The 115,343-nt window shown below is 48.5% G+C and carries 86 protein-coding genes, 6 tRNA genes and 2 pseudogenes (1 of these 94 running past the window's edge); 49 read left to right on the top strand and 45 right to left on the bottom strand.

The features are described 5' to 3' along the window. Positions 1–4,157, bottom strand: the 5' portion of a protein-coding gene (locus BMX22_RS11405) for a hypothetical protein (RefSeq protein WP_143055522.1). 2,767 nt of this gene lie to the left of the window's left edge; the window shows 4,157 of its 6,924 coding nt (coding positions 1–4,157); it begins with the start codon at positions 4,155–4,157; its stop codon lies beyond the left edge, outside the window. Positions 4,158–4,601: 444 nt separating this feature from the next. Here BMX22_RS11405 and BMX22_RS11400 point away from each other — a divergent pair, with 444 nt between their 5' ends. Together BMX22_RS11400 and BMX22_RS11395 are read left to right on the top strand one after the other, a co-directional pair. Then, positions 4,602–5,876: an ATP-binding protein gene (locus BMX22_RS11400; protein WP_074742564.1), complete on the top strand. Its 1,275-nt coding sequence runs from the start codon at positions 4,602–4,604 to the stop codon at positions 5,874–5,876. Positions 5,877–6,200: 324 nt separating this feature from the next. Beyond that, positions 6,201–7,745: an RNA-binding domain-containing protein gene (locus BMX22_RS11395; RefSeq protein ID WP_074742563.1), complete on the top strand. Its 1,545-nt coding sequence runs from the start codon at positions 6,201–6,203 to the stop codon at positions 7,743–7,745. 576 nt (positions 7,746–8,321) lie between these two features. Here BMX22_RS11395 and BMX22_RS11390 read toward each other — a convergent pair. From BMX22_RS11390 to BMX22_RS11380, 3 genes are all read right to left on the bottom strand, one after another. Beyond that, entirely contained in the window at positions 8,322–9,290 is a 969-nt protein-coding gene (locus BMX22_RS11390) for a tyrosine-type recombinase/integrase (RefSeq protein ID WP_074742562.1), read from the bottom strand. Continuing rightward, positions 9,235–9,939 (bottom strand): hypothetical protein, encoded by a 705-nt coding sequence (locus tag BMX22_RS16895; RefSeq protein ID WP_074742561.1) that lies wholly within the window; start codon positions 9,937–9,939, stop codon positions 9,235–9,237. Before BMX22_RS16895 ends, BMX22_RS11390 begins: the two co-directional genes overlap by 56 nt. Before the next feature lie 254 nt (positions 9,940–10,193). Continuing rightward, positions 10,194–15,848, bottom strand: a complete 5,655-nt coding sequence (locus BMX22_RS11380; protein WP_074742560.1) for a leucine-rich repeat protein — start codon at positions 15,846–15,848, stop codon at positions 10,194–10,196. Between the two features lie 313 nt (positions 15,849–16,161). Between BMX22_RS11380 and BMX22_RS11375 the strand changes: the two genes are divergently transcribed. The 10 genes from BMX22_RS11375 to BMX22_RS11330 all read left to right on the top strand — a co-directional run bounded on the left by BMX22_RS11375 (position 16,162) and on the right by BMX22_RS11330 (position 37,167). Then, positions 16,162–19,779: a hypothetical protein gene (locus BMX22_RS11375; protein WP_074742559.1), complete on the top strand. Its 3,618-nt coding sequence runs from the start codon at positions 16,162–16,164 to the stop codon at positions 19,777–19,779. Then, complete coding sequence (locus tag BMX22_RS11370) at positions 19,776–25,040, top strand: DEAD/DEAH box helicase (protein ID WP_177173023.1); 5,265 nt, start codon at positions 19,776–19,778, stop codon at positions 25,038–25,040. Before BMX22_RS11375 ends, BMX22_RS11370 begins: the two co-directional genes overlap by 4 nt. Position 25,041: 1 nt before the next feature. Further along, positions 25,042–26,919 carry a nuclease-related domain-containing DEAD/DEAH box helicase gene (locus BMX22_RS11365; protein WP_074742557.1) on the top strand — a complete coding sequence of 626 codons (1,878 nt, stop codon included), beginning with the start codon at positions 25,042–25,044 and terminating at the stop codon, positions 26,917–26,919. Between the two features lie 188 nt (positions 26,920–27,107). After that, positions 27,108–27,566, top strand: a complete 459-nt coding sequence (locus tag BMX22_RS11360; protein ID WP_074742556.1) for a hypothetical protein — start codon at positions 27,108–27,110, stop codon at positions 27,564–27,566. A gap of 14 nt (positions 27,567–27,580) precedes the next feature. Beyond that, complete coding sequence (locus BMX22_RS11355; protein ID WP_074742555.1) at positions 27,581–28,672, top strand: SPASM domain-containing protein; 1,092 nt, start codon at positions 27,581–27,583, stop codon at positions 28,670–28,672. Between the two features lie 29 nt (positions 28,673–28,701). Beyond that, positions 28,702–29,337 (top strand): hypothetical protein, encoded by a 636-nt coding sequence (locus BMX22_RS11350; protein ID WP_074742554.1) that lies wholly within the window; start codon positions 28,702–28,704, stop codon positions 29,335–29,337. Positions 29,338–29,352: 15 nt separating this feature from the next. Next, positions 29,353–31,506 carry a hypothetical protein gene (locus tag BMX22_RS11345; RefSeq protein ID WP_074742553.1) on the top strand — a complete coding sequence of 718 codons (2,154 nt, stop codon included), beginning with the start codon at positions 29,353–29,355 and terminating at the stop codon, positions 31,504–31,506. 665 nt (positions 31,507–32,171) lie between these two features. Further along, on the top strand, positions 32,172–34,658 hold the full coding sequence (locus BMX22_RS11340) for a leucine-rich repeat protein (protein WP_177173022.1): 2,487 nt from the start codon (positions 32,172–32,174) through the stop codon (positions 34,656–34,658). 12 nt (positions 34,659–34,670) lie between these two features. After that, positions 34,671–35,522, top strand: a complete 852-nt coding sequence (locus BMX22_RS11335) for a hypothetical protein (protein ID WP_074742551.1) — start codon at positions 34,671–34,673, stop codon at positions 35,520–35,522. A 166-nt stretch (positions 35,523–35,688) separates the two neighbouring features. Continuing rightward, the gene (locus BMX22_RS11330; protein ID WP_074742550.1) at positions 35,689–37,167 is read left to right on the top strand and encodes an RNA-binding domain-containing protein; all 1,479 of its coding nucleotides are present in this window, start codon (positions 35,689–35,691) and stop codon (positions 37,165–37,167) included. Positions 37,168–37,523: 356 nt separating this feature from the next. Here the strand turns inward: BMX22_RS11330 and BMX22_RS11325 are convergent, their stop codons facing one another. Together BMX22_RS11325 and BMX22_RS17060 are read right to left on the bottom strand one after the other, a co-directional pair. Then, positions 37,524–38,270 carry a site-specific integrase gene (locus BMX22_RS11325; protein WP_318259735.1) on the bottom strand — a complete coding sequence of 249 codons (747 nt, stop codon included), beginning with the start codon at positions 38,268–38,270 and terminating at the stop codon, positions 37,524–37,526. Beyond that, positions 38,256–38,486: pseudogene (locus BMX22_RS17060) on the bottom strand (phage integrase central domain-containing protein); the annotation flags it as partial. The pseudogene BMX22_RS17060 and the gene BMX22_RS11325, both read right to left, overlap by 15 nt. Before the next feature lie 448 nt (positions 38,487–38,934). Between BMX22_RS17060 and BMX22_RS11320 the strand changes: the two are divergent. From BMX22_RS11320 to BMX22_RS11280, 10 genes are all read left to right on the top strand, one after another. Continuing rightward, a complete protein-coding gene (locus BMX22_RS11320; protein ID WP_074742549.1) occupies positions 38,935–39,159 on the top strand; it encodes a helix-turn-helix domain-containing protein in 225 nt (74 codons plus the stop codon). A 12-nt stretch (positions 39,160–39,171) separates the two neighbouring features. Continuing rightward, positions 39,172–39,292: transfer RNA gene (locus BMX22_RS16525), tRNA-OTHER, on the top strand. Positions 39,293–39,327: 35 nt separating this feature from the next. Beyond that, positions 39,328–39,404, top strand: a tRNA-Glu gene (locus BMX22_RS11315). A 114-nt stretch (positions 39,405–39,518) separates the two neighbouring features. Beyond that, positions 39,519–39,592: transfer RNA gene (locus BMX22_RS11310), tRNA-His, on the top strand. Between the two features lie 3 nt (positions 39,593–39,595). Next, positions 39,596–39,681: transfer RNA gene (locus tag BMX22_RS11305), tRNA-Tyr, on the top strand. 4 nt (positions 39,682–39,685) lie between these two features. Beyond that, positions 39,686–39,762 (top strand) — tRNA-Glu (locus tag BMX22_RS11300). 2 nt (positions 39,763–39,764) lie between these two features. After that, positions 39,765–39,859 (top strand) — tRNA-Ser (locus tag BMX22_RS11295). Positions 39,860–40,018: 159 nt separating this feature from the next. Next, a complete protein-coding gene (locus BMX22_RS11290) occupies positions 40,019–40,531 on the top strand; it encodes an AAA family ATPase (protein WP_074742548.1) in 513 nt (170 codons plus the stop codon). Next, positions 40,528–41,157, top strand: a complete 630-nt coding sequence (locus tag BMX22_RS11285; protein WP_074742547.1) for a methyltransferase type 11 — start codon at positions 40,528–40,530, stop codon at positions 41,155–41,157. Before BMX22_RS11290 ends, BMX22_RS11285 begins: the two co-directional genes overlap by 4 nt. 5 nt (positions 41,158–41,162) lie before the next feature. Then, positions 41,163–42,293 (top strand): hypothetical protein, encoded by a 1,131-nt coding sequence (locus tag BMX22_RS11280; protein WP_074742546.1) that lies wholly within the window; start codon positions 41,163–41,165, stop codon positions 42,291–42,293. A 206-nt stretch (positions 42,294–42,499) separates the two neighbouring features. Here BMX22_RS11280 and BMX22_RS11275 read toward each other — a convergent pair whose 3' ends face one another. Continuing rightward, the gene (locus BMX22_RS11275; RefSeq protein WP_074742545.1) at positions 42,500–42,949 is read right to left on the bottom strand and encodes a GNAT family N-acetyltransferase; all 450 of its coding nucleotides are present in this window, start codon (positions 42,947–42,949) and stop codon (positions 42,500–42,502) included. Positions 42,950–43,131: 182 nt separating this feature from the next. Here BMX22_RS11275 and BMX22_RS11270 point away from each other — a divergent pair, with 182 nt between their 5' ends. Continuing rightward, a complete protein-coding gene (locus BMX22_RS11270) occupies positions 43,132–43,752 on the top strand; it encodes an MBL fold metallo-hydrolase (protein WP_074742544.1) in 621 nt (206 codons plus the stop codon). A 321-nt stretch (positions 43,753–44,073) separates the two neighbouring features. Further along, on the top strand, positions 44,074–44,196 hold the full coding sequence (locus BMX22_RS16885; protein ID WP_318259734.1) for a hypothetical protein: 123 nt from the start codon (positions 44,074–44,076) through the stop codon (positions 44,194–44,196). 89 nt (positions 44,197–44,285) lie between these two features. On the opposite strand, the gene BMX22_RS11265 is transcribed toward BMX22_RS16885, so the two are convergent. The 6 genes from BMX22_RS11265 to iorA all read right to left on the bottom strand — a co-directional run bounded on the left by BMX22_RS11265 (position 44,286) and on the right by iorA (position 50,221). After that, entirely contained in the window at positions 44,286–44,654 is a 369-nt protein-coding gene (locus BMX22_RS11265) for a hypothetical protein (protein ID WP_143055521.1), read from the bottom strand. Positions 44,655–44,783: 129 nt separating this feature from the next. Then, the gene (locus BMX22_RS11260; protein WP_074742542.1) at positions 44,784–45,347 is read right to left on the bottom strand and encodes a sugar O-acetyltransferase; all 564 of its coding nucleotides are present in this window, start codon (positions 45,345–45,347) and stop codon (positions 44,784–44,786) included. A gap of 60 nt (positions 45,348–45,407) precedes the next feature. Further along, positions 45,408–46,325, bottom strand: coding sequence for a CorA family divalent cation transporter (locus BMX22_RS11255; RefSeq protein ID WP_074742541.1), 918 nt, complete (start codon positions 46,323–46,325; stop codon positions 45,408–45,410). A gap of 226 nt (positions 46,326–46,551) precedes the next feature. Then, complete coding sequence (locus tag BMX22_RS11250) at positions 46,552–47,787, bottom strand: phenylacetate--CoA ligase family protein (protein ID WP_074742540.1); 1,236 nt, start codon at positions 47,785–47,787, stop codon at positions 46,552–46,554. Between the two features lie 21 nt (positions 47,788–47,808). Next, the gene (locus BMX22_RS11245; protein ID WP_074742539.1) at positions 47,809–48,381 is read right to left on the bottom strand and encodes an indolepyruvate oxidoreductase subunit beta; all 573 of its coding nucleotides are present in this window, start codon (positions 48,379–48,381) and stop codon (positions 47,809–47,811) included. Beyond that, on the bottom strand, positions 48,374–50,221 hold the full coding sequence (gene iorA / locus BMX22_RS11240; RefSeq protein ID WP_074742538.1) for an indolepyruvate ferredoxin oxidoreductase subunit alpha: 1,848 nt from the start codon (positions 50,219–50,221) through the stop codon (positions 48,374–48,376). The genes BMX22_RS11245 and iorA overlap by 8 nt, the downstream gene beginning before the upstream one ends. Before the next feature lie 499 nt (positions 50,222–50,720). Here iorA and BMX22_RS11235 point away from each other — a divergent pair, with 499 nt between their 5' ends. Continuing rightward, entirely contained in the window at positions 50,721–52,427 is a 1,707-nt protein-coding gene (locus BMX22_RS11235) for a GGDEF domain-containing phosphodiesterase (protein ID WP_177173021.1), read from the top strand. Between the two features lie 218 nt (positions 52,428–52,645). Here the strand turns inward: BMX22_RS11235 and BMX22_RS11230 are convergent, their stop codons facing one another. Beyond that, positions 52,646–53,380 carry a hypothetical protein gene (locus tag BMX22_RS11230; protein WP_074742537.1) on the bottom strand — a complete coding sequence of 245 codons (735 nt, stop codon included), beginning with the start codon at positions 53,378–53,380 and terminating at the stop codon, positions 52,646–52,648. Further along, a complete protein-coding gene (locus tag BMX22_RS11225) occupies positions 53,377–54,357 on the bottom strand; it encodes a radical SAM/SPASM domain-containing protein (protein ID WP_074742536.1) in 981 nt (326 codons plus the stop codon). The genes BMX22_RS11230 and BMX22_RS11225 overlap by 4 nt, the downstream gene beginning before the upstream one ends. A 227-nt stretch (positions 54,358–54,584) precedes the next feature. On the opposite strand from BMX22_RS11225, the gene BMX22_RS11220 reads away from it, so the two are divergent. From BMX22_RS11220 to BMX22_RS16520, 3 genes are all read left to right on the top strand, one after another. Then, entirely contained in the window at positions 54,585–55,157 is a 573-nt protein-coding gene (locus tag BMX22_RS11220) for a TetR/AcrR family transcriptional regulator (RefSeq protein ID WP_074742535.1), read from the top strand. A gap of 266 nt (positions 55,158–55,423) precedes the next feature. Next, a complete protein-coding gene (locus BMX22_RS11215) occupies positions 55,424–56,386 on the top strand; it encodes a hypothetical protein (protein ID WP_074742534.1) in 963 nt (320 codons plus the stop codon). Between the two features lie 514 nt (positions 56,387–56,900). After that, a complete protein-coding gene (locus BMX22_RS16520) occupies positions 56,901–60,248 on the top strand; it encodes a WG repeat-containing protein (protein WP_081349183.1) in 3,348 nt (1,115 codons plus the stop codon). A 132-nt stretch (positions 60,249–60,380) separates the two neighbouring features. Here the strand turns inward: BMX22_RS16520 and pncB are convergent, their stop codons facing one another. Next, complete coding sequence (gene pncB / locus BMX22_RS11205) at positions 60,381–61,580, bottom strand: nicotinate phosphoribosyltransferase (RefSeq protein ID WP_074742533.1); 1,200 nt, start codon at positions 61,578–61,580, stop codon at positions 60,381–60,383. 673 nt (positions 61,581–62,253) lie between these two features. Between pncB and BMX22_RS11200 the strand changes: the two genes are divergently transcribed. Next, entirely contained in the window at positions 62,254–64,539 is a 2,286-nt protein-coding gene (locus BMX22_RS11200; protein WP_074742532.1) for a bifunctional diguanylate cyclase/phosphodiesterase, read from the top strand. Between the two features lie 104 nt (positions 64,540–64,643). Here BMX22_RS11200 and BMX22_RS11195 read toward each other — a convergent pair whose 3' ends face one another. The 13 genes from BMX22_RS11195 to BMX22_RS16150 form a co-directional block, all read right to left on the bottom strand. Next, complete coding sequence (locus tag BMX22_RS11195) at positions 64,644–65,981, bottom strand: aspartate kinase (RefSeq protein WP_074742531.1); 1,338 nt, start codon at positions 65,979–65,981, stop codon at positions 64,644–64,646. Between the two features lie 409 nt (positions 65,982–66,390). Continuing rightward, positions 66,391–66,804, bottom strand: coding sequence for a bis(5'-nucleosyl)-tetraphosphatase (locus tag BMX22_RS11190; protein WP_074742530.1), 414 nt, complete (start codon positions 66,802–66,804; stop codon positions 66,391–66,393). A gap of 408 nt (positions 66,805–67,212) precedes the next feature. Further along, positions 67,213–68,151, bottom strand: a complete 939-nt coding sequence (locus BMX22_RS11185; RefSeq protein WP_074742529.1) for a LysR family transcriptional regulator — start codon at positions 68,149–68,151, stop codon at positions 67,213–67,215. A gap of 370 nt (positions 68,152–68,521) precedes the next feature. Next, positions 68,522–68,755 (bottom strand): KH domain-containing protein, encoded by a 234-nt coding sequence (locus BMX22_RS11180; RefSeq protein ID WP_031562738.1) that lies wholly within the window; start codon positions 68,753–68,755, stop codon positions 68,522–68,524. Between the two features lie 80 nt (positions 68,756–68,835). Continuing rightward, positions 68,836–69,078, bottom strand: coding sequence for a 30S ribosomal protein S16 (rpsP, locus tag BMX22_RS11175; RefSeq protein WP_031562736.1), 243 nt, complete (start codon positions 69,076–69,078; stop codon positions 68,836–68,838). Between the two features lie 62 nt (positions 69,079–69,140). After that, positions 69,141–69,368, bottom strand: a complete 228-nt coding sequence (locus tag BMX22_RS11170) for a hypothetical protein (RefSeq protein WP_074742528.1) — start codon at positions 69,366–69,368, stop codon at positions 69,141–69,143. 96 nt (positions 69,369–69,464) lie between these two features. Next, positions 69,465–70,847, bottom strand: a complete 1,383-nt coding sequence (gene ffh / locus BMX22_RS11165) for a signal recognition particle protein (RefSeq protein WP_074742527.1) — start codon at positions 70,845–70,847, stop codon at positions 69,465–69,467. 33 nt (positions 70,848–70,880) lie between these two features. Beyond that, positions 70,881–71,216, bottom strand: coding sequence for a YlxM family DNA-binding protein (gene ylxM / locus BMX22_RS11160; RefSeq protein ID WP_074742526.1), 336 nt, complete (start codon positions 71,214–71,216; stop codon positions 70,881–70,883). A gap of 105 nt (positions 71,217–71,321) precedes the next feature. Next, positions 71,322–72,008, bottom strand: a complete 687-nt coding sequence (locus tag BMX22_RS11155) for an ECF transporter S component (RefSeq protein ID WP_081349181.1) — start codon at positions 72,006–72,008, stop codon at positions 71,322–71,324. After that, positions 71,999–73,642 carry an ABC transporter ATP-binding protein gene (locus tag BMX22_RS11150; RefSeq protein ID WP_074742525.1) on the bottom strand — a complete coding sequence of 548 codons (1,644 nt, stop codon included), beginning with the start codon at positions 73,640–73,642 and terminating at the stop codon, positions 71,999–72,001. Before BMX22_RS11150 ends, BMX22_RS11155 begins: the two co-directional genes overlap by 10 nt. Continuing rightward, positions 73,615–74,493, bottom strand: coding sequence for an energy-coupling factor transporter transmembrane component T (locus BMX22_RS11145; RefSeq protein ID WP_074742524.1), 879 nt, complete (start codon positions 74,491–74,493; stop codon positions 73,615–73,617). Before BMX22_RS11145 ends, BMX22_RS11150 begins: the two co-directional genes overlap by 28 nt. After that, complete coding sequence (locus BMX22_RS11140; protein ID WP_074742523.1) at positions 74,490–76,340, bottom strand: DUF4430 domain-containing protein; 1,851 nt, start codon at positions 76,338–76,340, stop codon at positions 74,490–74,492. The genes BMX22_RS11145 and BMX22_RS11140 overlap by 4 nt, the downstream gene beginning before the upstream one ends. Then, positions 76,330–77,253: a hypothetical protein gene (locus tag BMX22_RS16150; protein ID WP_074742522.1), complete on the bottom strand. Its 924-nt coding sequence runs from the start codon at positions 77,251–77,253 to the stop codon at positions 76,330–76,332. The genes BMX22_RS11140 and BMX22_RS16150 overlap by 11 nt, the downstream gene beginning before the upstream one ends. 413 nt (positions 77,254–77,666) lie before the next feature. Here BMX22_RS16150 and BMX22_RS11130 point away from each other — a divergent pair, with 413 nt between their 5' ends. Then, positions 77,667–78,854, top strand: a complete 1,188-nt coding sequence (locus tag BMX22_RS11130) for a cation:proton antiporter (RefSeq protein ID WP_074742521.1) — start codon at positions 77,667–77,669, stop codon at positions 78,852–78,854. Positions 78,855–79,369: 515 nt separating this feature from the next. Here BMX22_RS11130 and BMX22_RS16710 read toward each other — a convergent pair. The 4 genes and pseudogenes from BMX22_RS16710 to BMX22_RS11110 form a co-directional block, all read right to left on the bottom strand. After that, positions 79,370–79,660 (bottom strand): annotated as a pseudogene (locus tag BMX22_RS16710) (hypothetical protein); the annotation flags it as partial. A gap of 326 nt (positions 79,661–79,986) precedes the next feature. Next, complete coding sequence (locus BMX22_RS11120) at positions 79,987–80,574, bottom strand: PolC-type DNA polymerase III (protein WP_177173020.1); 588 nt, start codon at positions 80,572–80,574, stop codon at positions 79,987–79,989. Between the two features lie 502 nt (positions 80,575–81,076). Then, complete coding sequence (locus BMX22_RS11115) at positions 81,077–82,234, bottom strand: FprA family A-type flavoprotein (RefSeq protein WP_074742518.1); 1,158 nt, start codon at positions 82,232–82,234, stop codon at positions 81,077–81,079. An 11-nt stretch (positions 82,235–82,245) separates the two neighbouring features. After that, complete coding sequence (locus tag BMX22_RS11110; RefSeq protein ID WP_074742517.1) at positions 82,246–82,671, bottom strand: hypothetical protein; 426 nt, start codon at positions 82,669–82,671, stop codon at positions 82,246–82,248. A 163-nt stretch (positions 82,672–82,834) separates the two neighbouring features. Between BMX22_RS11110 and BMX22_RS11105 the strand changes: the two genes are divergently transcribed. Together BMX22_RS11105 and BMX22_RS11100 are read left to right on the top strand one after the other, a co-directional pair. After that, positions 82,835–82,939, top strand: coding sequence for a DUF3789 domain-containing protein (locus BMX22_RS11105; RefSeq protein ID WP_074742516.1), 105 nt, complete (start codon positions 82,835–82,837; stop codon positions 82,937–82,939). A gap of 102 nt (positions 82,940–83,041) precedes the next feature. Next, positions 83,042–83,191 (top strand): DUF3789 domain-containing protein, encoded by a 150-nt coding sequence (locus tag BMX22_RS11100; RefSeq protein ID WP_081349180.1) that lies wholly within the window; start codon positions 83,042–83,044, stop codon positions 83,189–83,191. Between the two features lie 166 nt (positions 83,192–83,357). Here BMX22_RS11100 and serS read toward each other — a convergent pair whose 3' ends face one another. The 12 genes from serS to rpmH form a co-directional block, all read right to left on the bottom strand. Next, positions 83,358–84,650 carry a serine--tRNA ligase gene (gene serS / locus BMX22_RS11095; RefSeq protein WP_074742515.1) on the bottom strand — a complete coding sequence of 431 codons (1,293 nt, stop codon included), beginning with the start codon at positions 84,648–84,650 and terminating at the stop codon, positions 83,358–83,360. Between the two features lie 11 nt (positions 84,651–84,661). Next, a complete protein-coding gene (locus tag BMX22_RS11090; protein ID WP_074742514.1) occupies positions 84,662–85,516 on the bottom strand; it encodes a ParB/RepB/Spo0J family partition protein in 855 nt (284 codons plus the stop codon). A 59-nt stretch (positions 85,517–85,575) separates the two neighbouring features. Beyond that, entirely contained in the window at positions 85,576–86,406 is an 831-nt protein-coding gene (locus tag BMX22_RS11085) for a ParA family protein (protein ID WP_074742513.1), read from the bottom strand. 237 nt (positions 86,407–86,643) lie between these two features. Next, complete coding sequence (locus tag BMX22_RS11080) at positions 86,644–87,459, bottom strand: ParB/RepB/Spo0J family partition protein (protein WP_074742512.1); 816 nt, start codon at positions 87,457–87,459, stop codon at positions 86,644–86,646. Between the two features lie 117 nt (positions 87,460–87,576). Beyond that, positions 87,577–88,284, bottom strand: coding sequence for a 16S rRNA (guanine(527)-N(7))-methyltransferase RsmG (gene rsmG / locus BMX22_RS11075; RefSeq protein ID WP_074742511.1), 708 nt, complete (start codon positions 88,282–88,284; stop codon positions 87,577–87,579). Positions 88,285–88,288: 4 nt separating this feature from the next. Then, the gene (mnmG, locus tag BMX22_RS11070; RefSeq protein ID WP_074742510.1) at positions 88,289–90,163 is read right to left on the bottom strand and encodes a tRNA uridine-5-carboxymethylaminomethyl(34) synthesis enzyme MnmG; all 1,875 of its coding nucleotides are present in this window, start codon (positions 90,161–90,163) and stop codon (positions 88,289–88,291) included. A gap of 30 nt (positions 90,164–90,193) precedes the next feature. After that, positions 90,194–91,555 (bottom strand): tRNA uridine-5-carboxymethylaminomethyl(34) synthesis GTPase MnmE, encoded by a 1,362-nt coding sequence (gene mnmE, locus BMX22_RS11065; protein ID WP_074742509.1) that lies wholly within the window; start codon positions 91,553–91,555, stop codon positions 90,194–90,196. 92 nt (positions 91,556–91,647) lie between these two features. Then, a complete protein-coding gene (gene jag / locus BMX22_RS11060; protein WP_074742508.1) occupies positions 91,648–92,703 on the bottom strand; it encodes an RNA-binding cell elongation regulator Jag/EloR in 1,056 nt (351 codons plus the stop codon). A gap of 40 nt (positions 92,704–92,743) precedes the next feature. Beyond that, the gene (locus BMX22_RS11055) at positions 92,744–93,907 is read right to left on the bottom strand and encodes a YidC/Oxa1 family membrane protein insertase (RefSeq protein ID WP_074742507.1); all 1,164 of its coding nucleotides are present in this window, start codon (positions 93,905–93,907) and stop codon (positions 92,744–92,746) included. Next, positions 93,904–94,212, bottom strand: a complete 309-nt coding sequence (gene yidD, locus BMX22_RS11050; protein ID WP_074742506.1) for a membrane protein insertion efficiency factor YidD — start codon at positions 94,210–94,212, stop codon at positions 93,904–93,906. The genes BMX22_RS11055 and yidD overlap by 4 nt, the downstream gene beginning before the upstream one ends. Next, a complete protein-coding gene (gene rnpA, locus BMX22_RS11045; protein ID WP_074742505.1) occupies positions 94,209–94,559 on the bottom strand; it encodes a ribonuclease P protein component in 351 nt (116 codons plus the stop codon). The genes yidD and rnpA overlap by 4 nt, the downstream gene beginning before the upstream one ends. A 160-nt stretch (positions 94,560–94,719) precedes the next feature. After that, positions 94,720–94,854 (bottom strand): 50S ribosomal protein L34, encoded by a 135-nt coding sequence (gene rpmH, locus BMX22_RS11040; RefSeq protein WP_028517572.1) that lies wholly within the window; start codon positions 94,852–94,854, stop codon positions 94,720–94,722. Between the two features lie 602 nt (positions 94,855–95,456). Here rpmH and dnaA point away from each other — a divergent pair. The 17 genes from dnaA (at position 95,457) to BMX22_RS10955 (ending at position 115,175) form a co-directional block, all read left to right on the top strand. Further along, positions 95,457–96,830, top strand: a complete 1,374-nt coding sequence (gene dnaA, locus BMX22_RS11035) for a chromosomal replication initiator protein DnaA (RefSeq protein WP_074742504.1) — start codon at positions 95,457–95,459, stop codon at positions 96,828–96,830. Positions 96,831–97,301: 471 nt separating this feature from the next. Then, entirely contained in the window at positions 97,302–98,405 is a 1,104-nt protein-coding gene (gene dnaN, locus BMX22_RS11030) for a DNA polymerase III subunit beta (RefSeq protein ID WP_074742503.1), read from the top strand. An 89-nt stretch (positions 98,406–98,494) separates the two neighbouring features. Next, on the top strand, positions 98,495–98,704 hold the full coding sequence (gene yaaA, locus BMX22_RS11025; RefSeq protein WP_074742502.1) for a S4 domain-containing protein YaaA: 210 nt from the start codon (positions 98,495–98,497) through the stop codon (positions 98,702–98,704). After that, a complete protein-coding gene (recF, locus tag BMX22_RS11020) occupies positions 98,701–99,846 on the top strand; it encodes a DNA replication/repair protein RecF (RefSeq protein WP_074742501.1) in 1,146 nt (381 codons plus the stop codon). Before yaaA ends, recF begins: the two co-directional genes overlap by 4 nt. After that, positions 99,815–100,084, top strand: a complete 270-nt coding sequence (remB, locus tag BMX22_RS11015) for an extracellular matrix regulator RemB (RefSeq protein WP_318259732.1) — start codon at positions 99,815–99,817, stop codon at positions 100,082–100,084. The genes recF and remB overlap by 32 nt, the downstream gene beginning before the upstream one ends. Beyond that, on the top strand, positions 100,081–100,617 hold the full coding sequence (locus tag BMX22_RS11010; RefSeq protein WP_074742500.1) for a hypothetical protein: 537 nt from the start codon (positions 100,081–100,083) through the stop codon (positions 100,615–100,617). The genes remB and BMX22_RS11010 overlap by 4 nt, the downstream gene beginning before the upstream one ends. Positions 100,618–100,624: 7 nt before the next feature. After that, positions 100,625–101,155, top strand: a complete 531-nt coding sequence (locus BMX22_RS11005; RefSeq protein WP_074742499.1) for a transposase — start codon at positions 100,625–100,627, stop codon at positions 101,153–101,155. A gap of 3 nt (positions 101,156–101,158) precedes the next feature. Next, positions 101,159–103,126: a DNA topoisomerase (ATP-hydrolyzing) subunit B gene (gene gyrB, locus BMX22_RS11000; RefSeq protein WP_074742498.1), complete on the top strand. Its 1,968-nt coding sequence runs from the start codon at positions 101,159–101,161 to the stop codon at positions 103,124–103,126. Between the two features lie 77 nt (positions 103,127–103,203). After that, positions 103,204–103,761, top strand: a complete 558-nt coding sequence (locus tag BMX22_RS10995; protein WP_074742497.1) for a YcxB family protein — start codon at positions 103,204–103,206, stop codon at positions 103,759–103,761. A gap of 182 nt (positions 103,762–103,943) precedes the next feature. Continuing rightward, positions 103,944–106,622, top strand: coding sequence for a DNA gyrase subunit A (gene gyrA / locus BMX22_RS10990; RefSeq protein ID WP_081349178.1), 2,679 nt, complete (start codon positions 103,944–103,946; stop codon positions 106,620–106,622). Then, the gene (locus BMX22_RS10985; protein WP_074742495.1) at positions 106,615–107,079 is read left to right on the top strand and encodes a hypothetical protein; all 465 of its coding nucleotides are present in this window, start codon (positions 106,615–106,617) and stop codon (positions 107,077–107,079) included. The genes gyrA and BMX22_RS10985 overlap by 8 nt, the downstream gene beginning before the upstream one ends. After that, a complete protein-coding gene (locus BMX22_RS10980; protein ID WP_081349177.1) occupies positions 107,076–107,888 on the top strand; it encodes a metallophosphoesterase in 813 nt (270 codons plus the stop codon). Before BMX22_RS10985 ends, BMX22_RS10980 begins: the two co-directional genes overlap by 4 nt. 313 nt (positions 107,889–108,201) lie before the next feature. Beyond that, complete coding sequence (locus BMX22_RS10975) at positions 108,202–110,520, top strand: glycosyl hydrolase family 95 catalytic domain-containing protein (protein ID WP_074742494.1); 2,319 nt, start codon at positions 108,202–108,204, stop codon at positions 110,518–110,520. 15 nt (positions 110,521–110,535) lie between these two features. Continuing rightward, positions 110,536–112,356 (top strand): glycosyl hydrolase, encoded by a 1,821-nt coding sequence (locus BMX22_RS10970; protein WP_074742493.1) that lies wholly within the window; start codon positions 110,536–110,538, stop codon positions 112,354–112,356. A gap of 16 nt (positions 112,357–112,372) precedes the next feature. Further along, the gene (locus BMX22_RS10965; protein ID WP_074742492.1) at positions 112,373–113,686 is read left to right on the top strand and encodes a hypothetical protein; all 1,314 of its coding nucleotides are present in this window, start codon (positions 112,373–112,375) and stop codon (positions 113,684–113,686) included. Between the two features lie 185 nt (positions 113,687–113,871). After that, positions 113,872–114,639: a sporulation transcription factor Spo0A gene (gene spo0A / locus BMX22_RS10960; RefSeq protein ID WP_074742491.1), complete on the top strand. Its 768-nt coding sequence runs from the start codon at positions 113,872–113,874 to the stop codon at positions 114,637–114,639. Positions 114,640–114,665: 26 nt separating this feature from the next. Then, positions 114,666–115,175, top strand: a complete 510-nt coding sequence (locus tag BMX22_RS10955) for a flavin reductase (RefSeq protein ID WP_074742490.1) — start codon at positions 114,666–114,668, stop codon at positions 115,173–115,175. Positions 115,176–115,343: the final 168 nt, after the last annotated feature.

The following is a 115,343-nucleotide window of genomic DNA, read 5'->3' as shown; positions in this document are numbered from 1 at the left end:
CTATTTGGACTCCAACTGCTCTGAATGTATGCGCCGTCACCAAAATCAATATAATCTCCAGTCAGCCAAACAGTGTCATTAGCGATATTGCCAGACGAAACGATATCAGCCTTTGCAACAACAAACTCATCGCTCCACCATTCGCCTTCTTCATAATTGGTGTTTTCTGCGACAACGAGTTTCACCTTGTAAGTTCCAGCATCAAGGGGTGTGCCGGTAAGGTTTGGTATGTCCCGTAGAGTTGCATCACGAACCTTTTGATATTCAGTACCATTGTATTTCCAAAGCTCACCAGTAATGTGATCTACTCCGATGACAGCAACCTGTAAACCCGATATTCCGCTTATAACCGGTGAATTTTGTGCTTCACCGTAAGTCCAGCCCTCTACGGAAACTGAAGGATTGAGCGTTGCCTTGCCGACTGTGACTGTTACGTCTTCGGTCACGGTGTTGAAGTTGTTGGTGTCATCTGGGGTAAAGGTCGCACTGAAAGTGTGCTCTCCTGCAATGCCTACGCTTGTAGAATCATCATTCCAAGCCCAGCCAGCGGGAAGCTCAACATTAGCAAGTGTATCCCCATAGGTAGCTGTAAGACCAGTCGGAACAGTATATCCTGCCCCTTCAACAAGGTCTGCCTTTGCGATAGAATATGTTACAGAAATCGTCTGCCCCTCAACAGTCAGGCTTGCTCTGTATGAGCCTGCATTCATGGGAACAGAGTCAATCCTCTGATACTCTTCTCCGACCAGCTGTTCATATATGATACTATCCAAGGATATGTTCAAACCAGTTGCCGTATTGAAAGCGACCAGTCCGTCGAGAGTAACGCCCTTTTCACTTCCGTCGTATGTAAGGCTATTTGGATGAACGATAGTAAGCGAAACGCCGTTTTCAAACTCGCAGTTATCATGCGTACAACTTGCTGTCAGAACAGCGCCGTTCGGAACATAGTTGAAAGCGTGACCTGTTGCCGGCTCAACAGTCTGAGCCTGTGTGATTTCGGTATATGTTTCGCCGTCCTTGGTGTAATACTTGTCTCCGTAGGTATAATACTCTATATTACCTGGCTCTGTGCAGTTCGGAGCAACTGCATCATGCTTTTCAGGCACGAGCTGAGCAATCTCAACATCCTTAGTCTGTGCTGTAAAGGCTTCATTAGTGAATGTCGCCGTCCACCTGCCCGTACCTACCGTATTCACAGTTGCAGGTGTTACTTCCGCATAGATTCCATCAACGGTTTCAGTCTCAACGTGGCTTGTGTTATTGGCGCAGGTACGGGTTGCTGTACACTTCCATACACCATTTTCCTCTGTCCACGAATAAGTGGGAGTGCCATAGCTATGTCCCGTTGCTGGAATAATAACATTCTGGTCTTCCAAAAGAGTACCCTGATCATCAGAATAGTAGTTGCCGTCAGAGCCTAAATAATACTCGATATTTCCTGCAGTAGTGCAGGTCGGAGCTACGGCTTCAACATGAGTATATGTCACAGAAGGCGGAGGATCCAAAGACAATATGAACGGATTCTCAGTTGTTCCCTCACCGTCAATTATCCAGAAGCCTGTGGGCGCAGGAGTGCGCTCGGTTTCTGATGCTATAAACGCACCGTAAACAAATACGTCTCCGATTTGAGTTGGATCTGGAGATGAACTGCTTGACTGGCTATCTTCCGGGGTGATATTAAACTTGTAGAAATTGTCTTTGTATATTACAGAGTCAACAGTAGAAGTATTCTCGGGGAAACGATGCGGACAGCTCTCTGAATCACTCATAATCATATCATCTGTATACACTTTGTCGCCAACTGCGATATACTGCCCAACAACGAGCTTCTTGGCGGTGCGCATATACCGAGTGCGGGTATAATCGTTATTGCTTGCTTCAACATTTTCCCAAGTTGAGTTGTCTGTACTGTTCTGCAATACAAGGTCTTCGCCGATTGTCAAAGTTCCGTGATTGTACTCATCTCCGGAATTAATACCGCTACCAATCGCACTATTACCTCTTGCATAGACGCTGCCGCCCATAATGTTGATATCAGCAGGAGTAGCAAAAGCGCCTCCGATTCCCGGTGAATAATTACCTGTAGCCTGAGCGTTTACGGTTCCACCGTAGATATTTATAGTACCTGCACTATGGCCATAATAATCGCCTCGACCACCTATTGCAGGCATAGAAGCACCATGAGTAGAAGCATTTACAGTTCCGCCAAAGATCTCTACTGTGCCGCCTTCTCCATAGTATCCTCCGCCGATTGCAGAGATGTCAGAGCAATTATCATCATCTGAAGCATTGATAGTTCCGCCATATATCCTGATTGTTCCTGAATTTCCGGAACGGTTGTTGTAATCATTATCATAATCTTCAACGCCACATCCGCCAATTGCAGCGCCACCTATTATGACCATGCCTTCATCTTCATAAACAGTATTAGCGGTAAGGACACCTGTGCCGCCAGCCTGACCGTAGATATTGAGGGTGGTTGGCACGAGGTCGCCTGTCTCATAATCCTCCTCAACTGCAACTGTTATGCCCTTTTCAGCCGTCAGCGTAGCGCCGTCGCAAAGAATGAGGTTGACTGTGCCGTTGACAGTGATACGACTGGAAATAGTTGTATCCTTGGTAACAACATACCATGTTGTTGTGTTGGCTTCGCCCCATGTAACCTCAGATTCTGAGCTTTCAACCACGGTATACTCAGAGCAGGGTTCTGCTGCTTCAACGAGTTTTTCTTCATCTGCGTCCCATGTCAGGTAAGGGATATCTGTGGTGACAGACTCGGGGACTCCCACCTTCATATAACGTGTGCGTGTATCAAGATCAACTGTTGTATCCGTCCAGTTTTCGTTATCGGTAGAAGTGAATACTGATAACCCTTCGGCAATTGTCAGTGTGCCGTTGTTTATTTCCTCACCATCATAACCGTTGCCTCTGCCAATACCATTTCCAGGCTTATTAGGATCCCAAGGCAGTCTCTCGCCGCCAGTGGCTATGACTGTACCGCCGTAAATATGAACCGATCCGCCTTCTCCAAACTGACCGCCGCCTATACCTGCGGCACCTTGACCGCCATTTGCAGTGACTGTACCGCCATAAATGTTTACTGTGTTACCGTCATGATTATAGTTACCTCCGATGCCTGCACCGTCATCACCGCCGTTTGCAGTAACAGTACCGTCATAGATATTCACAGTGCCGCCGATTCCCGCACAATTCTTGCCACCTGTAGCTGTAATTGTACCGCCATGGATATTAACATTTCCACTGCTAAAGTCAGAACTACTACAGCCAATACCAGCGTTCCTGTCGCTTCCTGTAGCAGTCAGCGAGCCGCTGCCGGTTATTGTTCCATTTGTTGTGCTGCCGACGAAAATATTCAGCGTACCTGCGTTTTCATCATATGGTGCGCTTTGAGCTACGGAAATACCGCCATTGATGGTAAGACTTGCGCCGTCCAACAATATCAGATTTACCGTACCTGTGACCTTAACACGAGAGTCTATCACAACTTCACCGCTGGCAACATAGGTTTTGCCGTTTGTCCATTTCTTCGTATCGCTTTCAATCAGGATACCTGCATTTGCATCAAGTGTTCCATTATCCTGCAATACGCCGGATTCATTGTATTGACGATAGTTGACAGCAGATGTAAAGGGATTGTCGCTTTGTGTTTCTTCATATCCAGCGAGGGTGACAGCGGTTTGCTCCCACTGGTTACCCTCAACAGCAACGACGATCCACGCATCAACTTTCTTTCCATTAGCGTAGGGGTAGTATCCTGATCCGTCACCAATTTTACCTTCGTATCCACTTTCACTTGATACTCTGAGCATCATCAAGTTATCAGGGATTACATCTTGTGTTCCCTGCGTATATGTCGCAGGGCTTTCAAATTCTTCTCTGGTACAATAGCCACCCTCCTGAAGGGTGATGGTTTTGTTATCTGCATTATACCTTGCGCCGGGTTCAAGAATGTCGCCTACCTGCAAAGATTGCACATCGCTTGAGTATGTCGCTGCGTTTGCTGTTATCGCACTACGGGCAAACAATCCACCTCCCCTCACGTTCGCAGAGAGACCCGTGCTGCCTGCTACAATCAGAAGCGCCATAATTCCTGATAATACGCGCTTCATTCCATAACTCAAATTGCTTGCCATAGTGTTTTCCTCCTTCTGATAAATACAAAAAAGCGCACCTCAACGAAACCTATCCTTTGAGATACGCTTATTTTACGTTGTTAAATTGTTGAGGGCGCAATTATGCTGTATGTATGTATGTATGTATGTATGTTTCATTGTAGTGCCACCATGCATAACTGTCAAGCCCCTTTCGGAATATAGCCTCAAATATACGGGGATATATTTTCTATATTAGCATTATAGCACAGAATTATAACGAAATCAATACCGTTAATAAATTTTTTACAAAATATTACAAATCGGTGAACTGAATCAAGTTATACGGTATGTATAGCGCGGATTGTTGCAGAAGATTACTGTCGTCTGTCGAAATGTGTCGGATTGAATTTTAAAAATCTCTCGGATTGTACTTGCCAAATCTCTCGGGTTGTGTTATAATAGTAGCAACAGGAGGTGCTGAAAATGGAAAATGAAAAATATATGCCGAGGCTTATCGACAACAGAATTGATGAGTTCCTTTCTGCTTTTGGAGCGCTTTGCATAGAAGGCGCAAAATGGTGCGGAAAGACCTGCAGCTCGGCTTACCACTCCAACAGTGAGATACTGATAGGCGACCCTGCTAACAATTTTCAGAATCGCAAGCTCGCAGAAATGTCCCCCAGTATTGTTCTGGAGGGAGAAACACCAAGACTTATCGACGAATGGCAGGAAGTTCCTCCTCTATGGGACGCAGTAAGATTTGAGGTGGACAAACGAGCCTCAAAGGGACAATTCATACTAACAGGCTCCGCTACACCGAACCACAAAGGAATAATGCACAGCGGCGCAGGCAGGATAGCAAGACTCCGAATGAGACCGATGTCGCTTTATGAATCAAAGGACTCATCGGGTTTGGTCTCGCTGAAAGATATGATAGACGGAAAATTCACTCCTCGTATGACGGGAGAAGTTGACCTGAGAAAGCTCATGCAGCTGATAGTTCGCGGCGGCTGGCCTGGCAATCTTGATACTCCCGAATCACAGGCTCATCTTCTGCCGACGCAGTATATTGACGCAGTTGTTGAAGATGATATTTTCAGACTTGACGGAATCAAACGCGACAGCAGAAAGCTAAGGCTGCTGCTTCGTTCTCTTGCAAGAAATGAAAGTACAACCGTTACGAATAAAACCTTGAAAAAAGATATCAAAGAAATCGACGATGACGATATCAATATTGACACTGTAACTGAGTATCTTGATATCTTCAAAAGACTTTTTATTACTGATAATCTTCCGCCCTTCGCATCAAATATTCGTTCATCAACAAGACTCAAACAAGCTGAAAAGCGACACTTTGCGGATCCGTCACTTGCCTGTGCGCTGCTTGGTGCTAACGCTGAAAGATTGATCGGCGATCTTGAAACAGCGGGTTTCATGTTTGAAGCCCTTTGTGAACGCGATCTCCGTATATACGCCGAGGAGAACGGATTGAACGCATTTCATTATCAGGATTATAAGAATAAAGAGATTGACACAGTTCTTGAAGGTCCCGACGGCGAGTGGTACGCCTTTGAAATAAAACTTGGCGCCAATCAAATTGATGAAGCAGCAAACAATCTTATAGAAATAAGCCACAGCATCGAAGTTGACAACGGACGTACTCCGAAGCTTTTATGTGTTATATGCGGACTATCAAATGCAGCATACCAACGTGAAGACGGCGTTTTTGTCATCCCGATAACTGCACTGCGAAATTAGAAAGAAGCCAGATACAAGTATTAGTGCGCGTGTTCAGACAGGAAGCACTAATTTACTGCATTAGTACAACAAGTCCTGCTCAGTGGTTCGCAAATAATATTATGAAATATTCTGATGTTATTACGCGGATAAATCATTTTTTCAGTTCATCTGAAAAGCAATCCTATTCAATACATCAAAACAACTTAGGATTCTCATATGTATTTTTGTTCTATATCTTTGTATTTTTTCATTTGACCAGGGACTTGAATAATACCAACGTTTATGGTATAATAGCTTGTAAACAAACAATACTAACCATATACCTTATGCGGGAGTTAGTCTATGAAACGTGAAGATATACGGAAAATGGCTCATGACATCATTGAAAGCGGTGCTGTTGAGTCTGATTATATTGAATACAAGAAATCTGCCAGCGGCAGGGATACCATACTCAAGACAGCCTGTGCTTTCTGCAATAACTATATGAACCGCGAGATTGGTCTTATCTTTATCGGCGTTGAGGAAGTCAATGACGAAAAAAACGGTATCAAGGCAATCCCTATGCGCCCTATAACAGGCATAGACAAGGGTAACATTGAACCGACGGAAAACGGCTTAAAATCCCTGCTTTCCAACATAACGCCGCTCCCTAACTATCAACTTGTTCAGGACGATATAGACGGCAGGACATATATCATTATCGCCGTGGAGCCAGGAAACGACGGTCCTTATGAGACTAAGCAGCAGGCTGAAAAGGATAAGAGCATAAATCTGAAGGCAGGCAGATATATCCGTGTCCGCCGCGATACAAGGCTTCCAAATAAGCGTGAGGAATTCGAGCTGCTCAAAAAGTTTGCGGACTTCCATTTCTCGTCCGAGCTCAATGAAACAGCTACGATAGACGATCTCAACTATGAGTATATGAAAGAGTACCTCATTGCGACCAACGCCAAGCCTGATATACGCTCTATGCCAAAGCTCGATATGGCTAAGGCTATGGGACTTATCAGCCAAAGCGATTACAGCGGTTACCGCGCCAAAAATTTCGCTGTGCTGATGTTCGCGGACAAGCCGCAGGACTTCATTCCTTATGCGAGAGTTGAGGTCATTCGCGAGGCTGTCGGAACGGATAAAATGGTATCGCAGGTGTTCGACGGTCCGATATGGATACAAGCCAAGCGAGTTATCGACTATTTCAGCGAGACAATAATGTCCGCGTATACAGTCCGCGAGCCTGACCGTGTCGGACATAGAATGGTCTATAATTATCCGCTTGCAATGTTCTCCGAGCTTGCGACCAACTGCATACTCCACAAGGAATATAGCAGAAAAGAATATATCGGTATTTACATCTACAAGGATCATATCTCCTTTATCAATCATAACAGACCTGTGCCGCCTGTCACTATTGAAGCAATGAACAGCGATACAGAGTTCCGTGACCGCGTATATCTCAATCCTGAACTGAAGGAGATGTTCTTCTCGCTTGATCTGATAGAGTCCTACGGTTCAGGTATACGCAGAGCTAAGAACGCTATGAAGGAGAATGGCTCTCCCGAGCTCGTCTTTGAGCCAAGCAATGATACCGACGACTATACTATGGTAACCGCGTATATCAATGAGGAATTCGCAAGAATTCAAGCTGAGGAAACAGAGAATTCCAACCGACAAGAAAACCGACAAGAAAACCGACAAGAAATTGATATTGAAAAAGAAATAATCTCTTGCTTATTGAACGATCCGAAAATCACACGAGATAAACTTGCCAAGAAGCTTGGAGTTCCTATGCAAAAGATCAAGTATCGCCTTGAAAAGCTCCAGCGCGAGGGAAAAATATATCGTAAGGGTTCAACAAAATCCGGCGAATGGGTCGTAACTGAAAAATAAAAGATGCAGTTTTCAAACAAACTGGCACTCGAAACGTGAGCCTCAATGAAGCGATTAACACCTCAATGTATAAGAAAAAAGCAGGGATAAACGCTTCTTTTTCAGAAATATCCCTGCTATATATTCATTGAACGTTGGTTTACTTTTCGGAGGACAATGCGCCACTTTCGGCACTTGTTTGGCACTTATTTGTACTAAAAATCGACTGAAACCGCTTGAAATTACTATAAATGAAGCTTCAAAAATCCGCAATTTTCAGCCATTTTCGCATTTTACTATAAACTACTAAAATGCTCGGAATTAATTCAATTCCCGTACGGGTCACCATTTAGCGATCCCACAGATGGCTTAAAATAGCCGTTTGTGGGTTTTCTTTTTTCCTAAAAAATGAGTTTGTACGCTATTTGTACGCTACGCATATTTTTTAGCGTACAAGCCTCGCTTTTTTACATTATCTCTAATGCATAATAGTGAATATTATTCATTTAGCTTTTACTAAAAAAATAAGCTCGCTGTCTGTTATTTCATCAGATGTCAGCGAGCTTATTCTTATACTATACCTTCATAGTATTATTCTTATTCCGTATCCTCCTTCTGCGGCAGAAAGGCAAAGGCTTTGTCCATTGCTTCCGATACCTTCGCCTGTGCGTTCTGAAACATATGCGAGTATACGTTCAAAGTAGTTCCTGAATTACAGTGACCTAATGCGCCTGATACTGTTGTTACATCAAGACCTGCTGAAATAAGCGAACTTGCCGCAAAGTGTCTGAAACTATGTATACCGTAGAAAGGCATATCATTCTTCTCGCAGAACTCTTTCAGCCAGCCGTAGGGTGTCTGATTGTTCATGGGTTCGCCATTCCATTTAACAAATAAACGGTCAGTTTCTACCCACTTGTCTCCGAGGCGGAGTGCTTCTTCGTCCTGCTCCAGCTTATAGTCTTTCAGTATCTCCATTATATACGGAGATATTTTCAAAACTCGCTGAGAGCGTTTTGTCTTTGTGGTGTCGGTATATATACCACGCTCTGCGGTATAATTTGAGGTGCGCTTAATAGTAATGATATTGTTCTCAAAATCAATATCCTTCCATTCAAGGCCGAGCATCTCGCTCCTGCGGAAACCGCTGTAAGCTATCAGAAAGAAGAATGCCTTATACTTCAGAGGCTCTCCTTGAATAGCAGTAAGCAGATGCGCCATCTCTTCCTGTGAATAAATCTGTTTCTCCTTGACCTCGCCTTTCGGGATAGTTACCTTCCTGCAAGGATTGTCTGATACCAAGTCCATACGGACCGCATAACTGAATACGTCTGAGATAAAGCTCAGGTTGTGACGGATCGTTTTCGGTGCAAGGGGCTTGCCTGTCTTTTCGTTTGCCCCCTCCTTGGCGAGAGAGTTCACAAAGCTCTGCAACTGCCTTGCTGTGATCTTGTCGATACGCAGATGACCGATAGCAGGGTATACACGGTGCGTGAGCTGGAGCATACGCTCATATGTAGTGCTTCTGAGAGTATTCTTTGCAGGAGCGGATAGGCTTCTTGTCACTTGTCACTGCTTTGGCGAATGCGAAGTCTATCATTGCTTTCAGCGAATCGTACTCGCACAGCAGGTTCAGACCGTTTCGGTCATCTATCTTGTATGTCAGACGTGGAGGTAAGAACTCCAGGAGCTTCGATTCTTTGAGCATGAAGCTATACAGATATTTGAAGTATTTCTTTACCCAGTCAAGCGGTTCGCAGTACCTATACTTCCGCAGAAACATCGTTGCGTATATCGGACTGCGGTAGTTAAGTCTGAGCTTGCCTTTTTTGTTGACTTTGTCAAGTATATCGATGTTATCGAGAGGAAAAAACTGCTTTGCGAACTCGTTGACCTCAACAATTCCGCTCTCTGTGAAGATGTTATCGCGGACTATAACGCGCTCGTTGCGACCAATGTCAGAGCCTGCAATATCAGGCATGATGCCGAGCAGACCGTATTCGTGTACGAAATCCAGTAGCATTTCGTTCTGGCCAAGTTCATTCTCAGTTAGATACTTGCCGAGGTTCAGTGCGTCGGTCATCATTTCATTTTCGCTCTTGATAGGATCATACACCGAGCCATATTCGCAGGGAACGATGTACTCTGTACCGTCAATGCTCTGTATCTCATATCTTGTATTCTTATGCCAATGGCTTACTAATAGCTGTTCCATATGCTTCTCCTGTAATCATATGCATTTGCGATTATATTACTTGATAAATGTATTCTAACACGCTCTTTATTTTTTGTCAAGACCTTGCAAAAGGAACAGGACAGCTTCGGCTGTCCTGTAAACCGCTTATTTTACTACTTCTTTGACACAAGAAAATCTGTCATATTTACCGATGTAATATAGCTGGTTCATGATAACATCAATGAATATGGCTTGTATCAGCATCTGTTATCATGTATAAGCATTCGCCTCCATTATTTTAGCTTCTCAACCCATTTATCAAGTATTCTTCTGACTGCGGCATTGATATGCTTGGTATTGCGCAGCCACCTTGCCGCAGGCGGACTGAGTGTATAATAGACCTTGATGAACGCTCTGCCGAGAATTGATTTCTTAAGTACCTCGTCCCTAAATCGCCTGAGAACCATTACTTCTGGCGCATCATATGAGCCATAAACAGCGGTTGCGATGTAGCAGCCCTCTTTTTTCTTTGGAGCAAAATCTTCCGCCACGGGTGCAGATGTGACTGCTTTTTCAGGCTCGGCTTTTGGAACAGTTTTCTCAAACACTGGAGTGACAGGCTTGGACACCGGTCTGTCCCCAACGACCTTCCTGAACGCTTGCTCTGCAAGCTTCTTCGCGTCGTCACCGCTCTCGGAACGGCGGTCATACGGCGCATTAAGGTATGCGGCTTCCCATATGCTCTCGCAGTCTATTCCCCAGTAGAGCGGGAAATAATTGCTGAGCGACAGTGACATTCTCATCAAGCCCGATGTAGCGAGCTGCACTGCTGCCTTATATGTGGTGCAATCGACCATGAACCTGTTATCGGGGTCAAAATCGGGCATATCCTCGTCAAACAGCGAAATCGTGAGGAACGGCTTTGCACTGTAGAACTTTTTCCACCCGCTGTTTGCCATGGAGAGCTGCATATCCATTTGTTTACGCAGCTCCACGGTATGCTCGGCAATATCACTCCTCAGCTTGGGGAGCTCCTCGGACGTGAACCAGCGGCTTGCAGTGCGCTCTGCAAAATCCGAAACGGATTCGTCGGTCTTGTAGCTGTACATATTCATCGCATTTTTCACACTATACATGAGACGGACGTCATATGGCAGCGAGCGGAAAACCCTTTCCATTGCCTCCGCCTTGGCAGGGTCATTGCGGTCAGCCCTCACCTTATCCCTGAGCGCCGCAAGGTCATCCGCTTCGAGCTCGGGGAAGTCCTCCTCATAGGCGCTGCAAAAAGCGCCATTGCTGAGAACAGCGTCGTCAGCCTCCTCATAAAGGAGGGTCGCATAGAGCTTAGCGGCTGTAATATCGGTCTCACTGACCTCGGAGGAAAGGTTCTTTTGCAGCTCAAGGTTCTCCTGCTTTCTGCGTTCCTTCTCCTCAAGCTGCTGTTTCTGTATATCGAGGAATTTGTTCATCTCATCCGTGCTCTGCGCAATGGTTTCCTTCATCTTGCCTATGGCATTGCTCAGCTCGGTGTTTTCCTCCGCAGTGTCGTCATCATCTTCATCAAAACTTCGCATGAAGTCCTCGTAGAATATGACATTGACAGTATGCCCTTTGTCTGCCTGAGCGAGAACGTCGCTGAACTTCCTCTCGCCCATTCCCGCGGGCTCAACAATCAAATAGTCCGTCTTTCCCGATATCGACTGACGCAGGAAGCCCCCTTCAGCTTCAATGAGGCTCTTTACCCGCGCTTCATCATCACTTTCAAGACCCGTGGCTACAAACGTTTTTCCCTTGATGCTCGGGATATAGCTCACCACCTCGCAGTTCTCCTCGACCCGTTCGCGGTTCTTTGCTATGCGTTCGAGCCTCTCCTGCTCGCGCTGCTCCTCATATCCGCTGTAGTCATCATCGGCGTCGTCATCGCTGTAGTAGCTGCTGTAGTTTCCGTCAAGCGCAGGCATTCCGTTTGCAGCTTTGAAATACTCATATGTCGGACGCTCTGATTCATCGTAATCGTAATTCATGGGAGCAGAGGTCAGCACAAACGGACGGCTTGCCGCCAATGTGAGTGCTATCCATACATACACCGCATCGGACTGGTCGCCGCGCAAAGGCTTGCGGCTATTGCGCCTCTTTTCAAGATAGCTTATCAGGTGCTGAATGCACGGATAGAGCTCCGTAAGCTCATTTCTGAGCGTTATCAGGCTGCCGCGCTTCCATTCTCCCATTTCGCCCTCCCCTTCGGGCAGCTTGGCAATATAGTCTTGTTTGTTGCTGTCAGGCAGATATGCACACGTGCCGTCGCGAAGTCCGCATATCGCAGGGAAGCGCGTCTCGTCATAGTTTATCTTTCGCGAGCCAGCAAGCTGCGCTGCACATACCACCTCATCAGCGGGGATATCCGACAGAGTGCAGCCGTGTACCTCGGCATATTCCGAAAGTATCCACGCAAATGAGCGGAACAGGTGCAGATAGTTTATCTCGCGGATATAGTTGTGCAGAAGCTCCTGCTCGCGGTCGGAGCGCGGGTCGTAGAATTCCTCGTGCATACGGAAAAGCTTAGCCGCCTCCCATGCCTTTTCGGAGAGCGGGAAGCTTCCCGCATCGTCGCCCGATATCGCTTCAAGCGCATATTCAAGCGAATCGTTCAAAACGCCGCCCATACGCATAATTCCTGTAAATGCGACGCTGTTCTCCTTTGCCTGCTCGTAAATCGCAAGGGTATCGCTATTTTTCGGAACAGTAAACGGTATATCGGAATTCATCGCTGCAAATCCCGAAAGATAGCTCGGCGCCTCCTTTTCGTCTGCGCTGCTGATAGTTCCTGCTATGCGGAGGAGCCTCTCAAAGTGCTCACTAAGAGTACCGACAAAATCAAGGCGTACACCTATCTCATACATCGCATTGAGCGTAATGATCTGCACCTTGAATACCGACGTTTCGATTGCGCCGTTTTCGTTTTCGGATGTGCTTTTGAGCTGACAGAACACGTTAAGATCGCTCTCATGGCGGAGCACGAACTCCTTCTCATTGTCACCACTGAGCCTCGGTCCCATGACCATATGCTCTATCTTCATCCTGACGCCGTAGAACAGCAGATCATCAACTCCGCTGACCTTAGTCGGCGTGCGTTCGATTTTCCATGTTTCCGTGGCAGCTTCGTCCTGTATCGTCGCAAGCAGCTCCGCCTCATTGTTGTCCTTTTCAGTCTTGCAGAGATACCCGTCGGGTACAGTAAGGCTCCAGTCCTTTGCAACGGTCAGCTTTGAGGGAGCAGGCTTGCCTCCCTCGAGCTTTTTCATCGGAGCGAGCTTTTTGTTCAGCGCGGTGACTGTTTCAAGAATGCCTCTCAGCAGCTCGGCTGATTCATCCTCCGAGCCCGACTTCTGGTCAAAGAACTGGAAAGCATACGTCGCATTTTTTGTAAATACATTTCCGCGTGTGATATAGTAGTCTTCGCCGCTGTCCGACTCATTCGGAACAGGAGAATCCATAAGAACCGCTATCTGGCTGTTTGAAAATATCGTGTTTCCCATAAACGCGAACTGTTTCGCTTGTTCCTGAGGATCATAGGGCTCACCGCCATTATTATCCTCGGCGTTAACAGGACAAGTCACTGTAAAGTTGACCGTTGAATCAAATGGCGCTCTCAAATCGAGTGTGCCGTCATCAAGTCCGAAGACAAGCCTGCGGTGACCTATCTCTTCGTGGTCTGTACTGTAACGATACCCCGCGGGAACCGTTATCTCCCAGTCGTCGCTGACATTGACGACTGTATCCTCGTCGCAGCGGATTCCGCCGGGGTCCGTGTTTTCGTCCTCGTCATCGTCACTGCTGTCGTCAAAAAATCCGTCAATAATCTCCTGTACCTTCTCCTCGGGGAAAGGCTTAAAAGCAACGGCTGTTCCACCCTTTGTCTGCATCGTCGACAGCGTGTCATAGATCGTCTTCGTGAGCTGCACCGAGCTCTCCGCCTTGTTTGAGCCCGAGCACTGCATAAGGGTACAGTTGCCGTTGATGAACACTCTTACAATGGGGAGGATATTATGCACTGTAAACAGCCCGAAAACGTTCATCTGCATATGCAGGTATGCAAGCTTGATGCTGTCACTGCCGTCCTCGTAGAAGCTGACACAGTCGGGAGGAAACTCCGTCTCCTTGTTACCGCTGAAAAACTTGAAAAGGGTGTTGGACGGGTGGTCGGCGTCGCCGTAAGCAACACACGAAAGTATATATGTATCTCCGCCCGCTCTTTCCTCCCAAACGCTCTCATCGGGAGCTATGATGCTCCATTCGGAAGAGGGAGATACTCTCCCTACAGGCGGTTCAGGCTCACACGCGATAAAGGTGCAGCCGTTCTCCTCTGCGAGCTCCTCAGCTGGTCCGCCGCTTGGGGAGACAACCGTCAGCCCCTCCGACAGGACATCGTCACCTATGTTTATCTGACGGCGTTTCAGCGTGAGCTTTTCAAGGCACGTCATCTCGCTGAGGTCGCCGACAGAGCAGCAGGTATAAGGCAAAGTCAGCTCAGAGACCTCCTTTGCTGAGCAGGAGGTCAGCGCGGTGAACTCGGGAAGTAAATCAAAAAATTCCTTAATGCTGTCATCATCCCAGTACATGGGCGGAGCGTCGAACATAGCCTTGACCGTGCCGCAGTCATAATCTGCGACTGCGTTCTCGTAATCCTTGCCATAGGCAGCATACGACTTCATAACGCCGTTATAAAGCGTAATTATTTCACGCTTTATATCAACAGGGAGCTCAATTATAGCCTTGCCCTTTGCGTCCGAAAAAAGCAGATTCGTCTTGTCCTCGATGTCGACCTCATCATATCCGCTGAATTTGACAGTGAACACCCTGCTAATTATGGCACTTATCTCCGCCCTCAGCAGCTTCGTATCATAGGTCAGCAGAACGAGAGCGGTGTTCTCCTCATCCCAACCGACCGATATGTGTTCATTCGAGGCAGGAGCTCCGTTCTGCGCAATGAAGTCGGCAATACTGTCGCCGCTTATCTTTATGTACCTGTACGAAGGGGTGTCCTCCTCGTCATCGGGCTCGGACGGGATATCGCTGTCGACTTCATCATTCTCATCTTCTTCAGCATAGTCATCCTCATCTTCCTCGTCCTCATCCTGCTCCGCTTCTTCCTCATCAGGAAAGCTGAATCTATCATTGAGAATAGCGGCACACTCAGCCGCCTCCTCTGAACAGGCAAGCTGGTAAAGCTCCTGTGCATCGTCTTCATCGAGTTCATCAAGGATAGTATCGGTAAGGAAGCTGAAATTATCGAGGTCAAGAATGAGACAACGGCAAGCCTGCGCCGCGTGCTCCTTTACATAATCAGCCGCTTTTGCGCTTCCATCAACCAAAGACATCCATAACGAAACAGGTATTTTTAGTTCTTCACGTTCAAAGTCGTCAAATAATTCTTCACGTTTTTGCGGTGAAGCACATATAAGCTCCACGACCTTCCTTGCAAAGCTTTTCCCCCAATCTCTGATAAAGGGAATAGTAATATGCTCGCCATTTTTGTTATATAGCTCAAAGGCGTTTCGGCAGTCCTCAAATGCACTTTTATCAACTTCCTGAATCGTATCAGGTATCCTTATTTTAGTCACACGAGAGCAGGACCAGAACGTATTCTCGCCGATTTTTTTCACACCAATGGGAATATTGGTTTCTTCAAGCATATTGTTGCCACAGAATGCTAATTTGCCTATCTCTGTGACCCCATCCGGTATATTGATATGATTTGACCACGACTGCCAGAATGCGCTATTGCCAATTATTTTGACGCTGTTTGGCAGAACTATCCTGCTAACGGTACACTGTGAGAAAGCCGAATCACCGATCACTTTTATACCGTCCGGTACTATCAGTTCCTCGACATCATTGTCATCAGGTTCATATTTTTCAAGTGTAGTTCCATTAATAACAAAACTCATAGTTAGGTCCCCCCTTATTTTATAAATAATAATCGCATATCCAGTTGAGGTCTATCCCCAAAAATATATAATCATTATACATCAACAACAAAAGATTTTCAAGCATTGACCAGTTATTTAGCAATACGCACTATAAGCAAAGACTAATCTTGTTGATTCTCCCCAAACCCAAAGCAACTCCCTTGCCTCTCAATTTACAATTGGTATATTTAACCGTCGATATACAATGTGCAAATATTATCTCGAAAGTTGACACTTTTTGTATAACATGATATAATAATGTAAATGATTCTACGTCAGGAAGTGACTTGTTTTGAAACGTCCAATCAAGGGAAATCAGCCATTGAGCCTTACTGAAACTAACATTATTGACGAACTTACAGGCAAAGAACTCTGGGGTGATATCGACATAACACCCGAGGAATATGATAATTTAAGAGCAAGTATCCAAAAGGTACTTAATGATGACAGATTTGACATGAATTATATTTGCAGCCAATATCCATGCTCATTGACAACATTTATGATCTTCCTTGTAAGATATAAATTCGACACCAATTTCTGGGGAATAATGGAGACTGAGCTAAATATAAAAATTAGCCTTCCTGCCGAAAACCTCATCGGGAAATGTGCCAAAAAAGCTTTTGATAAATATGGCTTTGATTACAGCGATGTAAAAAATGAAAGGCGCGTCAATCTCGAGCCCATCCTTTACGAAGCCGGCTGTCCTCCTGAAAGCAGTTTGGATGACCTTTTCTACGTGCTCAAATATGATACATATTCTGTATTTGACCCTCAGCTTATAATCGACGACCTGATAGAAATGCGTTCCTATCAGATAAGAAAGCCTATGCTTCGGTTTCTTAGACGTTTCCGCGATAAAAGAGCGATAGAATATGTTCTTGACGTTCACGATGCAATGCTTGCTGTCGATCAGAATATGAGCAGCGAATCGCACTTCATAGGTAACTATACCGAATGGAAAGCTAAAGAAAAAACAAAAGAGGCTTCTGTAAACAGAAAAAACAAGGAATTCCAGACCAAGCCATACCTATTTTTTGAAAATGGCAAGCGAGGACTTTGTCTGGTTCTTCCGCGAACAATAATGAAAACTGAGTGGATAGATGACGTTGAATGGCAGATCGTTACCGATAATTCTGAAACTCTCAGTAAACGAATGACAGTATTCGGCGACGAAGGAAAAAGATTTGTGGAGTCTATGATAATTCCTGTAAGTCCTTCAAAAAGATATAAGGTGACTTTATATGAACGTGAAGATGATGTTCCTCCAAACTCCATAATTGATTGGGAAATAAATGGCATCGCAGAAGACAGACCCGTTTTCTTCAACTCAAACGGACGTATGATACTCACGGATAATCTTCCTGTTCCGTATTCGATAATTATTCATCATTCGTCTGTCAGGATCACAGAAAAAAAGGACGTTTCCGTAGATTTCCAATCCTACCCCACCAATCGCGAGAACTATTTCGTCATTTCCGCAGAGCCCTCAGATAATACCTCATATTTGTGCTTTTCGGCTGGCACGACTGTACGCTGTTTTCGTACAAAACCTCAAATCGAAATGAGATTTTCCGGAACAACATTATTCTTTCCAGACAATAAAAATGATAGCAGACTATTTACAAAACTCCCGACTCTGACGATCAATATTGATGCCGATACCTATACTAAAGGATATGAATTGCGGCTCGGCAGTAAAAGTATTGATATCGGAGATGAATTTAACAACGGCGTTTACAGTATTTCGCTTGAAGAATACGGACAGGATATATTCTCCCGATACGGAGTTTACAGCATAAGGCTGTATCAGAATGACCGTTTCCTTAAACAAGTTGAATTCAGCTATGTCCCTGATATAAAAACTGACTACGACCCCGAAATAAAGTGGCATGATCGAAAGGACAGGAAAAAGCGCAAAAGATTTTGGTTTGAGCGGCTTAACGATTGGGAAATGGAATTTCAGAACTGTATCGTCAGCAGTGACAGGGACAGATATATTGTCGAATGTCCGCCGAACATCGGCACAATAAGCTGTACACTAAAAAACGAATTCTATAATTGCAGTTTTGAACTGCCTGTTGCACCTTTAGCCATCGACGTCCTCGATCAACATGGCTTATCACAGCTTGAATCAAATGGAAAAACGCCACATATCGGCTTGAATGCCCTGAATGAAATGACATATTGGGTGCGGCTTGAAACCTATGGAGCTTTTTCAGATTGTCAGTATAAACTGAAACTCAGAACAGCCAATGGCATCGAACAGGTGGAGAAATTCCCGTTATCTGTAAATAAATGCGGAAATTTCAGTCTGACAGCGTTCTATGATACTTTAAAAAGCTGTCCGCTCCCAGCTCAGATAGAGCTTTGTTGCGGTGATGAAGAAGATAAATACATACCCGTAATGGTGGTTTCGGATGAGTCTGAGATGTTAGCACGCCCATATTATATGAAAAACGGTATCATAGTTTTGGATGTTAATGACGAAAACAAGAACTTGTTAATAAAGCGTTTCGGCACGCAGGAATTCTTGCTGAAACTTAAATATGAAAAATCAAAGGTCAGCAAAAACGGAAAGAAACGCGGATACAAGTGTCCCAAGGAACTTGAAGACGGAATTTATGTTGTCGAGGGAGAAAGCCGAAATATAGACTTTTTTGCTGACGACGATACGGGTATAGAGCTTTCAAACGGCAAAAATGTAATGTATGTCAGCCTGCGCGGAAAGGATACTCCAATCATAACATTTTCAGATTGGCTCGACCAGCTCATCAAAGATGTCATTAACGCAGGGATAAGCGGAGATATCAATCATAGCGATAGCTTTAGAAAATGCGATCATGTCTCCGAACTTGATACGTTAGAGCTCGGCAGGTGCGACTATGAGCGGCTCGTAGCATTGGCTTATTTTGCACAAGCTAAATGTACAGACGCAAAGAAGCAGTCCATTCGTAAGTGCATGAATGCTGTTTGTGTAAACATACTGAATGGAAGCCGACGCCTTAAACTCATAAGGGTGCTTTCAGAGCTTGACTGTCCAAATGAGATATTTGAAATATGCCTGCGCGAATATGGATTGCTGCTGTTTGAACGAGGCTCTGACGATTCAAAGGAGCTTGCTGAAAAACTGGAAAATCAGTCAGCAGAGCTGTCTCTTTTGCTGCTTATGGGTGTGGACGCGCCTGTTTCTGATACTGTACGAAGAGAGCGCTACAGGGAACTGATAGGCAAAGAGGCTCTGCTCAACATCCTGTCGGTTCCGAATGAGGAGGATATATCCATAATATCTTCTGAACAGCGAAAATTCCTTAAAGAAGAAAGCCCATGCAGAGTAAGGATAGCACTTACAAAAGAAATATCGGGTAATATGCAGCCATTGACGGAAATGGTCATAGCAACGCATAATTCCGTTATCTTTGATATTTCCAAGAAGCCCGACTACGGTATTTATTTTGACGGTATCAGATACGTTGACCAATACGTTGAGTGGTATCGATCAAGTCATGATGAAAAATGTGATATGCTCGCATGGAAGAAATCTCTCATGATAGCTATGGTCAAAGAGGAATGCGAGAATATAATCAAAGCCTTCGGAGAGCTTGAAAAGGACAGTGAGCTTGGAGATATAGTCAAACGATTCAAGGCGGCTCTGCGCGAAAGATATAAAGACGACCCACTGTCCGTCTTAAACATCAATAAATACCCACGATATTTTTACTTGCAGGGGCTGGCAGCGTTTCTGACTGTTATCCCTGGTGAATACAAAAGATATGCCAAAGCTGCGAGAACAGGCGAAAGATTCATGGCTAATGCTTTCAGAGTTGCTCCAAAGATATCCCAAAGGGATCTGGTAATGGCAGCCACTTTTGTATATTTGGTTAGAAAAGAGGAAAAGCTATGTCAATGAATCCACGTCAAACGACGGAAAAAATAAGGACTGACTATCAGAATTATATTGCTTCTATCCTGAGCGTTAAAGACCCTGTTATAACCAAACTGGCACATGAGGCGGTAAGAAATACAGAGTTTGTAAAGGGCCCTTTCCTTGAGACTACCCTGCCGTTTGTCGAAGGCAAAAGCTTAAAAGCTCTCGCTGATGAAGGTTTGATAAGCAGAGAGTTTTCAGTAATGGGAAAAAGTGTACACTATGAAGACTGGAAGCTTCGTATACATCAGGAAAATGCACTCAGACACATTATCACCAAACAGCGGAACATGGTCGTTTCAACAGGCACAGGCTCTGGAAAAACAGAATGCTATCTGTATCCGATAATCAATTCCCTGATGCGTGAAAAAGAAGAAGGCACACTTGACGCGGGTGTACGAGCACTTTTAATATTTCCAATGAACGCTCTTGCAAACGACCAGCAGAAAAAGCTTAGGAAGCTGCTGAGAGATTATCCTGATATCACATTTGGAAGATACACGGGTGAAACTGCACACGCGATAAAAACAAATAAAAACGGCAAGGAGGAATCTCCCGAGGAAGCAGAAACGCGCCTGCACAAGGAGTACGACGAAGCGCATATTTCAGACATTGACGAGGCGCAGAGGAAATCTATACCTAATGAACTAATGTGCAGAGAAATGATGGCAGCAAAGCCTCCCCATATCCTGCTTACCAACTATGCAATGCTCGAATATATGTTGCTGCGTCCAGATACTGCACCGTTTTTTGACAATTCATCAGCTAAGAACTGGCAGTTTATCGTAATTGACGAAGCGCACACATATAAGGGAGCAAACGGCACTGAGATTGCTTATCTTCTTAGGCGCGTGAAAGAACGTATCAGACACAATATGCACAAGCCGTTCAGATGTATTGCAACATCTGCGACGCTCGGCAGCAACGACGGAAAAAAAGGGCTCGCGCTTTTTGCGCAAAATCTGTTCGACGAACCGTTTTCCGAGGACGATATAATAACTACAAAGCGTATCAAGCGTACTGTGCCGAAAGATGCAAAGCTCTTTTCGCCGAATGATTATACGGCATTGAAAAAACGCGTCAGCGAAATGAACGAGGTTCAAAAAGGCGCATTTTTATACAATGTTCTCTCATCAGATCTAAGGCTTTTCAGGGTGTATTCTGCTCTTGAAAGCAAGCCCAAAAAGCTCGAGGACGTCGCTGGGAACGTTTTTGATGATATCCCATCTGAGAGAGAACGGGAGAACGCTCTGATAGACCTCATCGAGCTTGCAGCAGCAGCAAAAAAGAGCGAGTTTGAATATGCGCTTCTCCCTGCAAGATACCACCTTTTCGTTAAATCGCTTGAAGGAATGTTCGCACGATTTTATCCTAAAAAGGAAGTCTACCTCGACCGTAAAGAACAAGTACGTAACGATGATCAGGTATGCTCCGTTTTTGAGCTCGCTGACTGTCAGAAATGCCAGCAGGAGTATCTCGTAGGCAAAGTAGTAACACGAGAATATGGCGATTATTTTGTTCAGACAAGCAACGCAGAAAAGCCCGAGTATCTCTTTATATCCAATGACAGTACTATCGATTTCAATGGATTTGATGAGGATGACTCCTTTGAAGAAAAAGATAAATTGAAGGAACTGGAAAAATACCACCTATGCCTCTGCTGCGGAAGACTTACTCCCTTTGCTGAAAAGCATATACTCGACTGCTGTGAGAATAATGATCCTGAGAAGATCGTTTTAGTCTATAATCTGAAGTATTCGGGAAAGGACAGCGAATCTAATTGCTGCCCATGCTGCGGAGCTACAAAAAAAGGATTGATAAAACGCTTCCTTACAGCAAATCAGCCTGCAACATTTACGATTGCAAAGAGCCTGTACGACGCGATACCTCCGCGACCGCTCACAAATGATACTAAAAACGCAGTTTTTGACGACCCTTTCGAGGACGACCCTTTTGCCGATGATGGAGCAAGCACTCCCGCTGTACAGCTTGATGACGAAACAGGCAGAAAGCTGCTCATATTTTCGGATAACAGACAGGAAGCCGCCTTTTTTGCAGGATTCTTTGAGAAAAAGTATCATCTCGTAATGTGGAGAAAGGTCATACTTCAATGTCTCCGTGAAGCTGATGAAAAAAAGATAAGCTTTAAGGACCTTATCAGCAGAGTAACTAACAAGGCAGATAAAACAGGTTTATACAGCTTCGATATCGAACGTCAGGCAAATATGACTTATTACCAGAAGCGTGAACAGGCTGCACTCTATATCATGCAGGAATACCTGAATCCGGATATTGATACAGGAATAGAAGGTCTCGGATATATCAGCATAGAACCTGAACCGATTACGTTTAAACCGAATATTGTGAAAGCAGGACTAAGCGGTAATGACCTGTGGAATTTGATCCGATTCATGATGGATACGCTCCGACAGAAGGGCGCTTCCAGCTATCCAGATACCCTCAGAGCAACAAATGACTTTTTCGCCCCAAGGAATCATAGCGGTTGTTTTAGAGAAAGCCATTCGCTCATTACCTCAGATGCATACATATACGGATTTATACCCAAAGATAACTCAAACAATAAGAGACTATCTTTCATGCTAAAGCTTTTAGAGGATCAGCCGCTGACCGAAGATGAGAAAAAAAGACAGGCAATAAAGGAACTGAAAGAAATATATGAGTTGATGCTTCTAATGACAAGGAAAGGGTATCTCATCGAGCTCAACGATAAGATTAACGGCAGAATGTACCAGCTTAATCACGAAAAATGGTATTTCCGATATATCGAACCGCACGATAAGCTCTACCGATGCACCAAGTGCCGTAAAGTTTACAGCTATTCAATAAAGGGCAAATGTCAGATGATGAAGTGTAACGGTACTCTTGAAGAGGTCGAGGCAAGCATCATACAGAACGCACCATATTACAGCGATCTTTTTGCAGACGACAAATTCATTCCTATGGTAGCGCGAGAGCATACAGCTCAGCTTTCAGCTGAAACTGCAAGCCAATATCAGCGTGATTTTGAGGCTGGAAAAATCAATGTTCTGAGCTGCTCTACAACTTTTGAAATGGGTGTAGATGTCGGAGAGCTTGAGGCTACATTCCAGAGGAATGTACCTCCTGAAACAGCAAACTATATCCAAAGAGCAGGACGCGCAGGAAGGCGAACATCGTCGGCTGCTTTTTCAGTTACTTTTTCAAGAAGAACGAGTCATGATATGACGTTCTATCATGACCCTGTACAGATCATTGCAGGCAGAATAAAGCCCCCTGTACTGGAAACAAACAACGAGAAGATAGCCGAACGCCACATGAATTCAATCATAGTAGCATGGTTCTTTAAGAGATACCCCGATTATTTCACAAAAAACACAAAGCGTATCATTTCTTGTAATGAAGAGAAAAATATGGCGGATGAACTCAAAGCTGCCCTGTCTGATAAACCTCAAGAGCTGCTTGAAAGTATCCACAATGCTATCCCTGCTGATGTGTGCAGAACGCTCGGAGTTGACGACTGGAAGTTTATTGATAATATTTCAGGCGACGACGGCTCGCTTACAAAGGCTATTTCCGAACGCAAAGCGAATATCGAGGAACTCAAGAGATTCTCTGATGATGCTGATAAATATGGAGCAATAGCTGCTGATAAGCTCATCGAGACACTTGAAGAAGAACGCTCTATCAATTTCCTTAGCTCAAAGGGCGTATTGCCTAAATATGGCTTTCCAATTGACACTGTATCGCTCGATATTATAGGAGGCACTGAAGAAGAAGCAAGAAAAATAGACCTTTCGCGTGATCTCAAAATAGCTATAAGCGAATTTGCTCCTCCTGCAAAAATCGTCGCCAACGGCAAGATATGGGAGAGCTATGCGATAAACACTGTCCCTGACAAAGGCTGGCCTACATATGTGTATCATGAGTGTCCAAACTGCAAGAGGATATCTCCGCCTGACAGAAATATGATATATGTCACAGCAGATATTGATGAATCTTCAAAAAGGATATGCAGATACTGCGATACAGTTATGAATCCAAAGAAATTCATCATTCCGCTTTTTGGCTTTTCAACACAGATCGAATACAAGCCCAAGCCCGTCGGCGAAACTAAGCCTGCACGCTATTATGCAACACAGACTCAGTTCTGGGGGATAGACGACCTAACTGAGAAGCAGAAGGCAGAAGCAATGGAAAAGGATATGAGCTTCAAGGGGAAGGCTGCGCATATAACTTATTCACCAGGGGGAAAGCTCTTTGTACTCAATCAGGGAATGAACGGCAGAGGATTACGAGTTTGCCCGACCTGCGGATACACCATTGACCCTACTACTCCGCTAAAGGGAAATGAACACATCACAAAGTACAAAAAGAAATGCAAGTCCAAAAACCTGATAAATGTTTCTCTCGGACACGAATTTTCGACCGATATAATCAAGATAGCCCTCCCCTCTCATGAGGTCTCTCTCGCAGGAACGCAGGACAAGAACCAGGATATGTCCGTGCTTTATGCTATACTTGAAGGTGCAAGCAAAGCCCTTGATATAAGCCGCGACGATATCAGTGGGTGCGTGACCGAATCTCGAGAGCTCGTGCTGTTTGACGATACCTCAGGCGGCTCAGGATTTGTGAAATACATATACAATAATTTTGACGCTGTTCTCCGCGAAGCCTTGAATAAGGTATCAGGTATGTGCGGCTGTACTGAGGAGACCTCCTGCTATGGCTGTTTGCGAAATTACTCAAACCAACATTTTCACGATATGATATCAAGAGGCCTGGCAAAGGAATATATTAGCTGGCTGCTATATGCAGAGACAGATAATGTGAAAAATGCTGAAGAAAAGGGTATTTCTGCTAAAACATCAGAAGTACCTGAAGAGATAGGAATAAAAACCTTTTCATACGAACCTGAGGACACTTCAGCAAATCCTGATACCCTCACTCAGCTTGAAGCGCTTCGCGACGATACAGATGACGAATCCATAAAGCGTGGGCTTGAAAAACTTATAGCTGCCGCCGCAGACGGAAACTTTGAAAATCCCATAACAGATTCAAAGCTGCCAACAAGCGAAAAGGATATATGGCCTGAACTATTCTGGGGAAGATCAAGAGTCGCACTATTCACGCCCGGAACCGAAAATCAATATAAGATCTTAAAAAAATACAACTGGTATTGTTACATGATAGGCGAAAATATCAATGCAGAGCTTGTAATGAGCCATATCAGAAAGGAAGAATAATATGTCTGCACATATGATACCTCCTGTACCAAAGGATTTTGACATAAAGAGCGATGAGGGTGTTGTTTTCAACGCCCTCAGCAAGCTGCCCGATGACTACTACGTATTTCATAGTGTTGTGATAAATGAAGTAGTAAATCGGAAAATGATTGAACGCGAGATCGATTTCGTCGTCGCCAATCAGAGAAAAGGCGTGCTTTGTATTGAAGCAAAAAACGGAGATAATATCCATTATACCGACAGAACTTGGTATTATTCCTCTAACAAGAAAATGAAGCACGGCGGTCCCTATGAACAGGCTGCAACTGCGAAACGGGCTCTTCGCAGCAAAATGAGGTATCATAAGAATCCAGAGGTCGCAAATATCAGTTTCAGATGCAAAATGTTTCATGCAGCATGGTTTTTTGGAATGTCTCAGAGTTCATTTGAAGAAAAAAACAGACAGAACGGCTTGCCCGAAGGCGTATCTACAGACATTACCCTTTTCTGCGAGGACCTTGCCGATCCGACCAAGAAGATTGAAAGTATTTTTTCAATTACCATACCCCATCCGCTCGACGAGGACGACGCTATAAAAAACGATATTACCAGCGACGAATTTCGGATGCTTCTGGATTCTGTATTCTGTCCCGAATTCCACCTTATTCCCTCTCCTGCCGCTAAAAACCTTATGATAGAGGAGCATATGAATCAGCTTCTCTACGAGCAGTACAGGCTTCTTGATTTTCTCGAAGACCAGCCGACTGCCGTAATAAATGGCGCGGCAGGAACAGGAAAGACCATGATAGCAGTCGAAAAAGCTCGCCGAAACAGCATAGATGATGAATCGGTGCTTTTCCTTTGTTATAATCGCCTGCTATGCGATAATCTGAACGCGCTCCACAAAAACAATCCCTCAAAGGCTTACCGCAATCAATTCAAAAATGTGGATTTCATGACGATATCTCGGCTTGCAAAGGAAAAAGTCGGCAACTTCAAGGACTTTGACGGACTGCTTGAGTGGCTCCTTGATTGTGTCGATAGCACCGATAAATTCAAATATAAACACGTTATCATTGACGAAGGGCAGGACTTTGGGCTTATCGACAAACAAGACGAGTCAGACGAGGCAACCGACGCGGAATCAAACTGCACTATCATTGATACGCTACAGGAGCTTGTGCTTGAAAAAAACGGCACTTTCTACCTGTTTTATGACAAATACCAGATGATACAGGGCGGAAGCAAAGCGAAGTACAAGCTTCCCGACTGTATAAATAACAGTGACTGCCGCTTGACCTTGCATTATAACTGCCGTAATACAAAGGAGATCGCACAAACATCTGTAACTCCGCTGAAGGATAATAAAAACAGAGCAATAAAGCCTAAAACAGCTTGTACCTGGTATGAGCCCGCAAAACCTGTTATGCACCTTGTTGGCGGAGAAAAGAAAGCGGTAAAAGCTCTGAACAACGTGCTTGACAAGTATAAAACAGCAATGCTGGACAATGTTATTATACTTACCCCAGGAACTATTGAGTATTCATGCATTGCCGATAAAGTCTCTCCAGGCAGCGGAAAAGATAACGGCTACTATCTCTATGAACATAATGGCACGTATTACAGATTTACTACCTGTATCAGATACAAAGGGCTTGAAGCTGACGCTATTGTTATGATAGACCTCGACAAAGAATCGTTTACAGGCTTCAAGGGCTTGGAATTCTATGTCGGATCATCAAGGGCAAAACAGTATTTAGACCTTGTGGCTATAATTCAGCCAAATGAATATGCGCAAATAGTGAGCGAGCTCGACCCGAATGCTCCGCAAAAAAAAGATACTGAAAAAATGAAAAAGATTCTTAGCTCGGTTTTCTCAGCAGATGTTGAGACCGAATAAAGGACGCATAAACGATTTTTTAAACTAAAGGCTGTAAACTTATGAAAATAAGAACAGATTTTGTCACAAACTCTTCAAGCTCCAGTTTTATCTCTTACAAGCTAAATATCGAACCTTTAATAAGTTTATTGGATAACAATCCGGACATCATAGACATCTTCTCAAATAAAAACGGCATTTAGCCAACAGTGAATGTTGAAGTTAATTCTCAAAATGATAACCACTATGATCTCGGCTTCTATTCAGACGGCTATACTCTTAAAGCCTCCGCTGACGAAAAAACTATAACCCTCGCATTTGACAACGACGGCGGGTCAGGCACACCTTCACTTCCTCAGATAATGGCAGAGGCTCTAATAAGTGACCTTGATGAATTTTATGATAAGAACGATGTATACATAAGCGATGTCGAGGAATATGAGGAGTTCGGACGTTGGAATATCGTTAACGGAAAAACCAGCAAAAAGAAAAACACTCCGTTCGACGAATACAAGGTCAAGGGCTGCTACAGCAGCAATATGGATATCATAAAGCTCATTCACGAGCTGTATATGAACACGGATATTTTTGACAATATGCTCATTGAGGAGGAATATTCCCACGGTGGCGGAGAGGATTATGTTGATCCAGACAAACTACAAAAATAATTTCGGGAGAAAATATGAGATACGCAGTACACGATAAAAAATACAATTATAAATACGTTTTTGACACAAAAACAGGCTTTTATATGCGAACCGGCATACTTGACAAAAATGGCAATGACACGAGTGTTGACCCTTTTATGTCGTCGTTTCCACACCTGATAGACGTCGGCATCATGGGACACTGCATCCACGGCGAGAGCGGTCTATGCAAGGCTGCCGGAGTGCAGTGCTATCAAAGCGGCTACTCAGTGAAAAAGCCTGACATGGCAGTCGAAGACTTCGAAAGCATCGCCAAGCAGTGCCGCCATATAACGAATCAGTTCGCACTCGGCGGTCGCGGTGACCCGAACCAGCATAAGGAGTTTGAGCGCATTTTGCAGATATGCCGCGAAAACGACCTCGTGCCCAATTATACAACGTCGGGATTTGGAATGACGGACGAGCAGGTCAGTCTGACCAAGCAATACTGCGGTGCTGTCGCGGTAAGCTGGTACCGAAGCAAATATACGGATGACGCAATAAAGCGCTTTTTGGACGCAGGGTGCAGAACAAATATCCACTATGTCCTGTCGAAAAATTCAATCGGTGAGGCAGTAGAAAGGCTGTCGGGCAAAGGGTTTGCTGAGGGTATAAATGCGGTCATATTCCTCATGCACAAGCCTGTCGGACAGGGCGAGCGTGAGAATATGATAGCTCCCGACGAGCCGCTGCTGCAAGAATTCTGCCGCCTCGTCAATGAAAAGGAGCAGCCGTTCAAAATCGGATTTGATTCGTGCAGTGTGCCGATGATAGTCAATTTCTGTCCGAATATAGCCAAAATCACGCTCGACACCTGCGAGGGCGCACGCTATTCCTGCTATATCTCAAGCGAGATGATTATGTCACCGTGCAGCTTTGACCGCGATGAAAAATACGGCGTATCGCTGAGGGGCAGGTCTATCCGCGAAGTGTGGGACAGTTCGCAGTTTGAGGCTTTCCGCGACAGCCTGAGGAGGTCGTGTCCCTACTGCCCCGATCGTGAATTCTGCATGGGCGGATGTCCGCTTGTACCGGATGTGGCGATATGTCCGAGTGTAAACCGCAAACAAATTTATGCTGATGCCTAACAAATCTAACACTGCCTGAGGAGGTCACTATGATTATTATTGACGGTAAAGATGTACTGCATCTGAAAAAATACGACGTAAGAACTGTTAAGGAAATATACGATACGGGAACAAAAATATTGACAAACGGAAACGACGGTATGTCTGACCTTGAAAAAGGCTTATATATATCAGCAGGTCATGCCTTCGACCTTATTGCAGCAATAGCTTCGCCTCCCGGTCAAAAGATGAAAAAGAAGCTCGACCTTACCATTGAGACGCAAGAGAATATCGGTAACGCTGTGATAATCCTTGCAATTGCAAACAGAGCAAAGGGTATGAACGAACGTGATATAAGAGCAAGCATAGCCAAGGCAGTCAGCTCTTATCTTTTGTTCCAGATGTGGAACTTCTTTATGGCATTCAAAGGAAATCTCCGACCCGAATTCGATGTTTCCTTCGGCATGAACTTTGCCACCGGTGAACTGACAATGAAAACTCAGCGCATTTGCTTGAAGGATAATGGCGAAAGCGGCAATACATATGTATTTGATGCACTGAAGGTCGGAAGGGAATACGCTGAAAACGATGTGCATTTTTTCGATGAAAACGAAGCGATAGGAACAGATATGCATTCACTTTATGAAAGAGTCGGAGAACAGCTAAACAGCTTTTTAGAGAATTGAAAGTGAGGTATTGTCATGAAGATACGCACCGACTTTGTAACCAATTCAAGCAGCTCGAGCTTTATTTCATGCAGGATCGGAAGCCCTGAGCTTGCGGACTTTATCAAAAAATACAAGCTTAGACTTACCAATAAGAATATCACTGGAAGAGCCAGTATGGAGGGCAATTTCGTAAGCATTGAAACTGATGAATTCTTTTCATTCGACGAAAACATACTTAATCTTTTGTACGGAGTCCTGACAAAACAGGTCGATTCTGTCGTGTATGAAGGCGAAGAATACGACTGGTTCGGCATCATTGACTTTATTGAAAGTGAAACACCCGACAACCTGTACTGCGACGGATTTGTATGTAAGAACGATGATTCTGAGGATGAGGATGAGAATAAAAGGGAAAGCTACTGGGAACACAAGCTCCAAAACGTCCCCGACGGAACGCCCGAGTCAATTACCAAAGCATTTCTGGAGTTGATAGAAAAGACTGATTTCGCCCGAAAAATGCGAATAAACTATATGACCCGCAAATTTGGAAACGGCGAAGATGTACATACGGCAAAATTCGCCGATTACTATACAAGCGGCGAGGAAATCTGCTATGAAGGGGATGAGTTTTTCTCCTACAGTGCCCACCCGTATAACGGCGGATTTGGCTATAACGGTGGTGCTGAAACTTTTATAAAATATTCGGATAATAAGCTGAGCCTATATGATGCAGATTCTACATTTGGTGATGACTTCAATGTGGTCTGGGACAGCAAGAATGCATATATCACTCTCAAAAAATTCCGTAATTTCGATTATTACATTGACGGCTGGAAATGCAGAGAGCTTGATATGCTGATTGTTCCTATGCAGTGTAAAAAAATAGGCGCTAATGCGTTTAAGAAATGCCCGTCTCTTGAAAAACTTATCATTATCGGGGAGAATACTGAAATAGAAAATGGAGCTGTCCCGAAAAGAGTAAGAATAGTCGCATCAGAGAACAGTGCAGCATATAAATACGCCGTCGCAAACGGAAATCCAATCGGCGATTTCACCGAAATAAATTTCACCGAAATATCCGAAGAAATAGACGGCTACAGACGTATAAGCTACATTATCGACAGAAATATCAGCAAAGAGAGTGGATACACATATGCCGCGATACTTCCTGACGATTCCAATAACCTTTACGACCGATTTGTACTGACCGGCTATCCGCTTAAAATAGAAAAAAACAGTTTCAAGAGCGGCAAGTGGATAGCTATCCCTGCAAAGGACGCTGAAATAAGCGAAGGTGCTATTGCAAGCAGCATAACAATATATGCTTGTCCCGGAGGAAAGATCGAGGAATATGCAAAAGTAAACGGAAACACATTCATCTCCCTTGCCGAGAAGCTTCCGCCGGAAAAACTCCCGTATATGGTGAAAGACGGTATGCTTACGGCAAAGAAAAGAATATCGTGCAGGCTACGTGGACTGACTGAAAAGGAAATTCAGAACTTTTCTGTCGGGGAAAATTTAAAAATTGAATATGAGTTTGACAAGTACAGCACAAGAATAGGTTTCAGAAGCGCTGAAAGCGGTATTCCGGCAGGAATGCTTGCACTGAATGAATCATCACACGCTGCATTTCTGATCATGAAAGGCTGGCTCAGTCTGGATAATGCAGTTTACAGCAATGATAATGAAGTTTCATTTGATGCTGTCTGGACGGAAAAGTACGATCCGCTTTATGATAATTATTTTTACATCCAAAGCCTGTTTGATGACGGATATGATTTCAGCAGCGTTTGTCACGGTGTACTTACCGCTGAAAACAGGCAAAACGAACCGTTATTTAAAAAACTGCCTGATGTTGTATATTTTCTGAGCAATGATGAAATGAAGCATTTCATTATAACCATCTCACCCTTTTTATGTGCCTTTTTCTCTCCGTCTGTAACACGGGATACGCCAATTATATTCACAGAAAATAACTGCTATGAATTCAATACACTTTCAAACACATACATGGGATTGCGTATTGTTGACGGTCAGATATTCTATGAACATGAAATATATGATTCAATGCAAAAAGAGGTCAAATCCGAGGTGTTGTCAGGACTTGACAGAGAAGCAGCGATATTCTACATAAACAATTACCGCAAGCTCTGCAATCTGCCGCTTATCACTTTTGAGGAGGAATGAATATGGCATACTACACTCCAGGGAATGAACCCGAACAGATCAAAAGAAAAATTGCCAATTTCCTTGCAAGAATAGATCAGTATTACCCTGATAAGGTAGTATCGGGACTTCATGTCGAACACAAAAAGCTCGGCGAAAAACTTACCGCTATGTACCGCGAACTTGGCTATGAAAGCGGACAGGCGATGCTTGAAGCATACGGTTATGAGTATATCCAAAAGTACAGAACCTCCTCCAAAACAGATGAAGATAAGAACGCCGACAAACAGCAGCTGATAAATGAGCTGAAAAGCCGTTTAAACGGTAAGGAAGTTTACAGCGTAAGTGACCTTAAAAGGATGTATCCTGACCTTGAACAGCAGATAACAAATTCAAGAATGGCAAAGCAGGAATTCATTGATGCGGGAGTTCTCAAAAAAAGACCTGTCGAGCCCCCAAAACCCAAGGTCGAAAGAAAACCCAAGGAGCCGAAAACAAAGCCTGAAAAAGCAGAACTGAAAGCTGCCGACCTTGAAAGAGAAATGCTGCTTGGCAGGGAAATACGTTCATTTGCACCGCTGATCCGTTCATCCTACGGCGTTGCGCCTGCGCAGTATCTCCAGCACCGTGCGGCATATGCCCCGCAAGGTGCTCTCGGAGCTGCACTGAGCCTCGTAAAGGAGGCTTTGAACGAGATCAGGGAAGTTACCATATCCAATTACGTCGATGACAAAATGATAGGCGACAGCACAATAAAAAAGCTTCAAAGTGCCGCCGCCGATCTTGGATATATATCAGTAAGGAGACTTCTGGCAGCATATGGATTTACCACCCCGACTGACAATGGTCCTCTTACAGCAAAGATAAAGCCCTCGGATGTAAACTTCGTTCCTGAGGAAAAAGAAGAAAAGGAAGTCGATGATCCAGACTACAACGGTCTTCTTGACTTTTTCAGACACATCAATGTTGTATTATCTATCCCCGATTTTAACGGAAAGTCATTTGTTATCACAAATGTCGATGATAACAATGCAGAATGGCTCCAAAAGGAGATAGAAGCCAGAGGAGGAGTTGTTCGCAAAAATATATCTGCCAAAACAGACTATCTCATCTTTAATGTTTCAGGAAACTGGATATCCGCAAAGATGAAGGCTGCTCTCCTGCAGGCAGAAATCGGCGAAGGCAAGATAAGTGTTATCCGTTCAAAGAATATCATCGAGCAGCTCGGAGGAAGCTACGATGATTATTGGGAATCGGATTTCTTTAAAAAATATCCGAATTATTATGAGCTTTCAGCAAAGAAGAACGAAGCTAAAAGCGTCGAATTTCTTGACGGATATGATACAGACGAGCTTGCCGGGGAATCTGTTTCACCTGAGGAAGATGCCTCGTTTCCGTCTATAACGGATGAGGCAGAACAGGAAACAGGATATGAGCCTGTATCGGAGGAATTATCAGAAGAAATTGCCGACGGAGCCGAAAATGAATCTATGCCCGAAGATGATGCGGCACCGACAGAAGATATCACGCCCGAGGTCGCTGCAGGATCTGCTGTATCAGACTCCCCAACAGAGGACGCAGAGCAGGCAGACGAGCTCGTTATTTCAATGAAGGTGCTGAAAAAATGCGGCAAAAACATAGTTGACTGCGTTGTTCCCGACGGAGTGAAGAGTATAAGCAAGGAAGCCTTCAAAAACTGCGAGAAACTTAAAAGCATAGTATTGCCTTCGAGTGTCAGAAAAATCGGAGACTATGCATTTATGAATTGCAGCAATCTTGATAGCATAGTTTTGCCCGAAGGACTCGAGACTATTGGTCACAGCGCCTTCTCGGAATGCTTTAATCTTAAAGAGATAACTCTCCCGAATTCGCTTGAAAGCATCGGAAAATCGGCATTTTCTTTCTGTGAATCCCTAAGAACTGTAAAGATCCCGGCAAATATTCATAAAATAGCTGAGGACACTTTCTTTGCCTGCAATGTACTGAATGAGGTCATTTTTTCTGAAGCTATTGAAGTAATCGAAGATTCAGCATTTTTAGAATGTATGGGACTTGAAACTATAGCATTCCCTTCAAATATAAAGGACATAGGAGAATATGCCTTTGCAAGATGTGAAAAACTAAAAGAGATCAATTTTTCGGAAGGCATTGAAAACATTGGGAAAGATGCGTTCACGGAATGCAATAATGTCGAAAGGATAGTTTTTCCAAAAAGCCTGAAAATAATAGGAGAAAACGCATTTGATAGCTGTCAGGGTCTCAAAAGCATCAACATTTCAGGAGACGATGTTATCATTGGAAAATCAGCTTTCTCGAGCTGCGAGGCACTTGAAGACGTTACGATTTCCAAAGGTATAAGGAGGATAGAGGAATCTGCCTTCCGCTTTTGCAGCAAGCTGAAAAGAATAACTCTCCCCGACGGTCTTGAATACATAGGAGAGGACGCATTTGCCTGCTGCGATGCACTAACCGAGATAAGTATTCCCGGAAGTGTGAAAACAATCGAAAAGAGTGCATTTCACTTATGCACGGAATTGAAAGATATCAAGCTTGGCGAAGGTATAACAGCAATAGGAGCAGGCTGGTTTGCTGAGTGCAGCGCGCTCAGGGCATTGAAGCTTCCAAGCAGTGTCGAATATATTCAGGAAGTTGCATTCAGTGAATGCCGATATCTTGACAAAGTATATATGCCGCTGGACATTAAGTACGTCGCAGAGGATGCGTTTCCGGAATATATTGATATCGAGCTTTACGGCGGAGAAGACTTCTCGGCGGAAATACGCAAGATAGATGCTGAGATATCAGTCATAAGAAACAACATGAGACTTCCGGAAGAAAACGAACTCTCGCAGCTTGAAAACAAGATAACTCAACTGAGGAACGAGAAGGCTTCACTCGGTTTCTTTAAGGGCAAGCAAAAGAAGGCTCTCGAAGAGCAGGCTGTTGAGCTTGGCAGACAGGCAGATGCGCTCAGACAGTGTATTGATAATAAAAAGCCGCGTATTGAAGCTGAATGTAACGAAAAGATACGCATTCTCTCATCTGATGCAGAACAGCTTAAAAAGCAGCAGGCGGAACAAAAAAGAAATGTTGAGCGTGTTGTCGGAATGCTGAGAAAAATGAACAAAAATTTTACCATTATTTATAATGGCAGAGAATTATATTCCGATTAGGAGGAACACATTATGTCACAAGGAAAATACATAAAATTGATCGCTCATATCATCACTGACGATGAAAAAGCTGTTGAAGCATCATCCCGTCTGTATGCGGAGCTTGATCCGTTTATCAAGTCCGTATATGGAGAGAACGCTGACGAGAGCTCATGGAAATTATTTTCACGCAGGGCTGGATCCGACTATGATGAAATTACAGCAGTTTTTTCTGATGTTGTCAGCGGACAGCCCGAGAAAAAGGTCGACAATATTCTGTCGGCTATAAACGAGCTGAACAACGGTTCATACGGTATGCTGCTCGTCGATAGTGACTATGGAGTTATGGAGTACAAGTGCTTCGGAGGCGCCGAATTCGCTGAGATATCAACTGATGAAGCGGCAGGCTATGTGTGGTCGACCGACGACTATTTGTGCCTTGAAAAAAGCTTTTCGGCAGAGTATCTCTCGGAGCTCCTTGACTGCGAAACGGATGATGTTTGCGATGAAGCCGAAGATAATTGTGAGGAGCTCGCAGAGAAGCTTCTGCCGCAAATCGTCAAAACTATCAGCCCCGATATTTCGTCTGAATTTTGCGAAGCGGAGGAAGATTCCGACAATATCAGTCTGCGGTTCATGCTTGGTTCCCACGACCACTCAACGGAGGAACTGCTCGCGTGGGGAGAGGCTTTTGACGACGGCTCTTTAGACGGCTGGATTCTCAGGCTTTCAGAATCGACAAATAATAACGGGATTATTGAAAATGCTATGATATCTCCCGATAATAACGCGGTTGCCGTTATTAGCACATCAAACTCCACCTTTAAATGTGTTTTCAAGAAAATGACTGTCAAAAAACAAACTAAATGCCGCTTAGCACACTAATTTGTACCGCGATTAAATATTATAGTCATTAAGTTTATAGCAAAACGACTCGACAAAACAACAACTCGACGGATTTTTGTCGAGCAACTCGATAAAATTATGTCGAGTGACTTGACAAATTTGATTTGCAGATGTATAATAGTATCGAGTTAAGGAGGCGGTAAGCATGGCAATTCCTGTAAATATCGAAGATTTGATAAATAAGCGGGTAGTTGAATCTACCAGGATAGAGTTCAAAAGCGATTTTAACCCAAATGCGGTAATACACTCGATATGTGCTTTCGCAAATGATATAGACAATCTCGGCGGCGGTTACATCATCGTCGGCGTAGAAGAAAAAGACGGCTCACCCGTGTTCCCTGTGAAGGGCATCGAGCAGAGCCGTATAGATAATATACTGAAAGAGCTTGTGGGCTATTGTCACTGCATAGAGCCGCTGTATAACCCTGTTGTTGAGCCTGTGCTGTATCACGACGCATATGTCATAGTGATATGGGTATCCGGCGGTTACGGACGTCCCTACAAGGCTTCCAAGGACGTTTATGGCAAGGAAGCTTCCAAGTCAAGCAAGTATTATTATATCCGTAAGTTCAGCAGTACCATAATCGCTTCACCCGAGGAAGAAAAGGAGCTGTTTTATATCTCAACGGATATTCCATTTGATGACCGTCCGAACCTCGCTGCTGAGGTTGATGATCTGGATATCGGTCTTATGCGTAATCATCTGAAAGAAATAGGCAGTGCGTTGTATGAACGCTCCAAGAAAATGACAGCATTGGAGATAGCAACTGATATGCAGCTTGTTTCCGGTCCGACCGAGCGTATCAAACCTCTGAATGTCGGCATACTGATGTTCTCGGAACAGCCTGAAAAATACTTCCGCCACGCCCGTATCGAGGTAGTTGATATCCCCGACCCTACAGGCACTAACATGGTCGAGAAAGTTTTCACCGGACCAATACAGAGACAGTTGAAGGACGCGCTTGCATACATCAAAAACTACACCGTCAAGGAAGTTATCATAAAGGACAAATCAAAGGCGGAAGCAGTAAAGATATACAACTATCCTTACGCTGCCATTGAGGAAATACTCTCGAACGCAGTTTATCATCGTTCATATCAGACCAGCGAGCCGATAACTGTAAGAATTACTCCCGAAAGTATTGAGATAACCAGCTTCCCCGGATTCGACAGAAGCATATCCGATGAAAGCATCGCAAACTACTCTATTCGTGCGAGAATTTACCGCAACCGCAGGATAGGTGATTTCCTGAAAGAACTGAGACTTATCGAGGGCAGAAATACTGGCTTTCCCAATGCAATAAAAGCTCTCCGTGAAAACGGCTCCGACTTGCTTACATTTGATATGGACGATAACAGAAGTTATCTTTCTGTTACAATACCTGTGCATAGTTATTTCCTTGATAAAAGCGAGAAAACTGACAAGAAAGCTGCCTATGAAAAAAAGATCATTGACGCATTGAAAAGTATGCCTCTTACCATGACAGAGCTCGCATTTGCTATGGGATATAAGGGCATAACGAAGAAGCTGACAAATACAGTCGATGATATGCTTAGCGATAATGTCATTGAAAAAATCGCTGGTGAAGGGAACACTAATAAACTGAGAGTAAAATCATCATAATCACCGTCAAGCTTAGTCAAAACGTTTGTTGTGAAATGATCATAACCTTTCAGCCCCTTGTTAGCCACATATTGTTACTGAAAACTGCTTTAAAATACTAAAAGGCACTCGAAATCGAGCTCTGAAATCAGCCTATTTTTCAGCTGTTTTCGCAAGTTACTAAAGAGCACTAAAGCTCTTCCGGTCGATTCAATTCCCGTACGGGTCACCATTAATTGGTTACTGCAAATGGCTGATTTAAGCCATTTGCAGTTTTTTATTATTTTAACCAACTACCCGTAACCACTTACTGACCACTTATTACCACTTTTAACTATTTTCAGCTGTGCCGCAGAGTTCTGGCTCTGCGGTCATTTTTATGTCCCGAACTGCTCACCGCCGCGGTTCTGAACGTCATATTTCACGCACTCCGCAGGCTGATGAGCGAACTTCAGAGCGTTGGTGATAGCCTCGCAGTTGCGAGCCCTCGTCTCCTGGAACATATGGGAATACAGATTCAAAGTTGTTCCTAAGACGCTGTGACCCATATCAGCCGAGACCGCAACCACGTCCACTCCCTCGAATATAAGCAGACTCGCGTGCAGGTGACGCAGGGAATGAATATTTTTGAAGGGCACTCCCACACGTCCGCAGTAGCCCTTCAGCCACTCAAACGGTGTCTGTGGATTCATAGGTTCGCCGTTCCACTTCGTGAACAGCCTGTCGTTCTCCACCCACTTTGTCCCGAGCCGTCGTGCCTCGATGGTCTGCTCCGTTCTGAACCGCCTCAGCAGGTCCATTATTATCCCGGGCATCTTCGATACACGCTTGGAGCTCCGCGTCTTGGTGGTGTCCGTGTATATACCCTTCTCTGCGGTGTACTGCGATGTACGTCTGACGTGGATGAGGTCATTTTCAAAGTCGATGTCCTTCCACTCAAGTCCCAGCATTTCGCTTCGACGGAAGCCGCTGTATATCGCAAGCATAAGGTACAGCTGATACTTCATCGGCTCGTTTTCCAGATTTGCGAACAGAGTCCTCACCTCGTCCAGAGTGAATATCTCCTTTTCGAGCTGCTCCTGCTTTGGCACGAACACTCGCCTGCACGGATTGTCGCTGAGCATACCCATTCGTATCGCGTATGTAAACACGTCGCTGATGAAGCTCAGGTGGTGGACCGCTGTCTTGCGCGAGAGCGGTTTACCTGTAGTCTCATTCCTGCCGTTTATCATCATGTCGGTAATGAAACGCTGAATGTCGCGCGCAGTTATCTTGTCGATCCGCTTGTGTCCCAGTGCAGGATAGACGCGCTTGGTGAGCTGTTTCATTCGTGAATACGAGGTCGGTCTGCAGAGTTACTGGAAATGACGTTCAAAAAAGATAATGATCTTAATGAATATCAGCTGCCACTAAATCTGTAGGAAAAATTGAATTTCAAAGACTATACCCACGGTTTACTTGCTTTTTCCGAAAGGCTATGTTATAATACAGGTGTAGTCAGAACAGGAACGGTCGAAAGCGACCTCTGTAACAAGAATTATTACGAAAGGAGTTACCCGAAATGAGACAGTTTACTATGATCTATCTGTATAGCGAACACTATGAAGAAAGTTTCTATCACGAGAGTGAAGAGGCTCTATTTGTGCTGCATACAGATAAACGTAGTGGATAGTCATTTCGGAAACGCACTTTCTTTGTGTTGTGATCCATACAAATGATAAACACCGTCTGTATGTAAGCAGGCGGTGTTTTTGTTTTATCATAATACAGAGAAAGGAGTTGCTCGCGATGCCTATAATCGACGTAAAAGCAACAGGTAATAATATCAAGAATATAATCAAAGCCAAAGGCTTCAAGATATCCGATGTACAGGCAAGATGCGGTTTCAATACTCCGCAGGCTATATTCAAGTGGATGCGTGGGGACGCTGTTCCCACTATCGACAACCTAATAATACTTGCGGATATGTTTGATGTGACCATAGATAAAATAATAATCGTCACCCGTATATAGGTGGCGAAATATGGGTAAGTGCGCCGAATTGGTGAAGGCAGCGGATGCGCTGTGAGCGTAGCGATGAAGTCCCCTTGGGGGATAAATCCGTGACATAGAAACGCTGTAGGTTCGAGTCCTACCTTACCCACCAATAAAACCTCCGCCCTTTTCTGAGCGGAGATATATGGCGGATTCGTCTAATCGGTCAGGACAAGAGGCTTTCAATCTCTAAATAGCGGGTTCGATCCCCCTATCCGTCACCACAAGCTGAGCCAGCTTGACCGCAGTCACGTTGTCGCTCGCAAGCTCGCTCACTTCGTCAAAAGCGATAGTCTGCTTTCGCTTACGGAGGTTTATTTACATCAAATATATTTATGGTGGTCGTCGTCTAATGGCAGGACGTCAGATTGTGGCTCTGAAAATGAGGGTTCGATTCCCTTCGACCACCCCATATGGGCAAGTGTGCATAGTGGCGATTGCAGCGGACTGTAAATCCGTGACTTTGATACACCGTAGGTTCGACTCCTACCTTGCCCACCAATATGGCGGATTCGTCTAACAGGTCAGGACGAGAGGCTCTCAACCTCTAAATGTCGGGTTCGAACCCCGCATCCGTCACCAATGGTCGCATAAGCCTAATCGGTAAGGCAGCAGTTTGCTAAACTATGAGTAATCGGGGAATCCCGATGTCTGAGTTCAAGTCTCAGTACGACCGCCAAAAGGAAAGTGCAAAAAATGCACACTACTATGAGTTGTCGCATATTTTGCGATAACTGACAACAGCTCACATCCACACGGACAGGAGCTGTTTTTTATTGAAAAACTCCCCCAAATATGATATAATTATGGAAACTATCGGAAAGGAGCCGCGGCTACTATGATAATACTGATAACAGGTGCTTCGCATACAGGGAAAACGCTTCTCGCGCAGAAACTGCTTGAAAAATACAAGTACCCCTACCTGTCTATCGACCACCTTAAAATGGGGCTTATAAGAAGCGGTCAGACCGAGCTCACTCCCTATGACGACGACAAGCTGACGGCATACCTCTGGAATATCCTGAAAGAGATGATAAAGACTGCCATTGAAAACGAACAGGATCTCATAATCGAGGGCTGTTATATTCCCTTTGACTGGAAGAACAGCTTTGACGCCGACTATCTGTCGCAGATAAAATACATCTGCCTTGTTATGAGTGAAAGCTACATAACCAGCCATTTCAGTGACATTGTCAGCTTCGGGAACGCTATCGAGAAAAGGCTCTCCAATGACCTCAGTATTGAGGATATAATACAGGACAATCAGGAATATCTCCGCGGCTGTCTCAGTTACGGACTTGACTATTTTCTGATAGATGATGAATACGATTTGGAAAGGTGCTGTATATGAGCAACCCATGGGAAGAAATAAGTCTTGACGACTACGAAAAGCACATGAGCCTTGATTCTGTGCGGCAGCTTCAGGCTCTCGATTCCATAATGAAGGAGCAGTTCGCCGCCTATCCTGTGGAGACTGCCGCAGTTCTGGGAGTTGCAGGCGGAAACGGACTTGAGCATATCGACACCGACAAGTTCCGCAGGGTCTACGGTGTGGACATCAATGCGGACTACCTCAGTGCGGTATCTCAGCGATATACTCAGCTTTCGGGAGTTCTGGAGTGCCTGCACATCGACCTTATAAACGAGGCGGAGAAGCTCCCGCAGGCACAGCTTCTGATAGCGAACCTGCTTATCGAGTACATCGGCTACGGAGCGTTCCAGCGAGCCGTCTTGCAAACCGCTCCCGAGTACGTTTCCTGCGTGATACAGATAAACACAGACGCGGAGCAGTGGGTGTCGGAGTCACCGTACCTGCGAGCCTTCGACAGACTTGACGAGGTTCATCACCAAATGGAGGAAAAGGCACTCACGGCTGCCATGAACGAAATAGGCTACTCTCTTATATTGCAGGAGTCATATCCCCTGCCTAATGGCAAGGCACTGGTGAGAGTGGATTTTAAGAAGAATGAGGTGTAAACAAAATGAAATATGTACAAGCCTATATATCTAATATTTCGTTTCCTACTTCGTTAGAAGAATTATATGATTACGCTCGTATGTTTAATGTAGAAATGCTACTTGGATGTGATTATTATTGCCTATTAGATGGCAATAATTGTCTTAAATATACCAACGATGAATACGAAAGTCGTTCAAATTCTTGGACAGCTCCCAAATGGTGTAAAAAGGGCGATATTGTGTTTTTTATGCACTCAAAAACTGCAAATTCAAGAATAAGCGCCTTAAAAACTAAACTAATCTCTGAAAGGAAGAATTACAAAAATAATTCTTTCTGGTTTATGATGAACGCTCTAATCAGAGCAAGAAAAATTTATGATACTTATGGTGGTAAAATCTTTGCAATTGGAGAAGTATCTGGCGCACCTGAATATGATAACTCTGATACTCAAACGCTTCATTGGAAAAGTAATATCTATGCAGAAATAGATAATGTATTTCTACTTGAAAAGCCAATAGATATTCCTGACTTTAATTCCGTAATTACTGTATCAAGACAAAGCAGTATAACACCTGTTTTTGGCAGTCAATATCATTTTCTAAAAGAACTTGTACTTAAAAAGAATACAATTGTTGAAGATTACTTTATAGACGCTGTTGCTGAAACAATTCCATTATCAAAAGTTACCGATGAAAACTGGCTTAAAGTTGTCAATAAATACCGACGTAGTTTTTTTCTTGAAATACAATTCAGAACATATTATGTTGACCGATTCCTAAAGCTGCTTGGTGATAACAAAACCATATATAGAGAATGTACTTGTATTAAAAATGGTAATCCAGCATCATTTGTCGATAACGTTATTAAAATAAACGGCAAGTATCTTCCTATTGAAGTCAAATTATCTATATCTGCTGAAAAGAATATTATTGGGCAGTTAGAAAAATACTGTCAACTGAAAGAATTGAAATTATCTAAAGATAAGATTATTTCCTCAGGTTTTTACACTGAAAATGTTTTAGTTATAGACACTGAAGAATTATATCTGTACAATGATGAGACAAAGGCACTTTTAATTATTACAAAACTTGATGAACTATCAACAAATAACGATATTCAACTTTTAAGAGATAGAATAATAAAATTATTGTAAGCCACCTGACACCAAAAGCCACAAAATATCAGGACATCGAGGATTTCCCCCGACTACAAAAGCCAGATATGGATACCTGTTGTGAGTGAAAAAACCGCACATACAGTTTTGCCCCTGAACGTTTCAATTAACGCTCAGGGGCATTGTGTTTGTTTATGCTGCGGAGATAAATCAGTATTTATGTGAGAACCTGAATTAAATGAAGTTCACTTTCTCGTCTTCCTGTAAAAAACAAATCCGTCCTCTTCTTTTATGATCTGATACCCTAATTTTTCGTAAAAAGCGTTTGTCCGTACATTCCAGCTTGGAGTGTCAAGATTAAACTCCGCGGCAGATGGATAGTTCTTTTCTATGCACTCCATTAAACGAATTCCATAACCTTTTCTATGATAGATGCTGTCAATAAAAATTCTGCCAATGTACACACTGTTTTTTGTTTCATCCGGGAATATGACGGCTGCTCCCACAATATCTTTTCCTATCATTGCTTGATACAAATGCCCCTCTTGAGCCATCTGTTTATGCCATTCTACCGAATCATATCCGGGCGGACAGTCACCTTTTGCACCGCCGACATTTACGTCTGTTTCAAATGCTCTGACAGATATGTCTACAATTGTTTTTATCTGGTTTTCTTCTGCTGTAACAATATACATTCTACTTCCTCAATCGTCTTACAAATCTCGATTTATATTAGTAAACATTATACCATAGCATCACTCCCGTGTCAATAAAAGCTCTATAATACACAGGTTTTATATGAACAACGAAAAATTGCTTGCTATCCACGCCGATCTATGCTATAATTGTAGAAAAATACCGAAAGGGAGGTCTCACCATGCTTGATTTCATAACCATAAACGAACAAAGCAGTATCCGCGTTGACGAAGGAAAGATCATTTACTCCGATCCGTACAACATCAACTGCGCACTGCACGATGCCGACATTATCCTCATCACACACAGCCACTTCGACCACTACTCCCCTGATGATATCCGCAAGGTGATGAAATCCGACACTATCATCGTCTGTCCGGACACTGTAAACGAGCCGAAGGAACTTGGTCTGACCGTTAAGCAGGTCTCCGCAGGCGAGCAGTTTGAAGTTCTCGGCGTCAGATTCGAGACTGTCCCTGCATACAATATAGGCAAGCCCTTCCACCCCAAGTCCAACGGCTGGCTGGGATACATCATCGACAGTCCCGACCACGGACGCATTTACATCGCAGGCGATACGGACATCACTCCCGACAACAAACAGGTCAAGTGCGATATCGCTTTTATTCCTGCGGGAGGAACTTTCACTACCGATGCTTTACAGGCTGCGGAGCTCGCTAACACTATCCGTCCTAAGTACGCGATACCCATTCACTACGGAACAGTGGTAGGAAGTCCTGCTGACGGTGAGAAATTCCGAAAGGCTGTTGACAGCGGTATAGAGGTAGTTATAAAAATCTGATGATAATGTAAAAATCGGGAACGGCTCAAAGCTGTTCCCGTTTTTATACGATCGCAATTTATAACTATCGCATATTTTGCGACAGTTCAATTCGATAAAACAACAGCAGCTCCTTTCGGAGTCTGACCACATAACCTTAAGCTTCCGCTTAAAGTAATCAAAGATATCCTCAGACTTGTTGCAATTCCGAGGGAAAAGAGATATAATAAGGCTATATAGATGAGATCGTGAATGGCCTTACATTCACAATATCAGGCAACGGACACGCTCTGGTCTATTATCATTCTTAAGCCATAAAACCTATTGATAGGAGATGAATATATGCCCAAAGACTTAACAACATCAAGGCTGGACAGGCAGAATATCCTCAATAACGAAATTGCTGTTGAAGAAATGTTGAAGGTATATTATGGAATGAAAAACTGTATTTCACACGTGAAATGACAGCAAGTTTCTTCAAAGTAGATATCAGGACTATCAGCCGATATATTGATCAATATAATGATGAGCTTGTTGAAAATGGATATGAAGTACTAAAAGGTAAAAGGATATCCCATGACCTTCTGATGCTGCTTGAGGACTTCCTCTTTTGAAACGGGCTTGATACTCTTCTTGTAATTCTGCACAAGAGACATAAAAGGTCCCGTAAAAAGGTCCTCATCCAAAAAGTCTGTCAGGAATCCTTCTTTTTTTTCGTGTCTGTAATGCTCTTCTGTACTCCACAGCTCGACATCAAGAAAGCTGTCGAGCATATAACCTCTTTTCGGGTCTTTTGCGAGGATATCATAAGCTGAGCTGACAAATTTTCTTTCATCGTCAGTAAACCAGCCGTTTTCTGCCATTTGCTTCAAAAAATCTTCCTTGCTCAGTTTAGCACTGAATCTTCCGCTTCTGCTCGGCATATAAACCATCTCCCATCTGATAGTCGGATATGCAATTCATGCACTGCCTGTAAAGAATACCGCCGATCGCGGCATTCGGTTGCAAGTCGGAAGATATCCCCTTCCGAAAGCACAGGCGATGATCCAGCATCAATCAAAAATGCTCCTCACCACTTTTGCAGGAGTGCCGACCGCAATCATATTTTCGGGAATATCCTTTGTGACGACCGAGCCTGCACCGATGACCGCATTGTCACCGATCGTCACACCCGAAAGGATAGTGGAATTTGAACCTATCCACACATTCCTGCCGATGCGGATAGGTTTCGGTATCAGGTCATGGCGCTCTTCGGGAAGAAGCCCGTGATTGAGCGTTGCGAGCACCGTATTATGCCCTAACAGCGCACCGTCACCGATAAAGATACCGCCCTGATCCTGAAATTTACATCCTGCATTGATGAACACGCCCTTACCGAGGTGAATGTTCTTTCCGCAGTCTGTATAGAACGGCGGGAACAGTCCTACCTCAACAGGCTCACCGATCAGCTCCGACATAAGGGCATTTATCTCCTCGGGCGTATGATATCGGCTATTGAGCTCCATAGTGATGCGGATAGCCTCCTGACTGAGCCTGTGCATCGTCTGATGGACACCGCACTCCGCCGTGACCTGTTTACCGCTGTTCATATAATCGATAAATTCTGTCGTTGTCATAGTTATTTCCTCCATTTGAGATCATTTCGGGTATTCGCTGAGGCAGGCTGCCGCATCAGCTCAAAGCCACTTCTTCTTTTTGAAAAAGATCAGGCTGACTATCACGATCACAATGCTGACCGCGATCACAGCAGGATAAGCCCACTTGTATTCAAGCTCGGGCATATATTTGAAGTTCATACCGTACCAGCCTGCGATAAGTGTCAGCGGCATGAAGATCGAAGTGATTATCGCCAACAGAGCCATGATGCGGTTCTGTCTTATGTCGAGCTGTGACTGGTACAGGTCGCGTATCTGAATGGAATACTCGCGCAGCGAGGACGTCAGGTCATGCAGTCGCGAGATACGCTGCGTGAAGAGGTGGAAGTAGCGGGTATTGTTCTCGTTGAAGAAGTCGTTCTCATTTTCTTCAAGCTCCTGACCGAGGTCGAGAAGCTGTTCGTAGTGGATACGCATATCTCTGAGGTCGCTTCTGATGCGGCTGACTCTCTGCGACGGGTCGTTTTCCTCGCCGTCAAGGATATTCGACTCTATCGTGTCAAGTTCCTTATCCACCCGCTCGAGGATGATCTGATCGCGCGCCACGATCTGTTCGAGGAAGTCGTAAATGAAGCGTTCGAGGCTTGGCACAGTCCAGCGCTTGGAGCTTATGATACAGCCGATAGTTTTGTCAACAAAGCCGCTGTCGTCGATAAAGACGATGCCCTTTTCGTCGAGGGCGAAGGCGAAATTGGTGTTCGGCCCCGAGATATTATCCCTGTCGGGGACAGAGAAAGTGCCCGTCAGCGAGTCGTAATTGACTTCAGCCTTGGTAGAATGTACAGCGGAAAGGTCAATATCCATTTCGATGCCCATATCGAACTTATCCCTGTTTTCCAGCCATTCAGCGGACGTCAGCACCGCGACGAACTGCCCGTTCTTTCCGCTGATATCGGGGCTTTTAGCCTTTTCAAGCGTATTTTTGATATAGTAATACATAGCAGAGCTCCTGTTATCGAAGATAACCCATTATACCATTATTTCAATGATTTTGCAACAATGATCTCAGAAACTTCCCGTCATTTCCTCGAAACCTGCTCCGAACGCGGCAAAAAGCTCCAAGTACAAGTACAAAGTAAATAAAAGCAGCACCGCACAAAGCCCGAATAAGGCAATGTGCGGTGCTTTTTAACTTCGTGAGCCCCCTATGGGGCAAAAGTCGGCATCAGTCGTAGCGCTCGTCTATAACGCGGGCGGTCTTTTTCATACTTCTCGGGAGCACGCCTATCTCCACTATCTTAACGATAGGAGTGAAGCCTATGCGGCTCTTGACCTTCTCGGCAATGCGCTTGCTGAGCGAAGCCCAGTCGTGGTCGCCCGTTGCCTCGACGTAGATACGCATGGTGTCCTTGCCGTCGAGGTGTGATATGCGTATCTGATACTCGCTCGATATCTCATCGAATGAGCCGATGACCTCCTCTATCTGGCTCGGGAACACGTTTACGCCCTTTATCTTCATCATATCGTCTGTGCGACCCATGATGACGTCGATACGCGGGTAACAGCGTCCGCACCTGCACTTGCCTGGGACGATCCTTGACAGGTCGTGAGTGCGGTAGCGTATGAGAGGCGCGCCCTCCTTGACAAGGGTGGTGATGACTATCTCGCCTACCTCGCCGTCGGGGACGTTTTTGCCTGTTGCGGGGTCGATTATCTCAAGGTAGATGAAGTCGTCCCAATAGTGCATAGCCGTCTCGCCGGGGCAGTTTATACCGATACCTGGACCGTAAATCTCGGTGAGCCCGTAGATGTCGAAGAGCTCTATCCCCAGCTCGTTATGGATACGCTCGCGCATCTTGTCGCTCCAGCGCTCCGAGCCGATAACGCCTTTTTTCAGGTGTATCTTATCCTTGATGCCGCGCTTTTCTATCTCCTCGGCGAGCAGGAGGGCATATGAAGAAGTCGAGCAGAGGACCGTGCTCTTCATATCCTGCATCATCTGGAGCTGCTTGTCGGTGTTGCCGGGACCCATCGGAATTACCATAGCCCCCAGCTTCTCAGCGCCGTTCTGGAAGCCTATGCCTGCCGTCCACAGACCGTAGCCGGGAGTTATCTGTATGCGGTCCAAATTAGTAATACCAGCTGTTTCGTAACAGCGCCTGAACATTATAGCCCAGTCGTCAACGTCCTTTGCTGTGTAAGGGATTATTACGGGAGTACCCGTTGTACCCGATGACGAGTGAATGCGTACTATCTCCTCCTCGGGAGCAGTCATGAGCCCGAGTGGGTAAGCGTCACGGAGGTCGCTCTTCTCCGAGAAGGGCAGCTTCCCGAAGTCCTCTGCGGTGCGTATTTCCGTAATGCCTGCTTCCTTCAGCTTCTTTCCGTAGAAGCTTCCTGCTTTTTCAAGTGCCTGTATGCGGCTGTTGACGAGTTCTATCTGCTTTTCTGAGATCTGCATGGTCGTTCGTTCCTTTCATGATCACATATTATGTCTCAGAGCCTTTTCGTTGAGCTCAACGAACTGTGGTTTTACGCTCTTCTTCATTGCTTCTGCTGCGTCGTCTGTTGTGAACGGCAGAACGCCGCTCCTTATCGCCTCGCCGAGCATCACCATGTTCAGCACCTTCGGTGAGCCGAGCTCGCGGCAAACGCTGTCGCCGTCCACTGTTATCAGATTTTCTGTCGTCTTTCTCAGGTAGTCAAGCATTTCCGTCCCGTTGTAGTCCGAAGCCTTCAGCGCCGCAGTGACGGGCATTATCGGTCGCGTATTCACGATGACCGTACCGCCGTCCCTGAGATAAGGGAGCATCCGCACAGCCTCGGCGGGCTCGAAGGCGATGATGATGTCCGCCTGCTTCTGACCGAACATCGGGCTGTAAATGCACTCTCCGATGCGCAGGAAGCTGAAAACGCTTCCGCCCTTCTGAGCCATGCCGATAGTCTCGGCGCTCATGACCTGAAGTCCCTTTTCCATTGCGCATGAGGCGGTGAGCTTCGACGCAAGGACGATGCCCTGTCCGCCCACGCCGCAGAGCAGGATATTCTTATTCATTACGCTCACCTCCTATAGCATTCACGGGGCATACCTGACTGCAAAGTCCGCAGCCCGTGCAGAGCGTACCGTCTATCGTGACCTTGCCGTCGGAAATGACGATTCCTGGACATCCGAGGCTGTTTATGCACTTCCTGCATCCGATACACTTGTCTTCACTGATGCTGTACGGCTTTTCGGGCTTGATGAGCACCGCACACGGCGACTTGAATATTATCGCCTTTACGCCCTTTTCAGCGGCAACGCGCTTCACGGTCTCCACAGCCTTGCCGAGGTCGAGCGGGTCCGCGGTCTCGACAGTTTTGAGCCCGACGCCGCGGAGTACAGCCTCGATATTGACCTTGTCGACCACCTGTCCCATCATCGTGCGGCCTGTGCCTGGGTGAGGCTGATGACCTGTCATTGCGGTCGTGGAGTTGTCAAGGACGATGAGTGTCATATCCGCCTGATTGTACACCGCGTTTATCGCGCCTGTTATCGCAGAGGCGAAAAACGTCGAATCTCCGACGAATGCGAAGCAGGTCGTATCAGGCTCTATCTTGCCGATACCCTGAGTGATGTTGACCCCCGCGCCCATACAGAGGCAGGTGTCCACCATGTCGAGCGGCATGGCGTTGCCGAGGGTATAGCAGCCGATATCTCCGCAGAATACAGCCTTTTTGCCCTTCATCGCTTCCTTTACCGCATAAAAGCTCGCTCTGTGCGGACATCCCGCACACAGCACAGGCGGACGTATCGGCAGCTCGGGAGCAGGCGGCAGCTCTGCCGCGGGCTTTTTCTCCCACCCCAAGAAGTCGGCAATGTCTGCGGCAACGCTGTCGCAGGTGTTTTCACCCGCAGTCTTTACATTCCCCGTCAGCTTGCCGAGTATCTTCGTGCCGAGGTGGTACTTTCCGCAGATATAGGTCAGCTCGCGCTCGATAACGGGGTCGAGCTCCTCAATGCAGAGCACCTCATCGAGCCCGCTCAGGAACTCGACCGCAAGCTTCTCGGGGAATGGAAAAGGCGTCGAGACTTTGAGCACCTTCGGAGCTTCTCTTCCCGCGAGCGCCTCCTGCACATAGGTGAAGCTGATGCCGTGCGAGGCAATGCCCTTCCTTACGGAAGCCTGATTTTCGAGCGTTCTGCCGATGCAGTATGTGCGCTCGTCCCCGATGATGTAATTGCGGCTGTAGTCCGAGAAAACGTCGGAGAGCTCGGCATTGCGCTTCTCTATGCTGATGTGCGCGTTATACGAAAGGCGCGGGAAGATGACCCATTTCGACGAGTCCTTCACAAAGCCCTCGGGCTTATTCTTCACGCACTCGCTCTCGTCCTTTACCTCTATCGATGCATAGCCGTGACAGACGCGCGTGGTAGGTCTGAACAGGACGGGAGTGCGGTATTTCTCCGAATACTCGAACGCCTCCTGTATCATATCGTATGCCTCCTGCACCGACGACGGGTCGAAGCACGGCAGCTTCGAGAACGACGCAAAATGGCGGGTATCCTGCTCCGTCTGCGAGGATATCGGACCAGGGTCGTCCGCGACCATAATAACCATACCGCCCTTTACACCGATGTAAGCAAGGCTCATCAGCGGGTCTGAGGCGACGTTTAGCCCGACCTGCTTCATGGTCACCATTGAGCGCGCTCCGCAGTAAGCCGCACCTGCGCCGAGTTCGAGAGCAGCCTTTTCGTTTACCGACCATTCGACATAGATGCTGCCGTCGTTATATTTTGCAGCAGTTTCGAGCACCTCGGTCGAAGGCGTGCCCGGATAGCCGCTTATGACGTTGAGACCTGCGGCGACTGCACCTCGGGCAATGGCAGCGTTGCCCATGAGAAATTCCTTGTGCATTGTTTTCCTCCTTTGGGATATACCTTTATTAGAACTAAAAACATTATATCATCGCCAACGATAAATGTCAATTCCACACCCCGTGCCGCATTTGACAAGCTGCTGCTTTGAAGATATAATTGATGTCAAACAGTCACGCGCGACGACCTCCTCAACAGGGCGTAGGGCTTCGACTACTTCGGCAGCGACCGTGTGCGGATACAGACTCACCGTAAACTGTAGGGACAAAAAATTCACAGCAGCATTAGAATTCTGAAAAAACCGCCGTATTCAGCCATTTGGCTCATACGTATCGCAGGTATCTTACGGGGCAGGCCCTTCCAAGGAGAGGTCTGCCCCTTACCTTTTGTTTTGAAAAAATAAATAAAATCCTGAAACCTGTTGCAATTTTTTTATTTATATGTTATAATTGAAATGCAGCATCGCCACGCAAAGCCATCAGGCGGTCTTTGTACGGTGCTGCCTATAGCTTGCACATATGCCGAAAGGAGGCATCTTTGTGGAGACATCAAGTGAAAAATACTATATGCTGCTTGAACAGCTGCTCTCGGAAATGAATAACCTACGAAGTTTCGACCGCGACAGATTCATCAGTGTGCTCACCGAGCTTTGCGAGCTCTTCCGCATCTCCAAGGGTGTGACCGAGTTCTACACGAATGAAGAAAAGGAGCGCCTCGGCGAGGGCGAGATCATCTGTGACTACGACAACGGAAAGGGTGGACCTGCTATAATCGAGCACCGTGTCCTCACCAAGTCGCAGGCTGTCATCAAGGGCACTATCTACCGTCCCGAGGACGAAGAGCCTCTCTCGGAGCGCGATATGCAGAGGCTCGACCTCATAGAGCGCCAGCTGCTCAGTTTTGTTGCGCGCAACAGGCTCGCCTCAGCGGTTGAAGCCCTCGGATTCTATGACGACTTCGGCTTCAAGAACCGCCGTGCCTTCATGCGACAGGCGGAAAGGCTTAACAGTCAGGGCTTGCTGAAAGGTCGCTATACCGCTATAATGCTCAATCTGCGCCACTTCTCCGTCATCAATCAGGATATCGGCAGAGCAAACGGAGACATCGTCCTCCGCAACTTTTACAAGCTCATAGCCGCCATAGCCGATACCGACGGTATCATCAGCCGTCTCGGAGGAGACTCCTTCATCGTGCTGATACGCAACGAGCTTCTCGAGCACGTTATGTCGCTTCTCCGCGGAGTCCCCATATACTACGACAAGGAAAACGAAAGGCGCGTACTTGTTTCCGCGAGCGCAGGAATATTCAAGATACCCGAGGATTTCAACTTCCATTCGCGCAGCGCTATTATGGACAGGATGCTCAGCGCCTACCAGACCGCCAAAGCAGAGGGCGGCGAGTCCATAACCTTCTACAGCGAGGACATGATAAAGAAAAAGGGCGAGGAAATGCGCATCATACAGCTCTTTGAGCCCGCCCTCAGCAAGAAGGAATTCAAGGTTTTCTACCAGCCAAAGGTCGACGTGAATACGGGCGAAGTCATCGGTGCAGAGGCGCTCTGCCGCTGGCAGCACGGCGACAATCTGATATCTCCCGCCGCATTTGTCCCGGTCCTTGAGCAGAGCAACGACATCTGCCGCCTCGACTTCTACATCCTCGACATCGTGTGCTCGGATATCCGCAGGTGGCTCGACGCGTGCATTGAGCCCGTGAGGACATCGGTCAACCTCTCGCGAAAGCACCTCATAGACGTTGACCTGCTCCACCACATCATCGAGATAATAGACAGACACGGCGTACCGCACCAGTACATAGAGATAGAGCTCACCGAGACTACCACAGACGTCGAATTCCGCGTACTGAAGCGCATTGTAAGCGGTTTGCAGGACGAGGGCATCTGCACCTCTGTCGACGACTTCGGAATGGGCTATTCCTCTCTCAACCTCATCCGCGAGATACCGTGGAACGTTCTGAAAATAGACCGCTGCTTCCTTCCCGCCGACAACGAGAACGACCAGAGCGTCACGAGCCTGATGTACCGTCACGTTGTAGCGATGGCTCTGGATATCGGGCTTGAATGCATCACGGAGGGCGTCGAGACCACGAAGCAGATAGAGATACTCCGCGCCAACCACTGCCGACACGCTCAGGGCTATATCTTCGACAAGCCGCTGCCGCGCGACCAATTCGAGAAGGTGCTGAATATGCACAGATACGACCTCGAAAAGATACTCAGCGAGCATTAGCGCGTGAAACAGGCAAAAAGCCCCCTTAATGCAGAATGTTCCACGTGGAACATTCTGCCCGCACACAGTGTGAGAGCGAGGATACAGGCTCTGTTTCACAGGCTTTCAGACAAAACATTTTGCCCCTATGGGACACTTTCCTGATTCTGTTTGTATCAGGACGACCCATAGGGGCAAGTTTTTGGATATCAGCCTAAACGGATATTGTTATTGAAAAATCAGCACGCTCCGCTCTCGCAGTCTGGATACACGGGGAGGTCATACTCGGCTATCTCGCCTGCGTCAACTCTCTTTATCGTAAGGGCGTCCATAGGTGTGACGCCGTCGCCCGGGTTATAGCAGTCTGCGGATTTCTGAGCAGAACGGGGCATAGAATATTTGTCTTTGTTGGCGATGAACTGCAGTATTGCCACGGAATCGGCTAGCGACAGTTTTCCGTCTGCGTTGGCATCGCCGTAGTGAATGTCCATTATTCCGCCCGCGATCCATGTGTCTTCGGTAGAGGTGGAAGTGTATTCTGACGTCGTTGTGCCTTCACAATATGTTGTCGTTTCAGTCGTGGTGGTCGTTGTATACGGTCCGACCTGTGTGCCTATCATAGCCGTGCCGCCCCACTCGTCGGTGGTGGTGGTAGTGGTCACAGGTCCTACCTCTGTGCCGACTGTGTAGATAGGCTCTGTCACGGGAGTACCTATGATATCACCCGCGAGGTATGTCGCATCAGGCATCATCTCGCCCTCATAATATGTGTCCTCATACATTGTCGTAAAAGGCTCTGCGACTGTGGTGCCGACCATAGTAGTGGCCAACTGCTCGAGTTCGGTGTCGGATATCATCGCGACGCCCTCAGTCTTTACGGCTTCATTCTCGGACGCGGCTGTGGCTGCATTCACCGAGGTGCCGACAGCGACTGTGGCTAAAAGCGCGGATATCTCTTTTGTGAATTTTCTCATGGTCTCTTTCCTCCTTTATCATTGGCAATTATTTCAAGTGCAGTAAGTATCTGCACCTGTTCCTCCATACAAGCGGCTTCGGAAATGTCTCTGACAGTTCCCGTCGTCGCCATTTTTCTGCACGCGCAGGAGTTGCGGCAGTATTCCGCTATCTCGCAGCCCTTGCAGCGCTCCGAGCGCATGGGATAGTCGGGGTGGGCTTTCCTTGTCTGCTCGGCTTGAATGCCGACGGACACATCTCCGCAGCGGTATTCGGGTATGTTCTGGAACTGTACGCAGGGGTAGAAGCGGCCGTCCCAGTTGATGAATATTTTCTTTTTGCATATCTCGCAAAGGCTGGACTTTTTGTTCCTGATAGTATCAATTTTCGTGGCGAGCTCATACACGAACAAATCGGGGATAGAAGCTATCTTCCGCCACTGCTCGCGCATCATGTCGCCAAAGCTGTCGGGGTCGCTCGGGTCGAGGAACGAGTCCATAGTCGCCGAGACCTTCTTTGCTCCGAGCTCTTTGAGATACAGGATATTGTCGTACAGCTTTGGGAGCGTCTCCTCGGTATAGACGAGCTGCACCAGCGCCTTCGGCTGATACTTCAGCAGCAGTTTCAGGTTCGCATCGAGGAGAGCGGTATCTGCTCCGCGCTCGGGACAATCCCTGCCGTCGTGCGACATATTGATGATAACGCTCCTGCCCTCGCACCATTTCAGGAAGTCCTCGTCGAGAAGCGTGCCGTTGGTAGTGATGACGAAGCGGTTTGCTCTGAGTGTTTCGATGTAATATTTTACGGTGTCCTTATACAGCAGCGGCTCGCCTCCGAAGAGGTATACCGTATCCGCATCACTGCGGCTGTTTATGAAGTCGGCTATCTGCTTGCGGGTCTCGCCGCCGATGCAGCCGTATTCCGTATTAAGATGCCTTTCGTAGCAGTAGCTGCATCTGAGATTGCATTTATTCGTGATACTTATAGTATAGTCCATTTCATCATCCCGATCCGCATAAAAACAAATATTTTGTTCAGGTTTGGAATCATTATATCCTATTCTTACATAAAAGTCAAGTAAAATTTGAAATGGTCGTATGCTGCGGCGTTGACTATTATTGTTATATGGTGTATAATAAATGTGTTCTCATTGCCCCGCACTTCGTTCGCGGAGGGCAAAACAGACATTGATAAAGACAACAACTATATGGATCGGTGATAAAAATGAGTGAAAAGAAGACCGACAGACGCACTCTCAAGACCAGAAAAGCGATATGTGACGCCTTTGCAGAGCTGCTCGCGAATAAGGAACTGCACAAGATAACCGTGCAGGAGATAGCCGACAGAGCCGATGTGAACCGCGTTACCTTCTATAAGCACTATCTCGACGTCTACGACCTCTATGACAAGATAGAGGAGGACGTTCTCGTCGAGCTCGGACTGCTGATACTACAGCTTGATGAGCTTCGTTCGGAGGAGTTCTTCTCCTGCCTCATCGGCTATATCAGGGATAATAAGAGCGTTTTCGGCATGATATTCTCGCGCAACGGCACAAACGACCTGCGGGAGAAGTTCGGCAAGCTGATGGAGGGACTTTTCCGCAAGCTGATAAGCGAGCAAAAGGACAGCAGGCTCAATGACGGACACATAGAGTACCTCAGCTGCTACCGTGCTCAGGGCTGTATCGCGGTTGTGGAGAAATGGGTGCTCGGCGGTCTTTCCGAACCCGAGAGCTTCATCGTGGGGATACTTTCAGACCTCGACAAGAATACGGAAAATTTTATAATGAAGAATTGATTTGCGGCGCCTGATCTCGGTATCAGGCGCCGTTTTCGCAGTTTACGGGACGACAGGCTCTGCTTTTCTGCTGCACCTGCGCCCGCTTTTTTATGATACAATTTTCAGGTCGGATGTAGTTTTGTTTACACTTCGCCTCCCGAGTGTAACTTTAACTACATTTCGGCGGCATATTATCTGTTGAACGGACCGAAATACTGTGGTATGATATAGTCATGGAAAACACAAAGCGTAAAAAAAGCGCAGAAAAACAGGAGGAAAAAACAATGAGAAATTTCAACGCACAGAACAAGGTAAACAACGTAAAGGGCAGCAGAAAGACTGCTCCGATGATAATAGCAGCCATCGCTGCTCTCGCAGGTGCAGCAGTTATGCTGACGGGCTGCGGCTCAGACGTCCCTGCATCTTCACTTCCCGCATCCGGTGCATCAGTAACGACTTCTGTATCGACAACGGCAGCAGTAACGACCGCTTCAACGACCGTCAAGGCTGAGACAAAAACCACAGGTACAAACGCGGTAAAGGCTGAAAACAAGGCTTCAAATACAAACGCAGTAAAGGCAGAGCAGCTTTCTGCCGAAAATACAGCGGCAAAGAACACTGCTCCCGCAGCCGCCGCAAAGGCTGACAACATCGGCATTGACGAGGCTGCGGCTATCGCAAATGTAAGAGAGCAGATCGGCTCTGGCGCGCAGATCATCAGCTGCACAAAGGGTACTGCTCCCGACACGGATTTTGCCTGCTGGGTGATCGTTGCAGCTCCCATAACTAACGGCAGCACTCCCGAGACAGTAACATATTACTCGGGCTACCAGTTCTGCTACACCTTCGAGAACGACAATGCCCGCAATGCAACTGCAAGCGACGGACAGAACCCCATGATGAACTTCATCGGCACATACTCAAACGGACGTGCAATGATGACCGTTTCCTGCTGCGGCACCGATCAGGCTGCAATACACATTTCATGGAGCGGCAGCGTTTCCGAGACAAGTGTCTGGGATATGAGCGGCAAGGTGGATTGCCGCGATGAGGGTATTTGTGTATCCTATGATAACTGTGTAAGGAAGTCCTACGTATACAACGAGAACGGCGAGGTTGTAAGCGAAACCGTGGATTATCAGAACGGCAGCGGCGAGATGAATTTCGTGTTTGCAAGCAACAACGTTTACTGGTATGACGCCGTTGAGGGCGCAGGCGAAGGACAGGTCTTCACTTTCTGCGGCTGATACGTAAAGTCAACGCCTCAAGGGCTGTACGCATACAGAAGCATTACGGAGTATTTATTGAGGGAAACCCTTTTGAAAAAGGGTTCTCCCTCAAACTCCCTTCCTAAAACTTTCAATTTAAATTTTGCCCCTATGGGGTACTCTCCTTGTATGGAAAGAGTTAGTCTTTTTTTTTCATGAGAGTACTCCATAGGGGCAAAATTTGGACTAAAAGTCTTTGGAAAGGGGCTCGGGGGTGACTCCCCGCAGTGCGGGGAGATGTCGCGAAGCGACAGAGGGGACCGCCGCTGTTGGCGGAACCTTTCTTCAGAAAGGTTTCCCCCGATAAGTGTCCCGTAATGCTTCCGTATAAGTACAGCCCTTAAAGCGTTGACTGTTTTGTTGAACAGGCAATAATTGGTATTGCATATATAATTATTATACGCACATATTGACAATCATATATAACAGTGGTATAATTGTGTTGTATTTGGAGGCTTTTGTCTCTGAAAATAAGATGTGAAAGGGTGGTTTTATGAACAGACCATTGAGAAAGCTCATAGCTTTCTCCGCAGCTGCGGCAATGCTGGCAAACATCCCGCTAATGACCTCGAGTGCCAAGTATGTCGCAGAGCAAATAACCGACAAGGAATTTGAAAGCCTTGTTGAGTATCCCGACAGGAACGTGTACATCGAGAACGGTACGCCCAAGGAATTCGCCACAGGTCAGCAACTCGTCGTAGTTGACAAGGACGGCAGCACCAAGCTCATATCGCTCGACGAAGCTATCACGAGCGGCATATGCTACGCTACTACGACGATGGGCATATTTGACTTCATCATGCCTACCACTTCCGACTACGGCTTCAACTTCATGGATCCGAATATCAGATTCGGAAACGCAAGCGGGACGATGATAGTCGGCGGCAATAAGGGAAACAAGCTGCTTGATGCCGACGGCGGCGTCATCGCGGAATACCACGCTATCAAGCGCCTTAACGATACCTACTTCACCGTATACGACATTGACAGGAAAGTGGGCGTTATAGATGTGAGCGGCAAGGTCGTCATCGAGCTGACCGACACCGCTGAAAACATATTCCTCTGTCCTGACGGGAAAAAGTTCTTCATTGACGGCAAGGAAGGCGACTATTTCACCGACCTGAGCGGCAAGACCATTTCTCCCGTCTATGAAGAGGCGAAAGAGTATGTTCGCGATAATCATTACAATCACTGTTACTGGGCTGCTTATGATGATAATTTCTACAACGAGCCCGACTATAATTATACGCTCTCAAAATATTACAGGATAAAAAAAGACGGCAAGTATGCTATTATTGATTCGGACGATTTTAAGCAGGTCACCGATTATTTCGATACGCTCGACTTTAAGTCGTGGAGCAATTTTGATTGGTATGATGATTACTTTATAAAGGGCACAGATCAGCTTTATGACAAGGACGGCAATGCTATCCCCGACCAGTTCAGCTATACTTATTTCGATGAAGCCCTTAATAGACTGGGACAGTTCAGCGATGCAGAGAACAATATCAAAGATTACTCTCACGCGACTGTTTACTATCGTGATGAAAACGGCGAAGATATAAATTTGCATAACCCAGGCGATTTCAAGGGAGCAAAAGTCGAGTTCTTATTGCACAGGAGCGAAGAGGGCTCATACGATAAGCTCCTCAATTCCGATATGGAGACTCTCCTTGAGGGCGACAGCATCAGCACGTCACATTTTTATGTCAGCGTCAGGAAGGACGGCAGCTCCGTTTACTATAACGGAAAGCTTGAAAAACTGGGAGAATATGATTCCTTCAATCAAATAGGTAACTGCTACGTTGCTGCATCGGGCGATAAATGCGTTATCTATAACAATTTCCTTGACGAGGTGATCGACGACAACGCACCTGCCGATATGGCAAACCTTAAGTGGGTATCCTACAACGACTATAAAGCCAACATAACAGTTAATTACTATTACATCAAAGACGGCGATTCGGTAAAGATATTCGACACTGCTCTCAAGCCCGTTGATACGGTGGAGGTCACCGAAGATCAGAACTATCTGGTCAGCAGCGATTACAGAGTATTCGTTTACGACAAGGAATACGATACCCCTCAGCCCGCAGGAGACTGCTTCTATCTCACGAAGGAGGGCGAAAGCGGCAAAGTCGTTGATATCAACGGCGATCTTGTTGCCGAGATACCGAGCGATTACAACCTCATCCCGGGCGCGGGCGTGTTCTACAATCAGGTCGGCAGCGAGCTCAGCTTCTACAACTACAAGGGCGAGTTCATAAAGAAGTTCGATTCGTACGGTGAATTCCGCCCCACGACAAGCACCGACTACACATATGTCATAAACGGCAAGGATGAGGAGTCGGGCAAGACGGCTTCCTACATCTACAATGCAAAAAGCAATGAGATAGTATATTCTCAGGTAGGAAAGTACAACAATGTCGAGCGCATCGGAAACGAGTATGTCAGAACTATCGTCTACCCCGAGGATATGGCAGCAGACTCAACGGACGGCGGCAACTATCTCTGGTCCAATGATGACGGCTACAAGATAGGTCTGGATAAGATCGACGGTACACAGCTTATCGCTCCTATGGCAGACATAACAGTCGATGTGGAAGAGCATTGCTATGCAGGATCTGCAAATCAAAACGAGCGCGACAAGACAATAGATACTATCTACAGCGACGGCACATCTCCGAATCGCTCCGTGGGACCTTACGACCTGCCCGCAACAGGAAATAATGACAGCGGATATTTTGTGATAAACGCAGTTTATGTACCTATAAAGGACTTTGCTCCCGATTTCGCGAAGGACAATTCTTTCGGCATCGCGGTAAAGACGCAGTTCGGCAACTACATCATCATCAATGACGGCAAGTGGGGCATGGCAGACGCTGACGGCACCGTCATCTGCGAGCCCAAATACACGCGTATTTACGAGTTTGCGGACGGCATAGCCTTCGCAGAAGAGACCGAACCTGTAACCGCTACTGTCAAGGAAGAGCATTACAACGGAGAAACCAACACATACGAAACAACAGACGTCGAAAAGACGGGTAAGATAATCAAGCTCGGACTTGTCTCCAAGGACGGCGCCGAGATACTTCCGCCCGCTCAGGCAGACTGCACTTTACCGATAGAAATGCCCGAGAAGACCGGTATATACCGTTATGAGGATACGTTCTATGTACAGAAGGGTAAAACTACCTTTGACCGATTTACGTATCAGAGTACATTTGAAGGCAATGATTATATCTATAAGGGCAGCTATTACTACAACGATTTCAACGATAAGTACAAATACGACTCCGCAATCCCGTGCGGCGACCTGTACATAGTCAGGAAGAACGGCTTGACAGGCGTAGTTTCCTCCGCGAATGAGGTCGTAGTGCCGATAGAATATGCGAATGTATTGTATGTTCCGAGCACAGAGAAAATGGTCGTGCTGAAGCAGAGCAAAAAGATGAAAGACCTTGTTGCCGACCCGCGTTTCAGCACACCTATCACAGACCTCGATGACGGCTCAAAGATCATCAACCTGATGACCTCCGACGGAAAGATAAAGGCGTATCAGATACGCGAGACCGAGGATCCGATCCCATTCGGAGACCCGAACAATGACAGCAAGATTGATGCAAAGGACTCCTCATTGATACTTGTGGCTTATTCAAAGGCTTCCACGGGCGATGATGACGGTCTTACGGCTGAACAGAGGGCAGCTGCCGATGTCAACTCCGACAGCAAGGTAGACGCTAAGGACGCTTCGACCATTCTTGCGTACTATGCACTTGTTTCGACATCTGCGGGTGATGTTCCGACACTGAAGGATTTCGCAGCACCCAAGGAGAAGTGACCTTCCCCGACACTTCAGCAGGTCACTCATTCCGATACTTCACCTGAAAACACAGAAAAAAAGACAACGCCGAAAGGGAAAAACCTTTCGGCGTTTCTTATACGGACGCGGATATTTGCCTTAGTAAAGCGCTTATTTTGCAGCTTCTCTTTTCAATCTGAAATCGACGGAGCGTTTGAGGTATTCGAGGTAGTCCTCGTCGCGGCACATAGCCTTGCCGATATCGTCCGAGAGCTTAGCGACGGGTCTGCCGTTCACATACTGGAGCTTGATGACGATATTCAGCGCCTTCTCCTCAGTATCATTCGAGCAGAAGGTACCGATCCCGAACGACACCTTTGACTTATCGCAGAAATACTCATGGAGCTTCTGAGCTCTGTCGAAGTCGAGGCTGTCGCTGAACAGCAGGAGCTTGGTCTTGGGGTCGACGCCATAGCTCTTATAGTGGGCTATGATCTTGTCACCCCAGGCGTATGGGTCGCCGCTGTCGTGGCGGACGCCCGTATAGTTATTGACCATAGAGCGGTTGAAATCGAGCAGGAAGAGGTCAGTGGTAATGGTATCGGTCAGAGCCGTACCGTTATCGCCGTCGTATTCGTCGTACCAGTCCTTCATGGCATAATGGTTGGTATAGGCGAGCGGGATCGAATCAATACCCTGATACATCTGCACGAACTCGTGTGCATAGGTTCCGATAGGGGTAACATCGTACTTCATCGCGAGGTAAACGTTCGACGTACCCACGCAGTTCTTGGTCTCGGTGACAAAGCGCCTTACAACGACGTCCTCCCACTCGCGTGAGAGTCTTCTGCGGCAGCCGAACTCCGCGAATTTGAAAGTATAGGAGCCTTCGTTCATAGCCTTTATCTTGGCGTCGAGGCGCAGCTCGGCGGAGCTTCTCAGCCTCTCGTAGTCGAATTTCATGCGGAAGTACACCTCATTGACGATCTCGAGGAGGTAGATTTCGAACTGCATAGCCGAGAAGAGCGGACCGTCGACGACTATTTGAAGCTGACCGTCAGCGTCGAGCTCAGCGGTCACGTAGTCGCGGATCGGGTGCCACAGGCGCAAAAATTCGACATAATCGTCCTTGATGAAGCGTATCGAGCGGAGGTAATCGAGCTCCTCCTTTTTGAAGGAAAGGGTACATAGGTGGTCGATCTGCTCGTTGATCTCCTGCACCATTTCGGGAGTAAAAACGACGTCCTTATTGCGGCATTTAAAGAAATACTGCCCGCAGAGGTCGGTATGCTTATGGAAAATGACCTGATCCATATTGAACTTATAGAGGTCGGTATCGAGGAGAGAAATGACGATAGGTTCGAGCTTCATAGCGATGATTCCTTTCTGTCCGAAGCGAAGTCGGTGTAATTATTAACGTGGCAAATAATATCAACAAAAACCGCGAAGCGGAAATTGCGGGGGTTCGGGGTGAGGCTCTCACCCCGGCAGGGGGTGACCCGAGGGGGACAGCGTCCCCCTGAGAAGCAGGCAGGCGAGCGCAGCAACGCCTGCCGACCGTCCCGTACATCCTCGCCTCGGCGCAGCCCGACGAAACATCCACCGATACTAAATATCAAAAAAACGCGAAGCGGAAATTCCCTCCGCCGAGGGGACAGCGTCCCCCTTGAGAAGCAGGCAGGCGGCGAAGCAACGCCTGCCGACCGTCCCGTACATCCTCGCCTCGGCGCAGCCCGACGAAGCATCCAACGATATTATATTGCCGAAGTAATATTAATAATGATAACACATTCCGAATAAAAAATCAAGCGCACCCACAGCTACATCTTGTCGAAAACTCCGCCGCCCCCACAAGATATAGTCCCCTTGCTGTGGCTGCATTCTTTTTTGTCCGCATTTGGCAAAAAAACGTGTACAAGTTGTAAATTTTTATCAAAATTGTTGCAAATCTGACTTTCCTGTGCTATAATAGATGTATCCTTTGGGATTCAGATATAGATTTATGGCAACACCGCACGCGGTGCTGCTTGACTCAGGTGATTTTATGAGAGACCAATTTTCTGTCATATTTGTTTTCCTGATAATAGCACTCTGGAGCTGCTCGATAGCGGCTTTGCAGTCGAAACGCACCATCGGCTCGACGGTCGCGCTGTTCACAGCTGCGATAACACCGCCTATTATCGGAAATCTGATAATAGTCCGTGCGGGAACACCTCTTCCCGCGACGATAGGCTATTACATATACTTTCTCGGCATGGACCTGATGATATGGTCGATGCTGAAATTCGTCATGGAATACTGTGATTACAAGTGGAAAAAAAGCGTTCTGAGGTTCATACTGGAGATATTCCTCGCAGCGGACATACTCCAGTACGGCTTTGACCCCTTCTTCCATCAGGCATTCACGACCGAGCCCATACAGGTAGACGGCTACAGCTACTACCGCCTTGTCCCCCGCCTCGGACAGACCTTCCACCGCACGGTGGTATACGGCATACTCTTCGTGATACTGATATTGCTGCTCGTAAAGGCACTGCGCTCCTCGCGGATATACTCCGAGCGCTACTCCGTCATCTTCGGCACGCTCGTGCTGGGGTCGCTGTGGCAGACCTTCTACATCTTCTCGCGCAAGCCCATAGACCGCTCGATGATAGGCTTCGGCGTGTTCGGACTTCTCATCTTCTACTTCTCACTGTACTACCGTCCCATGCGGCTCCTCGACCGTATGCTCGCGAATATCGCCTCCGAGATGTCGGAAGCCCTGTTCTTCTTTGACTCCAACGACAAGTGCATATGGGCGAATGCTCCCGCACAGGAGCTCACCAATGTGACCGAGGAGACCTTCGACAAGGCCTCCGAGCGTCTGAACAGCAAGTTCGGCAAATGCACGGGCAAGCCCGACAACTGGTTTTCGGGCTTCGTTATCGGAGAAGACGACGAGGCGGAGTATTACGTCATAGAGAACCACCACATCACCGACGACAGGGGCAAATTCGCGGGCTCGTTCCTGACGGTGCGTGACAACACGAAAGAACAGCGAAAGCTGAAGCGCGAGATGTACAACGCCACCCACGACAGGCTCACAGGGCTGTATACCAAGGAATATCTGTATCAGCGCATAAACGAGGAGCTGAACGACAACCCTGGCATCAGGCGCTGTATCCTCTCGCTCAACGTCCGCAACTTCAAGGTAGTCAACGACATATTCAGCTCGGAGTTCGGCGACAAGGTGCTGATATTCCTCGCCGAGCGCATACGTGCCGAGCTCTCCGACAACAGCCTCTTCGGCAGGCTCGGCGGCGACATATTCGGCGCGTGCGTGCCCTCAGACGAGCTCAATATCGAGCACCTTGAACGGAAGCTGTCAAATTTCCGCGTAGCCGACATAAACATCGACTACGACATACTCATACACGTAGGAGTGTGCGAGATAACCGACACTGACACCGATATCGCCGTGCTGTTCGACCGCGCACATCTTGCGATACAGACGATAAAGGACGACTATCACAATCACATCGCCATATACGACGACGAAATGCGGCGTAAGGTGCTGTGGGACCAGCAGATATCCACACAGCTCGCAGGCGCCATACAGGACGGTCAGATACGCCCTTACCTACAGGCTATCGTCGATACAAACGGAAAGATAGTCGGCGCAGAGGTGCTCGCGCGGTGGGCACACCCGACAGAGGGCTTCCTGCCGCCCGGGATGTTCATACCCGTATTCGAGAAAAACGGCATGATAGTTGAAGTAGACAGGTTCATGTGGCAGAGCGCCTGCGAGATACTCGCCCGCTGGCAGGACGAGGGCTCGGACCTCTTCCTGTCGGTCAATATCTCGCCGAAGGACTTCTACTTCATGGACGTCGCCGCAGAGATAAAAGGGCTCGTGAAAAAGTACGGCATAGCCCCCGCACATCTGCGGATAGAGATAACCGAGACCATAATGATGACCGACATAGACAGCAAGATGAAGATACTCGGCGAGCTCCGCGAAGCGGGCTTCATCGTCGAGATGGACGACTTCGGAAGCGGCTATTCATCGCTGAATCTGCTCAAGGATATCCCCGTGGACGTGCTGAAGATAGACATGACTTTCCTCAGCAGGACAGCGGACGTACTTAAAGCGCAGACCATACTCCGCAACATCATCAATCTCTCGGACGACTTGGGCATATCAGCGCTCACAGAGGGCGTCGAGACCGAGAACCAGTATCACGTGCTCTCGGAAATGGGCTGTCGGATGTTTCAGGGATATTACTTCTCAAAGCCGATACCCGTCAGTGAATTTGAAGCTCTCTGCCGCTCGGGGACTACCCCCGAATAACTCTGCTATCCGCTGACAAATCAATACCGAAACCTTACATTTTCCTTTCTTCATATTCTATACAAAGAAACAGCCATAGGGTAAAGCCCCTATGGCTGTTTCGCTTACTGCTTTTCGGAATTGATAAACATATCGTAGATACGGCGTATCGCCTCGGGGAGGTCGTTCTCGCTCACACCGATGATGACGTTGAGCTCACTCGAGCCCTGGTCGATAAGCTTTACATTTATCCTTGCGTGAGCCATTGCCGCGAAAACGCGCGCAACAGTACCGCGGGTATTCTTCATACGTCTGCCGACAACAGCGAGGATAGCGAGACCGTCCTCGACGTCGATGTGGTCGGGCTCGACCTCACGGCGAAGCTCGGCGATGACCTTGTCGCGTACAGGCTCGAGCCTTGCGGTCTCGAGAGTGATGCTCATAGTGTCGATACCCGAGGGCATATGCTCGAACGAAAGACCGTTGTCGTAAAGGACTTTGAGCACCTTCATACCGAAGCCGTGCTCGTTGTTCATCATAGCCTTTTCGATATTGATAGAGCTGAATCCCTTCTTGCCCGCGATACCGGTGATAGTGTGACCGAGGCTCTCGCGGCTGAAATCGTGGTCATTTGAGACTATCATCGTGCCCGCGTCCTCGGGAGCGTTCGTGTTGCGGATATTTATCGGGATACCTGCCGAGCGCACGGGGAATATAGCGTCCTCATGGAGGACGGAAGCGCCCATATAAGCGAGCTCGCGGAGCTCACGGTAGGTGATGGTCTCGATAACGTCGGGCTTGTCGACGATACGGGGGTCAGCAACGAGGAAGCCCGAAACGTCGGTCCAGTTCTCATATATCTCGGCTCTCACGGCGTTGGCGATGATAGAGCCCGTAACGTCCGAACCGCCGCGCGAGAATGTCTTGATGACGCCCTCTGTCGTCCTACCGTAGAAGCCTGGGATAACAGCGTTTTCGAGCCCCTTCAGGCGCTCGCGGGCAGCCTTTACGGTCTCCTCAAGGAGGAGGCTTCCCTTGGTATTGAACACGATAACGTCAGCGGCGTCGACAAAATTGAAGCCGAGGAATCTCGCAAGCACCTTTCCGTTGAGGAACTCACCGCGGCTTGCGGCGTAATCCTTAGCAGGACGAGCCTTGAGCTCGCGCTCGATAGTGTCGAACTCCTCATCGAGCGACATATCCATGCCGAGCTCTGAGATGATACCGTTGTAGCGGTTTTTAATGAGCTGAAGGTCATCTGAGAAGTCAACTCCGCTCCCTGCGAGCTCACAGCACTTGTAGAGCATATCGGTCACTTTAATATCGTCGGAGAATCGCTTGCCGGGAGCAGACGGCACAACGAAGCGGCGCTTGTCGTCGGACTTGATGATAGCGGCGACTTTTCTGAACTGATTGGCATCAGCGAGCGAGCTTCCGCCGAATTTAACAACTTTATAAGACATAAAAAAACCTCTTTCGGATCAATAATAATACAACAATATAAATTATACCTTAAAAAAAGGGGAAAATCTATTGACAGACCGCCAAATTTAGCGGAGAGAAGCACTGTATTTTTGGTGAATACGCTTGTACGCGAGTGACGGACAGCGCATCCTGTTATTTTCGGACAAAAAAAGAACGAGAAACTCTTGGGGGACAGTTTCTCGTTCTTTTTTATAAAGGATGAAATTAGAGAAAAACTTTAAAGAAAGCGTGTGTTATGATGTATCCGCTCTTTCTATGGTTTTATTATAGCACAGTATTTCGCGGAAATCAAATATATAATTTTTATCAGCTCATATGATTGGCATATTATTGTTTATATCAATTAATCAAATAGCGTGATATATTTATCATATACACAACAGTCTCTTACAGAGCTTCTTTTATAGCAGATTTAGCTTTGGTGACTATAGTTTTATCGTTCTCGTAGGAGAGGATATTTGAGGCATATGAGATATCGACCCAGCGCACCTCAGCTATCTCGTCCTCCTGCGGGTGATAATCGACATTTCGGGCTCTTGCGAGGAAATACACAACCACCTTCATAGTATCCTTTTTAGGCGAATAGGTAACGGTCTCGCGGAAGGTAGGGTCGATGATGACGTCGATATCGGTCTCTTCCTTTATCTCGCGCATAGCGGTCTCGACCTCGGTCTCGCCGTCCTCGACGTGACCTTTTGGGAACGACCAGTGTCCGCTGTTGATATGCTTGATGAGGAGTATCTCGGTATTGCCGTGGTATTTACGATAAACAATAGCTCCGCATGATTTTTCGTGAAGCATATTATGTCCTTTCTTGCCATCTGAGGCATAATTTCGGAGCCGTCAGCCGCGCTCCTGTTAGTGTCATACTTATTATATCATATAATTGATAAAAAAGCAACAGGCGCGGCGAAAAAGTATGCGGTCAAATCACCTATGCCGCGAAATTGGCAGCGCGGACACCGCGCTTATATCATATAATTGTTAAAAAAGCAACAGGCGCGGCGAAAAAGTATGCAGTCAAATCACCTATGCCGCGAAATTGGCAGCGCGGACAGAAATCTATGATCAGGCGAAAGACGTCCGCCCGACAAAAAAAGTGTCCGCAAAGCGGACACCATAGACTGTAAAAACTGTTTTCGTGACATCGTCCCTGCGAAAGCACTATACGGCACAGCGCCCCGATAACGCGGGCATACGCCCCAGCGTTCACTCTTCCTCGGTGCCGATAGCCTTCTCGACGAATCCCGCCATAAACTCGATAAATTCTTTTATGAGGCGGTTATTCTCGTTGCTTTTCTTACAGACAACGAGGTCGCGCATACGGATATTGGCATACGAGCATTTTTTCACCACAACGCCGCCGTCGGGGAAAGCCTGCTTAGGAACGGGCGAGACCCACATGAAAGCATTCTTCAATGTATTCATGAGGCTCATCTTGCTTCCGCGGTCATAGACATAGAGGAGGCGGTTCTGCGTATCTTCGGGATATTCGGGGTTTACGCAGTTCTTGCCGAAGACGCTGAGCTCATCGTCGCCGTGAAGTATCTGCACGCAGTTCGCGAGCTCCTCGAAAGGAACGTCGTCATACTTAGCGAGCGGGTTATCAGCGCGCATAAGGAGCTTCATGGTATACTCCGTAACAGTGCGGCAGCTCAGCTTGCGGCTTTTCAGCTGCTCTGCGTACACGCCGAGCTGACTTGAAGGAATGCGGATAATGCCGATATCGGCGCGTCCGCCGCTCACATCCTCAATAATTTTATTGGTAACAGACTCGGTAAGGTGAATGCCGATCTTATCGGTATCGGAAAAAGAATTGACCCAGATACCGAGAGCGGCAGCCACATAAGTAGAGATCGTAGATTCTATCCTGAGTGAAACGGTATCATCGGCTCTGTTGGAGTAATCAGCCTCAAGGCTGTGCATACTCTCGACTATCTCCTTAGCTCTCAGCAGGAAATCCTCACCCTCGGGAGTGAGCACCATTCCGTTGGGAGTACGCCAGAATATCTGCATACTTATTTCCGATTCGAGCTCTTTGAGCGCGATACTGATATTAGGCTGAGCCTGATATAGCTTTTTCGCAGCGGCAGTGATACTGCCCTCCTGTGCGATAGCGATGACATATTCCAATTGCTGAAGCTTCATATTTCTCCCCTCACTGCAAATATATTCAGCTTATATTATATCATATATAAAAACTATATTCAAGTAAAAAACCAATGTTATTCAACATTTTGTAAAATATGACAAGAATGATATGTATTCAAAGCTGTTCAATGTAGAAAATGTCCGTAAAAACTGTCATACAGCAAAGATCCGTCTATAACCGCGTTGACCGCACAAAGGCTTATAGTCCGAATTTTCGGGAAAAGAGATAGAGGGAGGATCCTTTTGAAAAGGTTCCTCCCTCAATAATAGGTATAAAATCCTGTACGGATATCGCCCTGACGGGGCAGATAATTTAAGGCAATACCGCACAAAGCCTTCAGGCGGGCTTTGTGCGGTGTTGCCTTAATTATTCGATAGTAACAGAGACCTTGAGGTCACTTTTTGCGGCGCCTGCTCTCATAATAGTTCTGAGAGCCTTAGCGATCCTGCCCTGCTTTCCGATAACGCGACCCATATCGTCGGGAGCGACAGAAAGGTGGAAAACGATAACGCCTTCGGCGTCGGGCTCGTCCTCGACTATTTTTATAGCCGACTTGTCCTCAACGAGGCCTGCGGCTATCGCATATAATAAATCTTTCATAATAACCTCCGAGAGCTTTCGGAACAGAGGCAGAGACAGATTGTCCCACCTCTTCCGCAGCTATTGCATAAGAATGCTTCTTACAGAATGCCTTCCTTCTTGAGGATAGCCTTTACAGTATCTGTAGGCTGAGCACCCTTGCCGATCCACTCCTTAGCCTTATCAGCGTCTATCTTAACAACTGAGGGCTCCTTAGTGGGATCATAGTAGCCGATCTCCTCGACGAAACGACCGTCTCTGGGGTATCTTGAATCAGCTACGACTACACGATAGAAAGGAGCCTTCTTAGCGCCCATTCTTCTGAGTCTGATCTTTACTGCCATTGTATATTCACCTCCGTAAGTTTAATGTATATTCAAGCGGCGGGAGACCGCATTGAAAGCTGTTAATCTATCGCCATTGCGGAGTCGACAAACTTGGAAGCGATAATTATCGCTATGCCGATGACGTATATCACCAGCCGCAATATTTCCTGTTTTTCCTCGTCCTTAGCGATCGCATTTGCAATATACTTTGAGACACCGATAAGAATGGCTCCAATGATAAGCATGATGATTCCGAAAGGAGTTTCATACCTGAGAGTTATCAGCGACATTACCATATTACTGAGCATAAGTATCTGCCTGTTGCAGCGGGAGCTCCCCGCCGCCCTTTCTCGTGGATATATCAGATCTCAACGCCGAAGCTGTCTGCGGGCTTGGTGCCCTCATCAGAACGGCAGATCTCCTCCGCCCTTGCCTGCCATCTTGTCGAAGTTCATTCCCGCGAGCTGCTTACGCGCCTTGCGCAGGTTCATCTTACTGTTCTTGCCTGTGAACTGCTTCATCATCTTCTGCATCTGCTCGAACTGCTTCAGCAGGCGGTTTACGTCCTCGACCCTGTTGCCCGAGCCCGCGGCGATGCGCTTCTTGCGGGAGGGATTGATGATAGAGGGCTTGGCTCTTTCAGCCTTAGTCATAGAGGTGATGATAGCCTCCACGCGGTTGAGCTGGCTGTCGTCGACATCTACGTCCTTGAGCTTGTCACCCAGTCCGGGGAGCATACCGATGATGGACTTCATCGAACCCATTCTCTTTATCTGCTTCATCTGGTCGAGCAGGTCGTCCATATCGAAGGTATTTTCCTTGAATTTCTTGGTAAGCTTTTCCGCGTCCTTCTGGGACATAACGTTCTCAGCCTTCTCGATAAGGGTAAGCACGTCGCCCATTCCGAGGATACGCGAAGCCATACGCTCGGGGTGGAACTGCTCGAAATCGTCGAGCTTTTCGCCCATGCCGACATACTTTATGGGCTTACCCGTAACAGCGAGTACGGAGAGCGCCGCACCGCCTCTTGTATCGGAATCGAGCTTAGACATCAGCACGCTTGTGATACCTACGGCTTCATCGAAAGCCTTGGCAACATTTACAGCATCCTGACCCGTCATAGCGTCGACAACGAGCATGATCTCGTCTGGGGTAGTGAGCTCCTTGATTTTCTTGAGCTCATCCATGAGCGCCTCATCGACGTGGAGACGGCCCGCGGTGTCGATTATGAGCACATCATTCCCGTGATCCTTTGCGTGTGCGAGAGCTTCTCTCGCGATGATCACGGGGTCTGTCTGACCCATTTCAAACACCTTTACGTCAGCCTTCTGACCAACTATCTGCAACTGATTTATAGCGGCAGGACGGTATATATCGCAGGCTGCGAGCAGAGGGCGATGTCCCTCTTTTTTGAGCATTTTCGCGAGTTTAGCGGCGTGGGTGGTCTTACCCGAACCCTGAAGGCCGCACATCATGATGACCGTAGGCGGCTTGGACGCGAAATTTATCCTTGCGTTGCTGTTTCCCATGAGGGAAACGAGCTCGTCGTTTACGATTTTGATCACCTGCTGAGCAGGAGTGAGGCTCGCGAGCACTTCCTCGCCGACGGCTCTCTCCGAGACCTTCCTGACGAAGTCCTTGACGACCTTATAGCTTACGTCAGCTTCGAGCAGAGCGAGCTTTACCTCGCGCATAGCCTCATTGACGTCGCTCTCGGTAAGCTTGCCTCTTGATTTCAGCTTCTTGAAGACGTTGTTCAGTTTTTCGGAAAGACCTTCAAATGCCATGTAGACGCCTCCTTTGGGGTATATATAATGGTATCAGAGCAGTTCCTCACTGCGCTTCACCTGTAAAAGTATCGCATTTCTGAGCTTTTCGTCGGGTATCAGTTCCGCCTCCTCCGCGATAGAGGAGAAGCAGTCGCGCATTTTTCCGAGGCGGTCGGCGAATCCGAGCCGTTCCTCGTAGCCGAGGAGGATATTTTCGGTGCGTTTGATGAGGCTTCTCACCGCCTGACGGGTTATCCCGAGCGGTGCGCCTATCTCGGCGAGCGAAAGGTCCTCGCAGTAGTAAAGCTCCATAACGCTGCGCTGATGCTCGGTGAGCAGGTCTCCGTAGCAATCGAGCAGCATGACGAATTTAAGCTCTTTAGCCATAACTTTGCTCCTTGTTCCGAATTTGACAAGGGTGTAATCCAAAAACACTTTACACATTATACACTATCCCGCAGCATTTGTCAAGCCCTTTTTGAAAATTTCGCCTTAAACGCCGTACTTCGTCTTGATACGCCCGAGCTTGCTGCCGAACGGCTCAGCGAGAAAATGGAGGAAGAGCACATTTGAAGCCGCATACGATAGCGTATAGGGAATCGCGGTAAAAAGCGCACCGAGGTAGAGCTTGAAGCTGAACCCCTCCGCGTACCACAGCACAGTCCAGATATCCATAATGAACGAATAGCCGACCCCCGCGAGCGCACCGTAGAGGAGCAGCGCCCATTTTTTGCGTTTGAGCGGCTCCGCGAAGATACCTGCGACCAGTCCTGTCATTCCCCACGCGAGCATCTGAAAAGCGGTCCACGGCCCCTGCCCGAAGTAAAAATTCGAGAGCACCGCAGTCATCGCCCCTACGAGGAATCCCGCCTCTCCGCCGAGGTAGAGCGCGGTTATTATCGTGAGGGCAGCGATAGGCTTTAGGAAGGGAATGAACCTCCCCGCGAAGCAGAGAGCAGTCATCACGGACACTATCACGAGCCTCCGCGAGCCCGTAGTTTTGCGCTCGAAGCCCGCCGCAAACAGCAGCAGAGCCATAACAGCTATCGCGAGCGAGATAATGATATGGCGTTTTCTGTCGAACACCACAGCTCCCGCGAAAGTCGCAGCGGGCACAAGCACGAACGGCACTGCAACTCTGATGGTATTGCGCAGCTCACGATTCCGTATCACAAACATGGCGGCGCCTCCTTTTTGCCGTTTCTGCGGCAGAGCTCCGCCGCCTGTGCAACGGTGACAGCCCCCTCGTAGAAACCGCGTGTCATGCGGCTGACGGCGGTAGTATAGAAGCTGCTGCACGAGAAAAACTCACGCGGCGTGCCGACCGAGACCACCTGTCCGCCGAAGAACATCGCGCACCTGTCGGAGCAGTCTGCGGCGAACTCCACATCATGCGTAACGATTACCGTAGTCACGCCTTCAGCCTTCAGACGCCGCAGGATAGCGGTCATATCGGCTTTTGCATTTGCGTCGAGCCCTTTTGTCGGCTCGTCGAGGAGGAGCAGTTTCGGCTTAGAGGCGAGCACCTTAGCGAGCGCGACAAGCTGCTGCTCGCCGCCCGAGAGGTCGTAGGGGTGCTTGCCGAGAAGGTGTGAGATGTCGTAGGGAAGGGAGCTCACATCCGCGCCGCACTCTTTGAGCTCCTCCTTCACGGAATCATGCAGAAAGGTAGTCTGCACATCCTGCGGCAGCAGCGCGAGGCATTCACGGTATAGCGAGCGGTTGCGGTACTCCTTGAGCTTTTTCCCGAACACGCGCACAGCTCCCTTATACGGCTTCAGCAAGCCCGCTGCCACGTTGAGCGTCGTAGTTTTGCCCGAGCCGTTCCCGCCGAGAATGCAGAATATCTCGCCCGTCCCGACTTCGAGGTCGAGCCCCTTTATCACGTCGCGGGAATAGCGGTCATAGCGGAACCACACATCGCCGAGCGTAAGTGCGGGCGCATCGGGAACAGCGTACTTCTCCGCAGGCAGCCCCCTGACCTCACAGGAGTAGTTTTCCTCGATATATCGGCGTCCTTCGCGCACGGTCAGCGGACAGTCCCCGCTCCCGCCGAGCTCCGAGAACAGCCTTGCCGCCGCAGGCATACCGCGCAGCAGCTCATCCCGCCCGCCAAGCTGCGTGATGACCTGCTCGGGAGCGCCGTTCGCGAGGAGGCTCCCCTGCTCCATGACCATGAGCCTGTCGCATATCGGCACGACCTCTTCGAGGCGATGTTCAGCCATTATCATAGTCAGTGACATATCCTGATTGAGCCGTTTCAGAGCGGCAATGAAGTCCGAAGCGGCTATCGGGTCGAGCTGTGCGGTAGGCTCGTCGAGGACAAGGATATCGGGCTGCATGACGAGCACCGCCGCGAGGTTGAGCAGCTGTTTCTGACCGCCCGAGAGCTCGGCGACGTCCCTGTCGTACCACTCTCCGATGCCGAAATAGCTTGCCATTTCGGCAGTTCTGCGAGCTATCTCGCTCTGCGGGACACCGAGATTTTCAAGCCCGAACGCGAGCTCGTGCCAGACCTTGTCGGTGACTATCTGCTGCTCGGGCTGCTGCATCACGAAGCCTATTTTTGCCGCAGAATCGCGGTCCGCGAGCTCTGACAGCTCCTTCCCGCAGAAGAGTATGCGTCCCGAGCGCACCCCGAGCGGCGCGAGCTCGCGCTTGAGCATACGCAGGAGCGTTGACTTTCCGCTGCCCGTAGCTCCGCAAAGCACCGCAAATTCGCCTTTTTCGAGCGTGAACGAGACGTCCCTCAGCGCGGGAGCCCCGCAATTCGGGTACGTGAAGCTCAGATTTTCGACTGCAAGTATCTCCATCTCAGCGACACCTCCGTTTCAATAAAAATAGGCAGGAGCACAAGAACTCCGTATGCAGCGGCTCCGCAGATGCCGAGCGTGCCGTTCACGTTGATATCAATGCGCGGGTAGAACGTGAAAGCGAGGGAATCGGCAGCGATAGCCGCCGCCGTAACAGCAAGAAGAGCGAGCGTCACGAGCATGAGCACCGCGTCCGCCGCCGTAAACCGAAAGCGTCTGAGCTGCGACCTTCTGCCCGTACCGTAGCCGCGTGCCGCCATGCTGTCGGCAGTGACGATGCCGTTCTCGAGCGCCCACGTCGAAATGATCGAAAAAACGCGCATACGGCCGCGGATATCGTCGATGATATTGTCCTCGCTGTAGAGCCCCATAGCCTTCTGCGAGTCGCTGACCTGCTTAGCCCGTCTTGCGAACATCGGCACGGAGCGAAGCGCCATAGACATCACGAGCGCGAGCTTCGGCGAGACTGTCCCCGCCACGCACAGCACCTTCTCGCTCGTCATTATCTGCGTCAGCGAGCGGAACCAGTACAGCACGCCGACTATCACAGCTGCCGAATTTACGCCATACAGCAGTGCTTCGAGAGTGACGGGGCGGTCATTGACCACGAACAGCACAGTTGCGCCGTTATGCGATATGAGCGGATTAGCGAGCGCGAGCACCGCGAACAGCAGGACGAAGAAAAGGTGCGACCTGCCGTGCTTCGTGCCGTTGCGAACTACGAAGAACAGCACAGCTCCCGCGAGTGATATCGCCATGAGAAGCGGATGTCCGCAGAACATCGCAACTCCCGTGACGCTGAAAAACCAGACCGTGACAGCCACGGGGTCAAATTCCTCAAACCTTCTCATTCCTCGTACACCTCGTTAAGGTCGTGTCCGAGCTCGCAGGTATACAGCCATTCGATCCTGTCGCCGTCCGAGAGGACGTAATCGCCGCTGTTCCGCGAAGGCGAGATGCCGTTGACATGGTACACCCAGCCTGACAGGTCGCCGAAATCGTACTCGTACAGATAGTTTATTCCCGCCACATAGATCATACTTTTCGAGCCTCCGCGCGAGTCCACCTGAATGCCACAGGTCTGTGCGGCGTCGGTGAGGACGTCAAAAACGGTATCGCCCTCCTCGATATCGAACGAGGTCACAGGCAGGATAACGCCGTCCTCGGGGATATATTCGCTGTCGGACTTTCCGACAGCCGTATCACAGCGTATCTCCATAGTCACCGTACCTACGGCGTTTTCCTTGACAGCGGACGAGCCGTAATACTCGTCTGCGGAGCGTATATCCGTCACAAGAATGATAACGATACCGACAGCCGCAGCCCCTCCGATGAAGATGAAGTTCTTGCAGTTCTTCTTGCCGAGGGCGAGCAGCAGCACCGACAGCAGAGCGCCTGCTCCTATGATAACGATGACGGCTATCGGCTTGTAGCCGCCGTGCGTGCTGCCGCTGTTTACGGAAATCACGCTGCCCGACGTCACCGCCGACGTCGCAGTGCCCGTGATTTCCGACGGACCCGATACCTGTGCCGACGAGCCCGCCGACGATACCGCGAATGTCGACGATACCATTGAAGAAGCCGAAGCAAGGGTCGACGAGACAGCAGCAGAAGTCACCGCAGCCGTCCCCGACTCCGCAGGAACACGGTCAGCAGCCGTCGTGACAGCCGCCTCCCCTGCGCGCGTTGTCACGACAGCGGCAGTATCGGGCGTATCACCGCCGTTTTGCGAAAGCTCCCGACGGTTATCCATCATATAAATGTAGGGCTTCCCCGCGAGCATACGCTTATACGCGACGAAAGAATACATTGCCTGAATAGTTGCGGTTTCGTTGAAGCCGCCGTCCGCCTCGTGGCAGAAGCTGCCGTCGCCGAGCCGATAGCCGAGCATACCGTCGATAACAGTATTGCCGTCCTTGATGAAGCGCTCGTCCTCGCAGCAGTCTATACCGAGCGCCGAAAGTGCTGTCAGCACCTGCGCGGAGCTCTCGAGATTCGGCTTGCCGAAGCCCTTATAGCCGCCGTCGTCCATCTGCTTACGCGAGAGGAAGTCGAGGGCGCGGTCGACGGAAGCCTCCACATCGGCACGCTCGCCGTACTGCGGAGCGAGAGCCTGCACGGTCATAGCGGTGACGTCGATATCGCCGTATTCGCCGAACAGAGCCCAGCCGCCGTCCGCATACTGCATACCGAGCAGCTCGTCCGCGACAGACTCCGCCGTATACCTGTCGCAGGTGTAGCCGTTATTAAGGATGTGAAGCCCGTAGATACGGCTCATTATCCCATTCTCCCCGACAGACTCGTCGAGGATATCGGCGATATAGCTGTCGGAGCTCCCCGCGGCGCAGAGAGCGAGAGCGAGCTTCTCGCGGGTCGTCGCCGAGTGTATCGTATTCGAGCTGATGTAGTCAGTCAGCGCCCGCTCATATGAGTCCATTCCGCGCACGCCGTCCTGACTGAGCGCGATGATATACCATTCCGACATCACGCCCGCCTTGTCGGTGAGGTAACCGTCTATCCAATCCTGAACGCTGTCCGCGCCCGATTCATCGAGCTTATATGCAAGTATACCGCCGATAAGGTCATCGACCTCGTCGGCGGTATATCCGTAGCCAAAAGCTCTTATCGGGACGAGCGCGAGCGACAGTACGATGACCGCCGCCCACGACATAAGTCTTTTCCGAGCCTTAGTTTTCATGCTTTTTTCTTAAAGAGAAGGCTGCAAAAACGCCTGTTCCGAGCAGAACGAGTGAAACAGCCGCACCCGTGTCGCCCGTCTTGGGAGAAGCGGAGCCCGAAGCTGTTGTGGACTTTGCAGTCGAAGTTGAAGCGGTAGTAGTTGCCGTAGTAGTTGTAGTTGTTGTAGTTGTAGTTGTCGTTTCAGCCTCTGTAGTCGTAGTAGTCTCCTCGCCCTTTACATCAGCGATGAGTACGGGCGCGATAAGAGTCATACCCTCGGGAGAAGCAGCGCTGATGATATTCTTGCCTGCCTTATCGAGCTTTATCTTAGCCTTTCCCTCAGCGTCGGTCTTGACATCTGTATCCTCACCGTCAACAGTGAGAGCCGCTCCTTCAACAGCAACGGGAACCATCTGGAAATTCTCGTCGAAGCTTGCGCGCTTGAGCACAACCTCTACCTCTGTCCCCTGCTCAGTCTCGACGGTATTCTTGTCGAACCAGCTGTAGTAAGTGGTAGACCACGCATTCGGGTCGGGATAAACGAAAGCATTGAGGCAGTCGCCACTCTTTATCTCGTCAGTGAGCCCCATAGCCGCAGCGTTGTTTACGTAGTAGCCGTAGCTTCCGCCGTTCTCGGTGCCCCAGAGCTTATCGAGACCGAGACCGTACTGTCCCTCAGACGAAGCGTAACCTGCCTCAGAGCCGCCCTCATAGAACTTATCGTGCGCGATAACGAGCGCATCGTTTATGGTGAGCTTGCCGTCGTTGTCGGCATCGGTGACTGTCACAGCCTCCTGAGCGACAGCGAGCTTGCCGTCCTTATCCGCAATGGTGACAAAGATGTCAGCAGACGCGTCATCGGCGAAAGCGGTAAGGCTCATGGCCGAGCAGGTGATGAATGCGGCAGCAGCCGCAGCGATGAATTTTTTCATAAAAATGACCTCTCCTCTTTTTATTGTTCCACGTGGAACAATGATGATAGGGCAATAAAAACGCCTTCCGAACGGAAAGCGACTGCGGGATACAACAAACTAACCTCCCGAACGGTCTCGGGAAGCACTGACGTTCCCGTTTTTCACTGTCCAAAAACGTGAATATCCACATACCTGACGAGCGACCCGACTCTGGCAAAAAGCCGTATACGGTAGTGACTGCTGTGGCGGATTCTCACCGCACTTCCCTCAGCTTCAGGCTGTAACCACATTATAGCACACCCTGCCGAGCTTGTCAAGTGCGGGCGCGCGGCATAGACAAATACAGCGCTTGCAATTTTTATTCTGATGTGCTATAATATCAGACGGAGAGCCGACGGCTCTCTTTATTTGCGTGAAAGGAAATGAGATAATTGGAAACTATTGACATTTTTCGCGACCTTGCGATAATCGTAGTCTTTGCAAAGTTCTTCGGACTTGTTGCGCGCAAGCTGAAAGCTCCTATGGTCGTGGGAGAGATAATCGCGGGGCTCGTCATCGGACCCTGTCTGCTGAACATCGTCCAACCGACCGAATTCATCAGCATTATGGCAGAGATAGGTGTCGTGCTCATAATGTTCTCGGCGGGGCTCGAAACGAACCTGCAAGAGCTGAAAAAATCGGGTCTGGCGGCATTCGTCATCGCGTGTATCGGAGTGCTCGTCCCGCTCGTGGGAGGAAGCCTCCTGTATATGGGAATGTACGGCTTCGCGGCAGTCGGGACCGATGAATTCTTCAAAGCCGTTTTCATCGGCAGTATCATGACCGCTACCTCAGTCGGTATAACGGTCGAGGTATTGAAGGAAATGGGACATCTCAACAGCCGCGTCGGGCAAACGATACTGAGCGCGGCAATAATCGACGACATCATCGGCATCATCGTGCTGACCTTTGTCCTCGGCTTCAAAGACCCCGACAGCAACACCCTCCTTGTTACGGGCAAGATAGTGCTCTTCCTTGTACTGTCGGTGATACTCGGATACATATTTTATAAGCTGTTCAAGCGCTACGACGAGAAGCACTCTCACACGCGCCGCATCCCGATAATCGCTATCGGACTTTGCCTCGTCATGGCATTCGTAGCCGAAAAATACTTTGGCATCGCAGACATCACGGGAGCTTACATCGCAGGCATAATCCTCTGCAACACCCGCGACGCCGAATACATTGACCGCAAGGTCAGCATCAACGGCTATATGTTTTTTGCGCCGATGTTCTTTGTCGGTATCGGATTAAAGACAGATTTCAGCAATGTTGATACGAGCATGATACTCTTCTCGGTCGGATTTGTCGCCGTAGCACTGCTCAGCAAGATAATCGGCTGCGGACTGGTCTCGAAGTGCTTCGGCTACAAGTGGACAGACTGCCTGAAAATAGGCATTGGCATGATGACGCGCGGAGAAGTCGCCCTCATCATAACGAACAAGGGTCTGAACCTCGGTATCATCGACTCCTCTTACTTCACAGCCGTTATACTACTTATAATAGTATCGAGTATCATAACGCCCGTGCTGCTGAAACTGCTGTTCAACAAATACCCCGAATCAGCGGAAAAAGCCTGATAAACCCGAGTATTACGGGTAATTAATGTCTGCTCAACAACAAAAAAACGGCTTTTCTCTGCTTTTTAAAGCCGTTTTTTTGTTGTCAAAGTGCAAGAAAGAATTATGATATTGATAATTTTTCTTGCACTTTGTTTTGCCCTTTAGGGCAAAATGAGCTTGACATCAATTAATGTGACGCGCAAATTCTTTATAATAAAGGGAATTTGCGCTCCCCGAACGAAGTTCGGGGCAATAACCGCCTAAATGCGGTTATTGAGGACACATTAATTATTGAAGGAGACATTTTTCCGCCCGCAGCATGGGATCCCCCTTCCCCTTCCTAAAACCTTCAATTTAAGATTTGCCCCTATGGGGTACTCTCACGAAAAAGAAAGACTCGATCTTTCCGTATCAGGAGAGTACCCTATAGGGGCAAAATTCATATTATAAGTTTATTGGAAAAAGTGGGGCTGTGGGCAAACCTTTTTTCAGAAAGGTTTGCCCCGCTGAATACCCGTAATATTTACGTATGGTCAAGCCTTTTCCCACTCGGCGGAATCGTGGAGAGCGTTATACCCTTCCTCGCCCGTACGTATCTTGATGACGTTCTCAATGTCGTAGATAAACATTTTGCCGTCGCCGTAGAACAGACCTGCAAGCTGTTCGCCGTTACGGTCAGCGAGAGAGTAGGCGGGGACCTCGGGATTAGCAAAGAGACCGACAGCGATAGTACCCCAGATACCGTTCATCATATGAACAGCAACAGCGCCGACGGGGTCATCGATGTGGAGCACATAGTCGAGGAACCATACTCCGAATACAACGCCGTTAGTGCTCTCAGTGACTTGTGAAATGATAGTTTGAGCGTCCATATGGATTCCTCCTAAAAAAAATTACAGCATAAAACAAAGGGGCGTACGACATACCGACAACACGGTACATCATACACCCCATTGTGTATGGAATTAGCGCTAACCAAAAAAATAAAAGCCGAGGACGAGGATCCTCAGCTTCATTGCTGTTTACAATGCCATTATAGTCCTTTGGGAGAGCTTTGTCAATAGTTATTTGCAGATTTGTGAGAAATCAATATATTTTTACTCTTTAAACGACAAAAGCGCCCGATAATTTACAAAAGGGAGGTCAGACGTCAGCCGGACCTTCCTTTTTTCTTTGTCAGTTCGATTATGCACTGCTCGGCGCACATTTTCAGATAGATAGCGTTGCAGATATCACAGTCGGTCTCGGCGCGGTGAGCACCGCCCGTGCTTATCCCAAAATACTCCGCAACTCTTACCTGCGAGCGGCTCTCGAGCTGAGCAAGAGCCTTCCGCGTGAAACGGAGCACATCCACGAAGTCATTGCACAGGTATATCCCGTGGCATTTGAGGAGGGCATCGTAGAGGAAATTGATATCGAAATTGACATTGTAACCGAGAATGATATCATCTCCGACGAATTCACGGAAGTCACTTATAGCCTCTTCTATTCCTGGCGCGCCCGCGACCATATCGTCAGAGATACCTGTGAGCTCGGTGATGAAGCGTGAGATATTCTTTTTCGGCTTGACGAAAGTCGAGAACACCTCCGTCTTTTTGAAGTCACGGTATTTTACGGCAGCTATTTCTATTATCTCACTCTCTTCGGGAGCGAGCCCTGTTGTCTCAATGTCGACGACGCAGTAGTCGCTCGGCAGGAGCAGTCTGCTCTTGCCTTTTTTATCTCTTACAGTTTTCATGCACATATCCTTTCATTAACATCCGACAATCTTATTATAGTACCAACCGCGAAAAAAGTCAAACGGAAGAAATGTTCCACGTGAAACAACAGCCGCCTTCATATTTTCAAAGACCAAAACCGAACATTTTGTCAGTGAATCAGGCAACTCAGACCGAAGTGAAAATGAGGCAAACCGCTTCGGGACATCCCCCCTCGGCACGTGAAGGTGTCCGCCGATATGACAGAAGTGCCCCCCCTGCATTCGGCATCTCTTTTTCGGATATGTCCCTCTCGGCAATTGGTTGAAAGCGGTTGACAATTCAACTCCTCCCCCACTCCCCTGCCCGAAAAATCGGCAAATATAAGCTGTTGAAAGAGGTCGGGGGAGGTGTAAAACTCTCAACACTTTCCACCAAAAACTACCCACTCTCCATGCTCATGAGATCAGTCAGCCCACAGGATACAGTTCACGCAACAAAAAAAGGAGCGGATAAAATATCCGCTCCCGAGATTCTGACAACTCACTTCATCAGCTCGTCAGCCATAGCATCTATCTGTGCTCGGCTGTCGTCGCTGAGAGCCGCCTTGACGGTAACAGTCGTGTCGAGCCATGTAATGTTCTTGGACTTCTCAAACTTCGCCTTGATAACTCTCGCCGCCGTAGGAGCCCACGTGCCGTTCTCGATGATACCGATAGTGCGGTTCTGATAATTTCTCTCGACGAGCCAGTCGATGTACTGATTCATGAAGGGGAACACCTCACCGTTGTAGGTAGTGGTCGCGAGCACGAGCTTGCCGTAGCGGAAGCCGTCCTCGACCGACTCAGCCATATCCTCGCGGGCGAGGTCAGCGATAGCAACCTTCGGGCATCCCTTCTCGAGGAGCTTCTCGCGGAGGAGCTCAGCCGCCTTTTTGGTGTTGCCGTAAACGGAGGTATAAGCGATGAACACGCCCTCAGACTCCACCCCGTAGCTCGACCACGTATCATACAGACCGATATAGTAGCCGAGGTTTTCGGTAAGCACAGGACCGTGGAGGGGGCAGATGATGCTGATATCGAGAGCAGCCGCCTTCTTGAGGAGCCCCTGTACCTGCACACCGTACTTGCCAACGATGCCGAAGTAGTAACGGCGCGCCTCGCAAGCCCAGTCCTCGTCAGCGTCGAGGGCACCGAACTTGCCGAAAGCGTCAGCGGAGAAGAAAACCTTATCGGTGCTGTCGTAGGTCATCATGACCTCAGGCCAGTGGACCATGGGAGCGAAAATGAAGCTCAGCTCATGTCTGCCGAGCGAGAGCTTGTCGCCGTCCTTGACCGTGAGAGCATTCTTTATCTCGACATCGGGATAGAAAGCAGAGATGAAAGCGAAAGTCTTTGCGTTGCCGACAACAGCCGTATTCGGGAACTCTCTGAGAAAAGCGCCGATATTAGCGGAGTGGTCGGGCTCGACGTGCTGAACGATGAGATAGTCGGGCTGTCTGCCTCCGAGAGCATCTTTGAGATTTGCGAGCCACTGCTCGGTAAAGTTTGCGTCCACGGTATCGAGAACCGCAATTTTCTCGTCAGCAATGAGGTACGAGTTATACGCCATACCGTTAGGCACGTCGTACTGTCCCTCAAAGAGGTCGATATCGTGGTCATTAACGCCGATGTAGAAGATGTCCTTAGTGATGTTGTTCATAGATAATTACCTCATTTCGTAGTATTTTCGACGTGCCCCTCTACCTCGGGAGCCTCGGTCGTAAAGTTTGTCTTGGGGATATATCCGACCTTATCGAGAGTCTTGACGAGCAGGTACTCGCCCTCCTCCTTATAGACGTCGGCTGGAAAATCGGGATAAGCGTAGCCGTTTACGTACTTCTGGTCGAGAGCATTGAGGAGAATGATGTACTCCTTGCCCGTAGGCAGCTTTATCCAGCCCGAGTAGAGCACGTCCATATCGTCAACGGAGACGGGGACATAATCGCCCTTTGTCGCAGCCTGAGTAGGCTCATTGCCCTGAACGGTCACGGAAGTAGCTTTTCTGGTAGTTTTTTTATCGTTGTCGTCGCACGAGACAGCTCCCGCACAAACGGCAGCGCACAGCAGAGCTATGATAAACCTGTTAAAATTTTTCATATTTGACCTCCTGTCAGATTATTGGTATAAGATATTATAACATAAATGATTGGAAATAGCAAGGGCTCATGCCAACACGCCGCCCCGACAAGAAACCTCCGCCACGATAAAAATTTTGTTTACAGCAAAAAAAGCGGGCATAATAAAACAAAGAGGTGATAATATGGTCGGATTCATACTTGGAAGTATGTTTGGCGGAGCAGTGGGAGTATTTGCAATGTGCCTGTGTGTAGCCGCAAAGTGGGGCGACGAGTTCACAGACCGCTGACCTCATAATTTACAGTCTGTAATATCAACAAAAAAATTTGAAAAACGTAGTATTTTTTAAGACTATTTTAAGAAAAGTGCGCCATAATGTAAGCAGAAAGAGATGAACGTGAAAAAATTACAGATGAAAGACGAGGTGAGCGATATGCTGAATATGATGATAGGCGCATTCATCGGCGGGACAGTATCCCTATTCTCTTTCTGTCTGTGCGCAGCAGCAAAACAGGCAGATACAGAGATGCTCAACAAATGATTTTCTATTCTTTACCCAACCTTTCCTAACATGAAGAAACGGCTGCAAGCTACCGAACCTTGCAGCCGTTTCTTTTTATATGTGCCGTATTCACACCTCTATTATCCTTTATTCTTTCTTATAAAAAAGCCTTAAAGAATCGTCAGATCCTTTAAGGCTTTTGGGTCTATTTCTTCTCGGGAACTTTGATGATCTCCTTGCGCATATAGGGCTGAAGAGCCTTAGGAATGCGGATAGAGCCGTCCTCGTTGAGGTTATTCTCGAGGAAAGCGATGAGCATTCTCGGAGGAGCAACGACCGTATTATTGAGGGTATGAGCGAAGTATTTATTACCGTCGTCGCCCTTGACTCTGATACCGAGTCTGCGAGCCTGAGCGTCGCCGAGGTTCGAGCAGCTTCCGACCTCGAAATACTTCTTCTGTCTGGGAGACCATGCTTCAACGTCAAGGCTCTTCACCTTGAGGTCGGCGAGGTCGCCCGAGCAGCACTCAAGAGTGCGGACGGGGATATCGAGCGTGCGGAAGAACTCAACGGTGTAGCTGTAGAGCTTGTGGAACCAGTCCATAGACTCCTCGGGCTTGCAGACAACTATCATCTCCTGCTTCTCGAACTGATGAATGCGGTAAACGCCGCGCTCCTCGATGCCGTGCGCGCCGACCTCCTTGCGGAAGCAGGGCGAATAGCTTGTGAGGGTCTTGGGGAGCTCGCCTTCGGGTATGATAGTGTCGATGAACTTACCTATCATAGAGTGCTCGGAAGTACCGATGAGGTAGAGGTCCTCCCCTTCTATCTTGTACATCATGCCTTCCATTTCCGCGAAGCTCATAACGCCTGTAACGACGTCGCTTCTTATCATAAAGGGAGGAATATAGTAGATAAATCCCTTATCTATCATGAAATCGCGGGCATACGAAAGAATGCACGACTGGAGCTGAGCGATATCGCCGCAGAGGTAATAGAAGCCGTTTCCGCTTGTTTTGCGGGCGCTGTCGAGGTCGATACCGTTGACCTTCTCCATGATGTCGACGTGGTAGGGAATCTCGAAATCGGGCACAGCGGGCTCGCCGAACTTCTCTACCTCAACATTCTCGCTGTCGTCCTTGCCTATCGGGACGGACTCGTCGATGATGTTGGGGATAACGAGCATTATCTTGCGGATATCGCCCTCGAGCTCAACTTCACGCGCTTCCATCTCCTCGAGCTTCTTTCCGAGCTCCGAGACCTCAGCCTTCACCTTCTCGGCGTCGTCCTTCTGACCCTTAGCCATGAGACCGCCGATCTCCTTGCTCTTGACCTTGCGCTGATTGCGGAGGCTGTCGCACTCCACCTTAGTTTCTCTGTACTGCTTGTCGAGCTCGACGACCTTGTCAACGAGTTCGAGCTTCTCGTCCTGGAACTTCTTCCTGATGTTCTCCTTGACGAGTTCGGGATTTGTTCTGATGAGCTTGATGTCTATCATTTTTCTACTCCTTAATTATTAATGTTGTATATTTCGTCGGCAAGAGCCTTCAGGTCGTCCTTATCGTAGAATTCGATGACGAGAGTGCCCTTCTTTTTGCCGTGGTGGACTTCTATCTTACGTCCCAGCGCGAGCTGGAGCGAGATCTCGACCTCTTTATATATCGTGTCCTCTTTCTTGACCTTGACCTCTTTTGGAGGCTTCTGAGCCTCGACGGATCTCTGAGCGAGCTTTTCGATCTGCCGTACAGTCATACCGCCCTCGGAAGCGCGGTTCGCGACAGCGATGAGCATTTCCTCGTCCTCGAAACCGAGCAGAGCCTTTGCGTGACCTGCGGAGATAGTCCCCTCCTCGACCATATTGAGCACACGCTTCGGAAGGGCGAGCATTCTGACCGAATTAGCCACAGATGAACGCGACTTTCCGACCATAGCAGCGACCTTTTCCTGAGTCATCCCGTACCTGTTTATGAGCTCGGCATAGCCGCTAGCCTCCTCGACGGGGTTAAGCTCCTCACGCTGGAGATTCTCGATAATAGCGATCTGCATAGTCTCGATATCCGAGAGCTCGCGGATAGTTACGGGTATCTCGTCGAGACCGAGCATACGTGCCGCACGCCATCTGCGCTCACCTGCGACTATCTGATAGCCGCCCGTAGACAGAGGACGAACGAGTATAGGCTGTAAAACACCGTGCTCGCGTATAGACTCCGCAAGAGCAGTGATAGCCTCGTCGGTAAAGACCTTACGGGGCTGGTCACGGTTCGGTTCTATTTCGGAAAGGCGGAGGGTCTTTTTCACCTGAACTTCTCTGGAATTATCCTCAAAGAGCAGGTCAAGACCCGCGCCCAAACCACCTTTTGCCATTTTATCATCCTTTCAGCCGCCAATCTTCAGCACAGAGCGTCGGCGGATATTTTACACAATCAGTTTTTCTTTTTCCTTTTCGTCTTAGTGAAATGGAAGATTCCCCTTCTCTTCTTTTTCGGGAGCTCAAGCGGTTCGCCGAGCATTTCGAGTCCGAGCAGAGTATAAGAGTCAGCGCCCTTAGAGCCCTTATCGTAGTAAACAATGGGCTTGCCGTGGCTGGGAGCCTCTGAAATACGCACATTTCTGGGAATCTTTGTCTCAAACACCTTATTCGGGAAATACTTCTCTACCTCTGCGACAACATCGTTAGCGATATTAAGTCTGCCGTCGAACATCGTGAAGAGAATGCCTTCAATATCGAGTGAAGGGTTGTAATTAGTTTTAACTATTTTAATAGTGTTCACGAGCTGAGAAAGACCCTCAAGCGCGAAGAACTCCGCAAGCATAGGTATCATGACTGAATCTGCCGCAACAAGGGCATTAATAGTCAGCGTACCGAGAGCAGGCGGGCAGTCAATGAAGATGTAATCGAAAACGTCCTTGACTGAAAGAACAGCCATTTTAAGGCGATTGACGCGGTTCTCCATATTCAGCAGCTCCACCTCGGCACCCGCGAGGCTCTCCGTAGCGGGAACAGCGCAGAGGTTATCGAACTCGGTCGCGAGAACAGCGTCCTGTATCCTTGCTTTACCGATGAGGACATCGTATATGGAGAGCTCCACGCCCTTTTTCTTGATACCAAAGCCTGTAGTAGCGTTGCCCTGCGGGTCAATATCTATGCAGAGCACTTTTTTACCTCGCATACCGAGGTACGCCGCAAGATTGATGACGGTCGTAGACTTGCCGACGCCGCCTTTCTGGTTTGCAACGGCGATAACTTTACCCATAATTTCACCCTCCATAAATAATGTACTATTATTATAGCACTTTCGGGAACGAATGTAAATAGCTGCGGGGGATTTTTGAAAAAAATGTTCCACGTGGAACAAAATTCACGCAAAAAATGTGAAAAATGTTTCACGTGGAACATTAAGGCAATACCGCACAAAGCCTTCAGGCGGGCTTTGTGCGGTGTTGCCTTAAATATAACATTAATTCTCAAAAGATTGTTTCACGTGGAACAATCATCCGTTATGCAGAGGTATGCGAACGCGGTACTCGATATAATCCTCAGACTGAATTTTCCGCGAATCAGCGAGGATCCCTGCCGCCTGCATAGTCTCGACAGCCTTGTTGATAGTATTCACAAATATCTTCACATTGCGGAACACTTTCGACCGTTTTTTATAGCTCTGTTTTTCCTTGACCTTACCTATGTAATCATCCACGAGCTTTTCTGTCCTGTCGACATTGAGCTTGTTTGTGACGACTTTTTCAAGAATAACGAGCCTATCTTCGGGACTTGCAAGCTTCAGGAGAGCACGAGAATGTCTCTCAGTAAGGTTAAATTTAGTGATAAGAGCGCGCTCATCGGGCGTCAGCCGCAGCAATCTGAGCTTATTGGCAATAGTGCTCTGCGCCTTCCCGAGCTTACTTGCAGCCTCCTCCTGCGTCATTCCGTAATAGCTGATGAGCTTTTCGATAGCCGCAGCCTCGTCAAAAAAAGAAAGGTCCTGCCGCTGGATATTCTCGACCAGAGCAAGAATAGCCGAATTTCTGTCACTGATGTCGCAGATTATGCATGGCACCGCCTCCAGCCCGCATAGTTTCGCGGCTCTGAGTCTGCGCTCCCCTGCGATGAGCTCAAATCGATCTCCGCTCCTGCGAACCGTCAGCGGCTGTAGAATACCGTTTTGCGAAATTGATTCGGATAAAGCAGAGAGCTCCTCATCCGAAAAATCAGTTCTTGGCTGATTGGGATTCGGACAAATCTTTTCAATTTCAATCTCCACTACCTTGTTGATCTGTTTTTCTTTAGAAATATTTAAAAATACAGGCATTTTATTCCCTCCGTTTATTTTCTGTACTTATCCTACCACTTTTGGGAAATAAAATCCATAAAAATATTCCGCCAAAAATCGACATTTTGACGGAATAAATGAATAAATATTCACTTTTCAGAGGGGTTTCTTTTTTATCTGAGCGCTGTTTCTCGGATATTTTGGCGGAGTTTGCGATACTTTTTTTACCTGTACAAGACGTCTGCCCTCGCCGTCAATTTCGTAGTCGGTAACATCAGCAAGCTCACCACCGAGCAGCTTGATCGCACCCTTAGCGGAACTGATATCCTCATTCGGACCCTTGAGAGAAATAAAGCTTCCGCCCACATTAACAAACGGCAAACAATACTCGGAAAGAGTCGATAAATTAGCAACTGCACGGGCACAGGAGAAATCAAATTTTTCCCGATATTCCGTCATTTTTGAGATATCTTCAGCACGCCCGTGAACGAACTCCGCTTCAATATCAAGCTTATCACAAAGAAGCTTTAAAAAGGTGATACGCTTGTCAAGACTGTCAAGGAGGGTGATCTTAAGATCAGGTCTGAAGATCTTTATTGGAACAGACGGAAAGCCTGCACCCGTACCAACGTCGATAATTGAAGCTTCATTTTGAATGGACAAAAATCTGAGCGGAACAACACTGTCAATGAAGTGTTTCACAAGGATATCTCTTGGCTCGGTGATAGCTGTAAGATTGACTTTATGATTGTATTCGACAAGAAATTCTGCATAAATATTCATTTTTGAATATTTTTCCAAGTCAAAATCATCTATTCCGTACTTTAAAAACTCAGTGCAACATAATTCAAAATTAGGCAGCATTATCTCACCTCTTATCTTTATGGAGCCAAACTGCAAGCATGGATACATCCGCAGGAGAAACTCCCGATATTCTCGAAGCCTGACCGATAGAAAGCGGACGGATCTTGTTCAGCTTCTCTGCTGCTTCAAGACGAAGTCCATAAACCTGCGTATAATCGGTGTCAGGCGGAAGCAGCTTTTCTTCGAGTTTTTTCATCTGAGCTATCTGCTCAAGCTGCTTTTCGATATAACCTTCATATTTGATTTTTAGCTCAACTTGCTCACATACATCATCAGGGAGTGTCGGACGGTTGTCATCAAACATAGCAATATCGTTATAATTCAACTGTGGGCGACGAATAAGATCTGCAATTTTGCAACCACTTTTAAGTGGAGAAGTTCCCTTGTTTTCTAAATATTTATTCAATGTTTCACGTGGAACAATAGTAGTAGTTTTAACTCTTTTGATCTCAGCCTCAACCTGAGAGATCTTTTTTTCAAGTTTTTCAAGTCTTTCGTCACTGATAAGCCCGATTCGGTGACCGATTGGCATAAGACGCTGATCAGCGTTATCCTGCCGAAGAATAAGCCTGTATTCACTGCGCGAAGTCATCATTCTGTATGGGTCGGAGCAGCCTTTCGTCACAAGATCGTCGACAAGTGTGCCGATATATGAGCTCGCGCGGCTAAGGATCAACGGTTCGCGACCGAGGATCTTTAACGCTGCGTTTATTCCGGCAACAAGTCCCTGAGCTCCCGCCTCTTCATAGCCGGAGCTTCCGTTGAACTGCCCTGCACCATAGAGCCCCTTCACCTTCTTGAATTCGAGTGTTGGAAGGAGCTGAAGCGGGTCACAGCAATCATACTCAATCGCATACGCGGGACGCATGATCTCAACGTTTTCAAGGCCTTTTATTGTGCGGAGAAATTTCAGCTGCACATCTTCCGGCAGCGACGATGACATCCCCTGCAAATAGTATTCCTCCGTTGACAATCCCATTGGCTCGACGAACAACTGATGCCTTGGTTTATCTGAAAATCTGACTACTTTGTCCTCGATTGACGGACAGTATCTGGGACCAACGCCCTCTATCCTTCCGCTGTATAAAGGTGATCTGTCGAGGTTAGAAAGAATTACATCATGAGTATTACTATTTGTATAAGTAATGTAGCAACTCACTTGGTTTTCAAGTCCTTCAACAGGCGTCTCAAATGAAAAAGGGACGATTTTTTCATCTCCGTCCTGACGTTCCATCGCATTAAAATCAATGCTTCTTTTGTGGACACGACAGGGAGTTCCCGTTTTAAAGCGGCGAAGTTCCACACCATTTTCCATAAGACTTGCAGACAAACCTCTGCTCGGAAGTGCTGAATCAGGTCCGCTTTCGTATGAAATTTCTCCAATGTGTATCTTGCCTTTGAGGTAAGTACCTGTTGCAATTATCACAGATCTGACTGAATATTCAGCTCCGAGTGAAGTTTTTACTCCTTTGATCTGCCCGTTTTCACAGATTATTTCTGTTATTTCAGCCTGTTTCACAAAAAGATTTTCTTGTTTTTCACAGACTTGTTTCATATAATTATGATATTTGACCCTGTCAGCCTGAACTCTGAGACTGTGAACTGCGGGTCCTTTTCCGCGATTGAGCATTCGGCTCTGGATAAAACAAGCGTCCGCTGCTTTGCCCATTTCGCCACCGAGCGCGTCTATCTCGCGGACAAGATGACCCTTTGCAGTGCCTCCAATCGACGGATTACAGGGCATATTCGCTATCTGGTCAAGTGAAATTGTGAACATAACAGTCTTGCAGCCGAGGCGCGCTGAGGCAAGTGCAGCCTCTACTCCTGCGTGACCTGCGCCGACAACTGCTACGTCAAATTCTCCCATTTTGTATGACATATTTACTCCTTAATTGTTCCACGTGGAACATTATTTGCCGACACAAAAACGTGAAAAAACTTCGTTGACTACCGCTTCTGTGATTTTTTCTCCTGTAAGTTCGAGCAGGGACTGCTCTGCTTCGTCAAGAAGGACATTCAGAGCATCGTACATCTCGCTTGTTTCTATGACTTTTATTCCTTCGTCAATCGAACTTATTACACGTTCAATACACTGCTTCTGACGTTCATTTGCCGCTGTTGCTACGGAAATCGAATCGGGATTAATCTCGAAAAGCTCTTTGACTGCGCTCTCAAGCTGCTCGATACCTTCACTGTTTTTGGCAGAAATATATACTATATGTATAAATTTATCATTAAGAATATCCGTCTCTATGAGCTGTTCACGGTCGGTCTTATTGATAACTGCAATGCATTTCTTATTATTAAATTTTTCTATCAAAGCAAAATCGTCCGCCGACAGAGGACAGTTTCCGTCAAAAACAACTATCACAAGCTCGGCATTCCTTGCCGTTTTTTCAGCGATGTCTATGCCGATACCCTCAATTATATCCTGCGTATCATGTATTCCCGCCGTGTCGGAAAGACGAAGGACTATGTCTCCCAGACGGACGGTCTCCTCGACTACGTCACGGGTAGTGCCCGCAATATCGGTGACTATGCTCCGCTCGCAGCCGCTCAGACAATTGAAAAGCGTCGATTTTCCGACGTTTGGCCGTCCGACAATTGCCGTCGCGACTCCCTCCCGAAGGATACGTCCGCTGTCATAACTGCGAATGAGCGAGGAAAGCTCGCCGCGTATTTCCGTCAGCTCCGCTGTTATCGCCGTCGGCTCTATCTCGGGGATATCCTCGTCGGGATAATCCGTCCACGCCGCTATCCCGCTCAAAAGTTTCAGAAGCCTGTCCGAACACGCGTGCGCTTTCTTGAATGCCGCGCCCTCGCGTAGCTGCTCTGCCATGCGGAGCTCTGCCTCGCCGCGAGCCGAAATTACGTCCATTACGGCTTCTGCCTGAGTGAGGTCGAGCTTGCCGTTAAGGAAAGCACGCTTCGTGAACTCGCCTGCCTCCGCGCTGACAGCCCCGTTTTTCAGCACTGCACGCAAAATGCGCTTCGAGACATACAAGCCGCCGTGGCATGATATCTCACAAGTATCCTCGCCCGTGTAGCTGTGCGGGGCGCGGAATACCGTCAGCACGCAGTCGTCGATGCGCTCGCCGTTGTCATGAGCAATGCCGTAGGCGCAGGTGTAGCCCTGCATCGCGGCGACTTTTTTATCTCCGTACGGACGGAACACCTTCTCAGCAACAGCAAGCGCGTTTTCGCCCGAAATGCGTATGACCGCTATTCCTCCGACTGCATTCGGAGTCGATATTGCCGCAATTGTCGACATTTTATCACTTCCATTTTTCTGCCGCGCGAGGCGGTAATTGGTACATATAGGTAGGGGCGCACTATTGTGTGCGCCCGCTGTTTTTCAATAAATTAAAGCTCTATCTTGCCGTAGAGTCCGCCTTCCATGCTGTCCTCAGGCTTGGGCTTCTTGTAGTCCTTCTCGAACGATGTCGAGAGGTCTATTGCTCTTGGCTCGAACGGCTCGCGTCTCTCTCTGCGGCGTCCGTTGCCTCTGCCGCCTCCGCGTCTGTCGTCACGTCTGTCCCTGCGGCGTCCGCCGCCTTCTCCGCCGCCTCTTCTCGGGTTATTGGAGGAAATGATTATCTTTCTGTAGGGCTCCTCGCCGACCGAGCGTGAGGATACTCCCTCAATCTTTGAAATTGCCGAGTGGATAACTCGTCTCTCGTAGGGATTCATAGGCTCGAGGGGCTGACTTCTGCCTGTTCTGAGTACCGATTTTGCTACCTTGTTAGCGAGCTGCTCGAGAGTCTCCTTGCGCTTGCTTCTGTAGCCGAGGCAGTCTATCGTGATGCGGAAATAGTCCTTGTCGCCCTTATTTGCGATGATTGAGCAGAGGTACTGGATGGAATCAAGTGTCTCGCCGCGTCTGCCGATTATCGTACCGTTGTTGTCGCTCTCGATGTTGATAACTGCGCCTGTTTCGTTCTGATATACCGTGAATTCGGGGTTTATGCCCATTGCACGAAGAATGCTCGTGATGTAGTCCTTGGCTATCTTGACCTTGGGGGCATAGTCGGATTCATTCTCTATGAGTGTGAAGCTGTCGAGTGAGAAATCCTCTTCTTCCTCGGCAGGTGCCGACTCTGCTGCGGGAGCTTCTGCTGTTACCTCCGCTGTTGTTTCTGCGGGTGCTGCAACTACTTCAACTGCTGCGGCAGCGGGCTCTGCTGCGGGCTCAGCGACCTTCTCTACAGCCTCTGCTGCTTCGCTTGCCTCTGCCTTGGGGGGAAGCATAGCCTCGTAGGTAGCCTTTACCTTTGCGTCTTTTGCTCCGAGTCCGAGGAATCCGCCCTTCTTGCCTTCTTCAAGGATCTCGAATTTGATGTCGCTTATGCTCTTGCCGAATTTCTGAGCTGCAAGACTCTTTGCTTCCTCGACTGTTTTTGCTGTGAAAATCTCAGTCATTTCTTAAACCTCCTATTTTGAGCTTGTCGTACAAGCTTTATTATTCCTCGTCATTTGAATCGTCATACTCGTCGCCGTATTTCTCTGCCATACGTCTGCGGGCTTCCTTTATCTTTTCGCGATTCTGCTTGTTCATCTCGGAACGTGATATCTTGTCGCCGTTCTCGTCAACTCTGAGAGCTGCCTGCTGCTGTTCGAGATTTGCCTGCTGTTCCATCATACGCTGCATGAAGGTCTTCTTGTTCGGGTGCTTTTCTGCGTATTCCTTTGCCTTCTGCTTCTCTTTCTCGTTTATCGCCACTATCCTGTCCTTGGTGAAGTAGAGGTTGAGGGCGAGTGTGATAAAGAAGCTGAAAAGCGACGAGAATATCCAGTAGAAGCCTACGCCTGCGGGTACTTCAAACGCTATCCATATAGACCATATCGGCATGAGGAGCGTCATTGCCGTCATACAGCCGCCGCCTGCTGCCTGTGCCTGCGGATTTACTTTTTTCTGGTGTATCTGTGAGTATACCGAGAAGATGAGCTGGGCAAGTCCTGCGAGGAAGGGGATACAGAAGAGGATTATCGACTCTCTGTTCCATACCTCGGGGCGGAACTGCGGTGTTTTGCCGAGATTAGCACCGAATACGCTGAACGTATCCGAGAATTCCGATACCTTCTGGAAAAAGTTCTCGGCAAAATCAGTGAACTCGGAGGGGTGCTTATCAAGCGCCTCTGCTGTAAGGAGCTCACTTCTGAGGTTGCCTGTGGAGATTTCCTTGCCGCCGTTGACATCGCCGAACTTGACAGCGAGCTCGGAGGCTTTCTCTATTGCAGCTGTTCTTACTGATTTGGTGATGTGGAGGATGTGGGTTATCGGCTTGTATACAACGTCGATAACTCCGAAGAGCAGGAACATCTGCACAAACATCGGCAGACACGAGCCCATGGGGTTGATGCCCTCCTGCTGGTAGAGCTTCTGCTGCTCTTCCTGAAGGCGCTGGGGATTGCTGCCGTATGCTTTCTTTAATTTTTCAAGTTTGGGCTGGAAAAGCTGCATTCTTGCCGCATTCTTCTGGGTCTTGTAGTTGACGGGGAAGAGCAGCAGCTTTGTCACGAGCGTGAACAATATGATAGCTATTGCGTAATTCGGTACTATGCTGTAGATAAAGCTCATCAGATAGCCGAAAGGTATGCCTATAAGGTCATAAAGAAAATTCAATTTTTATCCTCTCCATTGTGCGAGTCAGTCTTGTCTTGCATTTCTGACGGAAAATCTCTCTCATAATCATACTTTTTCACTTTGAAGGTGAACTTCTCGGGGACGTAGTCTATGCCTCCCATTGACCATGGATTGCAGCGCAGTATCCTCCACGCAGCAAGAGCCGAGCCTCTTATCGCTCCGAATCGTTTTACCGATGTGAGAGCGTAGCAGCTGCACGTAGGGTAATACTTACACTTCGGAGAGGTCAGGGGAGAGATGAACTTCTGATAGAACCTTATCAGTGAAATGATGATATATTTCATTTTTTCTTTTTTGCTATCTTTTCTATCTCGCTGACTCCGTACTTTTTCATATATGCGCAGTACTCGTCCGATTTTATCTCGCAGATGTGCGTACGCGCTACGATAACGATGTCTATCCCGACGGGCATATCTATCTCGCACTCGCGGTATGCAAGGCGGATAAGGCGCTTTGCCCTGTTCCTGTGGACGGCATTGCCTATCTTCTTGCCTGCGGTGATGCCGAGGCGGTTGAAGGGACGTCCGTTCGGGCGGACATATATCACGGAATATTTTGAGGGGATATAACTCCCCTTTTTGTACAGATTCAGAAAGTCTTTGTTATCTTTTAGAGTTTCCGTATAAAGCATATTCTTACCAGTTTAGCCGTCAGCCGTCAGCCATTAACCTGAGCTAATGGCATCGGCTTCGCCGATATTTTCATCTGATCCGACATCAGCAGACCGCTGTACAGCTGATGTCTGCTAACAAAAAAGACCACAAAAATTAAAATTTTTGTGGTCAGCGTCGTCAGTGAGTTAATCTTGCTCTGCCCTTAGATCTTCTACGAGCTAAAACCTTTCTGCCGTTCTTTGTAGACATTCTCTTCATGAAGCCGTGCTCCTTCTTTCTGTGGAGCTTCTTAGGCTGATATGTTCTTTTCATATTCAGTGTCCTCCTCTCTTCACTATTGTTATACAAGAGCCGCTCTGCTGACCGACTCCTAATCGCATATGGACGCGCCTCAGTACGCGTTACACTATAAGATTATACTTCATTATTATCCGTATGTCAAGCAATTTCCGAAATTTTTTTTATTTTTCCGCATTTTTGATGATTTTGAACAATGTCACCTTATCCTTTTGCAAGCCTTTTCATCATTTTGGTGTATGCTCCGCTTTTGCCGTTATACGCGGAAAAACAGATGTATGTGAGCTCCGCGGGAACTGTCAGCGGGCTGTCAAAAACCTGTCAGTTTGTTGAAAGCCTATGTTGAAATGCTGTTTGAACGATGGTAGAAAACTGACTTTCAACAGCTCGATTTCCTTTATTCTGCGCTGTATTTTGTGCTTTTTAACATATTGGTCCCATTTCAACAAAGTTTTCAACAATCTGCTGAATTAGTGTTGGTATGTCTGTCCGATTTTCTATCTCTCGCACATATAAAATCGCTTGCAATTTCTATCCCCGTATGTTATAATATACTATATAATAATATAGGGGAGTATGGTCTTCCCGATTTTTTATTTTTCATACGGAGGTTGCATATGAACTCTTTCGAGGAAGTTTTTGAAAACGTTAAGCAATACTGCCGCGATAACGACAAGATCCCCGCTATCGCTATCAAAACTTGGATAGATCCGCTCAAGACCGTCAGCTTTGACGGTAAAGACGCCGTTTTCAGCGTTGATACGGAGTTTCAGAAAAATATCGTCATGACTACTTATGCTTCCGTGCTCGGTGATGCTTTCCTCAACGTGCTCGGTCTCAATGTCAATATCATCATTAATGTCGAGTCGGACGAGCCCGCTCTCAGCGGACAGATACCCACCGATGACGAGCTCGAGAAAAAGAATGCGGAGCTCGAGAAGTCTGTCAAGTTCGCAAACTATGACTATACATTCGATACCTTCATCGAGGGTCCGTCCAACAGTTTTGCGCTCGCCTGCAGCAAGTCTGTTGCCAAAAACTGCGGAGAAAGAGAGATATCAGGCTATAATCCGCTATTTATCTACGGTCCGTCGGGTATGGGCAAGACCCACCTCATCACCGCTATCGCAAACGAGGTCAGGAAAAATCACCCGAGCTTCAACATCGTCTACGTTACCAGCGAGACCTTCGGCAATGACCTCATCTCTGCCATTAAAAATAACCTCATCTCAGATTTCCAGGAGAAATATCGCAACGCAGATATGCTCCTCATCGACGATATCCAGTTCTTCGCGGGCAAGGAGCGTATGCAGGAGGAGTTCTTCCACACCTTCTACAAGCTGCATCAGGAAGGCAAGCAGATAGTTATTACTTCGGACAAGCCGCCGAAGGAGCTCATTACCCTCGAATCAAGGCTGCGTACACGCTTTGAGGGCGGTCTTATCGCCGATATATCCGCTCCCGACTATGAGACAAGGCTCGCTATCATCAACCGCAAGAGCGAGCTTCTCGATATGAAGATGCCCGCTGAAGTATCGGAATTTATGGCTAACCGCCTGAAATCCAATATACGTCAGCTCGAAGGCGCTGTTATCCGTCTGAAGGCTCTCAACCACTTCGCGGGAAGTCCCATAACCATTTCTATGGCTCAGAGCGTTATCCGCGATGTGCTCACAGATGAACAGCCTATACCGATAACTGTTGAAAAGATAATCTCCGAGGTATCCACAGTCTATGGAGTGTCTCCCGAGGACCTGCGCTCGAACAAGCGCTCTCAGCAGGTGTCTATCGCGCGTAAGGTCGCGATATACGTCGTGAGAGAGATAACACAGATGCCGCTCGCTTCTATCGGAACCGAGTTCGGCGGACGTGACCACTCGACTATCGTATACTCCGTAAACAGCGTAACAGAGGCGATACAGAAGGATCAGAACCTCAGCAACCTCGTCAACGATATTATCAAGAATATCCGCGACAAGAGCAAGACCTGATTTTTTCCCGCTGACTTTTTCCGACATTTTTTACAGGTTGGAAAAGTTGAAAAACACTGTTTCAACTTGTTATTCAACACATTGTTGAATACTTTGTGAAGATATTTCGCGGTCGGATATGAGGTTTCAACCTTGTCCACCATGCCGCTTCAACCGTCAACTGTGTGTTGAAGTGTAAAATCTTATCACTATCTGTAGAATCAACAGTTTTATTCACTTTTCTTCAACTTCAACTCCACTTAAATCAACTTTTTTCACTTAAAATATCGGGTCGGCAATTCTTTCCACGGATATGAAAAATCCCGCAACAGAGGGATGTGGACGAGAATATGCCTGTATTTGCGGATGTGAGGGCGATATCAACTTTTCCACGCCCCCTACTAATACTACTATGAATCTATATATATCTTATCATATCATTCCTGTGATATGATGGGTTCGTCTGATAATGAATACGGAGGTAATCTTTAAATGAGATTTATTTGTGAAAGAGATGCTCTCAGTGAGGCTATCAGCAATGTCTCGAGAGCTGTTCCTCAGAAGTCGACTATACAGGCTCTCGAGGGTATAAAGGTAAGAGTTGCTCAGAACAGCGTTGAGCTCACAGGCTATAACCTCGAAATGGGCATCAGAACATCTATCATCGCGAATACGACCGATGAGGGTGAGTTCGTTGTGAATGCAAGACTGTTCAGTGAGTTCGTAAGAAAAATGCCAGGCGATGAGGTGACTATAGAAATTGATGAGAATAATGTCATCAATCTTTCGTCGCTCGCTACGGAGTGCAGCTTCTCGGGCATCGCTGCGGACGAGTACCCCGACCTTCCCGTTGTAGATAATCAGAGGAGCTTCTCGGTAAAGGCTGTGACGCTCCGCTCTATGATAAATATGACAAGCTATGCGGCGTCTCTGAACGAAAGCAAGCCCATTCTCACGGGCGAGTTGTTCGATATCGAAGGGGGAAAATTCAACCTCGTGGCTATCGACGGCTTCCGCCTCGCGATAAGATGCGAGCTCACCGAGAGCAAGGAAGACCACCATTTCGTTGTCCCGAAAAAGGCTGTTACCGAGGTCTCGACCCTTATAAAGGACGATAACGACAAGAACTGCACTATTTGCGTGAATGACCGCCATATCATCTTTGAGGTAAACAATGTTTTCGTTATCTCGCGTCTGCTTGAGGGCGCTTTCCATAATTACAAGCTCAGTATACCCACGAGCCATAAGACAGAGGTCATCGTCAGCAAGAAGGAATTTATGACGAGCCTTGAGCGCTGCTCACTCATCATCGACGACAAGAATAAGTCGCCGATACGCTGCGAGGTCGACAACGGCGTTATAAAGATAAGCTGCCGCACGGGCATAGGCAGGGTAAATGATGCTATCTCCGCCGATATATCGGGCGAGCCCGTGACTATCGGCTTCAATAACAAGCTCATTCTCGAGGCGCTCCGCGCTGCCGAGGGCGACAAGGTAAGAGTGAGATTCAACGGCGCGATGAAGGTCATAGAGATACTCCCCCTCGAGGGAGAGAGTTACATCTTCCTCGTTATGCCTATCCAGCTCAGAAACTGAGCTTTTATCATAGGGACGTCGAGGACGCCGTCCCCTACAGAATCATAGGAACGCCGAGGGCGGCGTTCCCTACAGAGAGAGGATTTCATATGGAGGAAATCAAGATAAGTACCGAGTTCATCAAGCTCGATGCGCTGCTCAAGTTCGCTTCGCTCGTCGGTTCGGGCGGTGAGGCGAAAATGCTCATTCAGGACGGGAAAGTCCTCGTGAACGGCGAGGTCTGCACCATGAGAGGCAAGAAGATACGCAGCGGCGATACCGTGAAGCTCGACGGCGGCGGAGAGGTAAGGGTAGTTTGATAATCACCTGCGCCGAGATCGACGGCTTCAAGAACCTCGAGGGCGTTTTCTTCGAGCCCGACCCTAAATATAATATCATCGTCGGTCCGAACGCGCAGGGCAAGACCAATCTGCTCGAAGCGATGTGGATACTCTCGGGCTGCAAGAGCTTCCGTGGGTCGAAGGAAAAAGACTATATCTGCCTTTCGGGAAATCGTATGTCCGCGAAGATAAAGATACGCGACAGCGTCCGCGAGCAGAAGATAGAGTTCGAGATGACGCGCAGCCAGAGCTCGCCGAAGCTGATAACGCTCAACGGCGTCAAGCAGAAGGGCGCAAGAGCGCTGTTTGACGTGTTCAAGTGCATCGCATTCATCCCCGACGACGTCGACATCATCAAGGGCTCGCCCGAAAAAAGGCGCAGCTTCATTGATATGGCGGCTTCACAGCTCAACCCCGTGTCTGTTGTCCACATCAACAAGCACAACGCCGTCATGAACCAGCGGAATGCCCTCCTTAAAGGCATAATGCAGGGCTCGACAGACCGCGGTATCCTCGATATATGGGACAGGCAGGCTGCCCGCGAAGGCGCCGTCATTTCCTATATGCGAAACGAGTACGTCGCAAGGATAAACGCTATCTGCGGCGAGCTCTACCGCACAATTTCGGGCGGGGAGGAAGTCCTTGAGCTCGAATACAAGTCGAATGTGTACCGTCCCGAGGATATGGAGAGGGCGTGCGACGAGGCTGCCGTTGAGCAGTATTACCGCAAGCTCCGCGAGACCGAGGACTACGATATCCGCACGGGCTCGACGCATACGGGAGTCAACCGCGACGAGATAAACATCAAGATAAACGGCGTCAGTGCGAGAGATTACGGCTCGCAGGGACAGATAAAGAGCGCGGCTCTCGTGATGAAGCTCGCGCAGGCTGAGATATTCATGAAGCGCTCGAAGGAATCGCCCGTCATCTTCCTCGACGACGTAATGGGCGAGCTCGACGAGCAGCGTCAGCGCTTCATCTTCGATATGATAAAGGATATGCAGGTCTTCCTCACTACTCCCAACGAGGGGGCGCTGCTCCCCGAGATAAAGGGAAAGATAATGCGTATCAGCGGAGGAAGGCTCATTGATGAAAACGATATATCTTCACATCGGGAATAACTACTCCGTGGACGTGCGCGACATCGTCGGCATATTCGATATGGATAATACCACTGTTTCGGGCGTGACGAACAGGCTGCTCGACAAAGCAGAAAAGAAGAAAGAGGTCTTCTACGCGACGTATGAGCTCCCGAAGAGCTTCATTATCACCGCTAAGGGCGGCAGGAACAGAGTATATGTCTCGCAGCTTGCCGCAAGTACGCTGAAAAAAAGGCTCGCTGAAGGAGGCGGACTATGATGGATAATGTATCAATGAATGAAGATATGGACGCGAACAGCCCTGAAAAGAAAAAGAAGAAAAAAGAATTGCGCACCGCTTTGATCGTGGTTTTTGTTACCCTTTCTTGTATTTTTTTGCTTCTGTTTTTTATGTATAAGACCTTTGTGCCTATTTCATGGTCAAGATTCAATGACAAGAGAATTGAATACATCGAAGATAAGCTCAAGCTCGACCTCGATAATGTAGAGCCCATGTCTTATCGTCACATCACAGCTCAGGACCATATCGCGGATTTTGATTTCAAGGTCGATGATTATAAGTCCTTGATGGAAAATGACTTCCACGGAGGGGCTATCATCAGTCATTTTGAGGAAGATGACAAAAGCGCTGCGAAGTATGTGTGCTGGGTGGAGGATATGTCTGACGTCTACAGCAAGTGCTTCAATGTTACATTCACCAAGGTTGATGACGGCTATAAGGCTAAGCTGTATTGTTACAGAAATGTAGGGACTATGTCAAAATATTACACGGAGACGACCACTTCGCAATAACGCGTGTATGGAACCAAACGACAGGAAACTGAATCGCCTGAAATATTACGATTATTCGTCGAACGGGTTGTATTTCGTAACGATTTGTACGAAGAAAAGAGTGCAATACCTATCCAAAATTACATTCGGCGAAAATGACGTAGGGAACGCCGCCCTCGGCGTTCCGCACGTAATATTGACGGAATACGGAAAAATTGTAAATGACAATATCAGAAAAATAAATGAAATATACAGGTATGTTTCGGTGATAAAATATGTTGTAATGCCCGACCATATCCATATGATATTATTTGTTTCTGACCACGAAGATAATGTGGGCGGAACGCCGAGGGCGGCGTTCCCTACAAAATCGGTTTCGCAAATCATAAATGCATTGAAATCAATCTCAACAAAACAAATTGGCTTTTCGATATGGCAGAAATCATTCCACGACCACATAATCAGAAACAGGGAAGAATTGCGCCAGATATGGCAATATATCGACAATAATCCCATTAACTGGGCTAATGATATTTATAACCAAAATTCATGGAGGTAGATCATGAGTCAGCAGAATAATAATTACGACGAGAACGATATACAAATACTGGAAGGACTGGAAGCTGTCCGCAAGAGACCAGGTATGTACATCGGCTCGACAGGTCCGAGCGGTCTTCACCATCTTGTTTACGAGATAGTGGATAACTCCATTGACGAGGCGCTCGCGGGCTATTGTACCGAGATAACCGTCGAGATACTCCCCGACGATATCATCCGCGTTTCCGATAACGGACGAGGCATACCCGTAGGTATACACCCGAAAGAAGGTATCTCCGCGGCGACTGTCGTTTATACGATACTCCACGCGGGCGGTAAGTTCGGCGGCGGCGGTTATAAGGTGTCGGGCGGTCTTCACGGCGTCGGTGCTTCCGTCGTAAATGCGCTCTCGGAGTGGCTCGAGCTCACCGTCAAGGACGGTCAGCACGTTTACTTCCAGAGATTTGAGCGCGGTCATTACGACGAAGAGCTCAAAGTCATAGGCGATACCACCGAGACAGGTACCTCCGTTATGTTCAAGGCTGACAGCGAGATTTTCGAGACCACCGTCTACGAGTATGAGATACTGCTGAAAAGGCTCCGCGAGCAGGCTTTCCTCAACGCGGGCATAAAGATAGTCTTCACCGATAAGCGCGATGAAGAGAACATCATAGGCGAGACCCTCCACTATGAGGGCGGTATACGCCAGTTTGTAGAGCATATCCACGCTACCCGCGGATATGAGGCTCTCGGCGGCGATGTCATCTACGTTTCGGGTATGCAGGGCGATTCCTTCGCGGAGATAGCCATGCAGTACAACGACAGCTACAACGAGGTAGTGCTGTCGTTCGCAAACAATATCCACACCAAGGACGGCGGCTCGCATGAAACAGGCTTCAAGAACGCCCTTGTAAAGGTGATAAACGAGTACGGCAAGAAGTTCAACAAGTTCAAGGAGAAGGACAACTCCAAGAAGGGCAAGGACGCTCCCAAAAAGGAGATAGAGAGCCTCAGAAAAGAGGATGTGCTCGAAGGTCTGACAGCTATCGTGTCGGTGAAGCTGACGGAGTGCGAGTTTGAGGGTCAGACCAAGGGAAGGCTCGGAAATCCCGAGGTCAAGCCGTTCGTTGAGAAGCTCGTCACCGAGAAGCTGATGAACTTTCTCGAAGAAAACCCCGAGACTGCCAACATTATTTTTGAAAAGTGCCTCTCGGCATACAGAGCGAGGGAAGCCGCTAAGCGCGCACGTGAAGCCGAGCGCAAGAAAAATGCTTTCGGCAACGCTTCTATGCCCGAAAAGCTTGCGGACTGCTCGGAGCGCGATGCACGCTACACCGAGATATATATCGTCGAGGGAGATTCGGCGGGCGGCTCTGCAAAGCAGGGTCGTGACAGAAAGTATCAGGCGATACTCTCTCTCTGGGGCAAGATGCTCAACGTTGAAAAGGCGCGTATCGACCGAATCTACGGCAACGACAAGCTCGAACCCGTCGTTACCGCTCTCGGTACGGGTATCGGCGAAGACTTCGATATCACAAAGCTCCGCTACGGCAAGGTCATCATCATGGCCGATGCCGATGTCGACGGTATGCACATCAGGACGCTTCTGCTGACGTTCTTCTTCCGCTATATGCGTCCGCTCATCACAAACGGCAACGTTTATATAGCTCAGCCGCCTCTCTACCGCGTCGAGCGCAATAAGAAAGTCTGCTATGCCTTCTCGGACGAGGAGCGCGACAATTACATCGCAGAGCTCTCCGAGAACGGCAAGTTCAAGGTGGAGACTCAGCGCTATAAGGGTCTCGGTGAGATGGACCCCGAACAGCTCTGGGAGACCACTATGGACCCCGAGAACCGCACTATCGTTAAAATTGAAATGGAGGACGCGCTCCGTGCCGATGAGACCTTCTCGATACTCATGGGTGACAAGGTCGAGCCGCGCCGCCTCTTCATAGAGAAAAACGCGAAGTTCGCACAGAATCTTGATATATAAGGCAGCACCGCACAATGCCCGCACGACGGCTTGGCGGCTCTGCCTGAAGCTGCAAAAAAACGGAGATACAAAACATAATGGAAGATAAATATATTCTTGAAAAGGAATACAGCATATCTGCGGATATGTTCAGAGAGGCTTACCGTGCCTATCAGAAGAAATTCGTTTACCCGAAAAGTTACTTCTTTATGGCGATATTCCTCATTCTGTCGGCGGATTTCATCTATGCCGCCTTCAAGGACATGAGCAACTACTTCGCTTATATCCTCATCGTGATATGCCTCGCGCTCGCGTTCAGGGAGTGGTACAACCCACGCAGGATAAGACGTTCGCTCGTCGAGACCGTGCAGGAAATGGGCGACCTCGTCTACAAGATAGGCGTGGGTGACAGCTATGTGGACATCTCGACGGTGTCTGCTCCCGACGGCATCGAGGACGAAGACGGCGGGGAATCCGAGGATATGGCAGGGGAAGATGTTCCCGAGCCGACCCGAATCCCTGTCGACGGGAAGATGAGGCTGCTCGAATACAGCGAATTCTTCCTGCTTCTTTACGGCAAGCAGGTGTTCTACATCATACCGAAGGAGAATTTCAGCGAGTCCGAGCGCGATATCATCAGGAAGCTCGCGTCGTGAGCCGTTAGCCGTTAGCCATTAGCCGTTAGCTTATGGTATCGGCTTCGCCAATAATTTTTAAATATTCGTCCGCGTCAGCGGACACCGCGAGCTAAAGGCTAAAGGCTAATAGCTAATGGCTTAATCAAGTTTTTTTCAGAGCTTGCAGATACAGGCTCTAACACATACAGGAGGTAAAAATCTTGCTTTACAATGACAATTCCAAGGTTATACATTCCGAGATAGTCAACGAAATGGAAAACTCTATGCTCCAGTACGCTATGTCGGTCATAGTATCAAGAGCCTTGCCCGACGTAAGGGACGGTCTCAAGCCCGTTCACAGGCGTATCCTCTATACGCTGCATGAGAACGGTCTTACCCCCGACAAGGCGTACAGAAAGTGCGCCGATACCGTCGGTGCCGTGCTCGGACGCTATCACCCTCACGGTGATGCTGCCGTTTACGACGCTCTCGTCCGACTCGCGCAGGACTTCTCGATGAGATATCCGCTCGTTGACGGTCACGGAAACTTCGGTTCTATCGACGGCGACAAGGCTGCCGCCTACCGTTATACCGAGGCGAAAATGGCTAAGATTACACTCGATATGCTCACCGATATCAACAAGGAAACTGTCGATTTCGCGCCTAACTACGACGACCGCCTCAAAGAGCCAGTGGTGCTCCCCTCACGATTCCCGAACCTGCTCGTAAACGGTTCGACGGGTATCGCTGTCGGTATGGCGACGAATATTCCTCCGCACAACCTCGGCGAGGTCATAGACGCGCTTCAGCTCCTCATCGACGACCCCGACTGCTCCATGGACCAGCTCATGGAGAATATCAAGGGACCCGACTTCCCCACGGGCGGCATCATCATGGGCAAGGCGGGTATCCGCGCCGCTTACGGTACGGGACGAGGCAAGATAATACTCCGCAGCCGCACCCATTTCGAGGAGATAGGCGGAAGAAACTGCATCATCGTCGACGAGATACCCTATATGGTCAACAAGACCCTCATTCTCAAGAATATCAACCAGCTCTGCAAGGACAAGCGGCTTGAAGGTATTTACTACCTCCGCGACGAGTCCGACAAGGACGGTATGCGTATCGTTATCGAGCTCAAAAAGGACGCTATCCCGAATATCGTGCTCAATAAGCTCTTCGCTATGACGAAATTGCAGGATACCGTCGGCATAATCATGCTCGCTCTCGTCAACGGCGAGCCAAAGATACTCACGCTCAAGCAGATGCTCCAGCACTATCTTGACTTCCAGGTCGATGTTATCCAGCGCAGGACACGCTTCGACCTCCGCAAAGCCCTCGAAAGAGCACATATCTTACAGGGATTCGTGCTCGCTGCCGACCACATCGACGAGATAATCCAGATAATCCGCAGCAGCAGCAATATCCCCGAGGCTAAAGCCCGCCTCATCGAGCGATTCAAGGATATTGATATGTCGGAGCTCCTCGGACGCATAGATGTTTTCAAGGGTATGGACATCTTCAAGGTGCTCGATACCGCCGAATTCGACCTCAGCGGCACCCACCTCGCAAGCGCGAAGGGGCTCTCCGAGGAACAGGCTGAGGCTATCGTGCAGATGAGGCTCGGTGCATTGACAGGTCTCGAGCGGCAGAAGATAACCGACGAGCTGTTCGGGCTCCTGACAAAGATAGAGGAATTCGAGGAGATACTCGCGGACGTCAACCGCGTTTACCAGATAATCATGGAAGACCTCAACGTCATCCGCAAGAAGTTCAGCGACCCGCGCCGCACGGATATCGAGTCCGTATCGGGCGAGGTCGATATCGAGGACCTCATCCCCGAGGAGGACTGCGTCGTTACGCTCACAAACAACGGCTATATCAAGCGTATGCCCGTTACCGAGTATAAGACCCAGCGCCGCGGCGGACGCGGTATCACAGGCATGAAGCAGCGCGAGGAGGACTTCGTGGATACCATGTTCATATGCGGTACTCACGATAATATCCTTTTCATCTCAAACAAGGGCATTATGTATAAGCTCAAATGCTACGAAGTGCCCGACGGCTCGAAGGCTTCACGCGGCTTCAACCTCATAAATCTGCTGCCTCTCACCGAGAATGAGAAGATAGCGGCTATGATAAAGGCTACCGATTTCAGCGACGAAAAGTTCATCGTTATGGTCACAAAGAACGGCAAGATAAAGCGTACCAACCTCTCGATGTACAAGAACGTGCGCAAAAACGGTCTTATCGCTATCGGTCTCGACGAGGGCGACGAGATAGCGGGCGTCCGCATGACAGACGGAAATGCTCAGGTATTCGTTGCTACTCACAACGGTATGGCTATTCGCCTCGAAGAGGAGAAGATACGCGCTCTGTCGCGCTCCGCTCACGGCGTGAGAGCTATAAAGCTCCGCGAGGGCGACTACGTTGTCGGCATGGCAAGAGTGCGCGAAGGGGCTACTCTGCTCACTGTCACCGAAAACGGCTACGGCAAGCGCACGAGCCTCGAAAACTACCGCATACAGGGCAGGGGCGGCTACGGTCTGTCGAACTATAAGGTCGACGATGTACGCGGTCATGTCTGCAATATCAAGATAGTCGACGAAGAGGACGATATCATCCTCGTTTCAAGCGACGGCATCATCATCCGCATACTTGCAAGCGATATCCGCGTTATGGGGCGTATCGCCAAGGGCGTGCGCGTTATGAAGGTCAATGAGGGCGCTAACGTTGTGGCGTTCACGCGTGCCGAGCATGACGAATCCGAAGAGACCGAGAAGGTCGAGCAGCTCACCGAGGAGCAGGCTAAACTCGCTGAGGCTGAGGCTGCCGAAGAGGAGAAAAACGAGGTAATCATCGAGGCTGACCCCGACGACAATGACGACGATAATGAATAAAAACAGCGCGGCATCGTCTCTCAGATTCACGCAGAGCCCGCTCAGCGCGGCGGTCATCACCGTGCTGAGCCTGTTCTGTCAGTTTCTCAACTGGTTCGCGTTTGAAAAAATAGGCTACCCGTGGTGGACAGCTCTGATAACGCCGCTCCTGCTCTGTGCGATGTACCATTTCGTGCAGCTCGATGCGGGCGGAAAAAGCGGTTATTCGCGTATATTCGTATTCATATTCTCAGCGGCAGTTCCTCTGCTGCTGGGAATATTCCTTACTTTGGCGATGTTTTTCGGGGCTCCCGATATCAGCACGTTTGACCCCGAGGCTGAGTACAGGGGGAGCGTCCCCGAGCTGACAGCGCTCTATTCGGGCAGATTTATCGTAACATCGCTGTATCTGTGCGTGTTCGCGCTCATTGATATACCCGTTCTGCGTGCCTGTGACAGGAAAAGGAGGTGCGAATGAAGTACCTCATCATCACCGCCGCTGCGGTTGCCGTGATACTTGCGGCATACCTCGTCTTCGAGAACTTTTTCCTGCTCAGGATAAGGCGGGAAAGGCTCGGGCAAGGCGTGCGGATACTGCATATCTCAGACCTGCACAGACGGCGCTTCGGCAGGGATAACTGCCGTCTCATAGGGGCGGCAAGGTCCGAAAAACCCGATATCATCCTGATAACAGGGGATATCGTGTCGCGCAGGGAGAATGATTTTTCGGCTGCGGAAAAGCTGCTGCGGGAGCTTTGCTCCATTGCGGACGTGTACTTTATCTACGGCAATCACGAGCAGAGCCTTACTGCTCCCGACGGACAGGCGCGATTTGCGGATATGCTGGAGCGGACAGGTGTGAAGCTCCTCCGCGACCGCACAGTCACGGCTGAGATACGCGGCAGGAGATTCAATGTCTGCGGGCTTGAGCTCCCGTATACCACGTATAAGAAAAACGGCAGCTATTTCCGCCTCGACAGGCTGACTGTCGGGGATATCACCGCGGCACTCGGTAAATGTCCGCAGGGTGAGACCCTGCTGCTCGCGCATAACCCGATCTTCGGCAGGGAATACGCCGACTGGGGCGCGGATTACACCTTCGGCGGACATATACACGGCGGCTCGGTAAGGTTGTTCGGGATAGGTCTGCTTTCTCCCGAAAGAAGGTTTTTCCCGAGGTATTCCAAGGGTGTGTATAACATCGGCGGGAAAAAGCTGCTCGTGTCGGGCGGGCTCGGTAAGCTGAGAGCCTTTAATCCTCCCGAGATAGTGGTCTATGAGATCTGATTACCGAGGATGTAAATAAGACGCGGGCGGCAGACGCCGCTCTACAAGTCATTATCAAAGGTGATACTGATATTTTTGCATTAAAGGGACGCACATTAGGCTGCTCCACTTAGCGGAATTTGTGGGCTACCGAGCCGTAAAGTAACGGCTCATATTTGGTAACCTGCGATCCGCCAAAGGGGGCTCCCCTTGTGCGTCCCTTTTTGCTGTATGAACGGAAAAAATCGGAAGATATCCCGTGCGGGTTGCTATTTTTATTAATTTATGTTATAATAACAAGATAAGATAGAATAGACCATGATAGGAGCATTTTATGTCAACTGAAACGATACTGAGCTATAAGCAGCCCGCCGAGGACTTCAACAGCGCCCTTCCCGTAGGAAACGGACGCATCGGCGGCATGATATACGGCAGAGCCGAAAACGAGCTCATCGGGCTCAACGAGGACTCGATATGGTCGGGAGGGCTGCGTCATCGCGTCAACCCCGACGCGAGGGAGGGGCTCGCCGAGGTGCGCCGCCTTATCCTCGACGGGGAGATACCCGCCGCAGAAAGGCTCGCCTTCGAGAAGATGCAGGGCGTGACGCCGAATATGCGCCATTATATGCCGCTCGGTGACCTCAGTATCCACTCCCGCATCAGCGGCAAGCCAAAGGACTACTCCCGCACCCTCGACCTCTCCACCGCCGTCTCGCAAGTAAGCTTCAATGCGGACGGTATAGGCTATACGCGCAGTGTTTTCGTGTCTGCACCCGACGAGGTAATGGTCATAGATATCCACTCCGATACGCCAAAGAGCGTGTCCCTCGAAGTCTCTATCGACGGGCGCGACGACTACTACGACGACAACCGCCCCTGCGGCGAGAATATGATACTCTATACGGGCGGCACAGGCAGCCGCGACGGTATATTCTTCGCTGCCTGCCTCGGAGCTAAGGCTGAGGGAGGCGAGATACGCACCGTCGGCGGAAAGATAGTCGTAAGGGACGCAGATTCCGTGATGATAGTGCTCTCCGCACGCACGAGCTTCTACACCGAGGACTATATCGAGTCCGCCGAGGTAGACGCCGAAATGGCGCTGCAATGCGACTTTGACGAGCTCTACTTCCGCCACGTCTGTGACTATAAGGCTCTCTTCAACAGGACGGAGCTCAACCTCAACGACAACAGCGGCGAGAACCTCGAGAACTTCGCGACTGACGAGCGCATTTCCCGCCTGAAAGGCGACGAGCTCGACAGCACCGACTGCGAGCGCCTTATCCACGACAATAAGCTGATTGAACTGTACTTCAACTACGGCAGATACCTTATGATATCAGCGAGCCGCCCCTCGACCCAGCCCATGAATCTGCAAGGCATATGGAACCGCGATATGTGGCCTGCGTGGGGCAGCAAGTTCACGATAAACGTAAACACCGAAATGAACTACTGGTGCGCCGAGAGCTGCAACCTCTCCGAGTGCCACCTGCCGCTGTTCGACCTGCTTGAGCGCGTCTACAGGAACGGCAGGGACGTCGCAAAGGAGATGTACGGTATCGAGCACGGCTTCGTCTGCCACCATAATACCGATATATGGGGCGACTGCGCTCCCGCTGACCTGTGGATGCCCGCGACGATATGGCCTATGGGCGGCGCGTGGCTCGCCCTCCACATCTTCGAGCACTACGAATATACCCTCGACAGGGACTTTCTTGCCGAGAAATACCATATACTCAAAGGCGCAGCCGAGTTCATGGCGGACTTCCTCATCGAGGACGGCGAAGGCAGGCTCGTTACCTGTCCGTCGGTATCGCCCGAGAATACCTACCTCACCTCCTCGGGAACGCGCGGCTGCCTCTGTGCGGGACCGTCTATGGACTCGGAGATAATCACCGTGCTCTTCACCGACGTGATAAAGGCAGCGGAGATACTCGGCAGGGACAAGGACTTCGCAGACAGGCTCGCGGAGCTGCTGAAAAAGCTGCCGCAGCCCGAGGTCGGCAAGTACGGACAGATAAAGGAATGGGCTGAGGACTACGACGAGGTGGAGATAGGTCATCGCCATATCTCGCAGCTTTTCGCGCTCTATCCCGCAGACCTCATCACGCCCGTAAAGACCCCAAAGCTCGCGGACGCCGCAAGAGCCACGCTTGTACGCCGACTGATACACGGCGGCGGACATACAGGCTGGAGCTGCGCGTGGATAGCGAATATGTGGGCAAGGCTGTACGACGGGCGTATGGTCTACGAGAACCTGAAAAGGCTGCTCTGCCATTCCACCAATCCGAATATGCTCGACACTCACCCGCCGTTCCAGATAGACGGAAACTTCGGCGGAGTTGCCGCTATCGCGGAATCGCTCCTGCAAAGCGTGTCGGGAGAGCTGATACTGCTCCCCGCTCTGCCTGATGAGTGGCACGAGGGAAGCATACGCGGACTGCGCGGAAAGGGCGGCTTCGGTGTTGATATCGCGTGGAGGGACTGCAAGCTCGCGTCCGCGGAGATAACGTCCGACAAGGGCGGCGAGTGCAGGCTGCGCGCAAACTGCGTTGTCAGCATAACCTGCGGCGGAGACAGCGTTGCCTCGCGGATAGAGAACGGCGTCGTCATATTCGATACCGAGGCGGGGAAGAAATACAGCGTTAAGGCATAACGGAGGACAAAACCAATGGATATTCGTAAGCTGACCGCGCTCGCGGCGGCGGTCGTGATGACCGCTTCGTGCGTGGTATCATGCAAGAAAAAGAACAAGGACGAATCGAGCGAAGCAGAGTCTGTTACAGAGGCAGTGAGCGTCACAGAGGAAGAGACCGTCGGAACTTACCCCGACTACCCGATAACCTACCCGGAGATAGAAAAAAAGCCTACGGGCGACCTCTATGAGGCGGAGGATGCCAAGCTCGGAAAGGGTCTGAAGGTAGTGAGCGCTCCAAAGGAGGAGACTACCGACAAAGACGGCAAAAAGGTGAAATCCGAGGCTGACACACAGCCTGCGACCAAATTCGACCCGACCGTCAAGCCCGATACCGTCATCTCAAAATACAGCGGTGAGGGCTATGTAAGCGGCTTCAAGAACGACGGCAGTGCGGCGGTAACATTCACGGTCGAAGCTCCGACAAATCAGCATTACGACCTCTCGTTCAGTATCGCCGCTGACCTCTTCGTCAACTGCGATGTGCTCGTGAACGGCGTTGAGACAGCTGCATTCAAGACCATGAGCGACAGCGAGTTCACGCTGATAACACTTTACGGCGTGTTCCTCACTAAGGGCAAGTCGGAGATAGAGCTCCGCCCGCACGGCGATATCAAGCTCGACTACCTGAGAATGAGCGATAATACCTCACTGAGCGCTATAAAGTACGACGCAGAGAAAGACCTCTCCAACAAAGAGGCGGGCAGGTCTGCGAAGGAGCTCATGGACTTCATGACAAAGTATTACGGCAAGTACGTGATGACGGGACAGTATGCGTCGAGCCCCAAGAATGACGAGCTCGAGCTCATATACCGAACGACGGGCAAGTATCCTGCGATACGATTCTCGGCGCTCCACACCAACAACAAGAACTTCGACAGCGCTTTCAGAGATATAGACGCCTGCGCCAACTGGTACAGAAAGGGCGGTATCGTCGGGCTGATGTGGTACTGGGAGGCTCCCTCCAAGACAAAGCAGTCGGTGTATGCTAAGGATACCGATTTCAGGCTCTCCGACGCCATGACCGACATCGACATCGCCGAAATGACGCAGGAGGAGATACGCGGCCTCTACGGAGAAGGCAAGATATCCGAGCAGTGCTACGGGCTCATTCTCGACATTGACAATATGGCGGGTCAGCTCACCTCGCTCAAAAACAAGGGCGTGCCCGTGCTGTGGAGACCTCTCCACGAGGGTTACGGCGACTGGTTCTGGTGGGGCGCGAGCGGTGTTGACGCGTACAAGTGGCTGTGGGAGCTGATGTACCGCCGCTATACCAACTACTTCGAGCTCGATAACCTCATCTGGATATGGAACGGTCAGAGCGAGAGCACTCTCGTAAACAAGTCCACGTTCGATATCGCTTCGCTCGATATATACCTCGACAGCGGCAAGGACTACGGCAGCCGCTATGAGCAGTTCCTCGCGCTGCAAAATATCGTCGGCAAGGAAAAGCTGATCGCGCTGAGCGAGTGCAGCACCGTTCCCGACATCGACGCTTCCTTCCGCGACAATGCGGTGTGGTCGTTCTTCGGGCTGTGGTACGGCAAGTATATGACCGACGAAAACGGCGAGTATTCCGAGAAATTTACGAGCAGAGACGCCCTCATACGCGCCTATAACTCCGAGGGAGCACTGACTCTCGACGAGTATATCAAGCTGCGCGGCGGCGAGAAGCTCATTCCCGATTACGGCAGCGAGAAGCCGACAACAACTACGGAAGCAACGACTTCGACCGACGCAGTCTCCGCAGACACCTCGGAAAGCACCGAAACTACGGCTGTTTCCACGGACTGACCCAAGGAGGTTCGATATGGACAACATGATAAAGCCGCGTATCGCCCTCACGCGGGAGCAGGTCGAGCTGAAGCAGAAAATGCTCGATGAGGTCGGAAAAGCCGACTACAGGGCGGTCAGCTTCCGTCTGACAGGCACGCTCACCTCCAATGCCTTCCCCGAATTCGAGGACATTTTCATGCTCATGGAGGAGGACTTCCGCGCGCTGACGACCGTGAAGAAAAGCTTCAAGGAGCTGCGCACTGCCGCTGCGGATGCCGCCGAGAAGAAGTACGAGAGCTCGGGCGGCGCGACGATAGAGCGTATCTATGAGATACTCGCGAAAAGTGCCAAGCTTTCGCCATTCGGCAGGGATAAGCTCATGAAGCGCGAGTGCGAGCTTGCGGTACATTTCACACTGACAAGAAGCCTCGGCAAGGAGCTCTTCGACGCGGCAAAACGCACCAAAAAGAAGATAATCATAGTCGCTGACACGATATATCCGCGCAATGTGGTCGTCCGTATCCTGAGCAATTGCGGCTACGAGCAGGCGGACGAGCTCGTCGTGCCGTCGGAGCTGAAAGGCAGCGTCACCGACCATAAGGCTGTATACGACGCAATTCTCGCAAAGGCGGGAGTTGCTCCGTCGAAGCTCCTGCACATCGGAGGCGACGTCGAGGCTGATGTCGAGACGCCGATAATGAACGGCTCGAAGGCTATGCTGCTTTCCGGGACTGTCCCGCTGATGGTCAAGTCGGGACGTCTGCGCGGCTGGGTGCAGGACAAGCACGTCTACGACTATGACGAGCCCGAATATCTCGCGCTGCACGGTGCTTTCGGCATTTATGCCGCATACCTCTTTGACGTCCCGCTGAGCAAGTCGCCGCAGAGCGACTTCTGCGCGAGCGAGTATATGCTCGGATTCATGGTCGGCGGAACGGCACGCGCGGCAGATATCCGCCCGAAGGACAAGACTCAGGCGAAGCTCCTTGCGCTGCTGTCGGAGAGCTCGGAAGCCGCGCGCGGCATGGAGGATATGGACAGGCTGTTCCACTTCCACTTCGACGGACACCTTGAAAAATACGGTTATAAGGACTGCGATATGCCACTGCGCTTCTTCGCGGAGCACAGCGCGGTCGGCGACAGGGCAATGCTCCAGAGCCGACTCGACCCGACGGATTTCGCGGAGTGGACGGAGGGTACGAAAGAGCCCAAGCTCGCTCCCGTACACGCGCGCAAGCTTAAACGCAGTGCCACAGCCAGGCTCGCGGACAAGCTTTTCCCGCCAGGGACAAAGGTGCGTAATATCGCCGACGGTATGCTCGTCAAGATGAAGGGCGGAGGGAAATAAAGCTTCATATTCCCGCAAACTTCGCAGTTTCTCACGCACAAACGACCATTCTCCGCCGCCGTGACAGCTTTCATTCGTCTGTGATAAAACATTCCCGAAAACGACATTATTCTTTGTTGCTCAGTGGACTGCTCCTGTGATATGATAGAAACATAGAGAAAATCATCAATCAGGAGGTTAAAACTATGAACAACAAAATAAAGGTACTTATCGGGGACGATTCCGCAGGAACAGGCGTTAGTCTGGCGAATAAGCTCCGTGAAAAGGGAATGTATGCGTATACCCGCAGAAAGGACTGCGATGTTATCGTCGATTCCATACGCAATGACCCGCCCGACGCCGCTGTTCTCGATATCACGGCAGAAAACGGCGACGCCGTCACCATAATGAAAAGGGTGAAGGAGCTCGGCGTGAAGCTTCCCGCATTCGTTATCACCTCAGCCTTTGACAACGAGTTCATAGAGAGGCAGGTAATGGAGAACGGAGCCGCTAAGTTCCTGCTCAAGCCCTACGATGCGGACGACCTCATTTCTGCGATAACCTCTGCCCTCGGTGACAGAGCAAATAGCCTCAGCGACGATATGGAGGTCGTCATCACAGATATCATCCATCAGCTCGGCGTGCCCGCACATATCAAGGGCTATCACTACCTGCGCACTGCTATACTCTACTCCATAGCGGACAAGGAGCTCCTCGACAGCGTCACGAAGCTCCTGTACCCGACTGTAGCGGGGATATACGACACGACCTCATCACGTGTCGAGCGCGCTATCCGTCACGCTATCGAGATAGCGTGGGACAGAGGCAATGTTGATACTCTCAACTCATTCTTCGGCTATACAGTCGATACGAGCAAGGGCAAGCCAACAAATTCGGAATTCATCGCGCTCATCACTGATAAGCTCAGACTGCGCTATAAATCGGCTCTCAGGAGGGCACAGGTACAGGCGTGAGCGCGGTATATTAAGGAGGAATAACAATGTCATTCAGGAAAGTCGAACTTTCAGCGCTCAAAATCGACCCGTTCACAAAAATAGGCAGGGAGTGGATGCTCCTTACGGGCGGCACTATGGACAGTTTCAACACCATGACCGCTTCATGGGGACAACTCGGCGTGCTGTGGAACAGAAACGTCCTCACCTGCTACATACGACCCAACAGGTATACCTACGGCTTCATCGAGGACGGCGAGACCTTCACTGCCTCATTCTACGGCGAGCAGTACCGCAAGGCGCTCTCTTTCTGCGGCTCGCACTCGGGCAGAGACTGCGACAAGGTCAGTGAGACAGGTCTCACGCCCGCTGACTTCGGCGGAAGCGTCGCATTCGAGGAGGCTGACCTCGTGCTCGTATGCCGCAAGCTCTACAGCTATGACCTCACAGAGAGCGGCTTCCTCACTGACGACGGCATCCCTGCGCAGTTCTTCGCCTCAGACCCGTATCACCGCGCATATATCTCCGAGATAGTCGGTGTTTACGTAAAGGAATGACCGACATCCTGAGAGGAGCCCCATGACATAAGGGCTGTACGCATACAGAAGCAATACGGAGTATTTATTGAGGGAAACCCTTTTGAAAAAGGGTTCCGCTAACAGCGGCGGTCCCCTCTGTCGCTTCGCGACATCTCCCCGCACTGCGGGGAGTCACCCTCAAACTCC

Source organism: Ruminococcus sp. YRD2003, from assembly GCA_900109435.1.
In the GTDB taxonomy this organism is placed as follows: Bacteria; Bacillota; Clostridia; order Oscillospirales; family Ruminococcaceae; genus Ruminococcus; species Ruminococcus flavefaciens_G.
Note: the sequence above shows the minus strand (reverse complement) of the source record. Positions and strands in the feature narration are given on the sequence as shown.

What these genes read in the sequence shown, in the direction of transcription:
- BMX22_RS16885 (WP_318259734.1), top strand. Translation starts at nt 44,074, where the DNA reads ATGCCCAAAGACTTAACAACATCAAGGCTGGACAGGCAGAATATCCTC.
- BMX22_RS11180 (WP_031562738.1), bottom strand. Translation starts at nt 68,755, where the DNA reads ATGAAAGATTTATTATATGCGATAGCCGCAGGCCTCGTTGAGGACAAG.
- BMX22_RS11355 (WP_074742555.1), top strand. Translation starts at nt 27,581, where the DNA reads ATGAGATACGCAGTACACGATAAAAAATACAATTATAAATACGTTTTT.
- BMX22_RS10980 (WP_081349177.1), top strand. Translation starts at nt 107,076, where the DNA reads ATGAAGTACCTCATCATCACCGCCGCTGCGGTTGCCGTGATACTTGCG.
- BMX22_RS11005 (WP_074742499.1), top strand. Translation starts at nt 100,625, where the DNA reads ATGGAACCAAACGACAGGAAACTGAATCGCCTGAAATATTACGATTAT.
- BMX22_RS11380 (WP_074742560.1), bottom strand. Translation starts at nt 15,848, where the DNA reads ATGAGTTTTGTTATTAATGGAACTACACTTGAAAAATATGAACCTGAT.
- spo0A (WP_074742491.1), top strand. Translation starts at nt 113,872, where the DNA reads ATGAACAACAAAATAAAGGTACTTATCGGGGACGATTCCGCAGGAACA.
- BMX22_RS11270 (WP_074742544.1), top strand. Translation starts at nt 43,132, where the DNA reads ATGCTTGATTTCATAACCATAAACGAACAAAGCAGTATCCGCGTTGAC.
- BMX22_RS16150 (WP_074742522.1), bottom strand. Translation starts at nt 77,253, where the DNA reads ATGAAAAAATTCATCGCTGCGGCTGCTGCCGCATTCATCACCTGCTCG.
- BMX22_RS11260 (WP_074742542.1), bottom strand. Translation starts at nt 45,347, where the DNA reads ATGACAACGACAGAATTTATCGATTATATGAACAGCGGTAAACAGGTC.
- BMX22_RS11345 (WP_074742553.1), top strand. Translation starts at nt 29,353, where the DNA reads ATGAAGATACGCACCGACTTTGTAACCAATTCAAGCAGCTCGAGCTTT.
- BMX22_RS11145 (WP_074742524.1), bottom strand. Translation starts at nt 74,493, where the DNA reads ATGAGAAGGTTTGAGGAATTTGACCCCGTGGCTGTCACGGTCTGGTTT.
- BMX22_RS11110 (WP_074742517.1), bottom strand. Translation starts at nt 82,671, where the DNA reads ATGAAAAATTTTAACAGGTTTATCATAGCTCTGCTGTGCGCTGCCGTT.
- BMX22_RS11140 (WP_074742523.1), bottom strand. Translation starts at nt 76,340, where the DNA reads ATGAAAACTAAGGCTCGGAAAAGACTTATGTCGTGGGCGGCGGTCATC.
- mnmG (WP_074742510.1), bottom strand. Translation starts at nt 90,163, where the DNA reads ATGTCATACAAAATGGGAGAATTTGACGTAGCAGTTGTCGGCGCAGGT.
- BMX22_RS11255 (WP_074742541.1), bottom strand. Translation starts at nt 46,325, where the DNA reads ATGTATTACTATATCAAAAATACGCTTGAAAAGGCTAAAAGCCCCGAT.
- BMX22_RS16520 (WP_081349183.1), top strand. Translation starts at nt 56,901, where the DNA reads ATGAACAGACCATTGAGAAAGCTCATAGCTTTCTCCGCAGCTGCGGCA.
- gyrB (WP_074742498.1), top strand. Translation starts at nt 101,159, where the DNA reads ATGAGTCAGCAGAATAATAATTACGACGAGAACGATATACAAATACTG.
- BMX22_RS11285 (WP_074742547.1), top strand. Translation starts at nt 40,528, where the DNA reads ATGAGCAACCCATGGGAAGAAATAAGTCTTGACGACTACGAAAAGCAC.
- BMX22_RS11330 (WP_074742550.1), top strand. Translation starts at nt 35,689, where the DNA reads ATGGCAATTCCTGTAAATATCGAAGATTTGATAAATAAGCGGGTAGTT.
- BMX22_RS11080 (WP_074742512.1), bottom strand. Translation starts at nt 87,459, where the DNA reads ATGCCTGTATTTTTAAATATTTCTAAAGAAAAACAGATCAACAAGGTA.
- rsmG (WP_074742511.1), bottom strand. Translation starts at nt 88,284, where the DNA reads ATGCTGCCTAATTTTGAATTATGTTGCACTGAGTTTTTAAAGTACGGA.
- BMX22_RS11215 (WP_074742534.1), top strand. Translation starts at nt 55,424, where the DNA reads ATGAGAAATTTCAACGCACAGAACAAGGTAAACAACGTAAAGGGCAGC.
- BMX22_RS11200 (WP_074742532.1), top strand. Translation starts at nt 62,254, where the DNA reads ATGAGAGACCAATTTTCTGTCATATTTGTTTTCCTGATAATAGCACTC.
- BMX22_RS10970 (WP_074742493.1), top strand. Translation starts at nt 110,536, where the DNA reads ATGGATATTCGTAAGCTGACCGCGCTCGCGGCGGCGGTCGTGATGACC.
- BMX22_RS11115 (WP_074742518.1), bottom strand. Translation starts at nt 82,234, where the DNA reads ATGAACAACATCACTAAGGACATCTTCTACATCGGCGTTAATGACCAC.
- BMX22_RS11185 (WP_074742529.1), bottom strand. Translation starts at nt 68,151, where the DNA reads ATGAAGCTTCAGCAATTGGAATATGTCATCGCTATCGCACAGGAGGGC.
- ylxM (WP_074742526.1), bottom strand. Translation starts at nt 71,216, where the DNA reads ATGGCTAAAGAGCTTAAATTCGTCATGCTGCTCGATTGCTACGGAGAC.
- BMX22_RS11085 (WP_074742513.1), bottom strand. Translation starts at nt 86,406, where the DNA reads ATGGGTAAAGTTATCGCCGTTGCAAACCAGAAAGGCGGCGTCGGCAAG.
- BMX22_RS11195 (WP_074742531.1), bottom strand. Translation starts at nt 65,981, where the DNA reads ATGTCTTATAAAGTTGTTAAATTCGGCGGAAGCTCGCTCGCTGATGCC.
- BMX22_RS11150 (WP_074742525.1), bottom strand. Translation starts at nt 73,642, where the DNA reads ATGGAGATACTTGCAGTCGAAAATCTGAGCTTCACGTACCCGAATTGC.
- BMX22_RS11335 (WP_074742551.1), top strand. Translation starts at nt 34,671, where the DNA reads ATGTCACAAGGAAAATACATAAAATTGATCGCTCATATCATCACTGAC.
- BMX22_RS11220 (WP_074742535.1), top strand. Translation starts at nt 54,585, where the DNA reads ATGAGTGAAAAGAAGACCGACAGACGCACTCTCAAGACCAGAAAAGCG.
- BMX22_RS11325 (WP_318259735.1), bottom strand. Translation starts at nt 38,270, where the DNA reads ATGCTCAGCGACAATCCGTGCAGGCGAGTGTTCGTGCCAAAGCAGGAG.
- BMX22_RS11190 (WP_074742530.1), bottom strand. Translation starts at nt 66,804, where the DNA reads ATGCTTCACGAAAAATCATGCGGAGCTATTGTTTATCGTAAATACCAC.
- BMX22_RS10985 (WP_074742495.1), top strand. Translation starts at nt 106,615, where the DNA reads ATGAATAAAAACAGCGCGGCATCGTCTCTCAGATTCACGCAGAGCCCG.
- BMX22_RS10965 (WP_074742492.1), top strand. Translation starts at nt 112,373, where the DNA reads ATGGACAACATGATAAAGCCGCGTATCGCCCTCACGCGGGAGCAGGTC.
- BMX22_RS11365 (WP_074742557.1), top strand. Translation starts at nt 25,042, where the DNA reads ATGTCTGCACATATGATACCTCCTGTACCAAAGGATTTTGACATAAAG.
- BMX22_RS11245 (WP_074742539.1), bottom strand. Translation starts at nt 48,381, where the DNA reads ATGAATAAGAATATCCTGCTCTGCGGCGTGGGCGGACAGGGCATCGTC.
- BMX22_RS11105 (WP_074742516.1), top strand. Translation starts at nt 82,835, where the DNA reads ATGGTCGGATTCATACTTGGAAGTATGTTTGGCGGAGCAGTGGGAGTA.
- BMX22_RS10995 (WP_074742497.1), top strand. Translation starts at nt 103,204, where the DNA reads ATGGAAGATAAATATATTCTTGAAAAGGAATACAGCATATCTGCGGAT.
- mnmE (WP_074742509.1), bottom strand. Translation starts at nt 91,555, where the DNA reads ATGTCGACAATTGCGGCAATATCGACTCCGAATGCAGTCGGAGGAATA.
- serS (WP_074742515.1), bottom strand. Translation starts at nt 84,650, where the DNA reads ATGATAGACATCAAGCTCATCAGAACAAATCCCGAACTCGTCAAGGAG.
- BMX22_RS16895 (WP_074742561.1), bottom strand. Translation starts at nt 9,939, where the DNA reads ATGGAACAGCTATTAGTAAGCCATTGGCATAAGAATACAAGATATGAG.
- BMX22_RS11010 (WP_074742500.1), top strand. Translation starts at nt 100,081, where the DNA reads ATGATGGATAATGTATCAATGAATGAAGATATGGACGCGAACAGCCCT.
- rnpA (WP_074742505.1), bottom strand. Translation starts at nt 94,559, where the DNA reads ATGCTTTATACGGAAACTCTAAAAGATAACAAAGACTTTCTGAATCTG.
- BMX22_RS11320 (WP_074742549.1), top strand. Translation starts at nt 38,935, where the DNA reads ATGCCTATAATCGACGTAAAAGCAACAGGTAATAATATCAAGAATATA.
- BMX22_RS11225 (WP_074742536.1), bottom strand. Translation starts at nt 54,357, where the DNA reads ATGGACTATACTATAAGTATCACGAATAAATGCAATCTCAGATGCAGC.
- BMX22_RS10955 (WP_074742490.1), top strand. Translation starts at nt 114,666, where the DNA reads ATGTCATTCAGGAAAGTCGAACTTTCAGCGCTCAAAATCGACCCGTTC.
- BMX22_RS11090 (WP_074742514.1), bottom strand. Translation starts at nt 85,516, where the DNA reads ATGGCAAAAGGTGGTTTGGGCGCGGGTCTTGACCTGCTCTTTGAGGAT.
- BMX22_RS11250 (WP_074742540.1), bottom strand. Translation starts at nt 47,787, where the DNA reads ATGCAGATCTCAGAAAAGCAGATAGAACTCGTCAACAGCCGCATACAG.
- rpmH (WP_028517572.1), bottom strand. Translation starts at nt 94,854, where the DNA reads ATGAAAAGAACATATCAGCCTAAGAAGCTCCACAGAAAGAAGGAGCAC.
- BMX22_RS11100 (WP_081349180.1), top strand. Translation starts at nt 83,042, where the DNA reads ATGAACGTGAAAAAATTACAGATGAAAGACGAGGTGAGCGATATGCTG.
- BMX22_RS11265 (WP_143055521.1), bottom strand. Translation starts at nt 44,654, where the DNA reads ATGCCGAGCAGAAGCGGAAGATTCAGTGCTAAACTGAGCAAGGAAGAT.
- yidD (WP_074742506.1), bottom strand. Translation starts at nt 94,212, where the DNA reads ATGAAATATATCATCATTTCACTGATAAGGTTCTATCAGAAGTTCATC.
- BMX22_RS11280 (WP_074742546.1), top strand. Translation starts at nt 41,163, where the DNA reads ATGAAATATGTACAAGCCTATATATCTAATATTTCGTTTCCTACTTCG.
- BMX22_RS11155 (WP_081349181.1), bottom strand. Translation starts at nt 72,008, where the DNA reads ATGTTTGTGATACGGAATCGTGAGCTGCGCAATACCATCAGAGTTGCA.
- dnaA (WP_074742504.1), top strand. Translation starts at nt 95,457, where the DNA reads ATGAACTCTTTCGAGGAAGTTTTTGAAAACGTTAAGCAATACTGCCGC.
- BMX22_RS11400 (WP_074742564.1), top strand. Translation starts at nt 4,602, where the DNA reads ATGGAAAATGAAAAATATATGCCGAGGCTTATCGACAACAGAATTGAT.
- BMX22_RS11275 (WP_074742545.1), bottom strand. Translation starts at nt 42,949, where the DNA reads ATGTATATTGTTACAGCAGAAGAAAACCAGATAAAAACAATTGTAGAC.
- BMX22_RS11230 (WP_074742537.1), bottom strand. Translation starts at nt 53,380, where the DNA reads ATGAGAAAATTCACAAAAGAGATATCCGCGCTTTTAGCCACAGTCGCT.
- remB (WP_318259732.1), top strand. Translation starts at nt 99,815, where the DNA reads ATGAAAACGATATATCTTCACATCGGGAATAACTACTCCGTGGACGTG.
- dnaN (WP_074742503.1), top strand. Translation starts at nt 97,302, where the DNA reads ATGAGATTTATTTGTGAAAGAGATGCTCTCAGTGAGGCTATCAGCAAT.
- iorA (WP_074742538.1), bottom strand. Translation starts at nt 50,221, where the DNA reads ATGCACAAGGAATTTCTCATGGGCAACGCTGCCATTGCCCGAGGTGCA.
- ffh (WP_074742527.1), bottom strand. Translation starts at nt 70,847, where the DNA reads ATGGCATTTGAAGGTCTTTCCGAAAAACTGAACAACGTCTTCAAGAAG.
- BMX22_RS11290 (WP_074742548.1), top strand. Translation starts at nt 40,019, where the DNA reads ATGATAATACTGATAACAGGTGCTTCGCATACAGGGAAAACGCTTCTC.
- BMX22_RS10975 (WP_074742494.1), top strand. Translation starts at nt 108,202, where the DNA reads ATGTCAACTGAAACGATACTGAGCTATAAGCAGCCCGCCGAGGACTTC.
- pncB (WP_074742533.1), bottom strand. Translation starts at nt 61,580, where the DNA reads ATGAAGCTCGAACCTATCGTCATTTCTCTCCTCGATACCGACCTCTAT.
- BMX22_RS11350 (WP_074742554.1), top strand. Translation starts at nt 28,702, where the DNA reads ATGATTATTATTGACGGTAAAGATGTACTGCATCTGAAAAAATACGAC.
- jag (WP_074742508.1), bottom strand. Translation starts at nt 92,703, where the DNA reads ATGACTGAGATTTTCACAGCAAAAACAGTCGAGGAAGCAAAGAGTCTT.
- BMX22_RS11170 (WP_074742528.1), bottom strand. Translation starts at nt 69,368, where the DNA reads ATGCTCAGTAATATGGTAATGTCGCTGATAACTCTCAGGTATGAAACT.
- BMX22_RS11370 (WP_177173023.1), top strand. Translation starts at nt 19,776, where the DNA reads ATGAATCCACGTCAAACGACGGAAAAAATAAGGACTGACTATCAGAAT.
- BMX22_RS11120 (WP_177173020.1), bottom strand. Translation starts at nt 80,574, where the DNA reads ATGAAAACTGTAAGAGATAAAAAAGGCAAGAGCAGACTGCTCCTGCCG.
- BMX22_RS11395 (WP_074742563.1), top strand. Translation starts at nt 6,201, where the DNA reads ATGAAACGTGAAGATATACGGAAAATGGCTCATGACATCATTGAAAGC.
- yaaA (WP_074742502.1), top strand. Translation starts at nt 98,495, where the DNA reads ATGGAGGAAATCAAGATAAGTACCGAGTTCATCAAGCTCGATGCGCTG.
- rpsP (WP_031562736.1), bottom strand. Translation starts at nt 69,078, where the DNA reads ATGGCAGTAAAGATCAGACTCAGAAGAATGGGCGCTAAGAAGGCTCCT.